General features: G+C 47.2%; 107 protein-coding genes and 1 pseudogene (2 of these 108 only partly in view). 78 read left to right on the top strand and 30 right to left on the bottom strand.

Annotated elements, in window-relative coordinates; genetic code table 11:
* The 11 genes from SB752_RS00850 to SB752_RS00800 all read left to right on the top strand — a co-directional run.
* On the top strand, positions 1 to 678 hold the 3' portion of the coding sequence (locus SB752_RS00850) for a beta-ketoacyl-ACP synthase III (RefSeq protein WP_049739502.1). The gene continues 324 nt to the left of window position 1, outside the view; the window shows 678 of its 1,002 coding nt (coding positions 325-1,002); the start codon falls outside the window, past its left edge; its stop codon occupies positions 676 to 678.
* Complete coding sequence (locus SB752_RS00845) at positions 668 to 1,897, top strand: ATP-grasp domain-containing protein (protein ID WP_103104494.1); 1,230 nt, start codon at positions 668 to 670, stop codon at positions 1,895 to 1,897. Before SB752_RS00850 ends, SB752_RS00845 begins: the two co-directional genes overlap by 11 nt.
* Positions 1,894 to 2,526 (top strand): MBL fold metallo-hydrolase, encoded by a 633-nt coding sequence (locus SB752_RS00840; protein WP_410713861.1) that lies wholly within the window; start codon positions 1,894 to 1,896, stop codon positions 2,524 to 2,526. The genes SB752_RS00845 and SB752_RS00840 overlap by 4 nt, the downstream gene beginning before the upstream one ends.
* Entirely contained in the window at positions 2,523 to 2,843 is a 321-nt protein-coding gene (locus tag SB752_RS00835) for an MBL fold metallo-hydrolase (RefSeq protein ID WP_141260999.1), read from the top strand. The genes SB752_RS00840 and SB752_RS00835 overlap by 4 nt, the downstream gene beginning before the upstream one ends.
* Positions 2,840 to 4,186 carry a F390 synthetase-related protein gene (locus SB752_RS00830; RefSeq protein ID WP_410713860.1) on the top strand — a complete coding sequence of 449 codons (1,347 nt, stop codon included), beginning with the start codon at positions 2,840 to 2,842 and terminating at the stop codon, positions 4,184 to 4,186. Before SB752_RS00835 ends, SB752_RS00830 begins: the two co-directional genes overlap by 4 nt.
* On the top strand, positions 4,161 to 5,315 hold the full coding sequence (locus SB752_RS00825) for a hypothetical protein (protein ID WP_049739497.1): 1,155 nt from the start codon (positions 4,161 to 4,163) through the stop codon (positions 5,313 to 5,315). Before SB752_RS00830 ends, SB752_RS00825 begins: the two co-directional genes overlap by 26 nt.
* A 44-nt stretch (positions 5,316 to 5,359) precedes the next feature.
* Entirely contained in the window at positions 5,360 to 6,229 is an 870-nt protein-coding gene (locus SB752_RS00820; RefSeq protein ID WP_049741020.1) for an SDR family oxidoreductase, read from the top strand.
* A 930-nt stretch (positions 6,230 to 7,159) separates the two neighbouring features.
* On the top strand, positions 7,160 to 8,305 hold the full coding sequence (locus SB752_RS00815) for a hypothetical protein (RefSeq protein ID WP_410713859.1): 1,146 nt from the start codon (positions 7,160 to 7,162) through the stop codon (positions 8,303 to 8,305).
* Between the two features lie 331 nt (positions 8,306 to 8,636).
* Positions 8,637 to 9,005, top strand: coding sequence for a DUF4240 domain-containing protein (locus SB752_RS00810; RefSeq protein WP_410713858.1), 369 nt, complete (start codon positions 8,637 to 8,639; stop codon positions 9,003 to 9,005).
* A 142-nt stretch (positions 9,006 to 9,147) separates the two neighbouring features.
* On the top strand, positions 9,148 to 9,330 hold the full coding sequence (locus SB752_RS00805) for a hypothetical protein (protein ID WP_289137234.1): 183 nt from the start codon (positions 9,148 to 9,150) through the stop codon (positions 9,328 to 9,330).
* A gap of 175 nt (positions 9,331 to 9,505) precedes the next feature.
* A complete protein-coding gene (locus tag SB752_RS00800; RefSeq protein WP_410713857.1) occupies positions 9,506 to 10,549 on the top strand; it encodes an ankyrin repeat domain-containing protein in 1,044 nt (347 codons plus the stop codon).
* A gap of 373 nt (positions 10,550 to 10,922) precedes the next feature.
* On the opposite strand, the gene SB752_RS00795 is transcribed toward SB752_RS00800, so the two are convergent.
* Both SB752_RS00795 and SB752_RS00790 read right to left on the bottom strand, forming a co-directional pair.
* Positions 10,923 to 12,746: an alpha/beta fold hydrolase gene (locus SB752_RS00795; RefSeq protein ID WP_410713856.1), complete on the bottom strand. Its 1,824-nt coding sequence runs from the start codon at positions 12,744 to 12,746 to the stop codon at positions 10,923 to 10,925.
* Between the two features lie 69 nt (positions 12,747 to 12,815).
* Positions 12,816 to 13,367 (bottom strand): TetR/AcrR family transcriptional regulator, encoded by a 552-nt coding sequence (locus tag SB752_RS00790; protein WP_410713855.1) that lies wholly within the window; start codon positions 13,365 to 13,367, stop codon positions 12,816 to 12,818.
* Positions 13,368 to 13,777: 410 nt separating this feature from the next.
* On the opposite strand from SB752_RS00790, the gene SB752_RS00785 reads away from it, so the two are divergent.
* On the top strand, positions 13,778 to 14,734 hold the full coding sequence (locus SB752_RS00785; RefSeq protein WP_410713854.1) for a sigma-70 family RNA polymerase sigma factor: 957 nt from the start codon (positions 13,778 to 13,780) through the stop codon (positions 14,732 to 14,734).
* Between the two features lie 76 nt (positions 14,735 to 14,810).
* On the top strand, positions 14,811 to 15,236 hold the full coding sequence (locus tag SB752_RS00780; RefSeq protein WP_028548475.1) for an SRPBCC family protein: 426 nt from the start codon (positions 14,811 to 14,813) through the stop codon (positions 15,234 to 15,236).
* 79 nt (positions 15,237 to 15,315) lie between these two features.
* On the opposite strand, the gene SB752_RS00775 is transcribed toward SB752_RS00780, so the two are convergent.
* Positions 15,316 to 15,732, bottom strand: a complete 417-nt coding sequence (locus SB752_RS00775) for a VOC family protein (protein ID WP_410713853.1) — start codon at positions 15,730 to 15,732, stop codon at positions 15,316 to 15,318.
* 463 nt (positions 15,733 to 16,195) lie between these two features.
* Between SB752_RS00775 and SB752_RS00770 the strand changes: the two genes are divergently transcribed.
* Entirely contained in the window at positions 16,196 to 16,516 is a 321-nt protein-coding gene (locus tag SB752_RS00770; RefSeq protein ID WP_410713852.1) for a GNAT family N-acetyltransferase, read from the top strand.
* 240 nt (positions 16,517 to 16,756) lie between these two features.
* On the opposite strand, the gene SB752_RS00765 is transcribed toward SB752_RS00770, so the two are convergent.
* Positions 16,757 to 16,918, bottom strand: a complete 162-nt coding sequence (locus SB752_RS00765) for an AbrB family transcriptional regulator (protein ID WP_185923328.1) — start codon at positions 16,916 to 16,918, stop codon at positions 16,757 to 16,759.
* A 320-nt stretch (positions 16,919 to 17,238) separates the two neighbouring features.
* Here SB752_RS00765 and SB752_RS00760 point away from each other — a divergent pair, with 320 nt between their 5' ends.
* Entirely contained in the window at positions 17,239 to 18,696 is a 1,458-nt protein-coding gene (locus SB752_RS00760) for an alpha/beta hydrolase family protein (RefSeq protein WP_410713851.1), read from the top strand.
* Between the two features lie 319 nt (positions 18,697 to 19,015).
* Here the strand turns inward: SB752_RS00760 and SB752_RS00755 are convergent.
* Positions 19,016 to 19,622: pseudogene (locus SB752_RS00755) on the bottom strand (transposase); the annotation flags it as partial.
* A 422-nt stretch (positions 19,623 to 20,044) separates the two neighbouring features.
* On the opposite strand from SB752_RS00755, the gene SB752_RS00750 reads away from it, so the two are divergent.
* The 5 genes from SB752_RS00750 to SB752_RS00730 all read left to right on the top strand — a co-directional run bounded on the left by SB752_RS00750 (position 20,045) and on the right by SB752_RS00730 (position 23,952).
* Complete coding sequence (locus SB752_RS00750; protein ID WP_410713850.1) at positions 20,045 to 20,509, top strand: GNAT family N-acetyltransferase; 465 nt, start codon at positions 20,045 to 20,047, stop codon at positions 20,507 to 20,509.
* Between the two features lie 69 nt (positions 20,510 to 20,578).
* Entirely contained in the window at positions 20,579 to 21,475 is an 897-nt protein-coding gene (locus SB752_RS00745) for a DUF4652 domain-containing protein (RefSeq protein ID WP_410713849.1), read from the top strand.
* A gap of 172 nt (positions 21,476 to 21,647) precedes the next feature.
* The gene (locus SB752_RS00740) at positions 21,648 to 22,199 is read left to right on the top strand and encodes a dihydrofolate reductase family protein (protein ID WP_410713848.1); all 552 of its coding nucleotides are present in this window, start codon (positions 21,648 to 21,650) and stop codon (positions 22,197 to 22,199) included.
* 248 nt (positions 22,200 to 22,447) lie between these two features.
* On the top strand, positions 22,448 to 23,083 hold the full coding sequence (locus SB752_RS00735; protein WP_410713847.1) for a CatB-related O-acetyltransferase: 636 nt from the start codon (positions 22,448 to 22,450) through the stop codon (positions 23,081 to 23,083).
* A 215-nt stretch (positions 23,084 to 23,298) separates the two neighbouring features.
* Complete coding sequence (locus SB752_RS00730; protein ID WP_410713846.1) at positions 23,299 to 23,952, top strand: lysozyme inhibitor LprI family protein; 654 nt, start codon at positions 23,299 to 23,301, stop codon at positions 23,950 to 23,952.
* A 795-nt stretch (positions 23,953 to 24,747) separates the two neighbouring features.
* On the opposite strand, the gene SB752_RS00725 is transcribed toward SB752_RS00730, so the two are convergent.
* Positions 24,748 to 25,920 (bottom strand): MFS transporter, encoded by a 1,173-nt coding sequence (locus tag SB752_RS00725; RefSeq protein WP_410713845.1) that lies wholly within the window; start codon positions 25,918 to 25,920, stop codon positions 24,748 to 24,750.
* A 167-nt stretch (positions 25,921 to 26,087) separates the two neighbouring features.
* On the opposite strand from SB752_RS00725, the gene SB752_RS00720 reads away from it, so the two are divergent.
* The 4 genes from SB752_RS00720 to SB752_RS00705 all read left to right on the top strand — a co-directional run bounded on the left by SB752_RS00720 (position 26,088) and on the right by SB752_RS00705 (position 28,372).
* Positions 26,088 to 26,678 (top strand): TetR/AcrR family transcriptional regulator, encoded by a 591-nt coding sequence (locus tag SB752_RS00720; protein ID WP_410713844.1) that lies wholly within the window; start codon positions 26,088 to 26,090, stop codon positions 26,676 to 26,678.
* Between the two features lie 184 nt (positions 26,679 to 26,862).
* Positions 26,863 to 27,159 carry a hypothetical protein gene (locus SB752_RS00715; protein WP_410713843.1) on the top strand — a complete coding sequence of 99 codons (297 nt, stop codon included), beginning with the start codon at positions 26,863 to 26,865 and terminating at the stop codon, positions 27,157 to 27,159.
* A gap of 179 nt (positions 27,160 to 27,338) precedes the next feature.
* The gene (locus SB752_RS00710) at positions 27,339 to 27,800 is read left to right on the top strand and encodes a hypothetical protein (protein WP_410713842.1); all 462 of its coding nucleotides are present in this window, start codon (positions 27,339 to 27,341) and stop codon (positions 27,798 to 27,800) included.
* Between the two features lie 359 nt (positions 27,801 to 28,159).
* Positions 28,160 to 28,372 (top strand): bacteriocin immunity protein, encoded by a 213-nt coding sequence (locus SB752_RS00705; protein ID WP_410713841.1) that lies wholly within the window; start codon positions 28,160 to 28,162, stop codon positions 28,370 to 28,372.
* Between the two features lie 129 nt (positions 28,373 to 28,501).
* On the opposite strand, the gene SB752_RS00700 is transcribed toward SB752_RS00705, so the two are convergent.
* A complete protein-coding gene (locus SB752_RS00700) occupies positions 28,502 to 30,568 on the bottom strand; it encodes a peptidoglycan D,D-transpeptidase FtsI family protein (protein ID WP_410713840.1) in 2,067 nt (688 codons plus the stop codon).
* Between the two features lie 349 nt (positions 30,569 to 30,917).
* Here SB752_RS00700 and SB752_RS00695 point away from each other — a divergent pair, with 349 nt between their 5' ends.
* The 3 genes from SB752_RS00695 to SB752_RS00685 all read left to right on the top strand — a co-directional run bounded on the left by SB752_RS00695 (position 30,918) and on the right by SB752_RS00685 (position 33,515).
* A complete protein-coding gene (locus SB752_RS00695) occupies positions 30,918 to 31,802 on the top strand; it encodes a cation diffusion facilitator family transporter (RefSeq protein ID WP_410713839.1) in 885 nt (294 codons plus the stop codon).
* Positions 31,792 to 32,439: an NAD(P)H:quinone oxidoreductase gene (gene wrbA / locus SB752_RS00690; RefSeq protein WP_410713838.1), complete on the top strand. Its 648-nt coding sequence runs from the start codon at positions 31,792 to 31,794 to the stop codon at positions 32,437 to 32,439. Before SB752_RS00695 ends, wrbA begins: the two co-directional genes overlap by 11 nt.
* A 515-nt stretch (positions 32,440 to 32,954) precedes the next feature.
* Positions 32,955 to 33,515: a dihydrofolate reductase family protein gene (locus SB752_RS00685; RefSeq protein WP_410713837.1), complete on the top strand. Its 561-nt coding sequence runs from the start codon at positions 32,955 to 32,957 to the stop codon at positions 33,513 to 33,515.
* 198 nt (positions 33,516 to 33,713) lie between these two features.
* On the opposite strand, the gene SB752_RS00680 is transcribed toward SB752_RS00685, so the two are convergent.
* Positions 33,714 to 34,004, bottom strand: a complete 291-nt coding sequence (locus SB752_RS00680) for a hypothetical protein (RefSeq protein WP_410713836.1) — start codon at positions 34,002 to 34,004, stop codon at positions 33,714 to 33,716.
* Between the two features lie 100 nt (positions 34,005 to 34,104).
* Positions 34,105 to 34,197, bottom strand: coding sequence for a YjcZ family sporulation protein (locus SB752_RS00675; RefSeq protein ID WP_213022059.1), 93 nt, complete (start codon positions 34,195 to 34,197; stop codon positions 34,105 to 34,107).
* Between the two features lie 430 nt (positions 34,198 to 34,627).
* On the opposite strand from SB752_RS00675, the gene SB752_RS00670 reads away from it, so the two are divergent.
* Both SB752_RS00670 and SB752_RS00665 read left to right on the top strand, forming a co-directional pair.
* The gene (locus SB752_RS00670) at positions 34,628 to 35,188 is read left to right on the top strand and encodes a GNAT family N-acetyltransferase (RefSeq protein ID WP_410713835.1); all 561 of its coding nucleotides are present in this window, start codon (positions 34,628 to 34,630) and stop codon (positions 35,186 to 35,188) included.
* Positions 35,189 to 35,463: 275 nt separating this feature from the next.
* Entirely contained in the window at positions 35,464 to 36,774 is a 1,311-nt protein-coding gene (locus tag SB752_RS00665; protein ID WP_410714257.1) for a hemolysin family protein, read from the top strand.
* Positions 36,775 to 36,930: 156 nt separating this feature from the next.
* On the opposite strand, the gene SB752_RS00660 is transcribed toward SB752_RS00665, so the two are convergent.
* Together SB752_RS00660 and SB752_RS00655 are read right to left on the bottom strand one after the other, a co-directional pair.
* Positions 36,931 to 37,809, bottom strand: a complete 879-nt coding sequence (locus SB752_RS00660; protein WP_410713834.1) for a proline iminopeptidase-family hydrolase — start codon at positions 37,807 to 37,809, stop codon at positions 36,931 to 36,933.
* Between the two features lie 128 nt (positions 37,810 to 37,937).
* Positions 37,938 to 38,186 (bottom strand): hypothetical protein, encoded by a 249-nt coding sequence (locus SB752_RS00655; protein ID WP_410713833.1) that lies wholly within the window; start codon positions 38,184 to 38,186, stop codon positions 37,938 to 37,940.
* A 133-nt stretch (positions 38,187 to 38,319) separates the two neighbouring features.
* Between SB752_RS00655 and SB752_RS00650 the strand changes: the two genes are divergently transcribed.
* The 11 genes from SB752_RS00650 to SB752_RS00600 all read left to right on the top strand — a co-directional run bounded on the left by SB752_RS00650 (position 38,320) and on the right by SB752_RS00600 (position 49,646).
* On the top strand, positions 38,320 to 39,231 hold the full coding sequence (locus tag SB752_RS00650; RefSeq protein WP_410713832.1) for a hypothetical protein: 912 nt from the start codon (positions 38,320 to 38,322) through the stop codon (positions 39,229 to 39,231).
* A gap of 61 nt (positions 39,232 to 39,292) precedes the next feature.
* Entirely contained in the window at positions 39,293 to 40,765 is a 1,473-nt protein-coding gene (locus tag SB752_RS00645; protein WP_410713831.1) for a sensor histidine kinase, read from the top strand.
* Positions 40,762 to 41,457, top strand: a complete 696-nt coding sequence (locus SB752_RS00640; RefSeq protein WP_410713830.1) for a response regulator transcription factor — start codon at positions 40,762 to 40,764, stop codon at positions 41,455 to 41,457. The genes SB752_RS00645 and SB752_RS00640 overlap by 4 nt, the downstream gene beginning before the upstream one ends.
* A gap of 35 nt (positions 41,458 to 41,492) precedes the next feature.
* Positions 41,493 to 41,993 (top strand): hypothetical protein, encoded by a 501-nt coding sequence (locus SB752_RS00635; protein ID WP_410713829.1) that lies wholly within the window; start codon positions 41,493 to 41,495, stop codon positions 41,991 to 41,993.
* A gap of 166 nt (positions 41,994 to 42,159) precedes the next feature.
* Positions 42,160 to 43,155 carry a beta-ketoacyl-ACP synthase III gene (locus SB752_RS00630; RefSeq protein ID WP_410713828.1) on the top strand — a complete coding sequence of 332 codons (996 nt, stop codon included), beginning with the start codon at positions 42,160 to 42,162 and terminating at the stop codon, positions 43,153 to 43,155.
* Positions 43,145 to 44,356, top strand: coding sequence for an ATP-grasp domain-containing protein (locus SB752_RS00625; RefSeq protein WP_410713827.1), 1,212 nt, complete (start codon positions 43,145 to 43,147; stop codon positions 44,354 to 44,356). Before SB752_RS00630 ends, SB752_RS00625 begins: the two co-directional genes overlap by 11 nt.
* A gap of 7 nt (positions 44,357 to 44,363) precedes the next feature.
* Positions 44,364 to 45,365 (top strand): NAD-dependent epimerase/dehydratase family protein, encoded by a 1,002-nt coding sequence (locus tag SB752_RS00620; protein WP_410713826.1) that lies wholly within the window; start codon positions 44,364 to 44,366, stop codon positions 45,363 to 45,365.
* The gene (locus tag SB752_RS00615; RefSeq protein WP_410713825.1) at positions 45,355 to 46,206 is read left to right on the top strand and encodes an MBL fold metallo-hydrolase; all 852 of its coding nucleotides are present in this window, start codon (positions 45,355 to 45,357) and stop codon (positions 46,204 to 46,206) included. The genes SB752_RS00620 and SB752_RS00615 overlap by 11 nt, the downstream gene beginning before the upstream one ends.
* A complete protein-coding gene (locus SB752_RS00610; RefSeq protein WP_410713824.1) occupies positions 46,194 to 47,540 on the top strand; it encodes a F390 synthetase-related protein in 1,347 nt (448 codons plus the stop codon). The genes SB752_RS00615 and SB752_RS00610 overlap by 13 nt, the downstream gene beginning before the upstream one ends.
* Positions 47,509 to 48,669 (top strand): GNAT family N-acetyltransferase, encoded by a 1,161-nt coding sequence (locus SB752_RS00605; RefSeq protein ID WP_410713823.1) that lies wholly within the window; start codon positions 47,509 to 47,511, stop codon positions 48,667 to 48,669. Before SB752_RS00610 ends, SB752_RS00605 begins: the two co-directional genes overlap by 32 nt.
* 89 nt (positions 48,670 to 48,758) lie before the next feature.
* Positions 48,759 to 49,646 (top strand): DMT family transporter, encoded by an 888-nt coding sequence (locus SB752_RS00600; protein WP_410713822.1) that lies wholly within the window; start codon positions 48,759 to 48,761, stop codon positions 49,644 to 49,646.
* A 19-nt stretch (positions 49,647 to 49,665) separates the two neighbouring features.
* On the opposite strand, the gene SB752_RS00595 is transcribed toward SB752_RS00600, so the two are convergent.
* On the bottom strand, positions 49,666 to 50,373 hold the full coding sequence (locus SB752_RS00595) for an ArsR/SmtB family transcription factor (RefSeq protein WP_410713821.1): 708 nt from the start codon (positions 50,371 to 50,373) through the stop codon (positions 49,666 to 49,668).
* A 217-nt stretch (positions 50,374 to 50,590) separates the two neighbouring features.
* Here SB752_RS00595 and SB752_RS00590 point away from each other — a divergent pair, with 217 nt between their 5' ends.
* From SB752_RS00590 to ant(9), 3 genes are all read left to right on the top strand, one after another.
* Entirely contained in the window at positions 50,591 to 51,010 is a 420-nt protein-coding gene (locus tag SB752_RS00590) for a hypothetical protein (protein ID WP_410713820.1), read from the top strand.
* 13 nt (positions 51,011 to 51,023) lie between these two features.
* The gene (locus SB752_RS00585) at positions 51,024 to 55,997 is read left to right on the top strand and encodes a DUF4132 domain-containing protein (protein ID WP_410713819.1); all 4,974 of its coding nucleotides are present in this window, start codon (positions 51,024 to 51,026) and stop codon (positions 55,995 to 55,997) included.
* A 100-nt stretch (positions 55,998 to 56,097) separates the two neighbouring features.
* On the top strand, positions 56,098 to 56,886 hold the full coding sequence (ant(9), locus tag SB752_RS00580; RefSeq protein WP_410713818.1) for an aminoglycoside nucleotidyltransferase ANT(9): 789 nt from the start codon (positions 56,098 to 56,100) through the stop codon (positions 56,884 to 56,886).
* Positions 56,887 to 56,936: 50 nt separating this feature from the next.
* On the opposite strand, the gene brnQ is transcribed toward ant(9), so the two are convergent.
* Positions 56,937 to 58,304: a branched-chain amino acid transport system II carrier protein gene (brnQ, locus tag SB752_RS00575; protein ID WP_410713817.1), complete on the bottom strand. Its 1,368-nt coding sequence runs from the start codon at positions 58,302 to 58,304 to the stop codon at positions 56,937 to 56,939.
* Positions 58,305 to 58,696: 392 nt separating this feature from the next.
* Here brnQ and ppsA point away from each other — a divergent pair, with 392 nt between their 5' ends.
* Positions 58,697 to 61,312 carry a phosphoenolpyruvate synthase gene (ppsA, locus tag SB752_RS00570; RefSeq protein WP_410713816.1) on the top strand — a complete coding sequence of 872 codons (2,616 nt, stop codon included), beginning with the start codon at positions 58,697 to 58,699 and terminating at the stop codon, positions 61,310 to 61,312.
* A gap of 52 nt (positions 61,313 to 61,364) precedes the next feature.
* On the opposite strand, the gene SB752_RS00565 is transcribed toward ppsA, so the two are convergent.
* Together SB752_RS00565 and SB752_RS00560 are read right to left on the bottom strand one after the other, a co-directional pair.
* Complete coding sequence (locus SB752_RS00565) at positions 61,365 to 61,637, bottom strand: HU family DNA-binding protein (RefSeq protein WP_410713815.1); 273 nt, start codon at positions 61,635 to 61,637, stop codon at positions 61,365 to 61,367.
* A gap of 144 nt (positions 61,638 to 61,781) precedes the next feature.
* Positions 61,782 to 62,768 carry a peptidoglycan DD-metalloendopeptidase family protein gene (locus SB752_RS00560; protein ID WP_410713814.1) on the bottom strand — a complete coding sequence of 329 codons (987 nt, stop codon included), beginning with the start codon at positions 62,766 to 62,768 and terminating at the stop codon, positions 61,782 to 61,784.
* A gap of 194 nt (positions 62,769 to 62,962) precedes the next feature.
* Between SB752_RS00560 and SB752_RS00555 the strand changes: the two genes are divergently transcribed.
* The 3 genes from SB752_RS00555 to SB752_RS00545 all read left to right on the top strand — a co-directional run bounded on the left by SB752_RS00555 (position 62,963) and on the right by SB752_RS00545 (position 66,157).
* Positions 62,963 to 63,685, top strand: coding sequence for a response regulator transcription factor (locus tag SB752_RS00555; protein WP_410713813.1), 723 nt, complete (start codon positions 62,963 to 62,965; stop codon positions 63,683 to 63,685).
* Positions 63,675 to 65,453: a sensor histidine kinase gene (locus SB752_RS00550; protein ID WP_410713812.1), complete on the top strand. Its 1,779-nt coding sequence runs from the start codon at positions 63,675 to 63,677 to the stop codon at positions 65,451 to 65,453. Before SB752_RS00555 ends, SB752_RS00550 begins: the two co-directional genes overlap by 11 nt.
* A 110-nt stretch (positions 65,454 to 65,563) precedes the next feature.
* Entirely contained in the window at positions 65,564 to 66,157 is a 594-nt protein-coding gene (locus SB752_RS00545) for a YdeI/OmpD-associated family protein (protein ID WP_410713811.1), read from the top strand.
* Positions 66,158 to 66,175: 18 nt separating this feature from the next.
* Here SB752_RS00545 and SB752_RS00540 read toward each other — a convergent pair whose 3' ends face one another.
* Entirely contained in the window at positions 66,176 to 67,933 is a 1,758-nt protein-coding gene (locus SB752_RS00540; protein WP_410713810.1) for a methyl-accepting chemotaxis protein, read from the bottom strand.
* Between the two features lie 232 nt (positions 67,934 to 68,165).
* Here SB752_RS00540 and lplA point away from each other — a divergent pair, with 232 nt between their 5' ends.
* Positions 68,166 to 69,155, top strand: a complete 990-nt coding sequence (gene lplA / locus SB752_RS00535) for a lipoate--protein ligase (RefSeq protein WP_410713809.1) — start codon at positions 68,166 to 68,168, stop codon at positions 69,153 to 69,155.
* A gap of 224 nt (positions 69,156 to 69,379) precedes the next feature.
* The gene (gene ssuE / locus SB752_RS00530) at positions 69,380 to 69,934 is read left to right on the top strand and encodes an NADPH-dependent FMN reductase (protein ID WP_410713808.1); all 555 of its coding nucleotides are present in this window, start codon (positions 69,380 to 69,382) and stop codon (positions 69,932 to 69,934) included.
* Positions 69,935 to 70,021: 87 nt separating this feature from the next.
* On the opposite strand, the gene SB752_RS00525 is transcribed toward ssuE, so the two are convergent.
* Entirely contained in the window at positions 70,022 to 70,258 is a 237-nt protein-coding gene (locus SB752_RS00525) for a hypothetical protein (RefSeq protein WP_410713807.1), read from the bottom strand.
* Between the two features lie 230 nt (positions 70,259 to 70,488).
* Between SB752_RS00525 and SB752_RS00520 the strand changes: the two genes are divergently transcribed.
* Entirely contained in the window at positions 70,489 to 71,670 is a 1,182-nt protein-coding gene (locus SB752_RS00520) for an MFS transporter (protein WP_410713806.1), read from the top strand.
* On the opposite strand, the gene SB752_RS00515 is transcribed toward SB752_RS00520, so the two are convergent.
* The gene (locus SB752_RS00515) at positions 71,667 to 72,614 is read right to left on the bottom strand and encodes a helix-turn-helix transcriptional regulator (RefSeq protein ID WP_410713805.1); all 948 of its coding nucleotides are present in this window, start codon (positions 72,612 to 72,614) and stop codon (positions 71,667 to 71,669) included. The genes SB752_RS00520 and SB752_RS00515 overlap by 4 nt on opposite strands.
* 137 nt (positions 72,615 to 72,751) lie before the next feature.
* On the opposite strand from SB752_RS00515, the gene SB752_RS00510 reads away from it, so the two are divergent.
* Positions 72,752 to 73,639 (top strand): SDR family oxidoreductase, encoded by an 888-nt coding sequence (locus SB752_RS00510; protein ID WP_410713804.1) that lies wholly within the window; start codon positions 72,752 to 72,754, stop codon positions 73,637 to 73,639.
* Here the strand turns inward: SB752_RS00510 and SB752_RS00505 are convergent.
* From SB752_RS00505 to SB752_RS00490, 4 genes are read right to left on the bottom strand one after another with little or no spacing between them, the layout of a single operon-like run.
* The gene (locus SB752_RS00505; protein WP_410713803.1) at positions 73,618 to 74,868 is read right to left on the bottom strand and encodes a benzoate/H(+) symporter BenE family transporter; all 1,251 of its coding nucleotides are present in this window, start codon (positions 74,866 to 74,868) and stop codon (positions 73,618 to 73,620) included. The genes SB752_RS00510 and SB752_RS00505 overlap by 22 nt on opposite strands.
* Positions 74,869 to 74,902: 34 nt before the next feature.
* Complete coding sequence (locus tag SB752_RS00500) at positions 74,903 to 76,348, bottom strand: sigma-54-dependent transcriptional regulator (protein ID WP_410713802.1); 1,446 nt, start codon at positions 76,346 to 76,348, stop codon at positions 74,903 to 74,905.
* Positions 76,320 to 77,630, bottom strand: coding sequence for a sensor histidine kinase (locus SB752_RS00495; protein ID WP_410713801.1), 1,311 nt, complete (start codon positions 77,628 to 77,630; stop codon positions 76,320 to 76,322). The genes SB752_RS00500 and SB752_RS00495 overlap by 29 nt, the downstream gene beginning before the upstream one ends.
* Positions 77,631 to 77,656: 26 nt before the next feature.
* Positions 77,657 to 78,805 (bottom strand): iron-containing alcohol dehydrogenase, encoded by a 1,149-nt coding sequence (locus SB752_RS00490; RefSeq protein ID WP_410713800.1) that lies wholly within the window; start codon positions 78,803 to 78,805, stop codon positions 77,657 to 77,659.
* A 241-nt stretch (positions 78,806 to 79,046) separates the two neighbouring features.
* On the opposite strand from SB752_RS00490, the gene adhP reads away from it, so the two are divergent.
* The 4 genes from adhP to SB752_RS00470 all read left to right on the top strand — a co-directional run bounded on the left by adhP (position 79,047) and on the right by SB752_RS00470 (position 84,167).
* Complete coding sequence (gene adhP / locus SB752_RS00485) at positions 79,047 to 80,060, top strand: alcohol dehydrogenase AdhP (RefSeq protein WP_213022094.1); 1,014 nt, start codon at positions 79,047 to 79,049, stop codon at positions 80,058 to 80,060.
* A 183-nt stretch (positions 80,061 to 80,243) separates the two neighbouring features.
* Positions 80,244 to 81,557, top strand: a complete 1,314-nt coding sequence (locus SB752_RS00480; RefSeq protein ID WP_410713799.1) for a helix-turn-helix domain-containing protein — start codon at positions 80,244 to 80,246, stop codon at positions 81,555 to 81,557.
* Between the two features lie 101 nt (positions 81,558 to 81,658).
* A complete protein-coding gene (locus tag SB752_RS00475) occupies positions 81,659 to 83,038 on the top strand; it encodes a YfcC family protein (RefSeq protein ID WP_410713798.1) in 1,380 nt (459 codons plus the stop codon).
* A gap of 19 nt (positions 83,039 to 83,057) precedes the next feature.
* Positions 83,058 to 84,167: a mandelate racemase/muconate lactonizing enzyme family protein gene (locus tag SB752_RS00470; protein WP_410713797.1), complete on the top strand. Its 1,110-nt coding sequence runs from the start codon at positions 83,058 to 83,060 to the stop codon at positions 84,165 to 84,167.
* A gap of 65 nt (positions 84,168 to 84,232) precedes the next feature.
* Here the strand turns inward: SB752_RS00470 and SB752_RS00465 are convergent, their stop codons facing one another.
* The 5 genes from SB752_RS00465 to SB752_RS00445 form a co-directional block, all read right to left on the bottom strand.
* Positions 84,233 to 84,733 carry a DUF6843 domain-containing protein gene (locus SB752_RS00465; RefSeq protein WP_410713796.1) on the bottom strand — a complete coding sequence of 167 codons (501 nt, stop codon included), beginning with the start codon at positions 84,731 to 84,733 and terminating at the stop codon, positions 84,233 to 84,235.
* 20 nt (positions 84,734 to 84,753) lie between these two features.
* Positions 84,754 to 85,059, bottom strand: coding sequence for a hypothetical protein (locus SB752_RS00460; RefSeq protein ID WP_410713795.1), 306 nt, complete (start codon positions 85,057 to 85,059; stop codon positions 84,754 to 84,756).
* Positions 85,060 to 85,195: 136 nt separating this feature from the next.
* Entirely contained in the window at positions 85,196 to 86,668 is a 1,473-nt protein-coding gene (locus tag SB752_RS00455; RefSeq protein ID WP_410713794.1) for a sodium:solute symporter family protein, read from the bottom strand.
* Positions 86,665 to 86,859 carry a DUF3311 domain-containing protein gene (locus tag SB752_RS00450; RefSeq protein WP_103104546.1) on the bottom strand — a complete coding sequence of 65 codons (195 nt, stop codon included), beginning with the start codon at positions 86,857 to 86,859 and terminating at the stop codon, positions 86,665 to 86,667. Before SB752_RS00450 ends, SB752_RS00455 begins: the two co-directional genes overlap by 4 nt.
* A gap of 12 nt (positions 86,860 to 86,871) precedes the next feature.
* The gene (locus SB752_RS00445) at positions 86,872 to 88,026 is read right to left on the bottom strand and encodes a M20 metallopeptidase family protein (protein WP_410713793.1); all 1,155 of its coding nucleotides are present in this window, start codon (positions 88,024 to 88,026) and stop codon (positions 86,872 to 86,874) included.
* Positions 88,027 to 88,223: 197 nt separating this feature from the next.
* Between SB752_RS00445 and SB752_RS00440 the strand changes: the two genes are divergently transcribed.
* Both SB752_RS00440 and SB752_RS00435 read left to right on the top strand, forming a co-directional pair.
* Complete coding sequence (locus tag SB752_RS00440; protein WP_410713792.1) at positions 88,224 to 89,459, top strand: MerR family transcriptional regulator; 1,236 nt, start codon at positions 88,224 to 88,226, stop codon at positions 89,457 to 89,459.
* A 231-nt stretch (positions 89,460 to 89,690) separates the two neighbouring features.
* Positions 89,691 to 90,461 (top strand): 3-hydroxyacyl-CoA dehydrogenase, encoded by a 771-nt coding sequence (locus tag SB752_RS00435; protein ID WP_410713791.1) that lies wholly within the window; start codon positions 89,691 to 89,693, stop codon positions 90,459 to 90,461.
* 159 nt (positions 90,462 to 90,620) lie between these two features.
* Here the strand turns inward: SB752_RS00435 and SB752_RS00430 are convergent, their stop codons facing one another.
* Complete coding sequence (locus tag SB752_RS00430) at positions 90,621 to 93,239, bottom strand: winged helix-turn-helix domain-containing protein (protein WP_410713790.1); 2,619 nt, start codon at positions 93,237 to 93,239, stop codon at positions 90,621 to 90,623.
* A gap of 311 nt (positions 93,240 to 93,550) precedes the next feature.
* On the opposite strand from SB752_RS00430, the gene SB752_RS00425 reads away from it, so the two are divergent.
* A complete protein-coding gene (locus SB752_RS00425) occupies positions 93,551 to 94,576 on the top strand; it encodes a CapA family protein (RefSeq protein ID WP_410714256.1) in 1,026 nt (341 codons plus the stop codon).
* A gap of 26 nt (positions 94,577 to 94,602) precedes the next feature.
* Positions 94,603 to 95,145, top strand: coding sequence for an AAA family ATPase (locus tag SB752_RS00420; protein WP_410713789.1), 543 nt, complete (start codon positions 94,603 to 94,605; stop codon positions 95,143 to 95,145).
* A gap of 82 nt (positions 95,146 to 95,227) precedes the next feature.
* Here SB752_RS00420 and SB752_RS00415 read toward each other — a convergent pair whose 3' ends face one another.
* On the bottom strand, positions 95,228 to 95,641 hold the full coding sequence (locus SB752_RS00415; RefSeq protein WP_410713788.1) for a GNAT family N-acetyltransferase: 414 nt from the start codon (positions 95,639 to 95,641) through the stop codon (positions 95,228 to 95,230).
* A gap of 121 nt (positions 95,642 to 95,762) precedes the next feature.
* On the opposite strand from SB752_RS00415, the gene SB752_RS00410 reads away from it, so the two are divergent.
* From SB752_RS00410 to SB752_RS00355, 12 genes are all read left to right on the top strand, one after another.
* The gene (locus SB752_RS00410) at positions 95,763 to 97,145 is read left to right on the top strand and encodes an aminotransferase-like domain-containing protein (protein WP_410714255.1); all 1,383 of its coding nucleotides are present in this window, start codon (positions 95,763 to 95,765) and stop codon (positions 97,143 to 97,145) included.
* Between the two features lie 284 nt (positions 97,146 to 97,429).
* Positions 97,430 to 97,624, top strand: coding sequence for a YezD family protein (locus tag SB752_RS00405; protein WP_103104554.1), 195 nt, complete (start codon positions 97,430 to 97,432; stop codon positions 97,622 to 97,624).
* A 70-nt stretch (positions 97,625 to 97,694) separates the two neighbouring features.
* On the top strand, positions 97,695 to 97,976 hold the full coding sequence (locus SB752_RS00400) for a DUF2325 domain-containing protein (RefSeq protein WP_103104555.1): 282 nt from the start codon (positions 97,695 to 97,697) through the stop codon (positions 97,974 to 97,976).
* A 243-nt stretch (positions 97,977 to 98,219) separates the two neighbouring features.
* Positions 98,220 to 99,854, top strand: coding sequence for a peptide ABC transporter substrate-binding protein (locus SB752_RS00395; protein WP_410713787.1), 1,635 nt, complete (start codon positions 98,220 to 98,222; stop codon positions 99,852 to 99,854).
* Between the two features lie 68 nt (positions 99,855 to 99,922).
* Positions 99,923 to 100,816 (top strand): serine hydrolase, encoded by an 894-nt coding sequence (locus tag SB752_RS00390; protein ID WP_410713786.1) that lies wholly within the window; start codon positions 99,923 to 99,925, stop codon positions 100,814 to 100,816.
* Position 100,817: 1 nt separating this feature from the next.
* A complete protein-coding gene (locus tag SB752_RS00385) occupies positions 100,818 to 102,248 on the top strand; it encodes a serine hydrolase domain-containing protein (protein ID WP_410713785.1) in 1,431 nt (476 codons plus the stop codon).
* Positions 102,249 to 102,350: 102 nt separating this feature from the next.
* Positions 102,351 to 103,553 carry a sensor histidine kinase gene (locus tag SB752_RS00380; RefSeq protein WP_410713784.1) on the top strand — a complete coding sequence of 401 codons (1,203 nt, stop codon included), beginning with the start codon at positions 102,351 to 102,353 and terminating at the stop codon, positions 103,551 to 103,553.
* A gap of 169 nt (positions 103,554 to 103,722) precedes the next feature.
* Complete coding sequence (locus tag SB752_RS00375; protein WP_410713783.1) at positions 103,723 to 104,196, top strand: RidA family protein; 474 nt, start codon at positions 103,723 to 103,725, stop codon at positions 104,194 to 104,196.
* A 19-nt stretch (positions 104,197 to 104,215) separates the two neighbouring features.
* On the top strand, positions 104,216 to 104,860 hold the full coding sequence (locus SB752_RS00370; protein WP_410713782.1) for a helix-turn-helix transcriptional regulator: 645 nt from the start codon (positions 104,216 to 104,218) through the stop codon (positions 104,858 to 104,860).
* Between the two features lie 53 nt (positions 104,861 to 104,913).
* Positions 104,914 to 107,070, top strand: coding sequence for a CocE/NonD family hydrolase (locus SB752_RS00365; protein WP_410713781.1), 2,157 nt, complete (start codon positions 104,914 to 104,916; stop codon positions 107,068 to 107,070).
* 142 nt (positions 107,071 to 107,212) lie between these two features.
* Positions 107,213 to 107,938, top strand: coding sequence for a 3'-5' exonuclease (locus SB752_RS00360; protein ID WP_410713780.1), 726 nt, complete (start codon positions 107,213 to 107,215; stop codon positions 107,936 to 107,938).
* A gap of 45 nt (positions 107,939 to 107,983) precedes the next feature.
* Positions 107,984 to 108,862: a GNAT family N-acetyltransferase gene (locus SB752_RS00355; protein ID WP_410713779.1), complete on the top strand. Its 879-nt coding sequence runs from the start codon at positions 107,984 to 107,986 to the stop codon at positions 108,860 to 108,862.
* 41 nt (positions 108,863 to 108,903) lie between these two features.
* Here SB752_RS00355 and SB752_RS00350 read toward each other — a convergent pair whose 3' ends face one another.
* Positions 108,904 to 109,872: an MraY family glycosyltransferase gene (locus SB752_RS00350; RefSeq protein WP_103104566.1), complete on the bottom strand. Its 969-nt coding sequence runs from the start codon at positions 109,870 to 109,872 to the stop codon at positions 108,904 to 108,906.
* A gap of 154 nt (positions 109,873 to 110,026) precedes the next feature.
* Between SB752_RS00350 and SB752_RS00345 the strand changes: the two genes are divergently transcribed.
* The 7 genes from SB752_RS00345 to SB752_RS00315 all read left to right on the top strand — a co-directional run.
* Positions 110,027 to 110,419, top strand: coding sequence for a hypothetical protein (locus tag SB752_RS00345; RefSeq protein ID WP_410713778.1), 393 nt, complete (start codon positions 110,027 to 110,029; stop codon positions 110,417 to 110,419).
* A gap of 144 nt (positions 110,420 to 110,563) precedes the next feature.
* Positions 110,564 to 111,076 carry a GNAT family N-acetyltransferase gene (locus SB752_RS00340; protein WP_410714254.1) on the top strand — a complete coding sequence of 171 codons (513 nt, stop codon included), beginning with the start codon at positions 110,564 to 110,566 and terminating at the stop codon, positions 111,074 to 111,076.
* Positions 111,077 to 111,199: 123 nt separating this feature from the next.
* Positions 111,200 to 111,790 carry a TetR/AcrR family transcriptional regulator gene (locus tag SB752_RS00335; RefSeq protein WP_410713777.1) on the top strand — a complete coding sequence of 197 codons (591 nt, stop codon included), beginning with the start codon at positions 111,200 to 111,202 and terminating at the stop codon, positions 111,788 to 111,790.
* Positions 111,791 to 111,809: 19 nt separating this feature from the next.
* Entirely contained in the window at positions 111,810 to 112,502 is a 693-nt protein-coding gene (locus tag SB752_RS00330; protein ID WP_410713776.1) for a DUF2306 domain-containing protein, read from the top strand.
* A gap of 160 nt (positions 112,503 to 112,662) precedes the next feature.
* Complete coding sequence (locus tag SB752_RS00325) at positions 112,663 to 113,334, top strand: VOC family protein (RefSeq protein ID WP_410713775.1); 672 nt, start codon at positions 112,663 to 112,665, stop codon at positions 113,332 to 113,334.
* 811 nt (positions 113,335 to 114,145) lie between these two features.
* On the top strand, positions 114,146 to 115,225 hold the full coding sequence (locus SB752_RS00320; protein ID WP_410714253.1) for an ABC transporter substrate-binding protein: 1,080 nt from the start codon (positions 114,146 to 114,148) through the stop codon (positions 115,223 to 115,225).
* A gap of 16 nt (positions 115,226 to 115,241) precedes the next feature.
* Positions 115,242 to 115,343, top strand: the start of a protein-coding gene (locus SB752_RS00315) for an alkaline phosphatase family protein (RefSeq protein ID WP_410713774.1). The gene runs 723 nt beyond the window's last position; 102 of the gene's 825 nt are visible here — the first part of the coding sequence; it begins with the start codon at positions 115,242 to 115,244; its stop codon lies off the right edge, out of view.

Below are 115,343 nucleotides of genomic sequence, written 5' to 3'. Positions count from 1 at the left end.
CCTTCATTTGATATTGATGCGACATGTCTCAGCTTCCTCACCGGTCTAGATGTGATGTCTTATATGGTAGATGCAGGGCGTTACCGTTATGTGCTGCTTGTGTCGACCGAGATCGCTTCAGTCGGACTGAACTGGAATGAGAAAGAAAGCGCCGGATTGTTTGGAGACGGTGCGGCTGCCGTCGTCATTGGCCCGTCCGAGAGAGAAGACGCTTCTCATATCATAGGCGCTTTGATTCGAACATACAGCAAAGGGGCGAGGCTGTCGGAAATACGCGGCGGCGGCACGCGCATACATCCGCGCGAGCATAATGCGCAGACGGAAACAGATTTTTTATTTCATATGGATGGGCAGGCGATTTTCAAAATGGCTTCGAAGCTTCTTCCTGGATTTGTGGAAGAACTGCTGGCACCGACTGGAACTCGAATGGGCGATTTTAAAGCGGTCATACCGCATCAAGGAAGCGCAATGGCCATGCGGCTCCTGCGGAAAAAGCTCGGAATATCCGAAGAGCAGCTGATATATATTACCCCGAATCATGGCAACACGATTGCCGCATCGATTCCAATGGGACTTCATGAGGCGGTACGCCAAAGAAAGGTGCAGCGCGGGGACAGGGTACTGCTGATCGGTACGGCGGCCGGATTATCGCTCGGAGGGATGATCCTTGATTATTGAAGACGCCATTGCTAAGAGGCGATCAACGATCATGCTCACGGGGGGAAGGGCACCTGTCACTCTCGACCTGGCGCGTTCCTTTCATAACGCCGGTCACCGGGTGCTCGTTGCAGAGAGTGCGCGCTATCACGTTTGCCGCGTTTCGCGGGCGGTAGAGCGAAATTTCCTCGTTCCCGCTCCGAATACAGATACAGAGGCTTTTTTGCAAGACCTGGAATCGATCGTGACGAGCGAGCAGGTCGATGTTCTCATTCCGACTTGCGAGGAAATTTTTTTTGTAGCCAAAGGGCTGGATCGGTTACGCCGGCACTGCAAAGTATGGACGCCTCCCATCGAACAGTTAGGAGAGCTGCATGACAAGTGGAGGTTTGTTTTGTTAGCGAGACGGCACGGGTTGACGGTGCCGCGATCTGAGCTCATTTCCACGCATGAGGAGTGGCTAACGCTTGCAGCGAAGGAACGACTGGGCGAATGCCTCGTATTGAAGCCAGCGTATTCGCGATTTGCATCGCGTGTTCTGTTTCTGTCCCGAGAGGATCACCCGGATAAAAGAAGGCGGTTTTTGGCAAATAACATGAATGCTGTGACACCACAGACGCCGTGGGTAGCGCAACAACGCATTTATGGTCGAGATATTTGTACCTATAGCGTCGCTTTTGAAGGAGAATTGATCGCACATACAGCTTATCCGAGCCGTTACCGGATCGGTCAGGGCGCTTCCGTTTATTTTGAGCCTATCGAACACGAGAGCTCTCGAGAGTGGGTCCGCAAGTTTGTCAAGGCGACGCAATTCACTGGACAAATCGCATTCGATTTTATCGAAGAGGAAGGTGGCGGACTGTTTGCCCTGGAGTGCAATCCGAGGGCAACGAGCGGTGTACATTTGTTTGGTGCGAGTGGCGGCCTAGTGCAAGCGTTTCTGCAACCGAACGCGCTGCAAAAATCAGGCACCGTTCTGACCCCCAAGATGTCAAGCAGGGCCATGTTGGCTGCACCAATGTTTGCGGCAGGTTTTCGAAGCATTCGCAACTTTCGCGAGCTTGGCGCTTGGAGCCGAGCTTTTCGTATAGCCCGTGACGTCGTGTATAACCCGATGGACATGCGACCTGTTGCTGAGCAGCTGCGGGTTCTGGCCGAAGCATGGCGGACAAGCAGAAAGCATGGCATTTCACTTGTTGAAGCAACAACGATCGATATCGAATGGAATGGTGATGCATGACCAACGCATTGGTAACAGGAGCTACCAGGTTTTGGACAACATGCCTTCTTGCGATTAAGTCAAATGGGATGGAACGTAGGCGGCATGCGTACGGATTCCTCCTCGCGCAAATCCGTTTGGACGAATCGGATGCCTTGCTCCTGAAGCTCGGAGCGGATCGACTCGCTTCGTCCCATCATGCTGTGGACGTTGAAGGTACAAGACACGTCGTCGACGGGTGCCGAAAGCAAAATGTGCTGAGGCTCATTCATATTTCAACGCCGAGCATCTATTTCGACTATCGAGACCGGGGAGGTATCAGCGAATCGGAACCGCTTCCAGTAAAGCAGGTTATCGCTTATGCCGCAACCAAGTTGCTGGAGCTGTGGCAACCAGGTATTGGAGAAGAGGAGGTTAGGTATGTGGTGCTATCGCATTTTCATGCCGATCATCCGGCGGGGCTGCGCGACTTTCCTAATGCTCGCATCCTGTATAAGCGGGATGCGCATACAGTGATCAAAGATCTTGGTTTGCTTGCCTCAGTCAAAGCTGGCTGTCTGCCTGGTCTGCTGCCGGACGATTTCGAGGAACGATCCGCATTCATTGATGAGACTCCAATGCGCAGGCTACCTGGGATTTTCCGTTCGTGATGGGTTATGATCTGTTCGGAGACGGTAGCTTGATCGCGGTTGACCTGTCAGGGCATGCTGCGGGGCAGATCGGATTGTTTTTGATGTCGGCTACAGGCGAGTACTTCTTATGCGCGGATGCGGTCTGGTCAAGCCGCGCTTATCGAGAACGGCGCAAGCCGCACGCGGCAGCCGTGCTGATCATGGATGATCGTGGTCAGTATGCTGATACTTTTGAACGGTTGTGCTTTCTGCATCAGCAATATCCTCAGATTCGAATCATACCGAGTCATTGTAAGGAAGAACTCTTACAGGAGATAGGAGAGAAGGAATCATGAACGGACTTATCATACTCCTAAAGCATTACATACAGACCAGGTTCGGGGGAAGATGGGCCGATCGTACGGCGTTCGAGCGCTGGCAGGAACGCCAGGTACTCCGCCAGCTTCGATTCGTCATGACTCATTCTCCCTTTTATCGGGAGCTATGGGGGGATATCCCGCTGGAGCAATGGAGACGGTTCCCGATTATCGACAAAAAAGTTATGATGGATCACTTTGATCACCTGAATACAGCAGGTATCCGAAAAGACGAGGCGATGGCGGTCGCGCTTGAAGCGGAGAATACGCGCAATTTCCAGCCGCGAATCGGAAACATAAGCGTCGGCCTGTCGTCAGGAACGTCCGGTAACCGCGGTCTATTTCTCGTCAGCGATCGCGAGCAAGCAGCCTGGGCTGGCACGATGCTGGCGAAGCTGTTGCCTGGACCACTGTGGAGACCGGAGAAGGTAGCCTTTTTTCTGAGGGCGAACAGCAATCTGTACGAATCCGTGCGCAGCGGCAAGCTGCAGTTCGAATATTTCGATCTACTAGAACCGATCGAGAGGCATGTGGAGCGGCTGGAAGTTTATCAGCCTGGCATATGGGCCGCGCCTCCATCTTTACTCCGTCTGCTGGCCGAGGAAAAACGGGTAGGTCGGTTGAGAGCGTTCCCGCATCGAATCATTTCTGTTGCGGAAGTACTGGAACCGCTCGATGCTCGTATAATTCAAGAGACGTTCGGCTTGCCGCTTCACCAAGTATACCAATGTACGGAAGGCTTTCTCGCTAGCACATGTCGGCACGGAACACTGCATTTGAATGAGGATGTGGTTCATATTGAAAAGGAATACGTTCAAGGGGAGAATGGCAAACGCAAATTCGTACCAATCGTGACCGATTTCTCTCGCTCTACGCAGCCGATTATTCGTTATCGATTGAACGATCTACTAACGGAAGCCGAGTCGGCCTGTCCGTGCGGCTCTGTCTTTACCGCGATCAAGCAGATCGAGGGCCGTTGCGACGATATCTTTTATATGTTGAGCGAAACGGATGGGGGACTTACTCCGGTTTTCCCGGATTATATTACACGCGCCATCCTTGCCGCTTCCCCTGTGATTGAAGAGTACCGGGCCCTTCAGATCGATGTGGAGAAAGTAGTGATTGAGCTTCAAGTCGCCGCCGGTTTCGTTCGGGAAGAGGTCGAGTGGCAAGTATCGACATCGATGGAGTTGCTGATGCGCAGGTTACACTGCCGCATCCCGAATCTCACATTTGCTCCTTATTCGTTTCAACCGGGACTTCGCAAGCTTCGACGCGTAGAAAGGAGATGGCAGATTGAGCAATCACATCTCCCTCTATGATCAAAGTAATCTCGAGCGCATCGATTGGCCGGATACCGAGGACGGCCGGTACGCGAAAGCTTATTTGGAGCCGCTTCTGCGCGAAGGGACCGACCGATTCATGCGCAACGTGAGAACGAGGATGCTCGTTTTGCGGACGGAGGATCTGGTTCTTCCTGTTACTGTAAACGATGATGATTACGACAATTCGTATGTTTGTTCTCCCTATACGCATTATATTCGCTATGCCAAACGGGAATTGGAGTTATTGAACCGCCCGCTAATGGAGAAAAGCTTGTCTGCAATTCTGGACGTCCTTGGCTATTTTATGAAAAGTTCGCAACTCAATCAGGTTGTCCATGTAAACAATTGGCTATTGTCAACGAACCTGTACCCCCGATTATCGGAAGGACAGCTTGCGGCCATTGTGAATACCGTGCGGGAAGCATTTCCCGAGCATGCAATCGTGCTGCGTTCCCTTAGTTCTTCGCTTCATCCGGCAATGATTGCAACCTTGCAAGCGAATGGCTGCAAACTGGTGCCAAGCCGGCAGATATATTTATACCAATCGAATGATCCAGCTTTCGGAAACGCAAAATCGCGCTGGCTATTGAAGCGGGATTACGAGCTGCTGGCGAAGAACGGGTATGAGTTTGTTTCGCCGTCGGACATAACAGACACGGACGTGCCCCGAATAGCAGAATTGTACGCGATGCTCTATTTGGATAAGTACTCCTACGACAACCCACAGTTCGATACAGCGTTTATCCGCTTAGCCAAGCAAACCGGCGTGCTGACCTTGTACGGGCTGCGCAAAGAGGGGCGATTGGATGCTGTTATGGGTTTTTTCAACCGCAATGGGGTCATGACGACTCCGCTTTTCGGCTATGATACGTCGCAGCCTGCTTCGGTTGGGCTGTACCGTATGCTGTCTGCTTGCCTGATCCGGCAAGCCCGTGAGATGGGAGATTTACTCCATGAGAGCGCAGGAGCTGCCCAATTCAAACGAAACCGCGGAGCGATTGCCGATATCGAATATTCCGCGGTATTTGACAGTCATTTGCCGCTTGGAAGAAGATGGTGTTGGACGCTTTTGGAGCAGCTGCTGAACGGTATTGGCGTTCCGATCATGCGCAAGTACAAGCTATAAAAAGCTATAAACAGATAGATTAAAAGGAGGAAAGGGTGCGGATCATGTCGCGAAGAGAGCAACAACTACCATCTCCTTCAGGAGAGAGGATCGCCCTCATTACGGGCACATCAAGCGGTTTCGGCATGCTGTCAGCTGTCGAGCTGGCGCGTAAGCAATACCGCGTCGTTGCGACGATGCGGGATACGGAACGGGCCATCGAGCTGCGCAAACGAGCCGAACAAGCAGGGGTATCGGAGCGACTGGACTATCTCAGCTTGGACGTGACATCTACTCAGGACATCGAGCAGGTCGTTGCGGAGACGCTTCGCATGCATGGCCATATCGACGTGCTTATCAATAATGCCGGGTTCGCTGTTGGCGGGTTCGTCGAGGAGGTACCGATGGAAGATTGGAGGCGGCAGATGGAGACGAACTTTTTCGGACTCGTTGCGATGACCCGAAGCGTCATTCCTGTCATGCGGAAACAACAAAGTGGTCTGATCGTGAATATCGGCAGCATCAGCGGACGAATCGGGTTTCCCGGCTACGCGCCGTACGCCGCCTCCAAGTTTGCTATAGAAGGGTTTAGCGAGAGTCTGCGTCATGAACTGGCTCCGTTTGGCATCCGCGTCGTGCTAGTAGAACCTGGCGCCTATCGGACACCAATCTGGCAAAAAGGGTTAGCAAATATTCCTTGCGACGCAGACTCCCCCTACAAACACAGACTCGAGGCGATTATGCGATATTCGCGCCGTGCGTCTGAACATGCACCCGATCCGCAGCAAGTAGCAGAGCTGATCGGGAGAATCGCAAGCACGCCATCGCCACGTCTGCGCTACCCAATTGGGCAAGGATCGCTTCTCGCGATATGGGGAAAGGCATTGCTTCCCTGGAAGTGGTTCGAGCACCTGATTGAGCGGGGAACGCGTTGATCATTCTTTCAAACACACCAAAGAAAGTTTGCTTCAGCGGACTTTTATTATACTTACTTTTGGATGAAAATAATGTAATAGACTGGGAAGCTTTACATAGTGTCAATTTCAGATGAAGTAAAGGCAGTGACAGTGTCAGACCCGAAAATAAAGTCTTAGACTGCAACTGCCTTTATTCAACTATTGATAAGAGACAGCCCGGTGTATGAAGAGTCATGTCCGCTGAATCGGGTAAAAGGTTGGCTGTTATGCGCCGCGGCGGCTTATTCGTTTTATTAAGTTAACGGGTAGTTTACTGCAACATTCTATAATTTGTAACGACCTAATTTATGGGTTACAAGTTATGAAATACAAAGTGAGTGAGAAGATGTACGAGAAAAGGTTTCATCATTTAAGTGCGACAGCGAGGCACTAAAGTTAACCCACAGAACGTTGGAAGGTGCGAGTTTAGAGCAAGCCTTTCCTATGATTTTGGTTGGCTCTGTTTTGATGGATGGAGATATTAGCCATAGAAGGAGCGGATTAAGTGCTCTCGCTGCAGATTGAACACGAAAGAGCTCCGATCTAAAGAAGAACGGTGAATCAAATGATACACCTGTTGGAAGCCAATTATTACTCTCTTTGAAGAGTACTTTGGAGAAAAGGAATAGTGGTAACTACTTTTTATTATTTGTTTCAAGCAGAAATTAATATTATTGATTAAACTAGCGAAGAAGTGAAAAGTAGTGTAAACAAACACACGGTTCGAAATCAATGACCGGTTACCCAACGGCAATCCGATGTGACAAGAAAGGCGGCAATATTCGACCGCGTCGGATCAACATCTCGATTCAGAAACTTAATTTCCCACAAAAAAACCATGAACTGTTAGAATCGCTTTTTGATTCCATTATTGGATATGAAACAAAGGTAGGAGGAAAAGATTTTTAAATGGGAAACCGGACATTCCTGAGCGTTACAAATGCCGATACAGATTCGGTCGATTATGAGAATGCAGCTTTCGAGACGAATAATTTTCTCGCTCCAGTATGGTTTTGTCTGGTCAGCCAAGAGCAGTTCCAGCGCTATAGCAGGCAGCTTATGCAAGCATGGAGCAAGGTTCAACCCCATATGGACCAACCGGATGTGGAGGATCTACCTGAGTGGGAATGCTTTTCCGAGGCATTTCAATGGCAGATTCCTTGGGCGGATGCTGCAGAGCAGTTGCGCCTGAGCTTACCCCGCACGCTGGCCCATTTCCCAGCGCTTGCCGTTCCCGTGCATGAGTGGCTAGAAACCTTATCGACCCATGTACAGCGGTATTCTGACGCCGTTATTCATCTAGAGCTTTCGCAATATTTTTCGTTCACGGGCGATCCCGCCCTTTATCTGAAAGACATTCAAAAATACGTTACCCTCTGGCAGTCGCCGTATCCCTCGCAGGAGAAGATCTGGCAGGGAGCAGCGAATAACTTCTATATGCTGAATGGGGAGCATTTGCCATGGAGAGAACGTACGATAGCTCAACCGGAGCAAGCTCCGGAAATTCAGCCAGCACAGTCCATTCCTCCAGGATCTGGGAAGCACCAGCCCAAATGGCGGCAGGAGTTCTACATATGGTTGCTTGCGATTCTATCCGCAGCCCTCTTACTTACCGTCTATGTCAAGACCTCCAGTGGTTGGTTGGCGGTACTCGGATTCCTCATCCCCTCTCTGTTTATCGTTTTGTGGAATATGATTATCGGTCCTAAAAAAACCTCCCTTCATCGGCTTGAGGCGGCCACGACCTTGAAGCGGAACAGTACCCCCTCTTATGCTGTGCTCAGGATTGAATATTTCAATGGGCATTCACCTATTGGGGTGGATGGCATGGAAACCGACCCTTCGGAGGATAAAACATTACCGGATCTTATCCCCTGGCTGCAAATCATGCAAGCGAAGGTGCTTTCATCTCATGAGGTCGAGCTCATGATTTCTACTAAAAATCCACCAAACTCTATCTTACAACTTCATTTGAAGCTGGATGAACAGCTGGTAGCTAAAGATACCGTATCAGCGGTTAATGCCATTGTATTGGCTCATAAAATGTCCGTTTAACTGCAATGACTTCTACCTCAACCAGAAAGCCATTCTTACGGTAATTGCAAGGGCGTGATAATGTAAATTATTTTTGAAAGATAAAATATTAAAAAATTACGTGATACGGCATTTTGTGGAGAAAGCTTCACCTAAGTCTACATACATCTCTTTTCTTGTCAGCAGATAATAAGCGATATTAACATGGCATGAGACATTACAATAGCTACTTGTGCCCTACCTTTTTGTACTAATGTTCATCAAGGGTATGCCGGGTTGCTCCGGGATATGCTGTAGTCCTGGCGATGCTTTGAATAATATTTTATACAGGACAGCGAGGTGATTGGGAGCGATGCACAATGGCAATCGAACAGAGTGGTTCTGGGAAACGATTCGCATGGCTAACTCTGATCGTGAGAAATTAAAGGATGTTTTATGGGGTTTTGAGCTGGATGAACTCATTTCGTTCCAGGAGGAGTTTGTAGATTTTTCTATTGAACTGCAAGATCAACCTTATACCGACTATATGGAAGAGTCTGAGGATGGAATAGAAGATATTGCAAACTGGGTTGTTAGTAAAGGAAAAGTTTTCTATGATGAGATCCTTCGGAATCCGCAGAGCCTTCCTCGCAGTGTGAATCTCTTGAACCGTGAGATTTTATACGGAATTGCAGATGAGGTCTGTTACGAAAAATACGGAAAATCAACTGGTGTATACTAAGCGTTAACAATCCATGATCAAGCGAGGCTTTTGAAAATAATAGAAGTGCCGAAGAAAATCCTCTCGCCCGATAAACGCAATCGTTTTGAACGGGGATGGTCAGGGTTTTGACGATATCTTGTAAACGGAAGGAAGTGGGCGCATGGGAACGATCAAAACAGGGTTTTGGAAAATCAATTTTATCCTTACACCGGGTGAGTTCAAAGAACTTCTAAACAGTTGTGTTCAGAAGGGGATTGCCTTCCATCTGCGAACCGATGGATATCCTGAGCATACCGTCGTGCAAGTGATCGATACATACAAGAGAATGCCTATCAGTCCTTAAGCGCCTCTGAGAAGCCTCCTACTCGGATTCCTCATCCCCTCTCTGTTTATCGTTTTGTGGAAACTGGATTTGTTTTATTTTTTGGGGGATAATCGGAGTAATTATTGATCCAGAATGAAATAGAATTGAAATTAAAAAATATTGATCTTGCAGGTGGAGGTATGAAGGAATCAATATGAACAATCTTGATTATTTAGTAGACACGATTATCAATGAGCCTATGCTAAGTGAAAGAACGTATACATATTTAATTTTAGGCACTGAGAATTCGTTTACAAGCGGATATTTTGCTGTTTTAGAAAATGAAGTTTCATATGACGGAGAAATTACTATTGCTCTTTTTGATAAGTATATTAACGAAATTAAGGAATTAATGCTAGGGAAGGGCATTCTTTGTATCAAAGTAGATGCTGGTAAGTTAGTCGAGCATTGCATTGTGAAAGATATGAATCCTGAACTTTTTGATACGGATGTCTTTGAGTTAATCATTTACCAGAGATATGATTTGGAACCAAAGGGAGAGGAAAGAAAAGAAATCTTACAGCAATCGTTAAAAGCAGAAAAAATTAAGAATACATTAGTATTTGCGTGTTATATGAATGACATGGAAAAAATTAAAGAGCTAGTAACCCACGCGAGAAAATCCGATTTAGACAAAGTTCTTGAATATCGTGGCACTTCATTGCAGTTTTGTAGTAAACACAATAATTTAGAGGCATTTAGACTATTAGCCGAGAAGGGAGCAAACGTAGGAAAACGTGCTCTGGCTGAAACCTCTCTTGAAATTGCGTTTAGACACTCAAGTGATATTGCGAATTATATTCGTTCAGTATTTCCGGAGGTTTATCAAAAAGAGGTGAAAAAGAAGGGCTTTGGGATTGCTCTTCATTGTACAGACGAGGCTCTACTAGAAGGCATTTTACAGTTGGGCTGTGATGTGAATCAAGAAAGGAAACCATTCCCTCCGCTACATAACTTTGCAGATTTTAATAACATTATCGGGATAAAATTCTTGTTGGATCACGGAGCTAATCTTGAATGTAGAAATCAGTATAAACAAACAGCCCTGCATAGAGCTATTAGGAGAGAAAATGTTGCCGCTATTGAAATGCTGTTAAAACATGGTGCGAACATTCATGCTACAGATCAAGATGGGAAGACACCAATGGATTTAGCTAACGCATGTGAAAACAAAGCAATTGTTAATATGATGGATTAACATGCTGTAAGTATTATTGCGAATTGATTAATGATCTGGAATTGCGTCTATCTTATCTAAATAAAATTGGTCTAAAGTCTCTTTCGTCTTTCGATGTTAGAGTTTATGTGAATCCGAAAATTGGTTAAGCAAATGGGGAACGATAGTTGAACGAAACAAGGAGCAATTCGCCGCGGCAGCTGCTCCCTGTTTTCATTGAGCTAACTGGCAGTTTAGTTCAACATTAAACAATTAAAGAGACCACCCCGTTTTAAGGCGATCTCCAATTATTACCTTCATAACATAACTATGAGTCATTAATCGTGTCTATATTTAGAAGTGGCTAAACGCTATAAGTGCAAAACAGGACGATGTGCATTTTCAAAGTGGTCATTTACGAAAAAATCGAGCTTTTAAACCAATCTGCCACGAGAAGCGGAGCTTCGATCGGGAATTGATGGCCGTAAGGAAGCGAATCAATGTCGAAGCGGCGGAACGGTGCCGGAAGACGAAACTCGTCGTCCCGCTCGCCCCGCAAAAGTCGAACCTTGTCCGGATTCCAGATTTCTGGCCGCAGCCTGAATGAGCTGGTTTGTGTGAGAAGAGACATCGCCCAAGCGTTGGTATGGCGGATGCGCGACGATTTAAGATCACGGATCATTACCTCGACATATCGTTCCATACCCTCGCCCCCAGTGGAGAAATCACCGCCCTTCCGCAGTTCACTTTCAATAGAATACGGATTGATGCACTTTAAGATCTTGTCGGTTATCGTAGCATACCGATACTTGGTCGATACGGGGTGCAGGACGGGCTGCAGCAGCACCAGCTTCCGAATGCGAGGTTCTATCCGCTCCATGACCATAGCAGCGATCAGCCCGCCGAACGAATGGCCAGCCAACATAACCGGCTCCTCCAGTTCAAGAATGAGCTCTGTGACGGCCTCTACGCAGTCCTCAATTAAGGATGAGCCACGAGGAATTGGCGAACGGCCAAAACCTGGCAAATCCACCAGGATCGAACGGTGGCCGTTCAGTCGTTCGGCAATGGGCATAAGCCGGTCAGCGCTACTGAACGTACCGTGCAGTAATACAAGTGGCGGACCTTCGCACGTCCGTTCTAACGTGATGATTTTGGATCTTCTCTTCTGCATGAACCCTTCCGACGCTGTGAATGCCGGGTGGGATAGCCGAAAGTCAAGATCGGCGATCACGAAAGGGAAGGTGTCTTTTGTCAAAGAAGTGCGTTTTCCGTGCATATCCTCGATGGTCGTTTTCGAACTAACCGAGAAGTCACGATTCACAATAAAATTCATTGATTCGGATGGGATGCCTAAGCGTTCTCCTATGGCCGCGCCGAGTGCAGTTTTGAGCAGCGCTGGCGGGACGCTTCCAATCGGCCTCATCGTGCGCAGCTCGGTGGCGATGGTACTGATTAGCGCGCTCATGGTTGGACTATCGCTCCGGGGATCCAACAAATAATACGTATTGCTGGCGACGTCATCCGTGCGAACGAGATTGGCGACGAACGAAGCGACATGATCCAGATGCACCATAGGCAGCCAGTGTTTGTCTCCGCCGGGCACGAGGGGCATCAGGTTTCTGCGAACGGCGTCCACCAAGATCCCCAGTCCACCGAGCTGTTCCGTCTTGCCAGTAACAGAGTCGCCAATCACTGTACTTGGGTTTACCGTGGATAATGGGATCGCGTGCTTGTGGAGCGCTTTCCGAAGGTAGGCGTCCGCTTGAAACTTCGATCGTTCGTAGGGAGGAGCATGCCGTAGCGCGGCATCTTGGTCTGTTAACCCGTTTTCTTCGTTGTACGGGCTCATATACCCGACGATATGAATAAATTGTTTGAGCCTTCTGTTCCGATGAATTTGCACAGCTAATTCGGCTAGCTCCTTTGATGGTAGAAGAAACGCACGCTCCGCTTCCGCCGCATTCAGTCGAATGTTCATGGGACCACCCGCGTGAATGATCATATCGACATCGGTCAGTAGCTCGTAATCGGCCGAACTCATGCCGAGACGTGGTAGCGATAAGTCCCCAACGATCGGTTTGATCGTTTGTTGTAGACTTGAAGGCAACTGTTCGATTACCGGGTAGAATCGCGATAAGTCACGCGCCAATGCATACACCTCGTGCCCTTCAGCTGTAATCTCTGCCAATATGGCTTTGCCGATGAAGCCTGTGGCCCCTGTTAGAAAAATTTTCATAAGAATTCCTCCTTGGTTTTTAATTTAGTACTAATCGGTACTAATTAATCCAAAAAAACGCCTAAGCGATTAACGCTTAAGCATAAGCATGGACACAAGCCCATGACGCAGCTCCTCCAACAATCTGGGACGTGCACATGCCTTTGCGACGAACAGCGCTCCCTCGACGGACGTTACGATCAGCGCCGCCGTTGCCGCCGTCGGCATATTTTGGGAGAGCTCTCCTCTTTGCTTACCGAACTCAAGCAGACGCTCAACCCCGATTAATTGCCAATCGAAGAAAGCTTTGATTTTCGCGGCGACTTCTTCGGAGACGTGAGCCGTTTGTGTATACAGGGTCAGGAATGGGCAGCCCCCCAGAATATCCTGCTGCTCCTGATGATCCGCAAACAGGCGCAGCATTCGGTCCAAGCGATCCGGAATCGACAACTCGTCTTGCGACAATACAAGAGAGATTTGCCGATCATACCGATCGATTAATTGGTCGACGATGGCGATTAGAAGCTCTTCTTTGTTTTTGTAATGATAATAGATGTTGGTTTTTGACACGTTACTGACGGTGACGATGTCGTCCATGCTCGTCAACTGATACCCTCGGGTTAGGAATAGCGACGCAGCCACCTGAAGCACCGTCTCTTTGTTGGACACACGAGATTGATTATTTTTCATATTTAGTACTATACAGTACTAGAAAATGGGAGTCAAGCCTGACGTTTCTCATTCGGGTCTGAGCTGTTTGGAGAAGTAAAAGCAGTGAACTGCATTACAGAAAAAAATAGGCACTCGTAATTGAACTAACGGGCTCGATAGCTTAGCAAATACATCAGAGGCTGCTGGAGTTTATCCAGCAGCCTCGTAAGCTATTGTTCCGTATAAACCAAACTTGCCATGACCAGGCAAGTTTTATTTTTTATGTAAGAACCTTATAGGAGGAAAAATAAATCCTGCCCATTTATTCGGATTGAGGCTGTCCGCTTCATTGCATATAATGAAGGTACCACCCTTCGGGGAGATCATTAAGGGAGGCCGCAATGAACGAGACCGCATTTGACGAAACATTATTTGCAAGCTTGAAGCCGGGCTTAACCTCGTTCTGTTACCGAATGCTAGGCTCCATGGACGATGCGGACGATGCCGTTCAGGAGACGAGTATTCGGGTCTGGCAGAGCTGGAGCACGTTCAGACAGGATTCCTCGTTCAAAACTTGGGTCTATCGGATTGCCTCCAACCTGTGCTTGGATAAGCTGAGAAAATCCAAACGCCGCGCGCTTCCCGTTGACCTGTTCGACCCGGCCGTCGCCATCGTCGAGCCGCGCGACACGCTGCCGGACTCTGCCTGGATCTGGCCGTCTCCCGACTTTGGGGGCAATCCGGAGGATCGGCTCGTCCGCAGAGATACCCTTCAACTGTGCTTCATCGCTCTCCTGCAGACCTTGCCTCCGCGGCAGCGCGCGGTACTCATTTTGAAGGATGTATTTGAATGGTCCTCCAAGCAGATCGCGGAAACGTTGGCGATGTCGCCGGCAGCGGTGAACAGCGCCTTGCAAAGAGCCCGAGAGACGATGGACCGGGCGCAGCTTCGCTCGGATGAGCTCAGCAGCATGGACGTTCAACCGGAGCAGCAGCTGCTGTCCCGGTATGTGGAGGCCTTTGAGCGATTCGATATTGCTGCGCTCGTCGCGTTGTTCCACGAGGAAGGCTGCATGTCGATGCCGCCCTTCGAGATGTGGATCCGCGGCAAGGAAGATTTGTCCGCCTTCTATTCGCTTACTCGCTGGCATTGCGAAGGTTCGCGATTTGTGCCCATTACTGTGAATGGCGGTTATCCGGCGTTGGCCCAGTATATGCCGGGCAAAGAGGGCTCTGGCCTGGTACCCTGGGGCATCCACGTCATCGAAACCAAAGAAAATCAAATCCTGCACGTTCAAAACTTCATTCATACGCCATTATTTTCGCGATTTGGGCTGCCTGAGCGAATTGACCAATGAATTTCGTCATTGGCTTACGTCTATATCATTGAGAATAACTAAACGACGAATATCAAGAGAGAGGTGTCTATTTAAAATGGAAACGAGTCAACCGACGAAAGTAACCGTGCAAGCCGTCATTCAAGCCCCTGTCGAGAAGGTATGGCGCTATTGGACCGAGCCGGATCACATCACGAAGTGGAATCAAGCGTCCGAGGACTGGCATGCGCCGAGAGCCGAAAACGATCTGCGGGTCGGCGGCAAGTTTCTGACACGGATGGAAGCGAAGGATGGCAGCATGGGCTTTGATTTTGGCGGCGTCTACGATGTCGTGAATCGGCATGAGGCGATCGGCTACACCATGGAAGACGGAAGAAGAGTGGATATTGCTTTCGTCGATCAAGGGAATGAGACGAAGGTCATTGAAACGTTCGACGCGGAAAGCTCCAATCCCGTCGAGTTCCAGCAAGCAGGCTGGCAAGCGATCATGGACAATTTCAAAGCCTATACCGAACAAAACTAATCATCGCGAAGAAGACGCCGGGGAAGATGCCCGGCGTCTTTCTTTTTGAACCCTAGTACGAGCGTGCTCTCCGTTAGCCTTAACCTTGTGCCGCATCCATGTTCATGTAGTTAATGGCCCACAGATGGCCGTCCAAGTCCACGAAGCCCCAATGATACATGAACCCATGATCTTCAGGTTCAGCGTGCAATTTCCCGCCCAAGGAGACCGCGGTATTCACGATTTCATCGACCTTTTCCCGGCTCTCGAAGGCCAATGCGATCGTCATCTGCGCATACTTGCTCGTATCGACGGATTCCTTCTCCGTGAGCGTATTAAAGAATGCTTGATTGATCAGCATGACCTGTAGGTTGGCGCCGATCACGATGGCTACCGAATTCTCGTTCTCGGGGAATTGCGGGTTGAGCTCGAATCCGAGTCCGGTGAAGAACGCTTTCGATTGTTCTACGTTTTTTACAGGCAGGTTGAAGCTCGTGAATGCGGACGTTAATGCCATTTTCAAAACACCTCTTCGTCAAATTAGTTTGTGTTCATTTATGCCTTCGTTTATATAGACGACAGCCGATCCGGGAATTCATCGGTCTCATGGATTCGGAAGCGTACATTTTGAAAAATAACTTGGTATTGAGTTCGGATACCCGCCATTCCCGTAAGGTTGCTTATTCTTATTGTGCAGGTATAAAGATGATGGAATGAGGAACGGTATGGAAATTAATGATAAAACCGAAGTACGAAAGAAAAAGTTCGAAACCGTCGCCATTTCAGTATTAGGTTAAATGCCTTTTTCATGCTTACATTTCTCCTGTTCTCTACACTAATCGTACGTTTTGCTTATCTACAGTTCGTCGAGGGTCCGAGTCTCTAGGAACGCCAGACAAGCATGATCACGAAGGGCGTATCCATCCCGCCCATCCGCGGCAGATGTTCGTAGCTATGCTGCCATTTTTCAATCTTAGTTTGTGGGCAGTCCTGAGAAAGAGGTCCTCATACGGTTATTTGATCAAGCAGCGGCGAGCTTTTCTGCTCATCCACATCAACAGTGGTTTATTGGCTTTTTGGACGGTAAAGCCGTTTCTACGGGCTGCTTGATTGAAACAGATAGCAGTTATGGAATTTATGATGTAATGACAAGACAAGAATGTAGAGGAAGAGGACTCGGCAGCACCAAGTTTGGCTATCTGCTCCAGCGGGTTAAAGAGGGGGCAAAGGGAAACCTTGCGTCTTACAAGCTTCTTCAGATGGAATCAACATTTATCGGAAAGCAGGATTTCATGAAGTAGGAAAAATGGTTGTTTTTGAGTAAGGCTTGGTAGTCCATGGAAAACAGTCGAGCATGCTTTGATCGGAGCTTCAAAGCATGCTCGTTTTATTTCTTAGCAGCGAATCTCGTGCACAAAGCTTGGAGTGATATATCTGCCAGCTTACAGCCGCTTTCGCTTTGCTATATTTTTTAAACACGACCTTTAAAATGGGGGGCACGCCCAAGGAAATAAACAACGCTCGGAATAGCTGGTAGCAGATCAAGATGGAAAGTTCCGCATGTACTTCTTTTGCGATATCGCCATCTGGTCCATGCCGCCAGGGGAAAGGCTTAAAAAGGCAGAAACAAATGTAACGGGATGTAGCATGGTCAAAAGCAAGCTCAGAGCGAGAGCAGCCACAATCAATACTAGAGGGAGCATAGTTCATTGCGCTAACGGGGTCGATAGCGGTACAAACACAAACAGAGGCTGCCAGTGTTAATACTGGCAGCCTCTGCTAAACTAACGGGCATAATAGTTCAATTAAAACTGAGGTTCGCCGGGTTCCCACAAACGCTTATTCAATTTGTAGCCTCCCGGAGTTGTTATGTTTTATGTAAAGGACAGATGTCCTATGCAATTTTTAACTTATGTGGGATACTGCATGACGGGTGTCTATTTACATCACAGTAGTCAGGTTGCTTGCAGGCCAGTACATTCCAAAAGACTGTTTAAAAGCAAAATACATAGGGGGGAAAGACATGGTCTTTTTAAAAAAACTAGGACATCAGGTGTTTTTAGTACTTCTAGCTCTAATGCTTATTTTTACTGCAGACTCATCAATGGTGAATGCAAATTCTAACGAACAGAAAGTTGATTTTCATGAAGAGACCATTACTTTTGTAAGCGGGACCGGGGAATACAGGGAAACATTATATGGAACGGTACTCATTCCTAATCAAGTTGGACGAAAGGCTGGAATTGTTCTTGCGCATGGTTCTGGAGTTGGCGATCCTGGGAAGGGTGGAAATCAAACAGACATTCGTAAAGAAGCAGAGGTTTTTGCCCGAGCTGGCATTATAACATTGATTTATAACAAGAGAAGTAAAGGATATTCTAAGACAAATCGTTCCTATGAACTGTTGGCCCAAGATCTTATTGCAGGGGTGAAATTTCTCCAAACCCGATCAGATATTGACAATAAGAAAGTAGGAGTTTGGGGCTTAAGTGAAGGCGGTTGGGTTGCACCACTAGCAGCTTCACAAACAGATGATATTGCATTTGTTATCACAAGTGGTGCGCCGGGCATTTCTCCAGCCCAACAACAAACTTGGAATATGGAAAATCGGTTGCGTCATCAAGGCGTCCAATCCAAATCTGCTATTCATTCTCTTGTATACAATGTAGCAGGCGTCGTGTTTTCACTATCTGGATCAGAAGCGGCCTATAATCCTGTTCCCCCATTACAAAAAATTCAACAACCATTCTTAGCTATCTGGGGTAGCAAAGACCGACAAGTGCCACCTGCAGAAAGTGCAGAGATTTTCAAAAATGCTTTAGACAAAGCCGGTAATCGAAACTATGTTTTACAGTTTATTGAGGGTGCAGATCATTCCATTTACAACAACACAGATGACGGCTTTGTCTCCCTGAAGACACTTTATCCAGGTTATGCGGAAGCGATGACCTCATGGTTATTTCATGTAATTAATGGCCAACCGCCGGTAGCCCAAACGGTTGGACAAACCCCTTTACAAATGAGTAATAGTCTGACAGATCTTACAACCGTTCATTGGTATGATTACTATTGGTTTCAACTAGGGATATCAGTACTTTTTCTGTTGATTTTTATAGGAAGTTATTTTGTTTCCAAAAAGAATCGATTGAAAAAGATAACGAAGGCTCCTTCTTCCATTCAAAGATTGGCTGGCTGGACTGCTTTAATGGGGATGATCTCCATTCTTAGTTTCTGGATGTATCTCATTTCCCTGTGGATGAATGGAGGGAGAGATGTAGGATGGGTCATTGACGGTATTCCATTTTTATGGATTGTTATTCAGCTATTGGCTACTATTACGGCAGTATTAATCATCCTGCTCATCATCTCTTGTTTGAAAAATCAAAGGAAACAACAAACGAGTGCACGTGTAAAATGGATACTTTATGTAGGGATTCCTTTTATTGCTTGGGCAATTTACTGGCACTTATTGTTTTTTTGAATAGCATTAATTTAGCTGAAAGCTAACTTTCATGCGTAAAGCTAGGAAGGTCAAAATAGCGTCGGCTCTGCGCAATTCGATTAAAATAAAAAAGTTAAGTTAACGGGATCGTTAGCTTAATAAAACAGCAGCGAGTCTAAGACTTTTTTCAGGTCTTAGGTCGCTGCTGTTTCAATTATTCGGGTTCAGCCTATCCTGAAAATATTGTTTGAATGAACAACCGAAAAAGACAATAGGGTATCGGCCCTGAAACCATAGTAAAATGGTTAGGGCTACCGAAAGAAGTGCCTATTGAAATTGAGCTATGGATATTAGGAGGCTGTTGAATCAATCGATTGCGTTTTCGTTGCTCATAATAGGTCGGACCTAGTTCGATATAGGGCTGTTTCCGTTTGAGAATATAGTAGACCATGGACAAAATACTGTGAGCTACAGCAATGGCAGCTCGATTCGATCCCCGACGTGCCGCAATACGATGGTACTGGCTGGATAAGTACGTTTCTTTCGTTCTGACCTGGGCATAACCCTGCCCATGAGCACAAGTGAGCAGCAGAGGGAAACTGATCCATATTCACGCCAATTTCAGCTGCAATTGTTTCTGCAGTCCGTCTTGCTACGCCGGGGATCGTGTCGAGCAGAGTCAGTTCATTCTCAAAAGGGAGCATGCCCCTCTTTATTTCTTCATCCAGCCTGCCAATCTCTTCGTCCAAAGAGTCGATGTGTCGAAGTTGGGCACTAAGCATTAACTTCTGATGATTACCTACTAACCCGTTTAGAGCGCGTTTTAAAGCCTCTTTTTTGCTTTTGAGCTTCCGTTTCGCCAGTTCCGACAATTTATCGGGATTCGTCTCGCCGGAGATCAGCGCCTCAATCATTGCGCGTCCTGAATTCCCAAGCACGTTTTGACGACGGTCGAAAGTTTTAATGATTAATACCTCGTTATAATTTTTACCTCCAAATGTCGCTTGGGCTGGATCTTTAGAGTATAAAGTATTATCGAAGTCTTCTTTTTTAACCTAGGGACGATAGCATTTTAATGTATGCTTCAAGTGACGAACAACATTTTCATGAAATGGATCGGGTTCTCTCGAAACTGGGAGTAGTCATTTGAAAAAATCCTTGACTTCGTTATCTGTACGATAGGTAAATAAGTAACTAAGACGAGGCAACCGGTGATTCGATCTGCTGCCTTGCTCTGCTAATCGGGCAGGACGAAATCCTCTTTTACGTCATGTATCAATAATTGGTAAAATTGGCACATGAAATAGCAAGGGAGCAGCTAACGGGCAAGTTTCCGCAAGACATAATAAAAAATCTTGATGATATTTATAAGTCAAGGGGTGAATGCATGACACTTGTTCGTTTGGCTACGTTTGAGGATGTACCGCAACTTGTTCAAATGCGTTGGGACTTCTCAGAAGAGGAATATACGAATAACACAGTTACATTTGAGGAATTTCACCAGGTTTGTAGTGGATTCTTGGAAAAAGCGATCAAAAGCGGAGATTGGTATATTTGGATTGCAGAAGTTGATGGAAGTCTTGTCTCACATATGTATCTGCAATTAATACATAAAGTTCCAAGGCCAGGGAAATCCCCAGATCCATATTACGGCTATGTTACCAATGTTTACACTCGCCCTGCTTTTAGAAACCAAGGTATCGGATCAAAAATTCATAGTGCAATGGAAAAATGGTCAAAAGAGAATGAAGTCGAGTTTCTTATACTTTGGCCAAGTAGCGATAGCGTACAGTTTTATTCAAGAAATGGCTTTTCTCGATGTGAAGAAGCCATGGAAAAGCACTGGGATTGAGCAGGTATTTGATTACCGCATTTGAATTTTAATTTGTTTTTAAGTAAATATGTTTAAGGATGTGAAGAGATGAAAAAAAATATGTTTATGCTACTCCTTACTCTTATACTTTCGGGTTGTCTTGGAATGGAAAATGGAGAAACAGAAGCATCGATTGACGAAGTAGAGGCAATCACAATTGATAAAGGGACTATAACAATTGGCAAAACTGAAAATGAACTGATATTGAATGAAGAAGGATATGAAGCAATACCTCTGTTAGAATATGCTAAACAACGACCGTCTATTGTAGCAAGCCCTAACGAAACCGCTACTATTCATATTGACAATGATCCAAACGTTTCGGTTTATCTTTGGGATAAGAATGTACCACTAAAATTAAATAGTTTCTCAATCCCATATGAAACGGGGCTTTATGTTTACAATATCGAAGCCAAATGGCCAACTAAAAAAGCAAATTTTATTGCTGTAATTGAAGTTCCGTATGAATTTAAGCGAGTTCAACGAGAAAAGGAACCTGATGATCCAAATGCATGGATTTCGTCGCCGAATGGTGAAAAACAAGTGATGATTGAAGGGCTTGGAGAATTTGAAGCGAATGGAACAATTGTATTGAAAGAGCTTGCCAGTAATACAATCGAGAATATCGATTTTAATCATGGTTTTCAATGGACAGCTAAGGAAATTGCATGGTATGACAATGATTCGGTTTTAACGACGATTGGGTTTGTGCATGGTACGGTAACTCGTGGAGGTAATCTCTATCACCTAAATTTAACAACACTTGAGCTCACTCCGATTCTGGAACTCCCTGTTAAGGAAGAAGTAGCTGATTTTTCAATAGAAGGTAATCTACTAACATGTGAAGTACACGTTTATGAAGATGACGACATGATCAAAGGGTATATGGAAACTCGAACTTTAGAACGATCAACTATAGAAGAAAAATTAAAGAGAAAAAATTGAAGAGTTAGTTTAGACAGAAAAAAAGGGTTTTGCTTTAAGTAAGTGTTTTTTAATTTACCAACCTCCGTTTTACTAAAGTTGTATTCGGTCTGGCCCGGACTGTGCACACTAGCAATCCTTGAGAAACCGGGCTGCTTTTGGATGATAAAATGTAGACATAAGGAGGCTGCATATGGGACGTGTAATCCTGATGATGAATGTGACACTGGACGGTTGCTGTGACCACACGCAGGTGATTGCGGATGAGGAGCTCCACCAGTATACGGTGGACCTGATGGACCAGTCCGATGGCCTGCTTTTCGGACGTGAAATCTACCAGCTGATGGAAAGTGCTTGGCCAGCCATTGCCAGCAGCGGCGACGGACCTCAATTCTTGGTCGACTTCGCACGCAAGCTCGATCAGAAACCCAAGTACGTCTTCTCGCGGACGCTGAATCACGTGTCGTGGCAGAACTCTTTCTTGTTGAAGGGGCCTGTTTCCGAGGAGGTGCCACAGCTTACGGCAGAAGGGAAGAACCTAGTCGTTAACGGCGGTCCCGGCCTCGGTTCCACCCTGGCACAACTAGGCTTGGTGGATGAGTATCACTTCCTGGTACAGCCAATCGTTGCCGGACATGGCCCCCAATTATTGGGGGGAGTTCGTGATCGACTGAATCTGAAGCTGACCGAGACCAAACCCTTCGGCTCCGGCGTCGTGGTGCTCCGCTATACGCCCGTTCGTTAACTGCTTGGCTGATCACCAAGGCTTTTGCGCTGGAGGTATGGCTAACGGGGAACATTAGTTCAACAAGACAGCGGCAGTCTATGACTCTATTTTCTCATTCAGGGCTGCCGCCGTTTGAAATATTGGGGTATCCGAAACGTCCCTCTAAAGTTTTAGACTGGGGGCCATTAAACTAACGGGGAGTTTTGTGAAATGGAGTATAGTATAATGTGAAAATAAGGTAAAGGGTTTTGCGAAAGGTTGGGAAAATGATGGGTCCAGATATAAATAGTGTTTTTCCGATGAAAAATATCAGAAGCCTTTGTTTTTTAAAAAATGTAGTGATTAATCCAAATATTGAAGTTGGGGATTATACCTATTACGACGACTTGAATAACCCTTTAGGTTTTGAGAAAAACGTCCTTTATCATTTTGACTTTATAGGAGATAAACTGAAAATCGGAAAGTTTTGTGCTATTGCATCTACCGCTAAATTTATTATGAATGGTGCGAATCATAATACAAATTCATTTACAACTTTTCCTTTTGGGGCATTTGGTGGAGATTGGGAAGTCGGATTAAAGAATTTAAGTGGTGGATTCAAAGGTGATACAGTTATAGGAAACGATGTTTGGATAGGTTATAATGCTACAATTATGCCAGGTATTCATATAGGTGATGGTGCCATAATTGCAACAAATGCTGTAGTAACCAAAGATGTTCCGTCTTATTCTATTGTAGGAGGGAACCCTGCAAAATTAATACGTTATAGATTTGACGAGGAAACGATTGATATTCTCAATACTTTGAAGTGGTGGGAATGGGATATTGAAAAAATAACTGAATTTATTCCAGTTTTGACAAGCAATAATACGGAATCGTTAAAGGAACTTCTCAACACATAATAAAAAATGTATTAAACTTACGGGTACGATAGTTCAAAAATAAAAAGACGGCAGCCGCTAGACGATCGGCTGTCGTTTTCCGTTGAAGTAACTGGCAGGATGGTTCAAAAGTTTTCGCGAATACCCTACATATGGGATTATTTACAAAGTTCGTGAATAAGACGTTATGCGCCATTACCGGTAAATATTAAAGATAATATTTAAGGAGATAATTTATGAAAGGTAAGATACTGTTACTATTTTTTATTACGATAATGTTTTCATCTTGTCAAAATATTAGTCAATCGACTACTTTGAACGGCGAAACTAAATCAATAATGAATTCTGAACTGCCTCCTGATGTAGTGAGTACAGGTAATGGAACAGAATCGAAAGAAAAAACTGAAGGTCGATCAGATCCTTCTAACAATGAAGTGTTGTCCATGAACATTGGGAACTATGAATTGAAAGGAGAATTTTATGATGAAATGCTTCGAAATCCTATAGATCATGATTATGAAGTGGAATTTAATGAATTTCAAAATTCCAAAGAGATTATTACAACATTGGCATGGGGGGCATTGGAAAGCAAATATACAGAGATTTGGGATAAAGAGTTGAATCAAATATATACAAAGCTTCTTTCTAAGTTGGATAGAGAATCAAGAGAAGCACTAATTGAATCGCAGAAAGAATGGTTACAGTATCACTTAAGGGAAACAAAATTTGTAGAGAAGACATTTATTGATAATCGTTACCTTGGATCACAAGGATCGGTAAGCCTAGGCAGGGTTATACGGGAGAGAATTAGGGAAAGAACAATGCAATTATTTGAATACCGATATTTGCTAGATCGTGAAGTTGAGTTTTTATACCAAAGTAAAAAATAGAGTTGGAATCTTGATCAAAGGTTTTTAGGTGATGCTTCGAAGACTGTAACGGCGCATAACACTGTATTCACGCTGCGGGGCTACCACCCCTTGGTTGTCAGATGTATAATCTAGGAAGAAGCTCAGACAACAAACGGCCCAGCCTAAGATAAGAGCTATCTAGGGCTGGGCGTTTTCGTGAATACAAGAAGGTTGGTGTCGAATATCTGGAAGTCCTTAACGATATGGTTTATTTTATTTACTTTTGTTTTTTCTCTCCCGAACAGAGGTTCTGACCCTAAAAGATGATCTTGGTTCCTGTGGCATTCAATTTAAAGAGGGATCAACTTATATTGTTTATGCTAACTATGGAACCGACAATGAACAAACTAAGGAATATCTAAAAGCCAGTTATTGTTTGGGAACGACTAACATATATACAGCAATCGATGATCTTTACGAATTAAAAGCGTGGGAATCATTATCAAAATTAATATCTACGGTCATCTTGATAGTCTCTGTAATTCTATTGATAATTGTTGGTGTTAAACAGAGGAGTAAAAAAAGAAAACTGGTGTAGATCGAAACGTGTTATTGCACTAACGGGATCGATAATTGAACAACAACAGCGGCAGTCTAAGACTTTATTTATCAAGTCTTGTTCTGTCGCTGCTTTATTTATTGGACCCAGTCTAAAACTTATTTTTAAGAAGCTGATGATTTTTTAATTCAAAAACGTTGTTAACTCAACGACTCAAGTCTAAAACTTTATTTTCACAGAACACCTTTATCAAATATTACATGGTTAGCATACCCTTAATCCGCTGATTGAACCACCGAATGCCGTGATGCCATACTAGACAATACAAACACGGCAATGATGGCGATGAGTACGCCGAGTACCCCGAACCAGGTAATGGATGCCAAAGAAATACGGTTAACGATCAGCCCGCCGATTCCTGCACCGACAGCCATGGCTAGCTGCATCATGGAACTGTTCAAGCTCAGCATGACGCCCGAGGATTCAGGAACAAGCGAAACCAGGTTAAATTGCTGCGCGGGAGCGGATGACCAAGCGGAAAAAGACCAGAGGATCAAAATGGCGAATACAGCAATGACCGACTGTCCGACTAAGGATAGCAAAATTAACGAAATGACGTGAAGCACCATCCCTGATACGAGCGTGTATTTGATGCCCCGTTTATCCGCACTGTAGCCGCCGACTTTCGAGCCAATCAAACTAGCAACGCCGAACACGAACAGAGCTGCGCTAATCAATGATTCATTTAAATGAGTCACCTCTAGCAGAAAAGGGGATAAGTAAGTATAGGCGAGGGAATATCCTCCCAACCAGAAAAAAGTAATCGCTAAAGCAACCAAAACCTGAGGTTTTTTTAACAAAGCAAATTGTTTGATCAAAGGGACAGGCTTGTCGCCCTGCATGCGTGGTATAACCGCAGCAATGACAAGCATGGCCAAGCCCCCGACAATTGCGATAGCCAGAAATACCGCTTTCCAGCCAAAAGCCGAGGCTACCATTCTGCCGAGCGGGACGCCGATGATGAGCGATGCGGTAATGCCCATAGTCACGTTGGCGATGGCGCTGGCCTGCTTACCTAGCGGAGCGATTTTGGCAGCGATGCTGAGCGCGTTAACTGTGACCACCCCGGCGCCTAACGCCGTAACGATTCTAGCGGCAATGAAGAAACCGAAGCCGGACAATATAAATGTGAGCAGATTTGCGGCAATAAAGAGGCCCAGCGAATAAAGTAGGAGCTTACGCCGGTCCATCTTGGCCGTCAGTGCCATCAAAATAGGCGTGCCGACCGCATAGGCCAGGGAATAAACCGTAATGAGCTGGCCTGCTGCCGCAACGCTTGTTCCCAACGTCCCTGCGATTCGGTCTAATATCCCGGAAATGATGTAATTGGATGTTCCAACTAAAAAGCTGATCAAGGCTAGAACGTATACTTTCCATGTGCTCTTCATAATTCACTCTCCTGTTTTGTTTCAATACAACATTAGTTGCTTGAACAACACGTGTTGTATTTGTATGCTATAATAACAACCGAATGGTACGCAATCATCAATAACCATAAACCGTTGTATAGACAACATCATTTCTATAATGTCGTTTTACTGGGGAGATCTTAACCATGACAATTAAAAAGAATGAAGCTGACCCTCGCGTGATACGTACACGGCGACTCCTTCAAGACGCTTTTGCTTCATTAATTCAAGAAAAAGACTTTGAATCGATAACCGTTAGGGATATTGCAGAGAGGGCTACTGTTAACAGGGCGACTTTTTATGCGCACTTTGTAGATAAATTTGAAATTCTTGAGGCCAGACTAATGGAATCATTTTTGACAATCATTAATCGTAGAATAAGCGGTCACGAAGTATTAAATGAAGAAACAATTCAGAGTATTTTTCTGGGGGTATGCGAATTTCACGAGGGTCTAAGCACTATGTGCAAAAGAAGAAATACATCGCTTGTACCTGTATTCGAAATTCAAATAAAGGAAAAAATTCAAACGATACTTCTTTCCTTTATAAACAAAGACAAGATGCTAGCGACTCCAAACGCGCAATTCTTAATAAATACTGCTTCTATCATGTTAAGTTGGGGGATTTATGGGGCGGCTTACGTTTGGAACAATGAGGGGCGTCGAATAAGTGCGGAATCATTCGTTAAACAGACTATGCCCTTAGTGATGAACGGAGCCAAAGAACTGCTGGAATAGGACCTGTCGCTATTGCTCTGCCCTGGCCCAAATCTCATGATCATCCTTCCCGGTATCGTTAGTGGAATACCCAGAGAGTAGGATGCTACCGCAGCTGCTCCTTGTTTTATTGAAATAACGGGCAAGATATTTTAAGAAATATGGTATCCGATACTGTAAAACGAACCCGATTAGGAGGATGGTAATGAGATTTTTTGAACAACGTCTAGAAAATAGTATTCTTTCTTCTAAAGAACTGTTAACTAGTAATGATCTCGAGGAAGTCATGCATTTTTATAAGCATGCTGAATATGAAATGGCGTTTGAAGGATTTCTAATTGAGCCTATTAGTGTTCGTCGATACCCGTCTAATTTTGATTATTTGGAATGGAAAGAACTTGGGGAGTACTATCAACTAGATAAAGACGCCGTATTTGATGAATTTATTTGGGAGAAATTCATGCAATGGGGCAAATCATACTCTGTTCAAGATGAGTGCTAACTAAGAACTAACGGGTACGATAGCTTACCAAAACAACAGAGGCTTCTGGAGGTGATCCGAAGCCTTGTTAAGCTAATGGGCAGGATAATTCAATAAGACATTGTTAGTTACTGGCACTATATGTTGGAATACTATGGTATACATTATGTATCGATACTATCTGATGGGGTGGGGATGGAATGGATAAAATCAAGCTAGCCCAAATAAATGGTTTTCTGCAAGCTTTCGCCCTATTAAATCTCCATACAAATCATGAATATACATTTGAATGGATTGAACTGGAGTATCATGATGATATTCTTAATGCTTTTAAATATAACTTTAATCTAGAGGGTGATAAAAACTTAGGTGAAGTAAGATTGATACCACTTGACGACTGGAAAGCAAAATTAGAGAAAACATGTTATGAATGGTTCTTTGAAATTGGGTATCCTTATCACCAATTTGATTCATCCGTAAAGTTTGAGCCAAAGCATTGCATAAACGGTTTTATTACTTTATTATCAGATTTTTTTGAGGGGCACCTAACGGTATATAAAGTGGAATGTCAGCCTAATTTCTGGTATGAAGGTATTTGGGATGATTATATTTTTTATTCTAATAAGAAATTGTTGCTTTTACATTTTGGAGTTTCTGATTGACGGGACGAGCATAGCCTAGCAAAAAAATGAAAGATATTCTGTTCTAATGATTGAAAATAATTCAGATATTGGGTGGTTATCTGAACCTACTTTTCAAAGATGCCGTTCTTCCGCAGTTACAAGTCCTGCTGGGCGATAAGCTCGAAATCATCAAATAGCACGTCCTCATACGTCTACTCGATAGTAAGAACTACGAATAACTTATATCGGTAGCCATTTTTTATCGTTCCACTAACGGGGTTCGATAGCTCAATAAACCAGGCCAGCCTAACACTTTATTTTTTGTGTTTTGACAGGCCTTTTTGTATGGAAGGATTGAATGTGTTTGGCAAAATAAAAGTACACACTGGGGGCACAAAATGAAGCAGTTAAGTAAAGAGGACTTAATTGAACTAGTAGGAAAAATTATGAACGTTGAAGGCTCTGAGGAAGAATTTGATCGTATGATTGAAATTCTTAAACAAAGCGTCCCACATCCGGAAGTTAGTGACCTTATATTCTGGAATGAAAATGATCTGACACCGGAACAGGTGGTTGAACAGGCACTGAGTTATAAGCCAATTCAATTATAAACAAGGTTTTTGAGCAAATCGTTACGCTATCGGATTCGATCGTTTAGTAAAAAGAGGTATTCAGGAACGTGTTTCTTGTTCCTAAATACCTCTTTGATTTTCTAAGTAGATTTCAAAGTACATTTTGTTTCACTTGTTAGTTATTACTGGCGTCCCTAATCCGACATGCTGATCGTAAATGTCATAAACAGCCCTAGCAATATTGGCAGCCGATCGGCCACCATAGCCACCTTCAGGAACGACAACGGCGACAGCCAACTTCGGATTCTCCAAAGGTGCGAATGAAATCAGCACGCCATTTGTGATGCGGGCATACCTTGACCATTTTTCCTTCGTTTTCCCCGTCATTTTGTCAACGTAAGTGGTCGGAGTATAAATATCTTGCTCCGAGGTCCCTGTTTTAGCTGCGATTTTGTACGGAAATCCTGCAAATGCGTTAATGGCTGTTCCACCTGGCTGTGTTACTAGATACATTCCGTTATGGACGATATTCCAATAAAGGTCCGGAAGATCAATCGTATTCATTACCTTGGGAGTATAGGCTTGTACCACATTTCCTTTGCTGTCCTTAATTTGTTCCACGATTTGCGGTTGTATCCTTACGCCTTTGTTCGCTAAAGTGGCTGCATATTGAGCAAGCTGTATCGTAGTTAAACGGACTTGCTGGCCGAAAGATGACTGGACCATAGCAGCAAGTGGGCCATAATCTTTATTCATCACAAGGTAGTCTTCCTTGCCTTTATTCTCACCTGGCAAATCTATACCTGTTTGGACGCCTAAGCCAAACGCGTGGTAGTAGTTTTGCATGATATTTACTGCTTCTTTGCCGTATTTGCTTGACATTAATTCCCCAATTCGTGCCATGTAGGTGTTAGAGGACTTTTGCAAAGCCTTTTGTGGAGTGAGTACTCCATAGTTGTGATGCTGGTCGTTATTGATAGTGTCAGTTCCCCGACCGTAGTGGTAGGCTCCAGGATCATTCCAACTATCATATGGGCTAATGACATTCTCAGCCATGCCCATAAGCACTGTAATGGGCTTTACGACAGATCCTGCCGGTACGATCGATTGAGGATGTTTGTAATTCTCTGCTTCGGCTTCTTTCCCTGTCTTCGGTCTAACATCATAAGGGGCTTCTTTTATCGTGCCGTTTGTTACTGAGTATTTGATTTGATCATAGGTGTCGCTATCAAGACCTTTCGACCATACATTTGGATCGTATTCTGGATAGCTGACCATCGCTACAATTTTCCCTGTTTTCACTTCCATTGCAACGACATAAGCGCCTTTTGCATGTGATGCCTTGTCTACCTTTTGCCTCAAACTTGGCATGAAATTCTTGATGAAATCGCGAATCTCCAGTTGGACATCTTCATCGATAGTGAGGTACAGATCGTTTCCTTTTGTAGGGGCCTTCTCTTCTACCATTTTAATGATGGTCTGGTCAGACGTAACTTCATATTTTTGGTATCCGTTCTCTCCCCGTAACTGTTCTTCATAACTTCTCTCTACGCCGTCAAGTCCAACCATTTGATTCGGCAGGTAGTGGTCCTTCTGTTGAAGATAAAAATCAGAACCCAGATTCTCCGCCACATGATAGGGGCGAACATAGCCGATGGCTTGAACAGCGACTTCTTTTGGATCATAGACGCGTATAGGTTTTGTTATGACAGAAACTCCAGGCAAATCACTCAAATGCTCCTCTAGATAGGCAATTTCCTTTTGAGACAGATCATATTTGAGATCCTTTTCAGTTAACTTTGGAGAAAGACGCATCGTTCTTTCCATTTTCCCGTTCTTCAGCTCATAACCAACATCCATTTTTTTTAACAAAGAGGCTTTAGTAGTTCCTGCTAGTGCCTTTTCCAATTTCGTTGCCAGATTTAAATAATCGTTACCCGTCATGTCTTCGAGCTCATGAAAGACGGCTGTGAAGGAAGCACGGTTGTTCACGATCATTTTTCCGTTCTTGTCGTAGATATTTCCACGAATAGCAGTGATGGGTGTCTCTTTGTAATTTTGTTTACTGGCCAATTTTACATAGTTTTGTCCATCAGCAATTTGAATGTGTGCTAGGCGAAGGACCATGGCCGAAAATATCAGGAAGACGAGTATAAATATGATGTTCAAACGTTTCACGTTCTTAGGTTGCTGCTGTTCCTCTGCTTGATTCGTGACAACGATCTTCTTCCTCATTAACGCCGTTTCTCCTTTTTCTCGATCTCATCCTATAGTTCATTCTCTTTTGAGTGATGCATCGAACACAACCGCTATTTACTGTATACAACATTACGTTTTATTGAAATAGTTATTCGTATATTCTTATGCTTACATTTTTATCCAGTGATTCTTCCGATTTCACGAATATTGTTCAAACCTTGTCGGGGTTGAAAAAGATTCTTTTATAAATTTTTGGGGCGATCCAACTTATTTTCGTTTCTGCTACATGCATGAATAAAGTAAACACTGTTTCTCTAGACTCACTCAAATTTCATCCAGTACAATATGTCAGCGTGTTGTTTCGTAAGTGGGGAGGATAGGTAATATGCAATTCTCATCATCATTGCTCGCATTATGGATTAGTTTAATAAGTAATGTGGTATTGACTGTGATAAAGGTTGTTGTTGGATTTTTATTCAATAGTCAAGTCCTCATTGCTGATGGTATTCATAATGCTGGCGATGTGATTGCTACATTTGCTGCTTTGACATCGTCTATGGTTTCCAAAAAGCCGGCGGATAAAGACCATCCTTATGGTCACGGTAAAGCAGAGGTTATCGCTTCTGGTATTGTGGCGATTATATTAGCCTTAGCCGCATTATTCATGGTCTATAAGTCGATAGAAGCCTTATTCGAACCAGCAGTGGAAGCTAGTATCATAGCATTGGTAGCTGCAATTATATCTTTAATATGGAAGCAAGGCCTGTACGTCTATTGTATAAGGCTTGGTAGAGAACAAAATAGTAAAAGCCTGATAGCAACCGCAAACGATCACTTAGCGGATGTGTACGCTTCCATTGCTGCTGTAGTAGGGATTGGAGTAGCGTTAATTGGGGATCGCTACGATTTACTATATACCCAATACGGAGATCCTTTAGCCGGAGTGATCGTTTCCTATTTCGTTATGAAGTTGGCCTATGAAATGGGGGAGGAGTCGATTGGAGTATTAATGGAGAAAAGCTTACCTGCTGAGAAGTTGAATCAGCTTGAGAACATTGTCCGTGCAATTCCACAAGTAAAAAGAATTGACCGAATTCGAGCAAGAGAACATGGGCATTATGTGATCGTGGACGTAAGAGTTAGCATTTCAAATGATTTAACGATTAAGGAGGGACACGATATAAGCAGAATCATAAAGGGCTCTATTATGAGTGAAATGAAAGAGGTTGAAGAGGTATTGATTCATTTAAATCCTTGGTATGAATCGTAAATTGTGGGTAGTGTTCGAAAGTCCTGTCAAGCTTGCAATTGTGTATTACAGCTCCACCGGAACTAACTATCAATTAGCTCAATGGGCTGCGGAAGGGGCAAAGGAAGCAGGCGCGGAAGTGAAAATCTTTAAGGTGCAAGAATTGGCATCTCAAGCAGTGATTGATAAGAATCTAGCTTGGAAAGCCCATGTGGAAGTCACAAACGATATTCCGGTTATTACACCGGATGACATCGTTGAAGCTGATGCTATTATTTTCAGTACGCCTACACGTTTCGGAAACATTGCCGCCCAAATGAAACAATTTTTAGATACAACAGGTGGAATCTGGTTCCATGGAAAGACGGTTAATAAAGTGGTAAGTGCAATGACCTCTGCTCAAAACGCTCACGGTGGTCAAGAAGCGACTATCCTTAACTTATACACCTCCATGTATCACTGGGGGGCAATCGTGGTTGCTCCAGGATATACTGATGCTTCCTTGTTTGCTGCCGGAGGGAATCCTTATGGTAGAAGTGTATCTGTTGATCAAAACAATCAAATTGTTGGAGATAAGGAAGCTTATCAAAATGCCGTTAAACATCAAGCCAAGCGTGTGGTTACGGTAGCTGAATGGGTTAAAAAAGGAAGGCAATAAATTTCTATACATTGTTGGAAAACCACAGCTTTTACTGTGGTCCGGCTTTCGCTTTCGTCTGCTCGGTCCGTCGGTTACAGAAACCTTTCATATCGACACGATCATGTATATATTTCTTTTTTATTTGCTTTATAGCGGGATATGGACGGAAATTATCCTACGGTTATTAGCAAGATTAAGAATGTATATTCGTTGATTGTAAGACAAAGGTGGTGGATGGCAGGTGGCATTCAAAGACCCTACTCATTATTCTACTTTCGCGTGTGAGCTCCGGTAAATGCGGTATCACCAAATTGTTAGGTTTATCTAGTTTGGACGTGCCTCGTAATTGACGCCGGGGCAAGAAAGCCTGAGATAATCGGGCCTTTTTTTGTTATCACTGGATTATAGCCGATAAACTAGTGGACAGAATAATTATAATATTGTGTTAATATAAAAATGGACATTTCTTTGTTCAACTTCAGAAGGGGCAGGCTTTGATTACGTTGGAAACCGGAAATTGGAGGGAGTTTGAAATGGCTAAACTGATCTACCCTATTAACGTATCTTTGGACGGTTACATGGAGGACGAGCGCGGCAATATTGAGTGGTCGATCTCCGATGACGAGGTGTTTGCGTTCTGGACTGACTTCCAGCGGCCGATTGGCACCTACCTATACGGGCGTGGAATGTACGAGTCGATGGTGTACTGGGAGACGGCGAGCGCCAAAAAAGGCGATCATCCGGAGGTAATGCGGGAATTCGCGCAGATCTGGCGAGATGCTGAAAAGATCGTGTATTCCCGGACGCTTCAGGCTTCAAGCGCCAGGACTAGGATCGAACGCGAATTCGATCCTGATGCGATTCTGAGGCTGAAAGAGTCTTCAGAAGCCGATATTACGATTGGCGGCCCCGAGCTTGCTGGGCAGGCGATGAGAGCGGGACTGGTCGACGAGTGTCATCTGCTTGTTAATCCGATCGTCTTGGGGGGAGGCAAGCGAGCATTGCCGGACAACTTCCGCATGCGGCTCGAGCTGCTCGGTGAACGCTGCTTCCGAAGCGGCGTTGTTCATCTTCACTACCGCGTGATCGTCTGACCGCGACGCTAGAGTGAAATTCAGGAGATACGCTTTGCTTTTTAATAATGATGAAAACCCGTCTCCTATTAAAACAGGGACGGGTTAGCTATTTCAAGCAATAGATATTTGAGTGGCCTACTTGAATAATAGTGATGCTTATTAAGAGGTTTAATTTGCTCAATCGTCTCTGATCATGAAAGGTAATCATTTAGCCTATTAATTAATTTTAGATGGTGGAGTAAGCCCGTCAGGACCTTGAAATCTTCTCAAAACCTCATTTGCTATCCGTATACCGTTTACGATTGCATCAAAATCAATGTTTATGTTAGGGAGCGACAAAAGCGACTTTTTCTTTGGTCTATCTTGTGTTTTTGTCCATTCTTGATAATACTGGTCCAACTTTACAGGATTTTTTTGCAACCTTTTCATTGAGATCTTTTTTAACTTGAGCCAATCCAAAAATTCAGGTGTATAACGGTTACTTTTTTTTATTGATTGTTTACCCAAATTTTCAACCTCACCTCGATTCGTAAAGGAATAATGCAAAGGGAGAAAATCTACGTAATCTCCCTTTGCATTATTTTTCTCCTCGCAAACTCTTTATTAATTAATCACAATCACATCCAACAATTACCAATAAAATGAAAAGCACTAGGATCAGAGCAAAGTCATCAAAGCCATTAAAGATACCCAATTCCACTCCCCCCTTTCCATAGTCTTACAATATGTGCTTTACTCATTTTTGCCTGTATCATCACCCAAAAAGTAAAAAGATAAAAAGGAACTAAAGTTGGACTCCTTTGGAAATGTCGGAAAAAATAAAAGGACTCAAGCATTGCCTGTGCCCTTTTTGTTTCACGGAAAGTGTAAGGGGCTTTTCCCCATATCCTACAACAGGTTGCAAGGTTGTCTGAGTGACTGATAATTGGTTAAAATCAAGATTGTATGTATTTGTTCTGCTATAAAGAATAAATGTCGCAAGAATAATGACGAAGGAGAGTAGCAGGTGGAAAAGTTGATCGAGGAGTACAGCCAAGCCTCTGCGCTGCTGCGTATTCACCACAGCTAGTGGCATGTAATACCATTTTCGAAATAACAATAGAGAACGATGAAAAAATGGAGGAAAGAAGATGAGCCTTAGATTGGAAACAGATCGATTAGTGATCCGACACTTTGAACAATCTGATGCCAAAATGGTTCATGTATTAGCAGGGAGCGAGGAAGTAGCACGCACCACTCTTTCCATCCCTCACCCTTACCCCGAGGGAGTGGCAGAGCAATGGATTGAATCCACTCTTCGCGCTGCCGAAAAGGGAGAAAGCTATACGTTTGCTATTGTGAAAAAAGAAGATGAAGAGCTGATGGGATGCATGAGCTTACTTGTTTCAAAAAGTCATAAGCGTGCTGAACTTGGTTATTGGTTTGGCCATCCTTATTGGGGGCAGGGATTCGCAACAGAAGCTGCTCGGAGAATCGTTGCATTTGGATTTGAAGAGCTGGGATTAAATCGTATATTCGCAATGGCGATGACAAAAAATACCGCCTCTTATAAGGTCATGAGAAAAGTCGGGATGAAGCATGAGGGTACCTTCCCACAGCATGTACGGAAGTGGGGAAGCTTTGAAGATATAGAGGTCTATGGAGTAACCAGAGCTGATTATGAAAAGAACCTGCAAGCTAACACCAAATGAATCGCCTATGCAAAGTGACAGTTTGGAACGGTATGATCCATGTTCCCAAGCTGTCACTTTTTTGTGTAAGCATGATCATGCAATGACTGGAGACCCAAGAAAGAGAAGCCAAGAGAGCAAGCGTAGGATTGAGCGACGTGAAGTGGTAAAACAGTCAGAAATAACGCAATGCTGACGAAAACGAATATAAGCGGACGTTGATATGATTTAGCGAAGTTTCGTACAATAAAAATACGTAAGACTCAAAATGAAGAGGGGATATGATATTGTTAACCATGAATTTGTTGCTGATTGCTTTTCTGATTTTCGCCACTGCTTTTTTTGTGGCAACTGAATTTGCAATTGTCAAACTCCGGCCGAGTCGTGTAGACCAGATGGTGATGGAAGGAAGAAAAAACGCTCTGGCTGTTCAGAAAGTAATCAGCAACTTGGATGGCTACTTGTCCGCATGTCAATTGGGGATCACCTTGACCGCGATTGGCCTCGGAGTATTGGGTAAGCCTACGATTGAATCGATACTGACCCCCGTGCTTCAACCATTTTTGCCTGAACAAGTTGTCGCCATTCTGTCATTTCTGATAGCGTATTCGATCGTGACCTTTTTGCATGTCGTTGTGGGCGAGCTGGCTCCGAAAACGGTAGCGATTCAAAAAGCAGAAGGCGTCAGCTTGCTTTGTGCGAAACCGATCATCTGGTTTTATAAAATGATGTACCCCGCGATCTGGCTGCTTAACGGCTCTGCTGCTCTGCTAGTCCGTTCTTTTGGGATGAAGCCGACAAAGGAGCATGAGGAAAGCCACTCGGAGGAAGAGCTGCGCATCATCCTGGCGGAAAGCTATGAGAGCGGTAAAATCAATAAATCGGAATACGGATATGTGAGCAATATTTTTGTCTTTGATGAGCTGCTCGCTCGCGAAATTATGGTGCCGCGAACAGATATGGTCTGTTTGCATCAGGAATTTTCCTTGGAACAAAATATGCGGATTATAAAAGAGGAGCAGTATACACGTTTTCCCATCGTTTCACAAAACAAAGACCATATTATCGGGATGATTCATACCAAAGAGTTCTTTCTGAAGTATGCCGACGATCCGAATTTAGCGCTTTCCCAGCTTATTCGACCGTTTCTGACGGTTTCAGAGGCGACACCTGTTAAGGACCTGCTGAAGAAAATGCAAAAGCAAGGAACACATATTGCAATTTTGCTGGATGAGTATGGCGGTACTTCCGGGTTGGTAACCATCGAGGATATTTTGGAGGAAATCGTAGGTGAAATCCGCGATGAATTTGATGCGGATGAAAAAGCGGAGATCGAGATCATGGAAGAAAACAGTCATGTGATCGTGGACGGAAAGGTATTGCTCTCGGAAGTAAATAATTTGCTTGATGCGAGCATCGATGAAGAACAGCTGGATACGATCGGGGGCTGGCTGTACAGTCAAAATCCATCCCTCAAGGAAGGGATCGGGTGGCGTCACGAAAGTCTCGTGTTCACCATTCGTAAGAAAGATAAGCATCGCATACGTAAAATAGAAATTAAGAAGACCGAGCATCGGCCAGAACAGGAGCTGCTGCAAGTAAACTAAACAAAGCAATGTCCAAACGTGCGCGGGTTCTTCAGCTGGTAAGCTCTGTTGAACCCGACACGTTTTTTTTCCTATTATCTGGGTTCCGTCAAAAGTATAGAGTAGTCAGACGCTCAAATGACTTATTGCCATTCGTAGCGCCGGAATCGAGATAATTTACTTGCTGTCCACAGTTTGCAGGAAGTTCCGAACCACCTTTACATACTCATCCGTCTCTTCCAAATAGCCGAGATGGGAGCTGTTCTCGAATATATGAAGCTTGGCGCCTGGCACTAGTGACTGGTAATAGCCAGTGGACTCAGGAGCGGCTTCGTCATAGCGGCCACAAACAAAGAGAGAAGGAATATCAATCTGATCCAGCTTCGGTGTGTAATCAAAGGTCTTGAGATTGCCAGTCGGGCAAAACTCCGAAGGTCCCCACATCGTCATATAAACATCCTTGTTCGCTTTTTTCCGGCTTTCGGTCATGATCGCTGGCGGCGGATCGAGACGGCACACATGCCGGCTGTAGTATTCCTTCATGGCGTCCTGATACTCTTTGGAATCGGTAGTTCCTTGCTTCTCATGATGCTCGATCGTTTGTTGAACAGCTTCAGGCAATTGTGCGATCAGCTCATCGGCGTCTTTTTTCCATAGCTTGCTACTTAGACATGGGCTGGAGAAGATAACGCTATGGACGCCAGCAGGCTTGGTGTCAATCAAATAAGCAGCAGCGAGCATCGTTCCCCACGAATGACCGAGGATATGAACCTCTTTCAGGTGGAGTGCTTCTCTCACAGAGGCGAATTCTTCTACAAATCGTTCTGTTCGCCACATGGAAGAATCAGTCGGCCGATCCGAATTCCCCGACCCGAGCTGATCGTAAAAAATGACAGGCCTGTCCTCCCCCAGTACATGGAGCGCTTCCTTTAGGGGATCATGCGTATTGCCAGGCCCCCCATGAAGCACGATCAGCGGCGTCTTTTCCCCATCGCCGACACGACTGTACCAAACCCTGCCTCCAGGAACCTCTATGTACCCTTCCATATGCTTCATGCCCGTCGCCTCCTCTTCTTCCTTTTGCGTTAAAAAATTTTTGATTCCTTACACTATACCATTTCTGTTAAATTCCTTCTTCACAGGTTTTTAATCATTTTAGCACTGCTTTTTTGACTTTACGCTCTCTAAAAAGCGCGAGTGATGCCAACAGCTTGCGAGAGGAAAAAGGAGAAAAAGCAAAGGTCTTTGGGAAACCAACCGAGTCGCAATGAAAAAAGCGAAAACAAGCTTTTAAGCGTCCACCCTGAACCACATCCTGCACCAACCACTTTGGACGCGGTTTTCGCTTTTTTCATGGAGACGAGCAGTACACACATCCAGCAGGTGTCCCAAGAACCTGGCGCTTTTTCTCCTTTTTCCTCTCCACCACCCATCGCTCGCTGCGCCCCTCCCTCCGATTTTACACTTTTTTTAGAATTGGTTTAGAGCGTGTTTACACCTCCCCTCTACCATCGTTTATAGAGAAAGTGAAAGCAGTCACTTTCTAAACAACAGGAGGGATGAAAAATGCAAAAAAAATGGCTCGCTGTTGCACTTGCAGTAGGACTGAGTGGTGCTTTGGTTTGGGGTATGGGAATATCCGCAAGTGCGGAAAACAGAGGACTTGATGTGTATAAATCCGCGCTGGGCCAAACAAAGGAAGCGCAGAGCTTGACCGCTCATACAAAGGTAGAGCTGACAGATAACGGCACGAAGCTACTCATGATCGAAGGCGTTGCCAAGGTCAATCACGATGGGAATGCGGCGAGTGTGGATGCTACCTACACAGATGCAGCTGGAACAGGCAGCTTTCAAGCCTTTCATGAACAGGATCAGGTTATTTTTAAGAAAGGGGATAGTGATGTTTATCGCGTCATGGAGACAACTGCTTGGGGACACAAATCTGACAAGCGCACACAGGACGGACCTCCAGCCTTTGTGAAGCAGCTATTTCCAGCGCTGCTTGGGGATATGAATAAATGGACGACAGTCGAGGAGCTGCCGGATGGCGGCAAGCAGGTTACCCTTGAGCTGTCTGAGCAGGAGATGCCTGCATTTGTAAAAGCAATCGCACCGACTGTCTACTCAAAAATCGTAGAACGCAGCGAGGAGAAGGAGAAGTCTTCTACGGTAAAGGGCATGGAGGTAAAACTCCCGAATCTGCAAAAGGATGTTCAGGTAGATGACATTACCCTTCATGCTACAATCAATAAAAATAATTTGGTTGAAGAACAAACTGCTGAAATACACGTATCTGGTGTAGACGCCTCTGGTGAAGCGCACAAGCTTATCCTATCTCTGGATGTTCGCTTGTCTGATCTTGCTGCCACGACACCTGATCATATCGAGCTTGCAGGCAAACAGGTAGAAAAGATTTCGCGTGAGGAGATGAAAGGCAGATGGGGCAAAAAAGGCTGGGGAGACCATGTCTCTCAGTAGGTCTGTTAGTTTCCCTGTAGTATAATAACACCATCTATTGACAGCGACGGGAGGATTACCCATGTCGATTAAAACCAGGCTCTTGCTATCCTATATCGCCATGATTGTCGTTCCCGTCGTCTGCTTCGGGGTGGTGGCAGCATGGCTGGCTCCTTCTTTTTGGGGAGATCAATTTCCTTCTGGAAAAGAATCGCGAAAGCCCGTCTTCCGGGAAACATTGTCTAAGCGAGATGAGCTGTTCGCGGGCATTACCTTCATCGCCAGCTACGACGCAGACAGACTTTTGAAACCTGACATTTTGAATGAAATAGACGAGCAGCTTCGTTTGCTCGGGGGCGCATTGATCGTGGCAAAAAACGGTAGTGTGCTGTTTGCTTCCCCTGCGATTGAGGGTGTTGACGTGCCGGCTTATATGAAAGCAGCAGTGGAGGAGCGTGGCAGGAATGGATGGCAGCAGCTAAATAAAGGGGGCTACTCCGTCGAAAGCCATGACTTTACTTTTGGAGATAGAAGTAGTGGGACGGTGTATTTCCTGTCTGATTCCCGTTCGATGTTTGTAACCGGTATGTACTTTTTCGCAACTATGATGCTGACTCTGCTTGTCATCGTGGCACTGACCAATGGGCTGCTGACCTACCTGGTTTCAAGAAGCATTATCAAACCGTTGTATGCACTTAAAAAAGCGGCCAATGAAATCAAGGAAGGCAATCTGGATCGTCCTGTTTTGCTGAAACGAACCGATGAGCTGGGTGAGGTGGGAGCAGCCTTTGAAGAAATGCGTGTCAGATTGTATGAATCGATCCGTTTGCAGCTTCAGTATGAGGACAACCGCAAAGAACTGATTTCCAGTATATCCCATGATCTGAAGACTCCGATTACCGGAATCAAGGCGTGCGTAGAGGCGATGCAGGATGGGATTACGGATACCCAAGCAAAAAGGGAAAAGTATGTAAACATGATTGCAATCAAATCAGAGCAGATGGACCGTTTGATCGATGAGCTATTCTTATTCTCTCGTCTGGACTTAAACAAGCTGCCCTTTCAATTGGAGCAGGTCGAGATTACAAATTACCTTTCCTCCATAATCGATGAGCTGCGTCTTGATCCGCGGATGGAGGGAGTAGAGCTGGAGCTGTCCAATCATGCTGGCAAAGAGCTGCAGGTTATGGCAGACAGGGAAAAGCTCCACAGGGTGCTGATGAATATCGTGGACAACAGTCTCAAATATATGGATAAAGAAAAGAAATGGATACGGATGGAAGTACAAGCGGGCATTAAGGCAGCGACGATATCTCTGACAGATAACGGCGCAGGCATAGACCAGGAAGCGCTGCCGCACATTTTTGACCGTTTTTACCGCGCTGACCCTTCACGCAATACGTCCATGGGAGGCGGAGGCTTGGGACTTGCGATTGCCAAGCAAATGATTGAAGGTCAGGGTGGCACGATCTGGGCGGAGAGTGAACGGGGGAGTGGTACGCGCGTCAGCTTTACATTGCCCTATGAGGAGATGGACGGAGGTGATTCGCGATGAAGCGTATTCTGATCATTGAAGACGATGCCGTTATTGCTGAGGTAGAAAAAGACTATTTGGAAGCTGGCGGCTATGTTGTCGATGTCGCTTTTTCCGGAGATACAGGTTTGAAAAAGGCGTTGCAGGAGGAGTATGATCTCCTGATTTTAGACCTGATGCTGCCTGAGATAGATGGCTTTGCCATATGCAAGCAAGTACGTGAAGCCAAAAACATCCCGATCCTGCTCGTCTCTGCCAAAAAAGAGGACGTGGACAAAATTCGCGGACTGGGGCTCGGAGCGGACGATCATATCAGCAAACCGTTTAGCCTGGGTGAACTAGTTGCGAGGGTCAAGGCTCATTTGGCACGCTACGATCGGCTAGTCGCAGACAGCCAGCTGCGAATGCCCAAGGATGAAATCCGCATTCGCGGGATTCAGATTGATAAGCTGGCGAGAAAAGTGCACATCAATGGAGAAGAAGTAATGTTCACCTCGAAAGAGTACGACCTGCTGCTGTTTTTGGCGACCCATCCGAATTGGGTGTTTAGCAAAACGGAGCTGTTCGAAAAGATTTGGGGGCTGGACTCACTCGGAGATATTGCGACAGTGACTGTTCATATCAGCAAGCTGCGAGAGAAAATAGAAAAGGACCCGTCCAAGCCGCAGTACATTGAAACGGTTTGGGGTGTCGGGTACCGATTTGTATTCTAGCTTTTGAAAAACAAAATAGATGAGGTGAAGCCATCATGATCAAGCTCAGCATGAATCAGAAAAAATGGCTCCTGCTCGCTCATTTGATTTTTTCTTCCATCATGTTGGGCGGTGCCGTCATCTTTCTGGTACTGAGCATCGTTGCGGCGACCTCCACAGATGCCAGTATTATTTCTGCCTGTTACCAAGCCATGCATGCCCTTTCCAAAACGAGCGTACGCGCCTCTACGATCGGGACGATTGTGACGGGAGTGCTGCTCTCTGTCTGGACGCACTGGGGGCTGTTTCGCTATCATTGGCTCATCGCCAAGGAAATTCTGACCGTATTTGCCATTGTGCTGGGGCCGATCGGGATGTACTTTTGGTCATTGCCAGCCAGCAGTTCTGCCTTGCCTGAGGGGGTCGGAGCGATGCAAAATTCGGCTATCCTCCTAAACAGCGGACAGCTATGGACTGGCATCATCCTGCAGGTTTTGTCCCTCGCAGCCATCTTCTGGTTGTCGGTGTTCAAGCCGTGGGGGAAACGAAAAGCGTGAAAAAACGTCATACACATAACGAACAACTATCTTTTGCCAATCGTGCAGGAGGTAGTTTTTTTTTCGTCCATAATCCCTATCCCCATACAAGTGCATTTCTAGGTACAATGAATGGCAGCAACAGAAATAAAGTGGGAGAAACGCACTGCTAAAGGAGAAGCAACAGATGGAAAGAAAAATAAAAGTACTCGGAACGGGGAAATATTTGCCGAAGCGACAAGTAACCGCCGCTGAGCTGGATGCACGACTGGGCGTTCCAGCGGGCTGGGTGGAGAAGAAGTCAGGAGTGAGTGTGAGGCATTATGTGACGGACGAAACGGCCGCACAGATGGGGGCGATTGCTGCCCTGCAAGCACTCGAAGCGGCAGGGCTTTCCGTGCATGACATTGATTGCCTCGTATGTGCGAGCGGCACCGCTCAGCAGGAGATTCCATGTACGGCTGCATTGATCCAGGAGGAGCTAAAGCTTTCACGTTCAGGCATTCCCTGCTTCGATATCAATTCCACATGTCTAAGCTTCGTGACAGCACTGGATGTGCTATCTTGCTCCATGGCACTCGGTATTTACGAGCGTGTCCTGATCATTTCAACGGAAATTGCTTCGGTCGGACTGAACTGGGAGCAAAAAGAGAGCTGTGTTTTGTTTGGCGATGGGGCAGCAGCGGTTGTGATCGGTCGTACTCCGGATACAGAGACAGCTCGCATCTATGGCTCGGCGATGAAAACATACAGTGAAGGGGCGCATTATTCTGAAATCAGGGGAGGCGGAACCATGCTTCACCCGAGCCAATATGCCAAAGGAAGAGAAGCAGATTTTACATTTGATATGGACGGACGGAAAATATTTCGACTGACTTCTCAGCGGATTACAGGCTTTGTCGAGCAATTGATGGCTGCGGTGTCTTTGAAAAAGGAGCAGCTCAAGGCTGTCATTCCTCATCAAGCGAGCGGCATGGCGATGCGGATCATGGCAAGCAAGCTCGGTTTTTCCGATCAACAGATGGTCAATATTCTCGCTCATCATGGAAATATGATTGCGGCGTCAATCCCACTGGCACTGCATGAGGCAATTGTGCAAGGGCGCATTGAAAGAGGGGATCTTGTGCTCCTCCTGGGAACATCTGCAGGCTTGTCACTTGGGGGAATTGTTCTTGAATACTAGCAGGACGATTTTGCTTACGGGAGGAAGAGCTCCCGGTACGCTGGAGCTGGCGCGATTGCTCGGTGCTGCGGGACATCGGGTCATCGTGGCAGAAAGCGCGCGGCTGCATCTTTGCAGTCGCTCTCGCTTCGTCGAGCGGGCGTATCGGGTACCTTCTCCGCGCGAGCAACCAACAGACTATATATCAGCCCTGTGCAGGATTATGGAGATGGAGCGGGTGCATCTGTTGATTCCGACCTGTGAGGAAATTTTTTATGTCGCCCAGGGCAAAGATCGCTTGTGCTCCTATGGAGAAGTGTTGACAGAAGGACCGGATGTTTTGCGGTCGCTGCATGATAAATGGTTGTTTGGAAAGCTGGCGCGGGAAGCAGGTGCCACGGTCCCGAATACCGTGTTGAGCCTCTCGCAGGAAGAGCTGAAGCAGGCGCTGCGAGAGGCGAGTGGACCTGTTGTGCTAAAGCCAGTCTACTCGCGTTTTGCAGCACACGTGCGCATCGTAGCAGATCCGCATACACAAGCCATGGACCCACTTCCTGATCCTAGTGCAGAGCAGCCCTGGCTCGTCCAAGAGTTCATTGAGGGGCGTCAGTTATGCAGCTATGCCGTCGCTCACGAGGGACGGTTGTCTCTTTATGCGGACTACGCAACAACGTATACAGCAGGGCAAGGGGCGTCTATCTATTTTGCCTATGCGAATGATCCTCGAGTAAAGGACTTTGTCAGCAGGTTTGTGGAGCGCCATCGTTTTAGCGGACAGATTGCCTTTGACCTGATTGAAAGCAGGCAGGGAGAGCTGTATGTCATTGAGTGCAATCCACGGCTGACAAGCGGCATACATTTGTTCAGAGGGCAAAAGGATGCGGCAAATGCCTTTTTTCAGCAAGGCAGTGAGGTGATCGTCCCTCGGGAAACGGCGCCCCCATCCATGCTGGCAATGGCGATGCTGACCTATGGACTTGGCGGCATCCGGGATTGGGGCAGCATGAAGCGTTGGGGAAGCGACTTTTTTTCCGCACGAGATGCGCTGTATATGAAAGGTGATCCGTGGCCGTATGCAGCACAGTTTGGGATGCTTGCTGATTTGGCGTGGAGCAGCATCCAAACAGGGAAGAGCATGATCGAATGCAGTACAGAGGATATTGAATGGAATGGGGAGGCGCCATCTGTAGCCGAAGAAAGCGGCTCCCGAAAAAGGATGTGAAGAAACCATGAGCAAGCGTGTACTCGTCACGGGTGGAACGGGCTTTCTCGGGCAAAAGCTGGTGCATCGGCTGCATGAAGAGGGCTATGAAGTAACGGCCTTGGGACGAGATCAGCGCATCGGATGCGAGCTGCAGCAAAAAGGAATTCGCTTTGTCCAGAGCGATATAAGAGATAGAGAAGCGATGGTTGAGGCGTGCCGGAATCAAGAGGTTGTGCATCATGTGGCGGCATTTTCCTCACCGTGGGGGACTTACCGCGATATGTATGCGACCAATGTGGACGGAACCAGCCATATTATTGCTGGCTGCATGAAGTACGGAATCGAGCGGCTGGTTCATGTATCGACCCCGAGCATTTATTTTGCTTTTGACGACCGAGAGGGGATTCGAGAAAATGATCCGCTGCCAAAGCGATTTGCCAATACATATGCGCATACAAAATATTTGGCGGAGCGTAAGGTGGATGAGGCTTTTCAAGCAGGGCTAGGAGCGATAACGATTCGCCCGCGGGCACTGTTTGGTCCGGGAGACAATGCCATCCTGCCCCGGCTGATTCGTGCCAATGAGAAAAAATTCGTTCCGTTGATTGGCGGCGGACGTGCCGTCATGGATTTGACCTACATTGAAAATGTCGTGGATGCTCAGCTGCTCTGCATGGATTCCCCTCGAGGCACGCTCGGTCAAGCCTACAATATAACAAACGGCGAGCCAGTTACGCTCATCGACGTCTTGTCAGATGTGTTCAGACGATTGGATATGCCGCTGCGCGCAAAAGAGCTGCCCTATTGGCAGGCCTACTCCGCAGCTTGGGTACTGGAGACTCTCTCACGGACTCTGCTAGGCAATCGCGAGCCTGTTTTGACCCGTTATTCGGTCGGAGTACTGGCGAAATCGCAGACACTCGACATCACCAAGGCCCGCGAAGCATTGGGCTATTCTCCGCGCGTCAGTATCACGGAGGGGATCGAGGCGTTTACACAGTGGTGGAGGTTGCATAATGAACGTTAAATTGACGCTGTTGGACACGGGGTTTTGCCGTCAGCTGGAGCTGTTTACGCGAAAGGGAGGGCGGCTGAAAAACGTCCCGTTTCACGCCCTCGCAGGTCTGATCGAGCATCCGGTCCACGGTCTTCTGCTTTTTGATACAGGCTATTCTCCGCGATTTTTTGAGGCGACACGTGCATTTCCGTATTCAATCTATGGCAAGCTCACACCTGTGGTAACGGATGGAGCCCAGGGGGTTCAGTCTCAGCTCATCGCGCGGGGAATCGACCCTGATTTGGTAAAAGGCATCCTCATCTCCCATTTTCATGGCGACCATATCGGCGGCTTGCGCGATTTTCCGCAGGCTGAGCTATACTGCTTCGAAAAGGCGTATGAGCATGTTCGGGGAAAGACGGGGCTGGCCGCGCTTCGCGAAGGATACTTGCCGGACTTGATGCCAGATGATTTCGAAGAGCGTGTGACTTTTGTTGACCGGACTTCGCCTGTGCTATTGCCGAAAGCGTATCAGCCTTATACGGAGGCGTATGATCTGTTTGGCGATCAAAGCTTGCTGCTCGTCGATCTGAGTGGACACGCGCAGGGGCAGTTTGGGGTGCTCTTGCGTGACTGCGATCATGGCGAGGTGTTTCTTTGTGCAGATGCCGCGTGGTCTAGCGTGGCTTACCGGGATCATTTGTTGCCCCATCCATTGGCTAGACTCATCATGGCGGATCAAAAGACGTATCGTGAGAACTTATACAAGCTGCATGTGCTGTCCCGTAATCGGAGCGATTTGCGGATCATGCCGACTCATTGCGAAGAGGTATGGCAGACGTGCAAAGGAGATTTTTCATGGAGATCGTAGCATTGCTTAGGCAATATATCTGGACCAAGTGGCTTGCCAGACGGTTTTCCACGCGCGAGCAGCTGGAGAGCTGGCAGTCAGCACAAGTGCAGGCGATGCTGCGCCGCATTTTACCTGACTCACCTTTTTATCGCGAGCGATTGGGTGTTCTTGACCCTGCGGACTGGCGCAAGCTGGAGCCGATTGATAAAAAGCTGATGATGGCGCATTTTGATGAGCTGAATACGCGCGGGATTGCAAAGGAAGATGCGTTCCGGGTTGCCCTGCAGGCAGAAACGACACGTGATTTTGCTCCACAGCTCGAAGGGATCACTGTAGGCTTGTCATCGGGGACATCTGGAAATCGCGGGTTGTTTTTGGTGGGACCGCAGGAGCAGGCAAAATGGGCGGGAACGATCCTCGCCAAAGCACTTCCGGGACCGCTGTGGGCCGAGCATCGCATCGCTTTTTTCCTCCGGGCAAACAGCAATTTGTATACTGCAGTCAACAGGCGGCGCATCCGCTTCTCTTTTTTTGACCTGCAAAAGCCGCTACAGGAGCATCTGCTTACCTTGAATGAGTACCAGCCGACGGTGCTTGTTGCTCCGGCTTCTATGCTGAGGCTTTTGGCGACGCAGCAAAGAAAGGGAGTGCTGCGGATTTCACCTGTCAAAATCATTTCGGTTGCCGAGGTATTGGACCCATTGGACGAAGCGTACATACGAGATACGTTTGGACAGCTTATTCATCAAATTTACCAATGTACTGAAGGCTTGCTGGCAGTCACCTGCGCCTATGGCACCCTGCATGTAAATGAAGATTTGATTGTTATGGAAAAAGAGTATCTGGATGAGCACAAGGAACGCTTTTTCCCGATTTTGACGGATTTTTCACGGGTGACTCAGCCGATCATCCGCTACAGACTGAATGATATTTTGACCGAGAAGCGCTCGCCCTGTCCATGTGGGTCTGTCTTTACCGCATTGGAAAAGATTGAGGGCAGAGCGGATGATCTCTTTTGGTTCAGAGGGAGAGAGGGAGGACGGTTCATATCGGTATTTCCCGATTTCATCCGCCGGGCTGTCATTTCTACATCGGATGTGATCGAGGAATATACGGTGCGTCAGCTGAGTCCATACAAGCTGGAGGTATCGCTTCGGCTGAGGGACGGCGATTGGCCGCGCATCGAGGAGCAGGTACGCAGCAGCCTTGAGGCAATCATCAGGGAGCATCAGGGAGAAGTGCCAGTGATCGCTTTTACGCCATATGAGCTGCAGCTAGGCACGAAAAAATTACGACGGGTTGAGAGGATGTTTACGCCAGATGAGCAGCAGGAAGACAATCGCTGTCCATGATCATACCACGCTAGGCGACGTTCGCTGGGAACAGATGCGGGACGGAGAGTACGCACGCAGCTATTTAGAGCCGTTGATGACATCCGAGCCAAAGCGCTATGTCCAAAATGTCCAGACACAGGTGCTGGCACTGGCCATCGATGATCGAATCATGCCGCTGACCATCAATGAGGGGGAGTATGACAATTCCTATGTTTGCTCTCCTTATACGCATTATGTGACCTACGCCAGGGAAGAGCTGGATATGCTCGGCTCACCACTATGGAAGGGCTTGTTTTCACCGCTCCTGTCAGGGCTGGGAGGGTGGATGAGAGCGAGTCAGAGCAATCGGATGGTCATCGTCAACAACTGGCTCCTGTCGACGAATCTGTATCATGAGATGAAAGCGGAGGATGCAGAGCGGATTACCGAGCATTGTGTGGAGCGTTTTCCAAATCATATCATTGCGTTTCGCTCTGTTTGCCGCAAGCTTTGTCCTGATTTCTACGAGGGTCTGCATCGGGCAGGCTACATCCTGATTCCCAGCCGTTACGTGTATTTGTTTCATCCCAATTGGCCAGCCCAAGGAAAGTGGCGCGTACGCAATACGCTGGGGCGAGATCGGCAATTGCTTGCGCGCTCGGGATATCGCATCCTGTCTCACGAGGAGCTGGGCGAGGAGCACGCAGAGCGAATCGTTGCGTTGTACAACACTTTGTACCTGGATAAATATTCGCAGCATAACCCGCAGTTTACGAAGGAGTTCATCCGGCTGGCGATGCAAAAAAAGACGCTGACCCTCATCGGACTGGAAAAGGAGGGGAGCCTGGACGGCATTCTCGGTTACTTTCAGCGAAATGGTGTCATGACGACGCCCCTTTTTGGCTACGATACGTCCTTGCCCAAACAGACAGGCTTGTATCGGATGCTGTCCAGTCTCCTCGTCAGGGAAGCGGAGCGTCAGGGAATCCTGCTTCATCAGAGTGCGGGAGTAGGTGCCTTCAAGGCAGACAGAGGAGCGGTGGGGGAGCCGGAATATACCGCTGTGTACCTCAACCATTTGCCTGTGTATCGTCGCGGAATATGGCAGGTCATGGCTTTTTTGCTGGAGCGGATCGGCATCAGGATGGTGGAAAAATACAAGTTGTAGGCGATTTCCCACACTTCGGTTACAGTCGAAATATCTCTCATGTACACTACGTGTAGCATCTAGTCGCTAGAAATGGGGGAAGCAACAACATGAATCCGGTTTTATTCGGTATTCTGGTCGTCATTACGACTTCGCTGATGGGCTCGTCCTTTGCTGTAGGAAAAATCGGGCTGACTTACTTCTCGCCACTGCTCCTGGTGGGACTTCGTTTTACCCTGGCAGGTTTGTTGATGGCCATCTGGGTATGGAAAAAGCCATTGCCAAAATCGCTTCCTGATTGGGGTAAGATAGGTCTGATCGGATTTTTGCAGACCGCGGCGGTGATGGGCTGTATCTTTTTGAGCCTACGCACGATTACAGCAGGGGAATCATCCATTTTGACCTTTATGAACCCGCTGTTGGTGGTCGTCTGGGGGACGCTGTTTTTGGGTGTATCCTATCGATTTTCACAATGGGCAGGAGTGTTGGTTGGAATTTTCGGCGTGTTTATTACCCTCGGCTTTCATCTGCAATGGGAGACAGGGACACTTTTTGGCATCGGGTCTGCTGTTTCGTGGTCCATTGCCACCGTTTTGATCAAAAAGTGGGGAGTCCGCTTCAATGTGTGGGTGATGACAGCGTATCAAATGCTGTTCGGGGGCATCCTTTTGCTTCTGATGGGTGTTACATTGGAGACACCAAAGCTGATCATTACTCCTACATCTATCGTCATCGTGCTATGGCTTGCCATCATGGCGTCAATCGTGCAATTCGCCACCTGGTTCTTTTTACTCAATCAAGGCGACCCAGGCAGGACGAGTGCCTTTTTGTTCCTGGCTCCGTTTTTTGGGGTACTGTCAGGCTGGGTACTTCTCGGCGAGGTTGTCAAATGGCATGTGTATGCGGGAGGATTGCTTATTTTCGCAGGAATTTTCCTCGTTAACTGGACGTTTGCCCCTAGTAGGAGATTGCAGCAGTCAAAAAGAGAGAGTGCATAAAACAACGGGAAGTGACTCTTTATAAGAGCTGCTTCCCGTCTTCTATTTTCAGGCCAAATTCGGTGAAAAGTCCGACTGAGCCGTCTGGTGTGATGCGAACCGCCCTACCGCCGGGCAGACGCTCGATCCAGCCTAACTCAAACAATCGTTTAGTCAACGAGGCTCCGAGACTTCCCGCGAGGTGGTGACGCCTCTCGCTCCAGTCCAGACATTGTCTTGCAAAACGTCGTTTGCTTTTGGGCTTGCCCTCAACTTCTACGCCGAGTGCCAGCAGCTTTTGCTTGCCTGCTTCGTTCAGTACATAATCCTGTCCGGATGCCTCGATCAGCTGCTGCTCAATCATTTTTTGAGTCAACGCAACGCCGATTTCACCCGCCAGATGGTCATAGCACGTTCTGGCGAATCGCATGGCCCGCAATTGATCGGATTCCCGCAAGGAACGAACGGGCTTTGGGGTAGCAATCGTGAGCAAAGCCTCTAATGCATGAGCGACTTCAGCACTAGCCAGTCGATAATAACGGTGTCGGCCGTGAGATTCGCTGACCAGCAGACCGCCCTCGACGAGCTTAGCCAGATGGGTGCTTGCTGTTTGTGGTGTCACACGGGCTGCACGTGCCAATTCGCTGGCAGGCAAGGCTTTGCCACTTAATAAACTGACGAGGATCGAGACGCGAGACGGCTCTCCGATCAAAGAGGCGATCTCCACGATATTTGGACTGGTATTCAACCTCATATACCCCCCTTTTTGTTCTCTCTCACTCATTATATACCACTTGCAAAAATCAGTAGTAGGTCTATCGTTCTGGCGCCATTCATACATTAATAGGTACATATGACGAATCGCTATGGAAATGCTCTACCATTTTGGAAAAACCAACCATGGTCTAGTAGAATAAGTTCAGGAAGGGTGAATCTCTATCTGACGAAAGGAAGAGGTCCTATAGATGAGAATCGCAGTAACCGTCAAAAGTATCGGTAAACGCAAGAATGCTTTAAGCCGCATTCCTGTTGAGCTTGCACAAACACCCCAGACACTGAGGGAATTGATAGAAGCGTTAGTAGAGTGGAATATTCGCGGATTGGTAGAAAAGCAGCAAAAAATCTCGCTCGTACCGTATTTGACAGAAGGAGAGGTCACAGAGCAGGCGGAGAATGGAAAAGTAGGCTTTGGTGCGATTCACAACGACACTCTGCCTGATGTTCAAAAATCGCTAGATACGGCGATTCAGGCTTTTGAAGACGGATTGTACCGTGTATTTATTTCAGACGAGGAAGCGGAAGCTCTAGAGGCTCCACTCTTATTGAAAGATGAGGATGAGGTCGTACTGATTCGCTTTACAATGCTGGCTGGAAGCTTATGGTGAGAGGAGCACTGAGATGAATAAAGAGGATCAGAACCAACAGGATCAGGAGTTTCTGGAAGGAAAAGTAGAGGGCCTGGCAAAAAAGCTTCAACCACTTGCACGCTTGTTCATCGGGATGAGCGAAACAGGGTACATCGATTCCGAAGTTATGGAGGAGTGTAAAAAAAATCTGCTAGAAGTGGCGGCTGGTGAGCAGGACCGTTTATTTGAGCCGCTCGCTTGCGTACTGGAGCAATTGGCAGACAGCGAGCAGGCAGATGTGCTTCGCCACATCATCAGGCATGCAGCGGAGTATCCATACACTCAAGGGTACTACCGACGACCGTTCCGAACGACAGAGGCTGCCCTGCATTTGGAAAAAATGATCCAAAAAACAGCGACTCTCCTCTTTATGCACAGAAAGCAATTCAAGCTGATGGACTATTTAAGCAAAGCAGATTATCCCCTCGGGAAGGAATATTACCTCAAGGTGGCAATCGGTGATCTTATCGGCTATGAGCTGGACCGTGGCAACGAGCAGGTACGGAATGCACTATCGGACATCATTTACGGTGACAATCAGACTGCTCTCTTATCCCATGAGATGATCAAGGGGATTTTCCTAAGCCACCAGGAAGACATGTATCAGATGATTGGGGAGCTGCTTAAAGCTGCTAGGCTGCAAGAGGGCCTGCGGCAGAGCATCGTAGAGCGGATGGATGAGGGGACGCTATCTGCAAATCTGCACATCCTCAAGCTGATTATCGACGAAGGCTATATTCGGTACAGCTCCGTGGTGCGCGCATTGGGTGTCTGGACGGGCATGAATCTGGAGGCTGCTAATCAGCGTGTGGCTGGTCAGTTGATTGAGCAGGCGTATCGGGCATTGACAGAGGATGAGCTGCGCGTGCAATGGCTGGACAGCAATAATGCCAATGAGATCTATATCGCTCTGTGGGCGAGTGCCGTGTATGAGGAAAGAGACTTGTTCGAGAGCATCGAGCGCTTGATGAGCCAAGGTCAGCGTCACCAGAAGATCGTTGCCCAGTACGTACTTGCCAATAGCCAAAACCGCGAGCTACGCATGCGTCTGGCCAGAGAGCAGCTCGGTGCGACCGATCCGGAGCTGCAATATTGGGTGCTGACCAATTACTGCTACCACTACTATCCGATCTGGCGTAGGCCAGGAACGGAAGCCGACGAGCCGACGATTCGGTTCGATCGCATAGAAGCGCTGGAGGACAAAAAAGCGCGCATCCAGGACTTCCAGCTGTTACTTGCGATGTTTGACAATATGGCCAAGGAGTACTCGTCTCCATCAAAAGCGCTCGATTTTGTCCATATCCAGTACACCTCTGATTTGCCGGTCGAAAAGATGCTTTACTTGACGGCGTATGATATGGACAGTGACTTCCTTGAACAGCTGATCTCTCGCAAGGAAAAGCTTAGCCCTGATCAACGCGGTGCTTTGCTGTCTCACTTTATGAAAGACAAACAGAATCAGACGCTGCGAGCGTTTATGCTAGAGAGCTTGTCGGATAAAAGCATGAAAAACCGTGAGCACGCTCTGGAGCAATTAAAAGAAACAGTGCTCGCAGATGATGAGCTTTGCCAAATGGAGGAATTGCTGAAGCTGAAAACGGGCTCGCTGCGCCAGAGCACAATCGGAGTTTTGCTGCTACAGCCGGAAGAGCGTGTTGAGGCATCCCTGACACGGTTGCTCCAGGCAGGAAACGAGCTGCAACGACTGGGTGGACTAGAGGTGCTGGTTGAAATCGGGAAAGATGGTGAGCGCCGAGAGCAATTGACGCGCTTGCAGCCTTTGGCAGCGTTGATCAAAGAACCGACAGCCAAAGAACAGGCAATGCTGGACAGCTTGGGTCAAAAGAGCGGAGTAAGCAAAGCGGAGGGCTTTGGTCTGTTTGATCCTGCGTTTACAGAACCGTGGCTGTTGGAAAAGAAGGATATCGGAGAATTTTCACTACAAAAAGAGGTGTTCACTCTAACAGCGGAAAAGGCCAAGAAATTTTTACAGGGCTTGGATGAGCTGGTCCATAGGCATCGCGATGTGGAATATGTATCCGAGTATTACTCCGGTTACAAGGATACGCTTCTGATCGGCACGAATCTGCGAGAGACACAGAACTTTTATAACGGGCAAGCTGAGGAAGAAGAAAGCTCCTATTTGGAGCGCTATCCCTTGCACGAAGAGTGGCGTGCGTATTTGGAGCAGAGCCAGCCTACGTCACACGAGCTGATGCAGCTGTACTTTTACACGGTGCTAAAATCATTCGATCATACGCTGGACCATTTTTATAGTGCCTTCTCGGATGAAATGGATTACTCGGAACTCCGAAAGCACAAGCTTCTGGAAGGCACGCGAAAGGATTATATCGAAAAGGTATATCCGCTTCCGTTGCTTCTAGAAATTCAGGAAGTATTCAAAGAATTGACGTACAGTGATCAGGTTAGTCAATTAGTTCGGGCCTTCTACTTGGACAGTGATAAAAAAGAAACGTTTGCGTGTACGAATCTGACAACAATCAAGCTGATTCAGGAATCAGAAGAATGGGATGCCAAGCAGAGGAAGGGTGTATTTGAGCTGGTGACACAGCCTTGGCTCAGTATGGCGCGCACCCGCGTCCATGATGATGAATCATTCCAAGCATTTTATCATACAGCCTTTGCCTTTGATCAGATGGTCGATACAACGCGCGAAAGCTCCTCCATTTCGCTGGAGGAAAGATTGCGTGCCTTTGAAAAAGGCATCATCGGAGAAGTCGAGCTGTATAAAGCACTGCTTGGCAGCTTTGACAGCCGTAGCTACATGTGGAGTCTGACCTCTGGACGAACTGGAGAGCTGCAGGAGAGTCCAAAGGTAATTGCGATTCGGAATACAGTAGTGGATCGCATCGTCAGCATCGAGCTAACTCGAGGCGATCTGCCAACAGAAGTGACGCCGTTTGTGACCAGACTTCAGCGCATCGAGGGGATGGAGTACTGGGTACGTCTTTTGGCAGGGCTTGACCGGGATGCATTCGTACGCGGGTATATATACAGCTACAATGACAATCTGACGAAGAAGGAAGCCTTCAGTCATCTGCTGAAAAATTGCCATCCACGCGCACGGGAAGATGCCGCAATGCTGAGCAAGCTGCTCAAGGAGCATAAAGGAATCACGGAGAAGCGCCTGCTTGAGGCGGCGATGTACGCCCCTCAGTGGATCGAAATCGTTGCGGAGCATTTGGGCTGGGAAGGCTTGCGTAGTGCAGCCTGGTATTTCCATGCGCATATTAATGAGAGCTTCTCTGCCGAAAAAGAGACAGTCGTCGCCCACTATTCTCCAATCACACCGAATGATTTCAACGATGGGGCATTTGACATTCGCTGGTTCCAGGAAGCATATCAGACACTTGGAGAGAAGCGCTTCAAGCTGCTGTATGAGTGTGCCAAGTACATTTCCGCTGGTGCCAACCATCGACGATCGCAGCTGTTTGCCGATGCGACACTCGGTAAGCTGGAGCTGGAACAAATGAGGGCGTCTGCCGCAGAGAAGAGGAACAAGGATCATTTGCTCAGCTATAGCTTGATTCCACTGAGCGAAAAAAGGGAACAGGATCTGCGGACGCGGTACGATTTTATTCAGCAATTTCTTTTGCAAAGCAAGAAATTTGGAGCGCAGCGCAGAGCAAGTGAAGGCATCGCCTCGCATATCGCCTTGGACAATCTGGCACGCAATGCCGGGTACAGAGATGTTACGCGTCTGAAATGGGACATGGAGGCACGCAAGGTGGATGAGATGAAAGTACATTTTGAGCCGCATTTCCTGGACGAAGAGACGACTGTGCAGCTGGTTGTTGACGATGAGGGGCAAGCGGAAATCAAGATAAGTCGCAAGGGAAAAGAGCTCAAATCTGTTCCAGCGAAGCACAAAAAGGATGAGTATGTACTTGCATTAAAAGAGATGAAGTCGGAGCTTACCGAGCAGTACCGCAGGGCGCGCCAAGAGCTGGAACGTTCCATGGCATCAGGAAATACATTTACCAGAAAGGAATTGGCAGGCTTGGACGGCAATCCGGTCATTCGTCCAATGCTCCGTTCTCTGGTCTTCAAGTTTGGGGATCATCTGGGGTACTATGAGGGAGAAATCGAATCGCTCCGTGACCCATCAGGCAAGATTGTCGGTTTGACTGATGAGGATGAGGTGCAGATTGCCCATCCCGTGCATCTGTACAAGAGTAGGCTGTGGAGTACGTTCCAGCGTGACCTGTTTGACAGAGAGCTGCGCCAGCCATTCAAGCAGGTTTTCCGCGAGCTGTATATACCAAACGCTGACGAGCTTGCACATGCGACCCATTCCCGCCGCTATGCGGGTTATCAGGTTCAACCGAAAAAGACAGTTGCTCTCCTGAGAGGCAGACAGTGGACCGTCAGCTATGAGGAAGGCTTGCAAAAAGTGTTTTATGCAGAAAATCTGATTGCGAGTCTGTATGCCATGGCCGATTGGTTCTCTCCGTCTGATACGGAAGCGCCTACCCTTGAGGTCATTTCGTTCAAGGATCGTACGACCTATCAAAGCGTAGGACTGGATCAAGTGCCACCGGTCTTGTTCTCCGAGGTGATGAGAGACGTAGATCTTGTCGTAAGCGTTGCTCATGTCGGAGGAGTTGACCCAGAAGCGAGCTTGACGACGATCGAGATGCGCCATGCGATCGTTCAGGAATCGATTCGTCTGTTGAAGCTGAAAAATGTAAGACTGGACGGAAATTACGCGCGTGTAGATGGAAGTCTTGGAGAGTTTGCCGTGCATTTGGGAAGCGGTATGGTTTATAAGCAGGCAACAGGTGCGCTGCATATTATTCCCGTTCATTCGCAGCACCGCGGACGTATCTTCCTGCCGTTCCTCGATGAAGATCCGAAAACAGCAGAGATTTTGTCCAAAATCGTCATGCTGGCAGAGGATACGAAAATCAAGGACCCACAAATTTTGATGCAGTTGCAAAGCTAGAGCAGCTGGATAAAGAAATCCCCTCTGCGTTCGGGAAGGAAAGCATTTTTCCAAGACGTATAGAGGGGATTTTTTATTAGACGAAAGGAGCTTGTAGTTGATGAACGATAAAAATCACGTAAATATACCGAAGGAAGCGATTCAAGCAGTAAAAGTTATAGAGGAGTTACTTGATAGAACGGTAGTCGGAGTATATTTATTTGGCTCTACAGTAATGGGTGGCTTGCGCATTAACAGTGATGTAGATGTTCTGGTGGTTGTGAATCATCGTTTATCTGAAGGGACTCGAAGAAAACTAACAGATCGACTACTGCTTCTATCAGGAAAGATTGGGAATACAGCTTCTGTGCGACCACTTGAAGTCACGGTGATAAGCCATGGGGATGTTGTCCCTTGGCGTTTTCCTCCCAAAAATGAATATATCTATGGTGAGTGGCTGAGGGATGATTTTGAGAAAGGACGAGTTCCGGAACCAGCTTATGATCCTGATTTGGCGATTGTTTTAGCCCAAGTCAGAAAGAATAGCATCTCTCTTTTTGGTCCGCACGCTTCTGATGTACTTGACCCCGTGCCGATGACAGATATTCGCAGAGCGATTACGGAGTCTTTGCCAGGATTGATAGAGGGTACTCATGGTGACGAACGTAACGTGATTTTAACACTTGCTAGAATGTGGTTAACGATGGCGGTTGGTGAAATCGCCCCAAAAGATGTGGCTGCAAAATGGGCTATCCCTCAGTTACCTGATGAGCATGCGGCTTTACTCGACATAGCCAGAAAAGCCTATCGAGGAGAGTGTGTTGATAACTGGGAAGGAAGGGAGCCCGAGGTGACAGCACTCGTCAATCATATGAAAAACGCAATAGAGTCTTATTTTGGTGATCAATAACGTATATAAAAGGAATCCCCTAGATGTGTTTGTCTAGGGGAATGAATTCACTATCTATTGGTATTTCCATCATGGAAACGGATTGCCTGAGAACGTTGGGGGCTTGTCTTGCGGAAAAGACGAAAAATATATCCGCATAAACCACCTATAAAAGCGGGGAGCAGCCAGCCTAAGCCTACATCGTACAAGGGAAGGTACTGCGTGAAGTAATTTTGAATGACAGCGATGTGCACTTCGGCAGCCTTCAGTCCATCAAACAAACTGATGATAAAGGTGAAAAGCAAGCTTCCTTGATATACCTCGGGCCAACCACGAAATGCTTTGTGTAAAAATGTTAAGAATAGCAGTGATATAGCAATGGGGTACATCGTCATTAAGATAGGAACGGAAACCTTGATCAGCTGTGTTAATCCGATATTTGCAACAAGCGTACTGAAAACCGATAAAATAACGGCAAATTTTTTGTAAGAAATAGCGGGAAACAATAAATGGAAGAAGGAAGAGCAAGCTGTTATGAGCCCTACACTTGTGGTCAAACACGCCACGGTAATCATGAAGCCTAATAAAATGGCACCATAGGAACCGAAATAATAATTCGACACTTTCGCTAAAACCTCGGCTCCATTTTCTAAATGGCCCAATTTCTCCACACTGGAAGCACCCATATAAGAAAGAGCCGAATAAAAAAGAACGAGGAGCGTGCCAGCGATCATCGTCGCCTTTACACACGTGGCCAAAATCTGTTTTTTGGTCGTAATTCCTTTTTCTTTGATGGCATTCACGATAATAATCCCGAAAACAAAAGCTACGAGAGCATCCAGAGTTAAATAACCTTCTTGAAAGCCTTTGAAAAATACATGCTGCATATAATCTTCAGATGGGGCTTGGAAAGCTCCAATGGGACGAATCACTGCTGTCAGGACAATAAATCCGATAAAAGTCAATTTGATTGGAGTTAAGATTTTCCCGACCACATTGATGATTTTTACAGGATTGAGAGATAAGAGACATGCAGTGGCAAAAAACACGATGGTGAAAAGAATGAGTGGGATGGAGCCTGTGTCGCCAGATAGGAATGGCTTGACTCCAATCTCAAAAGATACGTTGCCGGACCTAGGGATAGCAAAAAATGGACCGATGGCCAAATAAAGAACAACCGTGAATACGATACCAAATAAAGGGTGAACACGATTAGCTAACGATCGTAAGTCGTCTTTTCCAGAAAAAACAAAAGCAGTGATAGCTAAAAGCGGCAATCCCACGCCCGTAACTAAAAAGCCTGCATTGGCTAGCCATACATTTGTTCCTGCCAACTGACCAAGCATAGGTGGAAAGATCAGATTACCGGCTCCAAAAAACAATGCAAACAGCATGAATCCTATAATTACGACAAAAGAAAACGGCGTTTTCTGTGACATAAAAATCCCCCTATTAGCCTAAACCTCGAAGTCATGAGATTCTGTCTGAACAACGAAACTCATTATAGTTCCTTTATGGAAACATTACAATTTCAGTATGTAGGAGACGGACCCCTTCTAGGAAACAAGCGGATCAAAAGCAAACAACCCCAGAGTCGGCTTTGTACTAGGTTTTTGATGTGACGAATGGTAGTGAGAAAATCAAAAAAGAACCTGGATATATTTACCAGGTTCTTCGATATTGCACATAAAAAGACACAATGATACAATCAGATTACGACTGTTCCTAGTTGCGAAGTCAAAGATGTTGCATCTTACACTTTTATTGTACCATGCTGGTAAAACTCATGTCAAATGTTTTTTCTCAATTTAATGGTTAGGAGAGATGTTGAATGAGTTCCTTGGTTCTCAGTTTTCAGGAAATGGAAAAAACGCAGCTTTCGCTCGTGGGCGGAAAAGGGTTAAATCTGGGGGAGTTATCAAAAATTCAAGGAATACAAGTACCAGAAGGATTTTGTGTTACAACAACGGGATATCAAAAAGTCATCGAACAAAACGAAGCATACCACTCTTTGGTGGAGCGACTAACCACGTTAAAAGTAGAAGATCGAGGTCAAATTGCTGAAATCAGCAGGAAGATTCGGCAAATCATTATGGAAGCAGAAATTCCTTCCGATGTTGCGCGCGCAGTTACTCATTATCTCTCCCGGTTCGGAGAGGAACATGCCTACGCAGTGCGATCTAGTGCGACGGCCGAAGATTTGCCACATGCCTCTTTTGCCGGTCAACAAGACACCTTTTTAAATATCATCGGCAAAGAAGCAATCCTGCAGCATATCAGCAAATGCTGGGCTTCTCTATTTACAGATCGCGCGGTAATCTACCGTATGCAAAATGGATTTGATCACAGACACGTTTATATATCCGTTATCGTGCAAAGGATGGTATTCCCACAGGCTTCAGGGATTTTATTTACCGCTGATCCCATTACCTCTAACCGGAGGCTGCTATCCATCGATGCCAGTTTTGGACTTGGAGAAGCACTGGTTTCTGGTTTGGTATCTCCTGATTGTTATAAAGTTCAGGGAGGAGAAATCGTTGACAAGAGGATAGCAACCAAAAAGTTGGCTATCTATGGCCGAAAAGAAGGCGGAACGAAGACACAGCAGCTCGATCCTGAACAGCAAAAGACGCAAACCCTCACGGAACAACAAATTTTACAACTAGAACGCATCGGAAGACAGGTCGAAGCTTATTTTGGTTGCCCACAAGATATCGAATGGTGTTTGGACCATGATACTTTTTATATTGTCCAGAGTCGTCCAATCACGACGTTATACCCGATCCCTGAAGCAAGTGATCAAGAAAATCACGTTTACATTTCTGTTGGTCACCAACAAATGATGACTGATCCCATAAAACCACTGGGATTGTCTTTTTTCCTGTTAATAACTCCTGCTCCCATGCGCAGGGCTGGTGGAAGGTTGTTTGTTGATGTTACACCTATGCTGGCTTCACCTGACAGCAGAGAAGCGATAGTAAACACGCTCGGGCAATCCGAGCCGCTCATGAAAGATGCATTAATGACTGTAATCGGGCGAGGAAATTTTATAAAACCGTTACCAAATGATAAAAATGCACCGAGTTCCGGTAAAAGCAATAAAGGTATGCTGGTTGCAGGATCTCAAACACAAATCGAAAGCGATCCGACAATCGTTTCTGATTTGATAAAGAAGACTCAAACTTCTATCGAAGAGGTAAAGCATAACATCCTAACGAAATCTGGATCGGATTTGTTTGATTTTATCCTGGAAGATATTCAGCAATTAAAGAAGATTTTATTTGACCCACAAAGCTCGAGTGTAATCATGGCAGCTATGAATGCTTCGTTATGGATCAATGAAAACATGATGAAGTGGTTGGGTGAAAAAAACGTAGCAGATACGCTTTCTCAATCCGTACCAAACAATATTACTTCAGAAATGGGTCTGGCGTTAATGGATGTTGCAGATGTGATTCGTCCTTTTCCAGAAGTAATTGATTATTTACAACACGTAAGAGATGATAACTTCTTGGATGAACTGATCAAGTTTGAGGGTGGACAGGAAACCGTAGACGCTATCCATGCTTATCTGGGTAAATACGGAATGCGATGTGCCGGAGAAATCGATATTTCAAAAACGCGTTGGAGCGAAAAACCAATTACACTTGTCCCGATGATTCTCAGCAATATCAAAAACTTTGAGCCTCATGCTAGCAAACGGAAATTTGAGCAAGGGCGACAGGAAGCTTTGAAAAAGGAACAAGAGCTATTAGATCGATTGAAGCAATTACCGGATGGCGAACAAAAAGCCAAAGAAACAAAACGAATGATCGACCTGATCCGGAATTTCAGCGGCTTTAGGGAATATCCGAAATACGGCATGATTAATCGTTACTTCGTTTATAAGCAGGCATTACTGAAAGAAGCCGAACAACTTGTGCAAGCGGGCGTTATCCATGAAAAAGAAGATGTATACTATCTTACTTTTGACGAGCTTCATGAAGTCGTACGAACAAACGAACTTGATTATCAGATCATCAGCAAACGAAAAGACGATTACAAGTTTTTTGAAAAACTAACTCCCCCACGCGTAATTACGTCTGATGGTGAAATCATTGCAGGTGAGTACAAACGAGAAAATCTGCCTGCTGATGCGATTGTAGGTCTGGCCGTTTCTTCCGGAGTTATAGAGGGACGTGCACGTGTCATCTTAAACATGGAAGATGCTGATCTCGAGGCTGGAGATATCTTAGTTACCTCCTTTACTGACCCTAGCTGGACACCATTGTTTGTATCCATAAAAGGCTTGGTTACTGAGGTTGGTGGACTGATGACCCATGGAGCAGTTATCGCACGTGAATATGGCTTGCCAGCAGTTGTCGGAGTGGAGAATGCTACCAAGCTGATAAAAGATGGGCAACGAATTCGCGTGCATGGTACAGAAGGGTATATCGAAATATTGTAATGATATAATAAAAACGCCACGTTAAAAAAACGAGGCGTTTTTTATGTAGAGATTATTTTACAGCATCCTTCAACTCTTTACCTGGTTTAAAGGCAGGTACTTTGCTCGCAGCGATTTCAATGTCTTCGCCTGTTTGAGGATTTCTACCTTTACGAGCAGCTCGCTCCCGCACTTCAAAATTTCCAAATCCGATGAGCGATACTTTGTCCCCTGCTTTTAATGTCTCAGCAATTGCATCGAGGACAGCATCCACTGCTGATGTAGCATCCTTCTTAGTGAGCTCCGCTTGTTCAGCTACTTTGGCAACTAGGTCAGTCTTATTCATAATAACACCCCTTCCTTGATACTTTCCTATTGTACTTGGAAATGGAAGAGTTGAAAAGTAGTTAGAGAACATTTGTTTCTAAAATATTCAGCTTTTTCTTTTATTGGAACAGTCTAAAACATGATGATCATCAGATAGTCCTATTTAGTTGCCTGTAACAACGTCCCCTTGGACCGGATTCAAATTATTTTCCCATTGCACACGAATGGATTTGCTAGTGAACAAATCACTGCCATCGGAGACTTGGTAATGAAGGTGCGGTTCACTTGAATTGCCCGAGTTACCGCCCAGACCAATTTTATCACCTTTGGCGACGCGATCACCGGTCTTGACGGTAACGGACCCCTCCTTTAAATGAGCCAAATAACTGAATTCCCCGTTTCCATGATCGATGACGACGAGATTGCCAGCGGGTTGAGCTTCGTTCATAACCCCAACTGGTACGTTGTCCTTCACATCGTTTACCGTATGAACGACTGTCCCTGCTTCTGGTGCGAGAATTTCTTGCCCGAACATGTAATAGCTCTCGTTTTTCTTGGAATCACCCTTGTAGGAGTAACCGTCCTTTATCTGAATCAGATCATACGCGTAGCGCTGACTTTGGATCGCGTAATGATAGTTTGCGAAAACATTTTGACCTCCCCAAAAGACAAACCAGTCTCCTTTGAAAGGAGCACGGTAGGTAAGCTTGGTTAAAGCTTTGTCCTGTTCAACAAAGCTCTCAAGCGGATTGAAGCGAAGGCCTGTAATCTCGCCCTTCTCGTTCATCATCGCTACCAGCCCAAACTTACCGTCTTGATCGACCCATGTTTCATAGGTGCTGCCATTTAAGGAGAGCTTTGAATTCGGATTCCATGACTTGACGCTAGTCTGGGAGTTTTTAACGGCATCATGGAATTGTTTCTTTGATAATTCCTTTTTAAAATCAGCGCTTGTCTGATCGTAGATTCGGTCGTATTCCCCCGCAAGCAAAGTTTGCCCGATTTCCTCCGATTTGACTTTCTCCGTACTCGCTCCCGATGTTGTCTGTGATCCTGTAGAAGAAGTAGTGACGCTTGATTGCTCATCGTTATTCCAGCAGCCCGCCAATAGCAATGTGAAGGCACTCATTATGATCCAGGTTTTTTTCATAAGTCGCGATCATCCTTTCCGCAATATACCTTTATCATAAAGAACCAGTCTTATGGCATCTGAAACACGGTCTTACTCTCGTCTTAAATATAGAGAGGAAGAATTAAGACTCCGTTAAGGTTAGTGATGATCCGGAGAGGGAGGAGAATGGTAAAATAAATGGAGACTGTTATACGTAGAGAGGAGAACCTGTCGTGAATGATGCCTCGATCCTTCTCGTGGACGATGAACAAGCGATTCTTCACTTGCTGGAGACCGTACTGCGTAAAGAAGGTTTTCAATACATCGACAAAGTGACATCGTCCGAAGAGGCGCTCATCGCCTGTGAACAAAAAGGCTATGACCTGATTGTTCTCGATGTAACCTTGCCTGTCATGAGCGGAATAGAGGCTTGTCCATTTATCCGTAGGCTAACGGATGCCCCCATTCTTTTTTTGAGTGCGAGGACGACTGACTTTGACAAGCTGACGGGATTTGCGGTAGGCGGAGATGACTATGTCACCAAGCCGTTTAACCCGATGGAGATCGTCGCCCGTATCAAATCCTTGCTCAGGCGTTCACAGAAATCGACCATGCCTTTGCCTACCCCATCCTATGGCATCCTTCATTTTGGCCGTTTTCAGATCAACGAAGCGGCTGCCGAGCTTTATGTGGAGGGGGTGCCTGTCCCGTGCCCTTCGCTTGTCTTTTCGCTGCTGCTATTTTTTTGTAAAAACCCGAATCGGATTTTTTCCAAAAGTGAGCTGTACGAAAGAGTATGGGGTGATCATAGCCTCCGGGACGACAATACGATCATGGTCCATATTCACCGCATTCGCGAGCGTATTGAGCCTGATCCAGCACAGCCCGAGTATTTGGTGAACGTGAGGGGGCTTGGATACAAGCTGGTGAAGAAGGAATACATGCATGAATATTAAAAGCAGGCTTGCCCTGCACCTGATTGCCTGGCTCGTCATCGTTGGACTCATCCTGTCGCTTCTTGCGGGTATAACACTCGTTTGGACTATGAACCAATTGACGCGAATCGAAGCAACACGGCAATTTGAGAGCGCAGGCTTATATCAATTAATTCAAACCATACAAGCAAAAGGAGATTCGCTGCAATTTGATCCTGAGCTGCTCGCTTTAGTTCGTGAAAATGGAGGGTGGCTGCAACGGATTGATGAAAAGGGGCGTGTGACAGACTCATTCTATACTCCCGAGGATGTGCCGCTTCAGTACGGGCCAGGCGAGTTAACCGCGTATTGGCTGGGCAAAACACCCTTTCCTTACCACTTGTATTTGTGGATTCAAGAGAAGAACGGCGTATTGCACACCTTGATCTACGGACTTGAAAACCGTGACGACGAATCTATTCAGCAGCTGATCAATCAGGCAACGGTAAAAGACAAGGAAATTAACCTGACAGAAGAGATGAATCAACAACTAAAAGAAAATAATGCCTGGATGCAGCTTTTGGACGAAAAAGGGACAGAGCTGGCTACATTCAATAAACCGGCTGGCGCCATTACGGATTACTCTGTGCAGGATTTGGCTCTTCGCTCTGTTTACCCGGATCGGTACGCTACGAGATTGATCTCTCATTATGACGAAGAGACCAAGCAGACGTGGCTGCTCAGCTATCCGATGTCGGGAGCAAGACCTGGTACCTCGCCGTGGTTGACACCGGAAATCGAGGTGCTTGCGATTGGCATAGGAATGTTGATGCTGGTCGCTATGCTCGTGTTCGTCATAACTTCTTATTGGTTCGGCCAACGATTAGGAGCGCCGATCGCACACATATTGAAATGGTTACGATTTTTACGGTTGGGAAGGTATGAGGAGCCTACCGATTCGAGTGGTCTTCCACGCAGCAGGGATCACAAGGGCAATCGAAGAAGCAAGTACCGCATCTACCAAGATGTGATCGATTCCATGGAATCCTTATCACAGACCTTGCATCTCAATGAACGGCTGCAGGAGGAAACGGAGCGGATGAGGGAGGAATGGATTGCGGGAGTGTCTCACGATCTGAAAACGCCATTGTCCTCCATAAAAGGCTACGCACATATTTTGGACAACAAAGACTACAATTGGTCTTCTGAAGAAGTGCGATCCTTTGCCAAAATCATTTTGGAAAAATCGTCTTATATGGACGACCTCATCAACGATCTTACCTTGACGTATTTGCTGCGAAACGGTCAGGTGGCTCCATCTGTAGAGCGAGTGGAGTTGAATGTGTATGTAGCCGAAGCGATTGCCGAGGCAGCGAATCATCCGATGTACCCCGAAGAGTGTATCCGTTTTGTTCCGGCTGATTGCCCCGTACATTTACTCGTCTACAAGCCGTGGTTCCAGCGAATCGTGGACAACCTCATCGCCAATGCACTGCTTCACAATGAAAGGGGGACGACCATCACTGTTACGGTACAGGCAGTGAAGCCATCGACTATTATTCTTACGTTTGCGGATAACGGAAAAGGGATGTCCGAGGAAACAACAGCCCGCCTCTTTGAACGGTATTTCCGCGGAACGAATACGGAGATGCGTACAGAAGGATCGGGGCTTGGTATGGCTGTGACTAAAGCGTTAGTCGAGGCACTTGGTGGACAGATCACCGCCAGCAGTTCACTAGGGCAGGGGACGACCATTTCTCTCATATGGGAGGAGGCTCCTTTGCCGAAGCTGCCAAAACTAAACCAATGAAAAACCTTTATCGAGGCTCGATTGTACCAGGCTACGATAAAGGTTTTCTTTACCACAACGTCGAAAAAAGACTGTCACCTGATCGAAAAATGGAAGAGGAGTGTTCCTTGATGTCAAAAAGTGAATTGAATCCCAAGGTCGATGAATTTTTAAGTAAAGCTAAAAGGTGGAAGGAAGAATTTGAAAAGCTGAGAAATATCGTTCTTGACTGTGATCTGACTGAAGAATTCAAATGGATGCATCCTTGTTACACATTTGAGCAAAAGAACATCGTTATCATACATGGATTTAAAGAGTATTGTGCGCTTCTGTTTCACAAGGGTGCCTTGTTAAAGGATGACCATGGAATCCTCATTCAACAAACGGAGAATGTACAGGCGGGGCGCCAGATTCGGTTCACCAATGTTCAGGAAATAGTGGAAATGGAAGCCATCTTGAAAGCCTATATTCATGAAGCAATTGAAGTTGAAAAAGCCGGTATGGAAGTGGATTTTAAGAAGACGACAGAATACACAATTCCGGAAGAGCTGCAAAATAAATTTGATGAAATCCCTGCCTTGAAAACTGCCTTTGAAGCATTGACGCCGGGGCGACAAAGAGCGTACCTTCTTCATTTTTCTGGACCCAAGCAATCCAAAACGCGAGAGTCGAGGATTGAAAAAAGTATGCAGCAAATTCTCAATGGCAAGGGATTAAATGAGTAAGAGCAGCTTACCTGTCGCCTAGATTTTAAATTGCTTGATCAAGTCTTGCAGCTCTTCTGCCATTTGTGACAAGGAGGCAGCAGAGGACGAGATTTCTTCCATCGACGCAAGCTGCTGCTCTGCGGCTGCAGATACATTTTGCGAACCAAAAGCAGAGGCTTCGGCTGTTTTGGCAATGACTTCAATCGATTGGACAACCTGTTCAGCACCAGCGGTCATATGCTGCGTGGAGAGTGTGACCTCTTGAATCTGGCTCTTCACGTTACGCGTACCTGTTAAAATCTCATGGAAGGATTGTCCTGCAAGATTGACAACCTCGATACCTTCGGCTACCTCTGAGGTTGTCGTCTCCATGGCGCGGATAGCAGAGCTGGTGTCGAGCTGGGTAGCGGCAATCAATTCTTTGATTTGCTGTGTTGATTGAGCGGATTGCTCCGCCAAGATGCGAACTTCATTGGCGACTACGGCAAAACCTCTGCCATGCTCCCCGGCTCTGGCTGCCTCGATAGCTGCATTTAGCGCGAGAAGATTCGTCTGTTCTGCAATCGAGGTGATGACCTCGACGATTTTGCTAATGTCTGCAGAGCGCTCGCCAAGTGACTTGATGGAATCCGCGAGTCCGTGTACGGTACTGCTGATCGACTGCATTTGTGCAATAGCGGTTGTAACGGCTTCATTTCCGCTCGTAATGCTTTGCGAGGTAGTTTCGACAGCCAGAGATACCTGCTCAGTGCTTACAGCAATCTGCTGCAAGCGAGCGGACATGTCATTTAGCGTGCGGGAGGTCTCGACGACCGAGCGTGATTGTTCTTCGGTTCCAATCGCGACCTCTTGAATCGTCACCGCGATTTGCTCCGTCGCTTTACTCGTTTGCTCCGAGCTTGCTGTCAATTGCTCGGCAGTGGACGCAACATGCTCCGAGCTTACGCTGACACGCGTGAGAAGCTGGCGCAAATTGTCTGTCATCATGTTCACATTTTCACCGAGCTGACCGATCTCATCGCGGCTTTTCCAGACGATTTTTTCTCCTGTTAAATCACCAGCAGCAACCTTTTTCACGAGGGTAGCCATGGACACCAACGGTTTGGAAATATACCCGGAGGCAAACCAGGTGAGGATAAAGCCGCAAACTAAAAAAATGCTCAAAACGAGAATCAGGTCTTGCAAAACGCTTTCAGCAGGCTTGTTGAAGTCCTCCATGTAGCTGCTTGCGACAATGATCCAGCCCCAGTGCGGGTCTTGCTCAGAGTAAGCGACTTTGGGAAACATCTGATCCGGGATGCCGACCTTTTCCCATTGATAGAGTGTAAATCCTCCACCACTCTTCCCTGCTTTAATTATCTCTTGATTAAAGAAGACACCGTCTGCATCTTTATTTTCCCATTGGTTCTTGCCTTCGCTGTCGGGAGAAGCGAGTATGTTTCCTTTTTCATCCATGACGAACATATAGCCACTTTCGCCATTATCAATGTTTTTGTTTATCGGCCGCGAACCATCAGCTTGCTTGGGGCCGAGAATATGGCTCTTAATTTGCTCCTCTGCTTCTTCCTTCGTTATCCTTCCTTCTGTTACATACTTCTGCAAAGCATCAATCATTTCAATCGTCATGTTTACATTGTTCTTCAACGCGCGTGCACCCAGATCATTTAAGTTTTTGCTGGATGAATAATAGCCTTGAAACCCAACGATCAGACTGGGAAGCACTAATAAGAGTAAGCAAATGATGACCAGCTTTGAGCGCACAGACCGCAGCCTGGTGTACTTGGTTTCTTTCACGATACAACCACCCCTTTATCTCTGTATGTCTACATGTTTCTTTTTATATATCGACAAAAAAAGGACGTAAAAATAGTTTCATCTGAATTATTTAATTACAGAAAGTCTTTTATGGATAAGGGAGAAATGCTCGACACTTCGGGTGCAGTCTGCATAGGGAAAGCCAAGTCTTCGAAGGAAATACATGGTATGATAGGAGGGAAAAGAGTATTTTTCGGATGGAGGCTGACCGATGAAATTCATCGACAATCAAGGAATTACCGATCCGCGCATCAATCTGGCAATCGAAGAGTACGCTCTCAAAAATTTGCCTGATCACGATGATTACTTGCTGTTTTATATTAATGAACCATCCATTATCATAGGAAAAAACCAAAATACGATTGAAGAGATTAATGCCGGCTATGTAGAGGAAAACAACATTCACATCGTTCGCAGACTTTCCGGTGGCGGTGCTGTTTATCACGATCTCGGGAATCTCAACTTCAGCTTTATTACGAATGACGATGGCCAGTCCTTTCACAACTTCCGCAAGTTTACCGAGCCAGTTGTCCAAGCCTTGAAAAAATTAGGCGTAGAGGCAGAGTTGACAGGTCGAAACGACATTCAGGTGGGCGAACGCAAAATTTCCGGTAACGCTCAGTATTCGACCAAGGGTCGCATGTTCAGCCATGGTACACTGCTGTTCAACTCGGAAATGGAAAATGTGGTATCTGCTCTCAAAGTAAACGCAGAAAAAATTCAGTCCAAAGGAATCAAGTCGATTCGGAGCCGGGTTGCCAACATCGCGGAGTTTTTGAAACAAGAGATGACCATTGAGGAATTCCGTTTAGCGATTCTGCACTCCATTTTCGACGGCGGCGAAGTCGAGGAGTACAAGCTCACAGACGAGGATTGGGACAACATTCATGAGCTATCCCGTTCCCGTTATCAAAGCTGGGATTGGAACTACGGAAAATCTCCGAAAAGTAACTACCGTCAGTCCAAACGCTTTGATATTGGCACGGTCGAAGTCCAATTGGATATTGAAAAAGGAAGAATCAAGGAAGCCAAAATTTACGGAGATTTCTTTGGGGTGAGAGATGTAGCCGAGCTGGAGGAGCTGCTGAAAGATACGCCGTATGATCGACCGTCCGTCAGCGCGCTTTTAGCCGATGTAAATATTCAGGAGTTTTTCGGAAATCTGGATCGAGAGTCGTTTGTCACCCTGTTGATTGGATAAATCGGATGGATACTAGTTGGTCCGAATGGAAAGCGAGCGATTGACATCCAATCATTAGCAGTGATACGATATAGAAGTAATTACCAAGTAATCTTATGTGGATTTAGTAATTTGGTAGCCGACCGGATAACTGGAGGCACGGTTTCGTCTTATGATACGACTGTGCCTCTTTTGTTTTTGATAGGCAGTAAAAAATAGACTACAAGCGAAGGGAGATTCATTCCATGGCAAAAATTGTAATTGTTTCAGGGAATCCAACCAAGACGTCCAGACTCGACATCATACTTGGAGTAGTAGAAAAGCAGTTGAAGGACGCAAACGTAGAGATAGAGTGGATTCGCGTGCGCGATTTGCCAGCAGAGGATTTGCTTCATGCGAAATTTGACAGTGAGCCGATCATCCGAGCAAATGCACTCATTGAGCAAGCTGACGGAGTCGTGATCGCTACTCCTGTCTATAAAGCATCGTATACGGGTGTACTCAAAGCCTATTTAGACCTGCTCCCGCAAAAAGGTCTGGAAGGCAAGCTGGTCCTGCCGCTGGCGATCGGGGGAACGATTGCGCACCTATTGGCGCTCGATTACGCGCTGAAGCCGCTACTGACGGCGCTTGGTGTAAGACACATACTCGCCGGTGCATTTGTACAGGATACACAGGTGAAAAAGAACGAGGACGGCACGGGCGAGCTTGACGCCGAAGCAGCCCGGCGCTTGCAGGAATCGACAGAGCAGTTCGTACATGAGCTGCACTGGCATGTTACGAAGAAACAAGGCAATTAGCAAGAGCAGATTGTCAAATAGAGATGTGAAAAAGGATGCGTTGACAGCAGGTACTTGTACTCGCCAGCGCATCCTTTTTCTTTTCTCTTACTTTTTTCGATCAAGAAACAGGAGAACAAAGAGAAAAATACTGAGGGCAAGGAAAAAAACAACATACCCATTTGTCACGAGGGAGGGTAGCTCTGGTTGAGACGGAAAGCTCCCTGTTTTTGCTTGCATCTGACCGATCCAGGAATAGTATGCAATCGCTCTCTCGGCTGTATATATGATTCCGCTCGCAAGGAACATAACGACGGCCAAAATGAGATAGAGGCTTGATTTCATTTTGGGAACACTCCATTTCCAAATGTATACAACAAAGCGTAACATAGATAGGCATACGAAAAAAGCAGCATAATTCCTTGAAGTATGCAGGGAAAGCGCCTGGGTCACTATGGTACTAGGGAAAAAGATGGTCCAGCAAATGTGCTCACTCGGCAGGAAAATGAAGCCAGAAGCGAAATGAGTACAGGAAGCCGTGTGAAAGTACTCGAGAAGAAAGCAGGGAACAGCAAATGTCAGCACCGTACAAAAAAGTATTTTGGGCAGCCGGTTTCGGCTGGATGTTTGATGCGATGGATGTTGCACTTTTATCATTTATTATGGTAGCACTCAGGCAGGAATGGGGATTATCAGGGGAAGAAGTCGGGTTACTCGGGACCGGCAATTTGGTCGGAATGGCGGTAGGTGCGTTTATTGGCGGGTTTTTAGCTGACCGGATTGGACGCAAGCCGATCTTCTTACTAACGCTTTTGCTGTTTGGGGCTGCGAGTCTCGCCAGTGCTTTTGCCACCGGCTTTTTGTCCATGTTACTATTCCGATTCTTGATGGGGCTCGGACTTGGGGCAGAGCTGCCAGTGGCTTCGACGCTGGTCAATGAATTTGCTCCAGCTGAAAAGCGAGGACGTACCGTCGTGCTTCTGGAGAGCTTTTGGGCCGTGGGCTGGATTGCGGCAGCAGTCATTTCCTACTTTATCATTCCAGACTACGGCTGGCGCATTGCCGTGATCATCGGGGCTTTGCCTATCGTGTACGCACTTTTTGCGCGTAAAAGCATTCCAGAGTCACCGATGTTTCAACCAAGAGCAGAGAGGGTTCCGCTGAAAAAGCTATGGACAGCTCATCAAAAGGAAACATTGACTCTGTGGGTAGTTTGGTTTGCGATTACCTTTTCCTACTACGGCATGTTTCTCTGGATGCCATCTGTACTTGTCGACAAAGGCTTTACGATGATTAAAAGCTTTCAGTACGTTTTGATCATGACGTTGGCTCAGTTGCCCGGGTATTTCGCTGCTGCCTACCTCGTGGAAAAGTGGGGAAGGAAAAGTACGCTGGCGACATTTTTATTCATGACCGGGATCATGGCGTATGCATTTGGTCAAAGCAGTGGTACGACTGGTCTTTTGGTCACGGGAGCCTTGCTCTCCTTCTTTAATCTGGGAGCTTGGGGAGCGCTTTACGCCTATACACCTGAGAACTATCCGACACCGCTTCGGGCAACAGGCTCGGGCTTTGCATCAGGAGTTGGGCGCATCGGCAGTATTATCGCACCCTATCTCGTCGGCTATTTCTCTGCCCTTCACTACAGCTACACGTTCATTTTTGGGATGTTTACCGTTGTTCTTATAGCGGGCACCATCGTGCTTTTCGTAATCGGCAAAGAAACAAAAGGGACAGAGGTCGCAAGTGCCAGTTAACGATAAAGACTGATGGTAGCCGAGGCGACGGCAATGATTTTTTCCCGCAGCTCGGCAGGCTCTATCACTTTCATTTGTGCGCCGTAGCCGAGCACAAGCTCACACGCTGATTCAAGCGTATGGAATTCCACCTCAGCTTCGATCCAGTCGTTTTCGCTTGACTGGGTCGAAGCTATTTTTACATAACGTTCAGCTGCGAGACGATCCATGGCCTGCTCACGTACCCAAATGCGAGCAGGGTAGCGGGGGAGAGATGCCTTGAAGTCCTGTGTAGACTGTTCCCAAAAGGAAGCAAGCTCAAAGCTCTCAGGCCTGACAAACGACTCCTCCAGCATCTGTACAGCGATCAAGCGTGAGATGCGGTATGTGCGCAAATCCTCCTCGACTTGTGCGACCAAATACCACACACTCCGCTTGGCCACCAGCCCAAGTGGATGAATCATTCGCTCCACTTCGGTGCCGCTGCGATTGTAGCGAATAAGAAGCTTTCGTTCCTGCCAGACGGCTTCTTGGATCAAAGTCAAATAAGGGAAGGTTTCATCGGATTGGTGCCAGCCAGCGCCGTCAATATGGAGCCGCTCCCGGACGTGATCTGCGCTTTGCTGAACCGTTTTTGGCAAGGCAGATTCCAGCTTCGACAAGGCATCTTCAAAGCTCTCATCCATCCCGAGGTCGCGCAGCAGCGCAGTGGGGGAGGCAAGCAGCAGTGACAGTAGTTCATCTGTTTTCAAGCCAGTCAGATTGCTTCGATAGCCATGGGACAACGACCATCCCCCACCTGCACCTCGCTCGGCATAAACAGGTACTCCCGCCCCGCTCAATGCCTCCATATCGCGATGTATCGTTCGCTCCGATACCTCCAGCTTCTCTGCCAGCTCTTTTGATGTCAGACGTTCATGATTTTGCAAAAGCAGCAAAATAGATAGTAGCCGATCTGCCCGCAATAGACTCACTCCTTATGAAAAAATACCGATCTTTGGTTTTTCTATTTTATCGTACCGAATATGACAGCAGTTGTCATATTTACTTTTGTAGACTGAATTCATAGCTAATAATCAAATGAGAAGGAGGTGTTTTTCATATGAAGTCATTGAAAGGAAAAGTAGCACTGGTTGCGGGCGGTACTCGCGGAGCTGGACGAGGAATTGCGGTAGGACTCGGAGAAGCGGGAGCGACCGTCTACGTAACTGGAAGAAGCACAAGAGGGCAAATGTCCGACATGGCACGTACGGAGACGATTGAGGAAACAGCCGAGCTGGTTACGGCCGCAGGTGGACACGGGATTGCGGTTCGCGTCGATCATACCCAGCCCGAAGAAGTGAAAGCGTTGTTTGAGCGGGTGAAGCTGGAACAGGACGGGCAGTTGGATTTACTAGTCAATGATATTTGGGGTGGAGATGCGTTGATGGAATGGGAGAAGCCATTTTGGGAGCAAGAGCTGGCATCGGGTATATTGATGCAGGAGAGAGCGGTGCATACGCATTTGATTACGAGCCATTACGGCGTGCCGCTTATGCTGGAGAGAAAAAAAGGACTGATCATAGAGATTACCGACGGCATTGATTATCGGTACCGAGGCAACCTCTACTACAGTCTGGCAAAAATCTCGACGATCCATCTTGCGCAGGCGATGGCACAAGAGTTACGTCCGCATGGCATTACAGCTGTTGCTTTGACGCCAGGCTTCCTGCGTTCAGAAGCGATGCTTGATCATTTTGGCGTGACCGAATCCACGTGGAAAGATGCTGCGGAAATCGATCCGCATTTCATCGTTTCCGAAACCCCTTATTATATCGGTCAGGCAGTTGTTGCACTCGCGACAGATCCTGCGATTGCAGACAAGTCAGGAAAGACGCTGAGCACATGGGGGCTTTCTGACGAATACGGCTTTACGGATCGGGATGGAACCAGACCGCACTGGGGGCGATATGCTGAGGAGCAAGGCTTCTATCGCTCGGATGAAGCCTGAGAAACTCCCTTTTTGACAAACCATTTGCGCAGATCGCCATTCAAAATCATATTCGTAACAACACCGGCAATCAGTCCCCAGAAGGCAGCGCCAATTCCGCCGATGGAGATGCCAGAGATTGTGACGAGGAAGGTGACGAGCGCACTTTCCCGGTCTCTCGGCTCCGTCATCGCCTGCGCTAGACTGGAGCTGAGAGAAGCAAACAATGCCAGACCGGCAATGACCGCAATCAGCTCTTTTGGCATCGCGGAGAAAACAGAGGCGATCGTGACACCGAACATCCCGAAGACAAGATAAAAGGCTCCGCAAGCAATTCCTGAAATATACCGTTTGGTGTGATCAGGATGCGCTTCCTTGCCCGTGCAGATTGCAGCGGTAATTGCGGCCAGATTAATGCCGTGTGCGCCAAACGGTGCGAGCAGCAAAGAAGCAAGACCGGTGGTTGCGACAAGCGGACTGGCTGGCGTATCATAGCCGTCTGCTTTTAGCACCCCGATACCAGGAGCATTTTGGGAAGCCATCGTAACGATGCACAGAGGAATACCTAATCCAATAATGGCATCGAGTGAAAAGCTGGGCAACGTAAAAATCGGATTGACCAAGGCGATGTGCACCCCATCCAGATGCAAACGGCCGAGTCCAAAGGCGACGACCAGACCTACCAGAAGCGTCAGCACAACCGCATAGCGCGGAGACCAGCGCTTGGCAAACAAATAGCAAAAAATCATCGGCAATGCAAGGGCGGGGAGATGCTGCATCGAGACGAACACCTCGACTCCAAAAGAAAGCAAAATACCTGCCAGCATGGCGGTTGTAATCGATTGGGGCACGTATTTCATAAGCGTAGAAAAGAGTCCGGAAACCCCTAGCACCGTTATGACAACCGCAGAAAAAATATAGGCGCCAATCGCATCTGCGTATGGATAGACGGTCAGACTGGAGACGAGCAGCACAGCGCCTGGTGTAGACCAAGCTGTGATGACAGGCGTTTTGAACCAAATGCTTAAAATGATGGCAGTCAGCCCGCTCCCGATCGAAATCGCCCAAATCCAGGAGGAGAGTAGGCCATCGCTGAGTCCAGCTCCTTTGGCTGCCTGGAATACGATCAGCAATGGACCGGCGTAGGAAACCATGGTAGCAATGAGTCCGACGATAATAGCTGAAACAGATACATCAGCTGGAATGCTTTTTAATGAAGAGATCGACCAATGATGTTTTTGTGAAGACACAATGCGTAAAGCCTCCTACCTGGGGGCAGCAGCGTTAGCCTCCCCCTTTTTCGTTTAAAATGTAGCGGATGGTTCGTTTCGTGATGTTCAGCTTTTTGCTAAGTAGCTGTCTGTCGCCCTTTGTCTCGGTCAAGCCCTGCTCGATAATCGATCGTCCGATTTCGCCTTCGAGCATTTTGATGCGCTTGATCAAATGCTCAAAGTCAAAACCTTCAATCGATTTCACGTTGCGTGTAATCGACTCCACAAACCGCGCACACTCCTGATCGATGGCGTTCTCCACACCACAATAAGAAGTAGAGGGGCTTGTTTGTCGTTTTCCTTTTTCGCGAATGGTTGCTGGCAAATGCTCCGAGTGCAGCACTTGGCATTCGTGCAGGGCGAGAGTCTGATTAAGCACGTTGATGAGCTGGCGAACATTACCCGGCCAATGGTAAGACTGGAGCAGCTTCATCGCCTCTGAAGTAATTTCGCATGGCGTACCACTGCGTTTTTCCAAATAAAAATGGGCGATCGCAGGGATATCCATGGCACGCTCACGCAACGGAGGAATGGACAGCTTGATTCCTTCCAGGCGGTACAACAAATCACTGCGAAAACGATTCATTTCCACCTCGTGCTCAAGATCACGGTTGGTGGCAGAAATAAAACGGATATTACTCTGTCCGACCTGCTCACCGCCAACTCGCATGAATTCTCCCGTTTCCAGCGTACGCAGCAGCTTGACCTGAATCGTATGGGGTGCTTCGCCAATTTCGTCGAGAAACAGCGTGCCGTTGTGGGCCAGCTCGAATAAGCCTTTGCGTGCCTTGAACGCTCCGGTGAAGGCTCCTTTTTCGTAGCCGAACAGCTCACTCTCCAAAAGAGATTCAGGGACTGCTCCGCAGTTAAATGCGACAAAAGGCTGCTGCGAGCGGTTGCTTGCCCCGTGCAAAAACCGCGCCATCAACTCCTTGCCTGTTCCTGTTTCGCCCTCCACGAGTACGTGTATTGCCTTTTTTGCTAATTTTTTGGCGATTGCGGTTACTTTGGCCATCGGACTCTCTGGTGAATACACAATACCATATTGTGCAGCTTCTTGGGATAGTTCATCTGCTTGCTGGAAAGAAGACTCCAGTACAGCGTCGATGACCTGCTCCAAGCTGTCGAGATCGTCAAAAGGCTTTTCCAAATAGTCCCTGGCTCCCGATTGCATCGCCGTTACCGCTGATTTGATCGTGCTGTAGCCCGTCATGATTAGCACCTCGCAGGAAGGAAACACTGCTTTGATTCGCTTGAGAAGCTCAAGCCCGTTTGAATCGGGCAATTTTAGATCGACCAGTGCGGCATGAAAGGGCTCACGCTGATTTTGCAATAGGTGCTCCACGTCCTTGCCTGAATTGGCTACGATGACGTCGCAGTTTTTTTGTCGTAGGAAATAGGTGAAAAAAGTGGTGACCTCTGTTTCGTCATCAACGATCAACATCCGTTTCTTTTCCATGGATACCCTCCTCCTCTGCTAATTGTGGCAAAAGCAGCGTAAACAGGCTGTAGGTCCCCTCAACACTTTCGGCAAACAGCTTACCTCCGTGTGCTTCCGCGATTCCCAGACTGACGGAGAGCCCAAGTCCCGTTCCTTTTGTCTGGTCCTTGGTGGAATAAAATGGCTGGAATATTTGCTGGAGCAGCTCGGGCGCAATCCCTGAGCCATTATCGTGCACAGACAGTCCCACATAAAGACGTCCCTCTTCCTCCAGCTGGAAAGAGCGGATCGTGATTTGCGGGTCCTCCTTTTCGGCGAGAGCATCTCTGGCATTGAGCAGCAGATTGATCACAATCTGCTCGATTTGATGACGGCTCCCGTGAAAGAGCAGGGGAGGATGTGCCATTTCCCGATTGACGGTCAGACCAGATACAGACAGCTGGTAGCCGATCAGACCAAGCACATCCTCAACCACCTCGTCAATGGAAATGGTAGCGAATAAGTACTCTTCTTGTCTGGAAAAGGTAAGCAAGTTCTGGATGATCTTTTTGCAGCGGACCCCGCACTGGTAGATGTCCTTCATCAAGGGAGCGGAGGGAGTAGCAGTCATTTCGCGCATGAGCAATTGCGCATTGCCCAAAATCGCGGTTAACGGACTGTTCAGCTCGTGGGCGATTCCGGCCGCCATTTCGCCAATGGCCGCCATCTTGGCTGACTGAATGAGCTGGGCCTCGATCTTGATCTTTTCACTCACATCCTGAAACAGCAGGCTGTTCTCCACAGCTACACCTACATGGCTGGCAATGAGCTGGAACAAATCGGTCTCATCCCGATTTGTTTGCCGCTCCTCCCGATGGAATAGAGTCAAAAAGCCGAACGTCTGGTTCAGCTGGCTGCGCAGCGGAACGGAGGTGGCATAGTGCTCTGGTAGCACTTCCCGCAGATCGAGATGGTACTGCTCAATCAGGAGAGGGGCTTCTCCCAGCACGGATTTGGTCAAGGTATGGCATTGCCAGCTATCTCCCGTCCATTTGGCTAAATACGAGGACAGGATGCCGCCTTTGACGATGGTTAGGGCGAAGTGCTCAAACAACAAAATTTGGGAGAGCTGTGTTGCAATATAAATACTGGTTTGCGGCCAGGTCGCATTGATTTGGATTTGCGTCAGCTGATTGATGACGGCAAGCTGCTTGTTTTTCTTTTTCATCTCCTCGACGAGGTAGATCAGCTCGCTGTAGTAGCTTTTTCGGGAGGATTGGATACCCGTCAGCTTTTCCAGAAGCTCCTGTTTGTTTTGCATGATTGACCTCCTCTAAAGAACAACTCCTACAGGGCTTGGCGGAAGAGAGCGGCGACGTCCTGCACACTCATATCGCGCGGATTGGTTGCCATGCACACATCATTTAATGCATGAGCACTTAGCAAATCAATCTGCTCGGGATGGAGTCCTATGGCGGACAGTGATTCGGGAACACCCAGATCTCTCGCCAGATCCTTTACAGCCTTGAGCGTCAGGCGTGATGCGTCGTGTGCGCTCAGCCCTGATGTATTCTCGCCCAGACATTCAGCGATTTGCCGATATTTTTCGGGAGCTGCGATGTAGTTGTATTCAAGTACATAAGGAAGCAGGATGGCGTTGACCTCTCCGTGCGGGGCATCGAGGAAACCGCCAAGCTGGTGGGACATGGCGTGTACGGCACCGAGAATCGCATTGGAAAAGGCGATGCCAGCCTGAAGACTAGCCATTGCCATCTCGTGCTTCGCTTCGGCGTTATATTGACTGGCCACAGAGGGACGCAGATGCTTGGCAATAAGCCGCATGGCTTGAAGCGAGTGTACCTCCGTCAGCGGTGTCGCAGCAAGCGAAATATATGATTCAATAGCATGTGTCAGGACATCCATGCCAGTATTGGCTGTAAGCTCTTTATCTTTTGTCATGAGTGTTTGCGGATCGATGATGGCGATATCAGGAATGAGCGACTTGGAGATGATGGCCATTTTTACTTTGCGGGCGCTGTCTACAATGATCGAAAACTGCGAGACCTCGGAGCCGGAGCCAGCGGTGGTCGGCACCATCACCATAGGGGGAAGCGGATGCATGATGTTGTCGACGCCTTCGTACTGCACGATGCTTCCTTTATTCGTCGCGAGGAGAGCGATCGCTTTGGCAGCATCGATCGAGCTGCCTCCGCCAACACCGAGAATTGCGTTGCATTCCTGAGCACGATATTCTGCAATCCCTGCGTGAATCTCGTAGTCTTTTGGATTTGCGGTTACGTTTGTCCAGAGATGATACTCCAGGTTTTGCTGCTTCAAATAGGAAATGATACGTTCTGTCCAGCCAGCGTTTACGACGCCGAGATCACTGACGAAAAAGACGCGGGTCGCTCCCAATCTGCGCAGACTTTCCCCGATTTGGGTAATAGACTGGTTTCCAAAAATGATTTCCGGTGTCATGAATTTGGATATTTGCATGCTTCTTCCCCCTTTTTCCGCTATTAAAGTAATACCGCAGAGTAGAGGAATTTCCCTTTTTCAGCCAAAAGGTCGGCAAGTGGGCCGTTTTTTTGGCTCATCAAGCCGAAAGTTTGACCAGGTGGGGACCTGCTTTGTGGAGAATGCCTTGCTAAATAAAGCGCTTACAGTTGGCACGCTGCTTGCTACTAGAAAGAGACAGATTGCCTATCCATGAGTGAAAAGAGGGGGAAAGAGTAAAATGAAAGCAGCGATTGTAAACGAGTTCCATCAAAAGCTGGAGGTAAAGGAAGTAGCCGTTCCTGAGGTCGGACACGGTGAGGTTCTCGTGAAAATTAAAACTTGCGGTGTCTGCCATACGGATCTGCATGCAGCACATGGGGATTGGCCGGTGAAGCCAAAGCTCCCGCTCATTCCAGGTCATGAAGGTGTAGGTGTGGTTGAAAAGCTCGGGGAAGGCGTAACGTCCCTGAAGCTGGGCGACCGCGTAGGGATTCCATGGCTGTTCTCGGCATGCGGAGAGTGTGACTATTGCTTGACTGGCTGGGAAACGCTGTGCAAGCAGCAGCTGAACGGCGGATACTCCGCAGATGGTGCTTATGCGGAATACTGCGTGGCTCCGGCAGCATATGTGGCACGAATTCCAGATGAGCTGGGGGATGTGGAAGCGGCTCCGATCCTTTGCGCAGGGGTAACTACTTACAAGGCATTGAAGGTAGCGAATGTAAAGCCGGGAGAATGGGTAGCGATCTATGGAATCGGAGGCTTGGGTCACGTAGCGCTGCAATATGCCAAGGCAATGGGCTACAACGTAGTAGCTGTCGACATCCACCAGGAAAAACTGGAGCTGGCAAAAGAGCTGGGTGCAGACGTAACGATCAATGGCAGTGAGGTAGACCCGGTACAAGCGATCGAAGAGCAGGTTGGCGGTGTGCATGGGGCGATTAGCGTTGCTGTGACCAAAAAAGCGTTCGAACAGGCGTACAAGTCGGTGAGACGCGGCGGTTCGCTCGTCGTCGTTGGACTGCCAAATGCCGAGCTGCCGATCCCGATTTTTGATACCGTATTGAACGGCGTAACGGTAAAAGGCTCCATCGTGGGTACACGCAAGGACATGCAGGAAGCATTGGATTTTGCAGCACGTGGCAAAGTGCGTGCGATCATCGAGACACAGCCACTGGATCAAATTAACGAGGTATTGGAGCGTTTGGAAAAAGGTCAAATCAACGGTCGTGTCGTTTTGACCATGGAATAGTAGATGTTTGGGTAGCACGAGGCTGTCGAGCAAATCGGCAGCTTTTTTACTTTCACACAGGTCTTGTTCTATGAAAATAAACGAATCGCTAGAACAATCAAACTTTTTTATGGCGTTTTCTCGCAATCTTGCCTATAATGCTCCGTAAGTGAAAAACACTGCATGGAAAGGAAGGGAAAAGACATGTTGATTCGCTTAGCCGTCATCACTCCAGAGGATTTTGCGCCGCTGATTACGGAGTGTGCAGAGGAGTTTACCAATATCCTGTATACAACTTATTACTACGGTAACCCGATGGAATGCGATCAACTGATGGAGCAGATCCAGGATTGCGATGTTTTGCTGTTTGCAGGACCGCTGCCGTATTATTTTTTTGCCAATCGCGCCACGAGTCAAAAGAAGATTCCGGCTGTCTATATTCCATCTGATGAGTACACGCTCACGTTAAACCTTGGGCATATTTTGTTAAACAGAGAGGAAGGACTGAAATCTCTCTCTGTAGATATCCCGAAGCTAGCGTATTTGCAGCAGGCAGTGGATGAATGGCAATTAGACGCTACAGGCTGGTCCGTGAGGGACTATAGCCAAATCATAGATGGCGTAGGAACAAAATTTGACCCAGATGAGCTGATTTCGTTTCACCGGGAAAATTATGAAAGCGGTCGCAGCAATCTCGTCTTGACGAGTGTGGATTATGTTTATGTGCAGCTGCGTGACGCCGGGATTCCGTGTGTCAATCTGATTGTGCCAAAGAAAAGCATTAGAGAAACAGTGGCGAAGGCTGCACATCTCGGTCAGCTCATGATTAGTGAAAATGCACAAATTGCGGTCGGGCTGGCAGCGATTAATCAAGTCGCCGGTGACACTGGAACCGGTATAAAACCAGATGCAGGAATCATGCTTCAGCAAATGCTGTTAGAGCTGGGCAAGGAAACGGATGCGTCCATTCAGCAATTGGGACTGGACCAGTTTATTATTTATGGGACAAGAGGCAGTATCGAACAAATGACGAGCGACTTTACCCACATGCCTGCGATGGGCAATATGGAGCAATTATTCAATGTTACGATCAGCATGGGATTCGGATTCGGCTTGACGGCAAAAGAGGCAGAGGCAAACGCACGGATCGGATTGTTTCATGCGCGTAAACAGCCTGCAAGCAGTGCTTTTTTGGTGACCAATGTAAAAGAAGTAATTGGGCCACTGGATGCTAACTCACGAGCGTTCCATCTGAAAAGCGACAATCGCGACATTTTGCATGTAGCCGACCAGACAGGACTTAGTGTCGCTACCATAACGAAGCTATCTTCGTTTATTAATCTGCGTCGAGATAATCGATTTACCGCGACTGATCTGGCAGAATACTTGCAGTTCAGCAGAAGAAGTGCAGAGCGTATGCTTAAAAAGCTGATGGAAAAAGGCTTTGTCGAGACGGTAGGGGAGGAGCAGCCTTATCAGCAGGGCAGGCCTCGTGCAGTTTATCGCATCAATTTTTAGAAAATTCTCTTGACTAAAACTCTGAATCTTTGTATATTTATTCACAATTAACGACACCATAACGACAATTGTCGTTAATGGAAAAAAATGGAGGGTTTGCCATGGCTTCTAGAGTGCCTCACGTTTTTGTCATTTTATTTTCTGTCATTTTATTGGCAGCACTGGCGACGTATGTTGTTACTCCAGGAGAGTACGATCGGGTCGAGGACGCGAGTGGGCGGATGATCGCTGTAGAAGGCAGCTACCATGCGGTAGAGCCGCAACGGGCAGGATTCATGGATGTATTTCAATCCATTTATACGGGAATGAACAAGGCCTCTGACATTATCTTCTATATTTTTATCGTAGGTGGTTCCTTTGGGATTTTGCGTTCGACTAATGTAATTGAGGGTGCGGTCGGAAGTATTTCCAAAAAAATGGCCGGTCGGGAAAAGCTGATTATTCCGGTTCTGATGGTATTTTTCTCTCTGGCAGGGGCCATGCTCGGTTTAGCTGAAGAAACGATACCGTACATTACAATTCTCGTTCCGCTTATGCTGCGACTCGGATTTGACTCTATTACTGGGGCAGCAGTTGTCCTTTTGGGGACTTCGGCAGGCTTTACTGCTGCATTTATGAATCCGTTTACCGTTGGGGTAGCCCAGGGGATTGCGCAAATCCCGGTATTTTCCGGAATGGGCTTTCGGATTGTTGTCTGGGCAGTATTCATTACAGTCAGTACTTGGTTTGTGATGCGCTATGCAGACAAGGTGAAAAAAGATCCAACGAAAAGTCCAACTTATGAAGCGGATTTGTTAGTGAAGGAAAAGCAGGCACCGATTGAACAACTGGCAACACTGACTGGACGGCAAAAGCTCGTTTTGGGCATTTTGCTCACTACGCTGGTTGTGTTAGCCATCGGGGTATCCAAGTTTGGGTGGTACCTGACGGAAATCGCAGGCTTGTTTCTGTTGATGGGAATCGTCATGGGGGTTATTGCCAAGCTATCCTTTAACGAGATTGCAGAGGCATTTATCGATGGCTGCCGCTCACTTGTCATGGGGGCATTAGTGGTTGGGGTGGCACGTGCGATTCTCGTGATTTTGCAGGATGGATTGATCATGGATACCATTTTGTACGGGTTGGCTAACGCGGTAGGCTCGCTCCCTAGTGGCTTTACAGCAATCGGGATGTACGTCGTTCAGTGTCTGATCAATTACATCATTCCTTCTGGTAGTGGACAAGCTGCAGTAACGATGCCAATCATGGCTCCATTGGGAGATTTGGTTGGGGTTACACGTCAGACAGCAGTCCTCGCTTTCCAATTGGGTGACGGGATATCAAACATTTTTACGCCGACTTCAGGGTACTTCATGGCGGGACTTGCTTTGGCAGGGATATCTTGGATAAAGTGGGCGAAATGGATTTTGCCGCTCATCATTACGCATTATGTACTCGGAGCAATCTTTGTTACGATCGCGCATATGATCGGCTATCAATAAACAACAAGGGGATAGAGTAGTGAAAATTACGTCAGTAACCGTAACGGGGATCAAGCTTCCGCTCATTCGTCCATTCATCGTCGCTTATGAAACCTACTACGATATGCCAACTCTATTGATCAAAATCGAAACGGATGCTGGTATTACAGGGTACGGGGAAGCCACACCGGATCAGCATGTGACCGGGGAAACGTGGGAGAGCACGTACAGTATGCTCGTCCATCATCTGGCGCCGAGCGTGATCGGAGAAAACCCTTTTCATATCGAACGAATTCACGAAAAAATGGCGGAGCTGGTGTACGGTTCACCCTCTGCGAAAGCTGGAATTGACATCGCTTGCTATGACATCATGGGCAAGGTAACGGGGCAGCCAGTTTATAATCTGATCGGCGGTCGCTACTATGAAGAGCTTTCTGTGCCGTATGTAGTGAGCATACTGGAGCCAGAGGTCATGGCCAAAGAGGCAGCAAATGCGCTCACACAAGGCTACAGCACAATTAAAATCAAGGTCGGCACCGATCCGATCATCGATGTGGAGCGTATCCGAGCCGTGCGAAAAGCGATTGGCGATTCGGTCCAATTGCGGGTCGATGCAAACCAGGGCTGGCGCAATCGCGCTACGAGCATGTGGGTACTTGATCAGGTGAAGGATTGCAACATCGACTGGATTGAGCAGCCTGTCGTCGCGGATGACATTACCGCGCTTGCGGAGATACGGCGTCAAACAACGATTCCGGTAATGATCGATGAAGGCGTGCATGGTGATCGCGAAATTCGGGAAACCATTGTCAAGCAGGCTGCTGACAAGCTGAACATCAAGCTGATGAAATGCGGCGGGATTTACCCAGCGACAAGACTGGTAGCACAAGCCGAAATGGCTGGCATGCAGTGTCAAGTAGGGTCAATGGTAGAATCGGCAATCGCATCAGCGGCTGGTGCACATCTATGCACTGCCAAAAAGGCGATCATCTCCAATGAACTCGTTGGACCGTTGATGTTCTCCCGTGATGTAGCGGTCATGCCGTTTGAAGAAAAGGTCATCAAGCTGACAGAGCGTCCTGGACTTGGTTTGGAAGTAGATGAACAGGTAGTCGCAGAGCTTGCGCAGATGTCGACGGTGATTGTATAGGAAACGAAATAACAGAAAAGGTAAAGCGTCGATTGTGGACGCTTTACCTTTTTTTGGCAAAAGATTCATTTGTAGTACTCGTTTAATAGATGCTTGAGCACCTCGTTGCTTCCAGCAATTCCTGTTTCCTGAAAATCTGGGCCGCATTTGCTAGTGGTGACCTGCAGGCTGGTGTAGCTAATATTGATTTCATCAGGCATGCCTATGTTTGTGGAGTAACCTCCCGTGCCATTGATCCGCAAACAATCGCTTGGAATTTGCGTGCGCTGTCCGTTTTTATCGACGTAGTAATACTTGTCAGTCACCAAGCCGTAATCCATGTCGGGCGTAGAAGTAGCGAAGTAGCCCTTGTCATTGATGATATGCAGGTCAAAATCGCCTTCCTTTGTCAGTGGCGGGGCGTTTTTTACATTGTAGTAGGCATAGACAGTCCCTTCGTAGCCTTCCGGAATGAGATAGATGTCATTCGTCGGGCCTTGCTGCGTGCATCCACTGACAACTAGTAAAACAGCTGATAATAGTAGAAGGGTTACTACTCCAATTGATCGTTGTTTTCCTTTCAGCATTCTTCGTTTCTCCTCATCTACTAATTCGTAATAAAATTCAAATCAAAGTTAAACGAAGTCTTGTTCACTTGTGTGACTTGCTTTGTATTCTCATCATACTCCATAATCACGACTCTTGTTTCAGCGTCATCTCGCTTCTCTACGATAGCAAAGCGATTTTTATCTATCTGTGTCACAGAAGAATTCGAGAGTACCGGAATCGTAGGAAACGATGGCATATTGAACGAGGGAGTATTGAGGCTTGCTGCTGGTTTGTTGGCAATAAAGAATAAACAGAGAAGAATACCAGCAAGTAGAATCGTTTGAATCTTTTCTTTCCATTTCATGTTATTACCAGCCTTTCTGTAGCATTGTCTCTGATGGTAACACAAAAAGGATGCGGGAAAAACAGCTGAAACTGACGACAAAAAACGCGGGCTCCCGCGTTTTTCTTATGCAACCACGTTTCTAACAAATCAAGACTTAAGCAACCGAGTGCGTAGGCTCTGCATCGCTTTTTACAGCCCTTCTTGTAAAAGCACTTACCGTTAGCGTCACAATCACATTGATTGTAAAAGCGATAATCCCGATATCAAAATCCTTGAAGGCTTGCGGTATCGCTGGAAAAAGATTGGCCATAGAGGCATTGCTCAGTGTCGTATACAGGACGGCAGCAAGACCCGCGATAATTCCGCTGAATGCACCTTGAACCGTGACCGGATTTTTCTTCCACAGGCTGAAAAAGAGAGCAGGGAAGAGCTGCGTCACCAGGCTGTAGCCCATAATCAACAGCGTGACGATCGTATTTCCGCCATTAAAGGTAAAGTAGAGGGCAGCGATTGCGACGACCGGAACCAGATAACGGGTCAAGCGGACAAGACTGACATCTGTCGTTTCCGGCTTCCATATTTTATAGACGTTTTTGGACAAGATCGTTGCCGCTACATTGAGCATCATCGAGCTAGGGACGAGAGCGGCGAGGATACCGGCAGCACCGATCACACCGACAAACCACGGATCAAAAGTAGCCTTGGAGAGCTTGAACAGGGCCAAATCAGTATCAGAGCCTTTGAGGCCTGGCACCTGGAAGATCGCGGCAAAGCCGATGAAGATAACGAAGACGAGCACGATTTGATACATAGGCATCAGAATCGCATTGCGGCGCAGCGCCTTGCCGCTTTTGGCAGCGTAGGCGGCACTAAACGTATGCGGCCACATATAGGACCCGAGCGACCACAAAATGAGGGTAGACACAAACCAGTACGTCGAGAGACCGCTTTCAGGAAGAACCAGAAAACCAGGATTCGCTTGATCAATAGACTTGAACATCTCCACGAAACCGCCGTGATAGTGTAGCGGCAAATAAAAGCCCATGAAGATGACGACACCGAGAATCAGAAAATCCTTGAGCACAGCAGTCCAGGCGGCGCCGTGAATTCCGGAGAGCATGACGTAGACGGTGACCGTAAGCACACCGATCCAGATCGCAGCAGAGGGAGAGATTGTCCCGTACGAAGCCTCAGATACGATGATTCCCAGCCCTTTCAGCTGAAGGACGAGATAAGGAATCATGGAGATGACCCCGACAATCGCTACCAAAACGCCTAAAGCGGTACTGTTGTATTTGCTTGCAAAAAAGTCAGATTGAGAGAGCAGATTTTTCTCTTTGGCATACTTCCAGATGGGAGGCAGCAGCCAATAGGACAAGACGAAGTACGCAGCATTGAAGATGTAGAAGGCAGGCGCACCGGCCGCATACGTGAAACCGCTTGCACCAAGAAAGGTAAAAGTAGTAAACGCCTCACCAGCCATTAAGAGAAAGACGAGCATGGAGCCTAGACCACGGTTTCCTACAGACCATTGCTCCAGTGTCATTTCCTTTCCTTTTCGAGCGCGGAGAGCCAAATAAATCGATAGGGCCATAAATGCGGTAATGATGAGCAGAGCAGAATTCATTCGTCATCGCCTCCTTGGTTGGCAGGGTCGAGCTTGTAAACAATCCACATGAAAACCGAAGTTAAAACAAGCCAAAGCACCATCCAGAACAGGATGAACGGCATACCGAGAACATACGGCTCGACCTTGTTGATGACGAGAAGGGAAAAGAAGACGGGAATGATGCTGAGCAGATACAGCCATTTTTTCATGAAAAGCCCTCCTTATGTTTCAAACTGCTGTATCAATTCAAGAAATAAGCGGATGGCGGTCGGGATTGCCTCTTCATCGATATCAAATTGGGGGTGATGATGTGGATACATGCTTTTTTTTCCCCCCATGCCGACGAAAAGATAGACGCCAGGCTTTTTCTCCAAGTAATAAGAGAAGTCTTCGGAGCCCATCATCGGCCCGATCGGTAAAAGCATATCTGGACCAAAGCTCTCCGTGATGACCTGACTTGCGTACCTGGCGAGCTTTTTGTCGTTGATGACAGGCGGGGCACCCCAGCCGAATTCTACTGATCCCTTGGCCAAATAGCCGGCACAGATTCCTTCTACCATACGGGTCATCTCAGCGACGATCATGGCTCTTGTTTCATGGGACAAAGTCCGGATCGTACCGCCAATCGTTGCTTCATGAGGGATGACATTGTAGGCTATGCCTGCCTCCATTTTGCCCACAGAGATTACAGCTGGCTCAAGAGGATCAAGTCGTCTGCTCACGATCGATTGAAGGGCAAAAATGATATGGCTCGCAATATAGGTGGGATCTACCGTTTCGTGTGGCATGGAGCCATGGCCGCCCTTCCCTTCAATCCGGATCGTAAAATCATCAGCGGCGGACATGGTAGCGCCTTCACAAACGCCGATCTTTCCGAGTGGAAGGGTTTGCATAAGATGTAACCCGAAAACGACATCTGCTTTGTCGACAGCTCCTTGCTGGACGAGTGCTTGAGCGCCGCTCGGCAATGCTTCCTCTGATGACTGAAAAAGAAAGAGGATGTTATGCTTGCATAAGTGGCGATGCTCGGAAAGCCATTTGGCAACAGCGAGAAGAACCGCAGTATGTCCATCATGGCCGCACATATGGGCAACGCCAGGGATCTTGGACTGATAGCTTTTTTCTCCTTGTTCCATGATGGGGAGGGCATCTATATCGGCACGCAGCGCGATCGTTTTAGCCCCACTCGTCCCTTTTAAATAACCGACAATGTTTGGCGGCTGGTAGTCCAGTACGTCGATGTGGAGTTCCTCGAGGCAGCGTCTGATGTACGCGCACGTTTCGAATTCCTGACCGGATAATTCCGGATATTGGTGCAGATGACGACGGTGGGCAATGGCCCAATTCGTTAAATCCTGTGATACAATCGTTTGCATAGTTAAGCCTCCTGTGCTGAAGAAAACCAAATGGAATATTTTGACAAGTAATATTATTTTCACTTTTCTGTCCTTGATGTGCTTTAGTGTAAACAGTAGAGGTAACTTGAGGTCAATAGACGATTCACGTGCTTTTTTTCAAAAACATAGAGTTAGCTCCAGTTTTTTGAGTGAGATGACAGATGGAGGATACCCGCATGAAAATAGGAGCGTTTGCGAAGCAGTTTGATGTCTCGATTGATACCGTTCGTTACTATATTGATTTGGGGCTCCTCGTGCCGGTGAAACAAAAGACGCAATATGAAATGAACCAGACATGCATAGAGGATATGACCTTCATTACAGAGCTGAAGAAGCTGCATTTTTCCTTGCAAGAAATTCACAAAATTCTGTCCTACAAGCGAATCACTCATTTTCGCGAAGAAAACGACATTCATTATTTTGTAAACCTGCTGACAGAGAAAAAAGCCAAGCTGGCGGAAGAGCTAAATCAGATCGCCCAAACGATCCAGCAAATTGACCAGCTCATCGAAGAAACCTCGAAATCACAGGTGCAGGAAGCTGTAAAAGGGATGCCGCTGTCGTTTGTGTCGTATTTATACTGTCCGAGCTGCCGTGTGCCGCTCAAGATGACGGATGCTTCCATTCAACAGACCAGTGTGTACGATGGAGTGCTCGCATGTTCTTGCGGCTATCAGGCAGAGCTATTCGAAGGCATTTTGATTACGGACAACGTCACTACCTCTCCTTACCACTCTTGCATTTATGATGAGGAGATCATCAAAGAATGGAGTCCGAATTTTATCAGCTTGACCGAAAAAAGCTGTCTGGCTATGTACAAAGAACTGTCCAGGCACGATTTGAAACACAAGCTGATTGTGGAAACGAATGTGGATATTTTCGTTTCCATGACCAAGTATTTGCCGCTGCTCGGTGAGGAAATAAACTATGTTTTTTCCGGGCATTCATTAGAAATGATGAAACGGCTGAAAAAACGGGTCGAGTATTCCTGTCCGAATGCGACTGTTCTGTATATCGTCAACAGCGATCTGCAGTTGCCGCTTCGTCCGCAATCTATTGATTATTTCATAGACAGCTTTTCCTTCAATCAATTTTCACTCTTGAACAAAAGACTGCCGTGCGAGATTCTCGCGCCATACCTGTATGAAGATTCCAAGATTTTGGGAACGTATATGTTCTTTGCACCCGCCTCCAAGTCGTTGAAAAAGATTAAAGAGATGTATCCTGATCCTCATCCGAAAGCTTACGCGCTAGGTTATTTGGAGGAAAATATGGATGGCCTGGATGCCAAGCGTTTTCAAAAAGAACATGTTGGGCAAACCGATAACCCTGGCAGCTATTTCATCTATCATGTAGAGCAGGAAATGGCTCATTTGTACGCTTACCAATACGCCTACAAAGAGCGAGGCTGAAGGATACAGAGCAAACCATAAAGGAGAAAAAGTGTTCACGTCCCGGACAGTAAATGTTTGCGAACTGTCTTCGTACAAGAAAAAATAGACACCTCGTTCCTTGCCAAAGCCATAGATAACAAGGGGTCTGTTGGCTGGTATCCGAATTGCATCATGAAATCGTGGTCGCCGATCCAAGAAGCACCACTAAGGGTTTGGTTGATGAGGATTTTACCGAAAGGAGAGAATGGCGTGGAAATTCGCGATGTAGTTGCCATTGTGACTGGTGGAGCCTCCGGATTGGGAGCCGCCACTGCGAGAAATGTGGTAGAGCATGGAGGAAGAGTAGCCATTCTTGATCTGGCGGAGGAGGCTGGCAGGGGATTGGCGCAGGAGCTGGGACGTGATCATGCGCTGTTTATCCAGACGGATGTAACGAGTGAAGCGAGCGTCCGGGAAGCGATTGATCGAGCGACCGGAGCATTCGGAACAATTCATGCCGCGATCAACTGTGCAGGGGTCGATCTTGCGCAAAAGACACTTTCCAGAAACGGTCCGCATCATTTGGATGCCTTCACGAAAGTGATTTCAGTCAATCTGATCGGTACGTTCAACGTGATTCGTTTGGCAGTGGAGCAGATGGCAGGGAATGAACCTACCAAAAACGGGGAGCGAGGCGTTGTCATCAACACAGCTTCGGTAGCTGCATTTGACGGTCAGGTCGGTCAGACGGCTTATAGTGCATCTAAGGGCGGGATTGTCGGTATGACACTTCCTTTGGCTCGTGATTTGGCTCCTTATGGCATCAGGGTTATGACGATTGCGCCGGGATTGTTTGATACTCCTTTATTTGATAAGCTTCCTCGCTCGGTAAAAGAGTCACTGGGAGCAACGGTTCCTTTTCCGCCACGCCTTGGTGATCCGCGAGAATTCGCGATGCTTGTCACTACGATCATCCAAAATTCGATGCTGAATGGGGAAACAATCCGGCTGGACGGAGCGATTCGGATGCAGCCGAAATAACCATAGATCATAGATAGATCATATTTACGAGTGATAGAAAAAAAGAGTCCTGCTGCTTTTTGAGCGGACTCTTTTTTCTAACCTTCCAGAATTTATAAGCGCGACGCGGGGGTCGCTCATCTTTTAAAAGTCCTCGATAGAGGTTTTTCTATAGCGATTCTAGTGATCAGGAAGTACTTCCTTTTCAACCAAAGCGATATCCTGGGCCTTTAACACAGCCTGTGTACGATTAGTCACCCCAAGCTTTCCGTATATTCGATGCAGGTAAACCTTGACTGTCCCGACTGTATTTCGCAGCTCCTCAGCAATTTGCTTATTGGATGCACCTTGGGCCAGCATAGACAAAATGAGCATTTCCTTCCCTGTCAAAGGTTCGATTAAAGGTGAAGGGATCTCGATCACTTTGCTTTGTTCTTTTTTGGGACATAAGGAAAGCAATTTCTTCACATAGGCTGGCGAAACAATCGGTGTGAGCTTGTTTACCCTTCTCTTACTGCGTTCCTTGTAGGCTGTGAGCAAGTGAGACATGGCAACTCCATGGTCGATAAAGCTGCGCGTATATTGGTTCGCTTCCCCGATTACGAGCGCCTCATGCAAAGACAGCAGTGCCTCTGGCTTTTTTCCAAGCTGCTGCAATGCCAGTGCTTGCATGACTGCAATGTCCACCTGGCTGGTCAGCAGTCCTTCTCTTTTTGCAGCAGGTCTTAGCTTATTCAAAATTTGTAGAGCTTCGTGCTCCTGATTTTTTTGAAGCTGCAAATGAACGTAGGTGAGCAGCTCCAGCTCTTTGTGGATCGTGGGCTGTTCTAAAAAAGAAAGAGGCAGCGCTTCGAGCTCCGACTCAGCCTGTGAAATATCCCCTTCCTGCAAAGCAATCCGCACAAGAAAGGCGCGCAATGAGGAAAGCCAGTGGGAGGCAGACCAGTGCTGGATTGTATCGAGAGCATCTTCGATGATGGCGCGCGCAGCTTGAGTATTTCTCTGGACGAGCTTGATTTTTGCAAGTGTCAACGAATACGGAACGAAAAGTCCAGCAATTCGCTCGCGGCGAGAGGCCGGCTCTACCTGACCTAAAAGCTTGAGGCTGTCCTCTAGTTGATTGCGCTCGTAGTACCCTTCTGCCATCGCTTGGATGACGTACAGATTGATCAAGGATTCCTGCCAGCCTTGAGCGGAAATTATTTCGCTGAAACGCCTGCCGACACTCTCGGTTTGAGCGGATATCATCCCTTTTAGACCAAATGAGGTGCGCCTGATAAATGGCTCCGTCGTATTGAAATTAAAGTGATAAAATAGCGGGTCCTCCGGCAAGGTTTGATCCAGCTGAGAGGAGCTGGCCACCCAGCTATCGAAGTCGCCCGTGGCAAAGGCGAGATTGGCTTTGACGAACAACAGGCCGCTGAAAAACTTGAGCTGTTCTTCGGAAACGTCCATGGCTGCACATTGCTTGTCCAGACGGATGAGCGCTTCTTTTGCCCGATTGGTTTTTCCACACGTAATTAAAATAAAAGCGTGCAGCAATGATAGAACCGGGGGCAGCATGTCAGACGGCTGGGGAAAGCTGTCCAACCAGCGCAAGAGCGTGGCAAACTCCCCGAGCTGGATCAGTGTAGAGATATGCTGCTCCAGGAAGTGTGCAGCAAGCTGGTAATCCGTTGCTGCAAGCGCATGATCAATCGCCTCTTCATACAAGCCTCGTCCAGCAAAGGACTCGCTTGCGACCCGGTGAAGCTCCAGCGATTTTTTCGAATCAAGCTGGTATAGCTGGTTGCGCAGGAAGTCTGTAAACAAATGATGATACCGATACCAGCTTTGATAATCATCCAGTGGGACCAGGAAAATATTTTGGGCGTGCAGCTGGTTCAGCATTTGCTGGCTATTCGATTGCTCGGTGAGTGCATCGCATACTTGTGCATCCATCCGCGACAAAATGCACGTTTGCAGTAAAAAGCGCTGTGTATCGAGTGGGAGTCTCAGCCATACCTCATGCAGCAAATACTCCGAAATGTTGCGATGAGAACCGGTAAAGCTTTGGAAAAACTGATCTGGTTGTGCTGTATTGGCAAGCGAGATGGCAGCCAGTTGTAGTCCTGCTACCCATCCTTCTGTACGCGTCTGCAGCTGGTCCATTTGCTGTGAGGACAGGGGGAGCTTATGGACCTCACGATAAAAGCAATTTGTTTCCTCCTGCGTAAATAGGAGCTGCGTGGCGTCCAGCAGGTATGCTTCGTGGCGCAAGCTCCATTTTGAGGTGGAAAACGGGAGCTTGCTGCGACTGGCGATATAGAGATGAACGTTGCTTGGCGCGTATTCGATAAAATAGCTAAGACTCGCATGAACCGTGTCTTCGTTCAGCGTATGATAATCGTCGAGAATGATGACTACATGCTGATCGATGGAAGACAACTCATTGAGGAGGGAGTCAATGAATGTGTAGATAGAGGTGTGCGAGGTAGCTTTTAAGGAAGGCTCCATCCGTTCTGCAAGCTGGGGATGCACGGAGCCTGATAATGAAAAGACGATATATCGCCAAAACCGGATTAAGTCATTATCCATCTCATCGAGTGACAACCATGAGGCAATGGATTTGTGCCGATGTGCCCACTGAGTGAGCAGGGTTGTTTTCCCGTATCCGGCGGGTGCAAGCAAAGTGGTCAGTCTGCCTTCCAATCCACGATCCAAGAGCTCAAGCAGCTTCTCTCTGGCAATTCGATGGGATTGGAACGACGGCAGGGCAGTTTTTGTCTTTAGCATAATGGAATGCTCAAAGCGATCCATGGTTCCTCCTTTCGCTTATGCATACTCAGTCATATGACCCCATTATACTTGTTTTCTTGCGACGTTCGACATATGAAAGGCAGAAATAGAAAAAATTGAGACTATATTCTTGATGGTTGGCGATCCCTGCGCAAATTCCGCCATTTTTCTTTTAGCCGTCGGTTTTACGCGAGAAATTTCCTTTACTGAAAGACAGACTTCAACAGGCTTTACGCGCGTTGCCCACTAGAATGATGGCTAACTAGAGGGAACGAGAGAGGTGCAGGAAAATCGGACGCTTTCACCGGATAGCAATCAATGTGACAGTAAGCATGCTTTTGGTTGCGATGAGCACAGCCACTATTTCAGTTCGGGCGACCAGCAGTACACAAGGAGAAAAGGCAGAGGCAGAAGAGGCGATAGAGGTAGCGTTTGTAGGCGATATCATCATGGATAAAAGCGTAGGGGTACAAATAGCGAAAAACGGAGTGGATTATCCGTTTGCAAAGACCAAGGACTTTCTCAAGCAGGCTGACCTGACTATCGGCAATCTGGAGACGCCTGTAAGCACGAGAGGCAAGCCTGAGAAAAAAGAGTTTACGTACCGCGCTAGGCCCGAGACGTTAAAAGGGCTGGTAAATGCAGGCTTCGATGTCGTCAATCTCGCAAACAACCATACCCTCGACTACGGGATGGACGCTTTGTTTGACACGATGCAGCATTTGCGAAATGAGAAGATCGGTTATGTCGGGGCAGGAAAAAACGAAGCAGAGGCATTCGCTCCTTACCTGCAAACGATCAAGGGCAAGCGTGTTTCCGTCATTGGCCTCAGCCATGTCCTGCCCAATCGCCAATGGTTTGCGGGCAAAGACAAGCCTGGCTTGGCACACGCCTACTCATACGAGCCGATGCTGACCTATGTAAAGAAAGCAGTGGAGCAGTCAGACATTACGATAGCGGTCATGCACTGGAATTTGGAATACAAGGATATGCCAGAAGCCTATGCCCGCGAAATGGCACGCAAGCTAATCGACAATGGAGTAGACGCGATCATAGGCTCGCACAGCCACTCCATCATGGGTGTCGAATTTTACAAGAATGTCCCCATCTACTATAGCGTTGGCAATTTCGTCTTCACGACCTCTTACAATCAGAAGGGGAGAGAGGCAATAATGGTAGGATTGACATTTACCAAGGATGGAACCAAAAGCCGAGTGATTCCAGTCAAAATTGCCAATGGTCAGCCGACCCCGATGGATGCAACCAATAAACAGAGGATCATCGACAAGCTGAACCGAATTTCATATGAAGCATTCGTAGATCAGACAGGGCAGGTCACGGCAAAGAAAAAAGAATAGCATAATCGAATGAAAGGTGAGAAAACATGGTCACACGCGAAAAAAGAGGAATTTTTTTGATTACAGGAGTCATGGCTTCCGGGAAGTCGACAGTTGCGCAGCTTCTTGCCGAAAAATTTAATCAGGGCGTACATGTCAGGGGAGACACTTTTAGGAGAATGATTGTTAGCGGAAGAGAAGAGATGCTGCCGGACGCTGGGGAAGAAGCAATGAGGCAACTGCGCTTGCGCTACCAATTAGCGGCACAAGCAGCAGATACTTACTTCGAGGCAGATTTCAATGTGGTATTGCAGGACGTTATTCTCGGTCCCATGCTTGAGGAAATGATGGAATCGATTCGCAACCGCCCACTTTATGTGATTGTGCTGACGCCGTCACAAGACGCTATAGCAAAAAGAGAAGCTGCCAGACCCAAAAAGGGCTATGGATTGTGGACGATATCCGAGCTCGACCGTCAGTTGCGAGAAGAAACGCCAAAGCTGGGGATGTGGCTCGATACAACCAACTTCACCCCAGTAGAAACGGTGGAGCAGATTTGGCAAAGTGCATGGACAAAAGCTCGCGTTTGATGGCGCTGACTGTGCGTTCAAACCTGGCTCCGCCAAAGAACATGGCGAAGTCAGGTTTTTTAATTCTTGTCAGGATGGCTGTTTAGCTGCCAGCCATCCTGCGCATCATTTCTCTTCGTATAAATCCATATTGCTCGTAAAGACCATGAGCATCCCGTGTTGCGAGCGTCATGTTGGTATGGCGTATCGACGGATGATCCACAACAATCTCCATCATCCACTTGCCAAGTCCGCCCCCCCGATGGGCAGGATCGATGTACACGTCACAGACCCAGGAAAAGGTAGCGTAATCACTCACTACGCGGACAAAGCCCGTTTGTCCGCTTTCGGCATAAAGTCCAAAGCATAAAGAGTTGTCGATTCCTTTAACAATCATCTCTTTAGAGCGTTCGGCTGCCCAGTACGTCGTTTGCAGCCATTTACAAATCAGTTCTTTGTTGAGCAGCTGCTTGTCATCACTCATGAAATAAGGCAATGAAGCGTGCTTCCATTCCATCTGTATCCCTCCGTTTTTTCTTTACTCCTATGCTTATGATTCACTATACTGAAGGCACAGTCAGAGATAAACGGAGAAAAAGAGCATCTGTACCCACACAGATGGAAGGCTGGTGAGAGCGATGGAAAACAAATACGAAGTCGTGAAAAGCCGCATCAAAGAGCAGCTGCTTACAAACAAAATAAAGCCGGGCGAGAAGCTGCCGTCGATACGAGCAGCCTCCGAGCAATGGGCATGCAGTGTCAATACGGCTATACGCGCTTATCAGGAGCTGGAAAAAGAGCATTTGATATACTCGGTGCCCAAAAGTGGGTACTACGCCGTGCTGCGTTCGGCAAGCAGCTTGCAGTCGACGGTGGAGCGGATTGACTTTTCGGCTGCCAGTCCAGATCCACAGGTCATGCCGTACAAAGATTTTCAGCATTGTCTCAACCGCGCGATTGAACTGTACGAAGACCAGTTGTTCAGCTACTCCGATCCGCAAGGCTTTTTCTCGCTGCGCAGGGAACTGGAAAAGCACTTGGCAAGCTCTCAAGTATTTGCCTCGCCGTCACAAATAAGCGTTGTTTCTGGTGGGCAGCAAGCTCTCCATCTGCTTGCGGCAATGCCGTTTCCGAATGGAAAAAATGCAGTTTTGGTAGAGCAGCCTACCTTTCATGGCATGCTCCGCTGCCTGGAGCTGTTCGGAGTGACGACGCTCGGCATTGAGCGAGGGGCAGACGGCATAGACTTGGATGAATTGGAGCGGCACTTTCGCAACAATCAGATTAAATTCTTCTATACGATCCCACGTTTTCATAATCCGCTCGGAGCTTCCTTTACAGAGACGCAAAAAAAGGAAGTAGCGAGACTTGCGGAGCGCTATGATGTGTATATTTTGGAGGACGATTATCTGGCAGATATGGAGGTCACTGCAAAGGCTGATCCGATCTACAGCTACGATCAGTCAGGACATGTGATTTACGTCAAAAGCTTTTCCAAAATCATGCTCCCAGGACTTCGGCTGGCCACAGTTGTTTTGCCGGCTTCTTTAATGGAGACCTTTCGCATGTTTAAAGCATCTTGTGATTCCAGTACATCAGTTTTATCACAGGCGGCTCTTGAGCTATACCTGAAGTGCGGCATGTATGAGCATCATTCTGCGATGATACGTGAACACTATCAGGCACGGATGCAAGCCTTGGGTGATGCCTGCAAGCGCCACCTGTCTCCGGCGTTTCGAACTGAAATCGTCAAAGGGGGCATTTTCTCCAGAATCCTGCTCCCGGACTCTATCAATCCGAATGACCTGATAGCCGGGCTTCACCACCAGAATGTGCGGATTACCTCGACTGATCAAAACTACCTGCGCACGTTTACTCGGGACAATGGTGTGCGTGTCAGCATTATACAGACCGATGAAGCACAGATCGAAAAAGGCATCCGCCTATTGGCAGAGACGGCTGCTTCGATTGAAGAAAAGCAGAAGAAAGACGGCTATTGGCGCGTGATCGATTGGACGTGAAAAACTGCACGTCAGGTATTGACGACGAATGGAAGAGTATGGTAATTTGTATATATCAAAGTAAATTAATCGGTTTTTAGGTAATAAGCTGATCGGACCACCGAAGGCTCCTGTGAAAAAGACGACGAAGTCTTTTTTCTGCGGGAGCCTTTTTGATTGAATCATCCCAAGTGTTTTCATTGACAAACTGGGATTTCAGGAGGTATTATTAGAAAAATAAAACATACTAAGTAGGTAGGAATAATATAGATTGCGTTTATTATGTGAAAGGGAGGCTGGACCTTATGCCAAAGAAACCAGAGGTAGTAGATGATTTGCTTTTGGAACGAATCGCAAGAGCTTTGGAGACCCTGGAATATGGCTCCATACATATCGTGGTGCACGATTCACAGGTGGTCCAGATTGAGCGGACAGAAAAATACAGACTCCCTGCAGAAAAGGTAGAGACCAAGTACAACCAGCTTCGCGCTAGCAAATAAACATGGAAATCAAAAGTAAAAGATCAAGCAAAAAACAATCGATGGGATAACAAGAGAGGAGGATTTAAAAATGGCAGGCGTTTTAGTAGTTGGAGGAGATCGATTAGGGGATATTGAAAGCATGCTGCAGGATAAAGGATATCGCAATGTCTACCACGTATCCGGGCGGAAAAAATCCGATGTAAAGGCGACGATCCCTTCGGACACAGAGCTTGTTCTCGTCTTTATCAACTTTGTCAGCCATAGTTTGAGTAAAAACATTAAGAAGCTGGCGAAACAGCAGCATGTCCCGATTGTTTTTTGCAGACGTTCCTGTGATGCTATCGCTATGTCCGAACCAGCCATTAGCTAAAAGAAAGGGGCTTTCGCTGTTGCAAAAGGCTCCCCCGCATATTCGTGAATGAATAGAGGTATTCAATGGAGAATACCTCTATTTGCTGTTTCCAAAGCAATCAGTAGAAAAATGTCGGATAAGCTCGATGAAAACTATTCATCGGTGAATAGATGATGAGAGATAAGTGTTGATAAATATGGATGGCACGAAATTTGCAGAATATTTTACTGAATCAGAAATTGTGGATGTAGGGGGTCCATCATGAAACGACGAATTGCCATTATGAGTACGTTTGTTCTGCTTACGGTCTTGTTTGCCGGCTGTAGTAACGGCAATCAGGCAGCAACAACACAAACGCCAGAGCAGTCATCAACGGAATCCGCACCTGCACAACCTGCAACAAATCAAGTCTTGCGTATGAATGCAGCTGAACCGGAAACGCTCGATTCGGGATTGTCCAATGACGTTATTTCTGGTGCTTTCATTCGTTCGCTTTACGATTCTCTCGTCCGGCTGGATAAGGACGGCACGCCTGTAAACTCTGTAGCATCCGATATTCAAATCTCAGAGGACAAGCTCGTGTATACATTCAAATTGCGAGATAGCAAATGGAGCAACGGTGATCCGGTCACAGCCGGTGACTTTGCCTTCGCCTGGATGCGCGCACTCGATCCGAAAACAGCGAGCAGCTCGGCATACAAATACTATGCGATTAAAAATGCGAGATCGTACTTCGAGGGAAAAGCACAGGCAAAGGACGTCGGAATCAAGGTAGTGGATGACAAAACACTGGAGGTCACACTGGAAAACCCGACCCCGTATTTCCTCACGCTCGCAACCTTCTACTATCCGGTTAATCAAAAAGTGGTAGAGTCAAATCCCGATTGGGCGAAAAAGCCAGAGACGATCGTCACAAACGGACCGTTCAAGCTTGCAAAATGGGAGCATAAAAACAAGATTGAGCTGGCGAAAAATGAGAACTATTGGGATCAAGAAGTGGTCAAGCTGAGTGAAATTGAGTTTTCCATGATCGAGGATACCAATACGGAGCTTGAGCTCTTCAACAGCGGTGAGCTGGATTGGGCAGGTGGACCGATCAGCGGCTTGCCAGCAGATGCGATCGGACCGTTGCGGGATGAAGGCAAGCTGAAGACGATGGAGCGTGCAACCAGCTACTACCTGCTGTTCCAGACAGAAAAACCGCCCTTTACGAATGCCAAGATTCGCAAAGCATTTGCGTACGCGATCAACCGCAAGGACATCGCTGATAATATCGGACAGGCTGGGCAAACACCACTGATGGGATTTGTGCCGCTCTCCGCTTCCTTAAAACCGGATGGATACTTCAAGGATAATGACACCGAGACGGCGAAACAATTATTGGCAGAAGGCATGAAGGAATTGGGAATTACCCAATTACCGGAAATTACGTATCTGTTCAACACCTCCGATCTCAACAAAAAGATCGCCGAAGCTCTGCAAGCACAATGGAAACAGGCATTGGGTGTAGATGTCAAGCTGACGAACAAAGAATTGAAGGTCATGTTTGACGATCAGGAGCACGGCAAGTACATGATTTCCCGGACAGGCTGGACAGGGGATTACAACGATTCCGTCAATTTCCTGGAGTTGATGATGGAGAAATACAGCTCGAAAAACTCGACCTTCTGGGGCAACGAGAAGTATGTAGAGTTGGTGAAAAAAGCGTATGCCGAGCCAGATGAAGCAAAACGCAATCAGTATCTGATGGACGCGGAAGAAATCCTGATGGAGGAAATGCCAGTAACAGGCGTATACAGCAGCGTCAATTCATGGGTACAAAATGACAAGGTAAAGGGCATCACTGTGGACCCTCTGGGCTATATCGACTTCAAGTGGGGGTACAAAGAACAATAGAGTAAGACCGAAATGGCCGACACTTTTTCGTGTTGGCCGTTTCGCGACTAAAAAAGGAGGCATTTGACATGGGATGGCAACAGGCGTTGGAGGAAGTGCTGACAGATTCGCCGGGTGTATTCGGAGTAGCAGCTACACACTTGGAGACAGGGAAATCTGCCGGCAATTTGGATGATCAGCTGTTTCAATTAGCAAGCGCATTCAAAATTCCGATCATGGTTACGCTGATGCGCGAGGTGGAAGCTGGCAAGCTGCGCTTGGATCAGCGCGTTACCTTAAACCGCGACGAGCGGGTGCCGGGCTCGGGAGTATTGCAGGAGCTGGATGCAGGGGCTGCTTTGACGGTGAAGGACCTGGCGACGCTGATGACCATTGTCAGCGACAACTATGCGACAGACCTCGTCCTTGAGCTGATTGGCGGCATCGAGCAGGTAACGGCACATATGCATGAGCTGGGACTAAAAGACATTCATTTGCGCCACACATGCTGGCAGCTGCTCAATCACTGTGTCGGCATGAACGAGCCAGCACCGTCTGCAGCAGGCTTTGATGAGTACGAGCGCAGAGAAGACACAGGTGAGTATGAAATCATCCTCGACGTATCAAAGCCGACGCTGGAAAACAACGTAGCCACACCTGCTGATCTAAACCGTTTGATTGTGATGATCGCGCAAAAAGAAATCCTCACTCCTGCTTCGTGTGATTTGATGCTCGATATTTTGCGCCGTCAGCAATACAACAGCCGTTTGCCATTCCTCCTGCCAGAAGGAACCAAGGTCGCGCATAAAACAGGAACAGTCAATGCAGTCGTAAACGATGCAGGGATCATCTATTTGCCAAAGGGGAAAGGTACGATAGCCATCACCGTATTATCGAGAGGGGTAACCGAGAAGAGTGCGGCGGAACTAACCATTGCACGTGTGGCAAGAGCGATTTACGATCAGGCGATGGGGGATGAATAAGGTGGAGGCATGGATTCAGGAGTTCGAAGCCTACGCGCAAAAGCTGCTAGACGAGGCAAAAGTGCCTGGTGCCGCAATTGGCGTCGCCCGTGATGGGAAAATGCTGTATAGCAAGACATTTGGCTATCGCGATCGGGAACAGGTGCTGCCGATTTCGATGGATACGGTGTTTGGCATTGCGTCTCTCACCAAGTCGTTTACCTGCGTGGCGATTATGCAGCTGCAAGAGGCAGGGAAGCTGTCGGTTCATGATCCCGTCACGAAGTATTTGCCAGAGTTTCAAGCGGGTGGGGCAGAGCTGACAAGTCAAATGACGATTCATCACTTCATGACGCATACCCCGGGAATGGCACCATTGCCTTTTTTGGACGGGGCGATGAAGCGCAGTATGGAACAAGACCCTGCAATTGTGGGAACAGAGGCGGAAGCAGAATTGCAAGGTCTTCCGTATCTGGATACCTACGAACAGGTTATGGAGGCAATTGCTGGGTATGAGGGCAAACCGCTCGGCGCTCCAGGAACTGCATTTAACTACAACAATGACGCTTATGGCCTTCTTGGCACCATCATCGAGCGAGTAAGCGGACAGCCGTATGAGACATATGTGACGGAGCGTATTTTACAGCCGCTCGGCATGAAGCGGACTGTTTTTGATGTAGCCGAGCTGGACGATCAGGAAGACGTTACCGTGCTGTATACAAACAAAAAAATCGATGGCGAAAATCAAGTGATTGCTGCTCCCTATTGGCATGATGCTCCTGCGATGCGGGCTGCAGGCTTTCTCAAATCGACTGTCCATGATTTACTTGCTTACCTGGAAGTATTCCGTACAGGAGGGGAAGACAGCGCAGCACCCATTTTGTCAAAAGCGAGCGTCAGTCAAATGCTCACCCCCTTCGCCAGATGTGACGGCTATCGCTCGTACGGTTACGGCTTGATGGTTTCTCCCGCTTTCCCGGATGGAAAGCTGATCGAGCATGGCGGTTCGTTAAAAGGGATCAGCTCTCATCTCTTTGCCATTCCAGAGACAGGCTTGACCGGGGTAGTTTTGATTAACCTCGACGGTGTAGCCGTACGTGAGCTGATAGCAGGCTTGCTTAATACGATGGCTTCGAGACCGGCAGCAGTCCCGCCTTACCCTGTGCCGCAGTATGAGCTGGCAGACGAGCAGCTGACCGAATACGAAGGACACTATGTATCTAGCGAATGGATGAAAACATTGGTTGAAAAGCGTGAGGGCGCCCTGCACATCGAAGTGGACGGACTTTCCTATCCGCTCATCCCTGTCGCTCCAGATAGCTTTCTGTTCAAAAGAAGAGACTCTCATGTCTGGATCGACTTTTTCCGCTCACCAGAAGGTCAGATTGAGCGAATGAGCTATGCCCTGCGACAATTAACCAAACAGGAGCCAGTTGCAAAGTCTTCGAAATAATCACTCCATTATGTAAAAAGGACAATTCGTTTTTCTAGCGAATTGTTCTTTTGTTTGCTGGCAAATAATGGCGGCATAGAAGGTGAAATAGGAGACGAAAAGATGGATTGGGAAGCATGTAAAGGCGAGTGGTTAAGTACGTTGCTCTCGGTGAAGGAAAAGATCGTGGAATTGCATATGAGAGAAATGCTGGAGTTTGGCGAGCCAATTTCACACTATTACCGGAAGTATCAAAAGCAGCAGCAAATGGGGATTCAAGGTATGCTGACAGAAGCATTTCAGCAACTGTTTTCAGCGGAAAAGGAGTACGAGCAGTATTTGCAGGCGCTGTCAGCAGAAGCGTACATCTGGGGCGAGAGATGGGCGAAGGAAAATATCCCTAAGGAAGTGCTGCTGGAGGTCTTGTTCAATCTCCGAGAAAATGCATTCAATGAGGTCAGTCGCTGCTGTGAGGCGAGTCAGGTCAAGGAAGCGCTGCTTTCCCGGCTGTACCATATTTTGAACGTACGCTATCATCATACTATTCGCGGGTACCTGGCGAGTAAGGATCAAATGATCAGTCATTTACACCAGCAAAAAATGGGCGTCATGGGACAAATGGCTGCCGGAATGGCACACGAGATTCGCAATCCGCTTGCTGCTTTTCACGGCTTTTTGCAATTGATGAATCAAAGTGTAGAGAACACCTCCGAAGAGATTAATCGAGAGCATTTTGCGAAGTATATTCAAATTTGCCAGCATGAGGTGCAGTCGCTGGAAAAGCTTGTTACCAGCTTTTTGATCCTCGCACGGAAAAACGAACAGCTACAGAAACGAAACGAGGCGGTTGCGCTCAGACCGCTTCTCGAGCATGTTCACGTTCTGGCCAAGCATTATGTGATAGAAAAGGATGTTTCTCTCTCCTTTCACTATGATGAGGGGACAAATTTGGTATGGGCGATTCCGTCACATGTCGAGCAAATTTGTTTAAATTTGATAAAAAACGCGCTGGATGCAGTCGGTACGAACGGGAGGGTGGTGGTTTCTACAGGCTTTCAGCCAACGAAATCGCATGTGACCGTGACGATTGAGGATAACGGCTGTGGCATCTCCCAGCAACGATTGAAGCATCTGTTTGAACCGTTTTACACAACCAAGGAAAAAGGTACAGGAATCGGGCTATCGGTCTGTAAAAAGCTGATTGAGGAAATGGACGGGAAAATCACCGTGGCATCCAAAGAAGGAATTGGAACCAAGGTAGAAATTCGCTTGACCGCCGTTACGTTTACCACACCTAATACAGAGTCCGGACATGCCCCAGGCTGAGCATGTCCGGATTTTTTATTTATAACCGCTGCTTGGGCAAAAGGCAGGGTGTAGTCATGAATTCAAAAAAATTAATTGCATTCAAAAAAATTGTTGAAGAAACATTTTCAAAAGTAGTATGGTGAAGATAGCGAATGAAAACCAGAACATGATCGAATGAGGTGATGTTATGTCCAGAGTCGAAAAGCGCTTGGCAGAATTGGGCTATACGCTTCCACCTGCACCGCCCACGATGGCTAACTACGTGCCATGCGTTCAAACCGGTAACGTTCTATACACATCAGGAGCAGGCTGTTACGTCAATGGCAGTCCAATGTATCTCGGCCGGCTAGGGTCCGATGTGACCATCGAGCAAGGCTACGAGGCTGCCAAAGTGACGGTCCTCAATTTGCTTGCGATTCTGAAGAACGAGATCGGTGATTTGGACAGAATTACCCGCATCGTCAAGCTGTTTGCCCTGGTGAGCAGCGAGCCGGACTTTTATGAGCAGCCGACTGTCATTAATGGAGCATCTGATTTTTTGATCGAGATATTCGGCGAGTCTGGCAAGCATGCGCGAGCAGCGGCGGGCACTTCCGTACTGCCTTTTAACAATCCCATTGAAATTGAGTTAATTGTGGAAATCAGCTCAGAAACCAACTAGAGAAAAGCGAGGCTTATTCATGGAGAGAACTATTCACCCCATTCTGGCGAGCTACATTCCGGTGGTGGAGGGATTGGCGAAGACGTTTGGCAGTCATTGTGAAATCGTCCTGCACGATCTGACGGACATCTCGTCTTCAATCATTGCCATACACAACGGGCATATAAGCGGCAGAGAGATCGGCTCTCCTGTTACCAATCGGGCGCTGAAAGCACTGCGAACAGCCATGGTTAGCAGGGAAGACTACGACCTTAACTATCGCAATGACACGATCAAAGGCAAACAAATCAAATCCAGCTCAATCTATATCAAGGACGAGAACGGGCAAGTAATTGGCAGTCTGTGCATCAATATCGACATGACCCATTTGGCGATTGCGCAATCCGTTTTGAGCGACATGCTGGCTATTTCGGACAAGCGTGAATCTGATAAAACAGAAGAAAGCTTCCCACCTACCGTGTCCGATCTGATGGAACAGATGGTAGCAGATTGTCTGCGCAAAACAGGAAAGCCGATTGCGCTCATGCAAAAGGAAGAAAAAATTCAGTTCATCCATGAGCTTGATGAAATGGGGCTCTTTTTGATCAAAGGCGCCGTGCAGCATGTGGCAGACCTCTTGGATGTAACTAAATTCACCATCTACAACTATCTGGATAAAAAGTAAGCTGGGCGAAAGTGGCAGTGAAATAGTTCAAATAGACAGGGGGATGTACATAGATGGATCACAGACAACAGAGCGGATCAATTTTTAGCTATTATCAATCGGGCATTCATATTGCGGACATACGCTTCTCGGACACAGGAGTATGGCATCGCCCTACAGGATGGGAAGCGGGGAAAAAGCTGACAGGTGACTTCACCCAGCTTTTGGCGGGGAATGCGGGCTATGAGCTGCCTGTCAACGAGTTCAATGATCGTCTGGCAGAATGGAACGGTCTCAGTTGGTCAACTGCAGATGTCGTCTTTCCACCGGGTGGCGGGCATTATCAGCGGCATGAGCGTATCGAGGGTTTTATCCATGACGAGACAGAGCCGAAAGAGGCATGGGTCTTTGCAGTACGCGAGGCAGCCCAACCGATCGATCTGGTCATCTGTGAGAATGAGGTCATTGCGTTTGTTCTGACCGGAAGAGGGGATAGTGCTATTCTGGTCAAGTCAGGCTGGGAGGATCTGACTCCGCTGAAGCTATGGCAGGACCCGCTATTGTCACAGGCTCGTTATGGAATCAAGCATTTGGGCAGACATGATGTTGCGATGAGAGATGGCGTCAAGCTTGCGACAGAGGTATGGATACCGGCAGGCTTGCAGCCAGGGGAGAAGGTACCAGCTATCTTGATGCGTACGCCGTATGGCCGGATGGATGCAATTTTTCGGCGGCTGCCTTTTGTAGCCCGTGGCTATGCGCTTGTCATGCAGGATACACGCGGGCGTGAAGACTCTGAGGGCGAATGGATTCCACTCGTACATGAGCGCAGCGATGGGGATGACACACTGACATGGATTGCAAGCCAAGAATGGTCAGACGGCGCAGTCGGTATGCTCGGTGGCTCATATGTCGGCTATGTCCAGTGGGCAGCGGCATCGAGCGGTAATCCGCATCTGAAGGCGATTTTCAGCTACGTGACCGTAGGGACGCCTTATGTAGACATTCCGCGAAAAGGTGGCACGATCCTCACCGGACTGTCCTGGATTTTCATGATGGCAGAGAAGCGCCGCGATGTATCGCTACTTAGCCGTGACGATTGGAGCGAGGTGCTAAAAGTGCGTCCAATCAAAGAAATCCCGCAAAAGGTGCTAGGAAAAGAAATTCCGTTCTGGACGAAGTGGATGGAGCATCCCGATGGTGACGATTTCTGGGCTCAGTCCGATTGGAAGCGACACGCCGATCAGGTGAAGGCTCCGTCCTTTCTCGTCTCAGGCTGGTACGATGACAATGGGATGGGAACGAGCGAATCGTGGGAGGTCATATCCAAGCAGCTTCCCGACCATGCGCATATGATTCTCGGACCGTGGTACCACAAAGCTAATACGACGAGAGAGATTCACCATGTTCCCTTTGGTAACAATGCGATACGCTACGATCTCGATGTGACACAGCTGCGCTGGTTTGACCGCCATCTCAAAGGAATTGAAAATGGAATGGATCAAAGACCGCGCGTCGAATATTACATGGTTGGAGAAAACGAGTGGAAAACCTCGCCAACCTGGCCGCCGCAAGACGCTGTTTACACCAACTTTTATTTGAGCAGCAATGGTGAGGCGAATACGAGCGCAGGAGACGGTGCTTTAATCATGACCACGCCACTGGAACAGCCAACGGATTCGTATGAATTCGATCCGCAAGATGCAGCGCCTTATCTGCTCGATCTGTCGGAAAATGAAAACAGCGTGCCAGAAAACTATGCAGAAGTAGAAAAGCGTACAGATATGCTCGTGTACACCTCTGAGCCTTTGGAAGAAGAGGTAGTCATTGCGGGTGAAATCTCCGCCGTCCTGTATGCGGTAAGCTCGGCAAGAGACACGGACTGGCTGGTGCGGCTCAGCGATGTAGATGAGGAGGGCAACTCCATTCGCCTGTCAGACGGAATCATCTGCGCCCGCTACCGTCATTCTTTTAGCGAGCCACAGCTTCTTGAGCCAGGCCAAATCGAGCGCTACGAAATCCGCATGACCAAAATCGCCAATGTATTCCAAAAAGGGCACCGCATTCGCGTCTGCGTCACTTCTGGTGCGGAGAACTTCTCTTTCCCGAATCCAAACACTGGCAATGATTTGGCAACGGATACCGAATATGTGGTTGCCCAGCAAACGGTCTACCATGATGCAAAGTATCCGAGTCATATCAGGCTGCCTTTACTGCTTAAAAAAGATTGAATATAACTGCCTGATTGATCAGGACGAAGAAAATGGCTGCTCTAGTCGGCAGCCATTTTTTGGTTTTGTTTTCCTCTTTATTTTGATTTCCACAGCCACTCCCGGCATAATAGAGCTATTACGTTCAGGATGTGATCAGACATTGCAAATCATCGTATTTGACCTTGAGACGACATTGACTCATCAAAAAGATAAAATACCGGAAATTATTGAAATCGGAGCGGCGAAGGTCATGCCAGGAAAAAGTGGTGTCGAGGTAGACACCTTTCAGCGCTATACGTTTCCTGCTATTGAGCGCCGAATCACAGAGCGTACGCGCAAGTTTATCGGGCTGGATAAAGAAAATATGCCGACCTTTATCCCGTTTCGCAAAGCATTTGCTTCGTTTATGGAGTGGATTGGAGACGACCCGGATTACTATTTGTGCACGTGGGGAAAAGACGACAAGCGCTTGATGATTGAGCATTGCGCGCGCTTTGGACTCGATTTTTCCTGGCTGCGCAATTATAACGACATCCAGCCGCCGATCAGCATGCTGCTCGCAGACCGCAAACAGATGAGCTTAAAAGAAGCGATCGATACAGCAGGAATCGTCCAGGAGGGCAGATTGCACTCGGCATTGGTAGATGCGATTCATACGGCGCATTTGCTGATCAAATTCAATAAGACTGTCCATCTGGTGTCCAATACACCACAGGAAAACTACAACCTGTCCAGCTCGCTTTATATCACATGTCGTTCTTGTAAAAAAAGCAAATACTATACCGCTTTTGGCAGAAAAAGCAGAAGATGCGGAGCGTGCCTTGCATATCGCAAGCAAATGGAGCAAAAGGCGTTAGAGGCAGCTGCTGCGGAGCAAAGCAAGTAAAGAAAGCATCTAATGAGGATGGGAGAGAGAAAAAGGGGGCGCACCATGATTCGGGAATTGCAGGCTTCAGATACGGAGCTGCTAGTAAAAATGATTGGCAACGGCATCGCGTGGAGAGCGGAGGAAATTGCAGCGATGCTGAAAAACGCGACGGGCTACATCTATGAAAAGGCGGGACAACTCCAGGCTTGTGCCATATATGATCTGACGTCGTTTGGAGAAGAGGGAACGGCAGAAATCCATCTGTATACTCATCCAGACAGCCGCAAGCAGGGCATCGGTTCTCAGCTGTTCGATAAGCTCTGGGGTGATTTGCTGGACAAAAATCCCGTAGCAGCAGCGACTACCTATCGAGTCGATGAACAGAGAAGCGGCGATTTTTTTGCCAAGCGGGGATTTGCTCCGATCTGGGGGCATCATTACATGAAGCATACAGGGAGCATTGGTCCAGAGCCCCAGCTTGTTGTACGCAAATTTACTGAACAGGATCTGGATTTGTACATCCAGTCTCAAAGTGATGCGTACTATGAGGTTCGAAAAGGCATAGACCTAAAGCCGTATCGCTTGACAGATTACCAAGAGGCGACGATGGCTTCCTGGAAGCAATGGATTTTAAACGACATGCGCGAAGATATTTATTTGTTCTATCATCAAGACGAATTTGTCGGGTCTTTGATTTTGACGCCTCATGGAGAAGTGTATGATGTGTTTGTCGACCCCCGGCACCAGGGAAAAGGCTTTGGCAAACAACTCATCCACTTTTTCGTGAACCGTACACTGGAAAAAGGCTTGCAGCCGCATCTGATTACAGGCACGCACAATCAACCTGCGATTAGCTTGTACGAGGGGACGGGCTTTCATATTTACCAGACGACTACGACTGGCAAGCGAGTTGTTGCACAAGAGGAAGAAATGCCTAGATAAAAAAATGCCGCGGTCACATGACCCAAGCGGCATTTTTCATTTTAGACACCAAGTAATAGCAAGATAATCGAGGTCAGGCTGAAGCAGACACTGATCAGACAGAGAAACGCAACCACTTGCTTTTGGTTAAGTCCCATCCGCAGCAAGCGGTAGTGAACCTGGCTGGCATCAGCTTGATAGATTGGTTTTCCTTGCATTGCGCGTTTTGTTACGACAAACAGGTTATCAAAGATAGGCACTCCCAAAGCCAAAATCGGGATGAACAGGGATAGCACCGTTGCCTGCTTGAAAGCTCCGTCCAGCGCGATGACCGCGAGTATAAAGCCAAGGAAGGTCGCTCCCGCATCTCCCATGAAAATCTTGGCGGGCGGTTTATTATAGCGCAAGTAAGCCAGCGCTACGCCGATCAGACTGATTGCCATGATAGCAGAAGTGCTTTGCCCTTTGGCAAGTGCCACGACAAACAACGTTCCTGCTGATATAGCGGACAGTCCACCAGCCAATCCATCCATGCCATCAGAGAAATTGATGACGGTTGTGACTCCGAAGATCCACAGGATCGTCAGGATGAATTGCAGCCATACCGGAAGCAGAATGTACTCGCCGCTGAGTGGGTTGTAAAAGCCCGAAAAGGTAATTCCCGACATATAGACGATGATCGCAGCCGATATGTGAACAATCAGCTTGGGGAGCGCGGAAAAATCCTTTCCCTGCGTCTTGTACCAGTCATCAATCGTCCCGATGATGAGCAGGAGCAGAGAGCCTACCAAAACGGCGACGGTTTGCCCAGGCGATTCTTTGGAAAAGAGCAGAAACGATGCTGCAAATCCAATGAATATCGCATAGCTAGCCGTTAACGGGATGGGCTCCCGATGTATTTTTCGTTCTACATCTTTACGAGGCTTGTCCACAAAATCAAGTCGAAATGCCAGCTTGCCAAGCGGCGGGATCAACACGAGAACAATACAAAACGACAGCAAAAAAGATAGAGCATATGTAATCGTAACCATCTCCTAGAATGAGAGAGCTGTATTTCACAAGTCTATTATAGGCAGTATTCCAAATTTTGTCGACTCTTGCAATCAGTTAGGGGAGGTACCAGAAAAAATTGGTACTTATGGCACGTGAGACAAAAAAATATAATCCCTTCTAGGGGGGATCGTGATGGAGTATATGGCTTTATGGTTTATCTTGGGCATTATTTTTATGATTACTTTGATCACGTCTGGATTTAGATTATGGATGAAAGCCGTCGTAATTTGTTATTACCTTGTGCTTTCTTATATTTTTATTTCGCGTAAAGAAGCAATCTATCAGGATTACCACATACTGCCTGTACCCGAGCAATATTGGGATACAAATTATGAGTGGGTATGGTTTATGCTTGGGTTTTATTTTGTGCCTTTCTTTTTAATTCTGCTGATTAACTATTATCAATGGTTCAAAAAGGCAGAGGGAATCAAGCGAAAGTTCTGGGTCGCACTGACCATTTTGCCTGCTGGTGTCGTGTATTTCTGTATGGTCATCATTTTTGGCATGTACGGATATCGACCCTAGAATGTAGAGTCATTTCGCGGAACTAAAATTTACATAAAATGTTATAAAATCTAACATAAAATAAGTGCGTTTTTTTCTCATCTCCTTTATAGTGGAATAGAAGAGTAAGAATATTTGTGCTGGTTGGAGGAGAGGGATATGATCATGGGAACATCGTTTCTTTATCGGGAAGTAGCGCAGCTTCGTGCGGATGAACTGGATCAGCTCTCGCAGCTTCTGGTGGATGTTGTAGGCGAAGGAGCTTCCATTGGTTTTCTTCCGCCATTGCCGTACGCAGAAGCGCGGGCGTATTGGACAAAAGTTTTGGAGAAAAATGTGAAAATGTGGGTTGCCGAGCGTGATAGCGTCATCGTAGGTACAATCCAGCTGCATCTAGCGACCAAGCCGAACAGCTTGCACCGGGCAGAAATCGCTAAGTTGATGGTGCATCCATCTGTGGGCCGCCAAGGAATCGGGCGTGCTCTGCTACTGATGGCGGAAGCTCGGGCGCGTGTAGAAAGCCGCAGCCTGCTCATTTTGGATACGCGAGAGGGCGATCATTCCAATCGACTGTATCAATCCATGGGCTATCAGGAGGCGGGACGAATCCCGCAGTATGTCACTTCGGCAGACGGCAGTCTGGATGCCACTGTTATTTACTACAAAATATTGCAGTAGTGTTACGGGTAAAGAGGCGGAGGAAAGAAAGTATCCGCTTCTCCTTTGTTCCTTGACATACCGACTGACGGTTTGTATAGTGATGATAATACCAAATTCGATCCGTGATTATAGGAGGAGACTATGCAAGCCATCCACCAAAATCCCAGCTTTCAGCTGCTCCTGGCTTCAACGGAGGAGCTCATTCTGGAAAAGGGATGTCAACAAACGACACTGCAAGATATTATGAAGCGTTCTGGCTTGTCCAAAGGTGCCATTTACCATTATGTAAAAAGTAAAGATGAGCTGATGGGCCTTTTGCTGCAGAAACGCTTTGAGAGCATCGGCCAGCGTTTTTATCAGACGGTGAGAGAAGGGGGGCAGGAGCTTTCGTCCGGTTTGGAGGCCATCTCAAAAGGGCTGAGCCATATTCATGATTCACGTGATGTAACGAATCTCATCCTGATTTATTTGCTAAGCAAACGAGAAGATCCGATTATTGGCGCCATGTTGGCCAGGTTGCATGAAGAGAGCATCAAGGCATCCATGGAATGGATTCAGGTGGGGCAAAAAGCGGGCGTGATCCCGGAGGGTCTCGATGCCGAAAAAACAGCGATATTCTTTTCGGTCATCACCTACGGAATTCGCGTCAATACGCAGATCGCCCCTGATTCCAAAATCCTTTCTGTGGAAGAAGTGTACAAAATGATGTTTGAAATCCTATCCAGAGGCTGAGGGAAGGAATGATCGGAGCATGTTCTTTTTTTCGCTCTTTAAGATTTTGCACATTGTTGCGGGATTTACGGCCTTGCTTGTGTTTTGGATTCCAATCGTCACGAAAAAGGGAGGAAAAGCTCATCTGCGCTCGGGGTGGGTGTACGTCATAGCGATGGGCGCTGTAGCGGTTTCTGCTTTGTTTATGGGAATCTGGCGAATTGGCTTTGATCCTGCTAAAACAGCGGATTCTGTAGCCTTTGCCTGGTTCTTGATTTTCATCTCTATTCTGAGCTCGGCAACAGCGTGGTACGGAATTCGAGTGCTTCGATTTAAAAATCGAAAGACTGCCCATCGCCAGATCGTGGATGTGATGTTTCCTGCCCTGCTGGTCGGCTCGGGTGTAGCTATTTCGATTTATGGTGCTGTGATTCAATTTCCTCTGCTTACGTGGTTTCCGCTCGTGGGGATTTTCCTGGGAGCAAGTCAACTGATCTATTGGCTGAGAGCCCCTCGAGCCAGAATGCACTGGTGGTTTGAACACATGGGCGGCATGCTCGGGTGCTGTATTGCTACCATTACGGCTTTTACCGTTTTTGGTGCTCCGCGGCTCTTAAACATGAGCTCGGTTCATCCGCTTGTCTGGTTTATTCCGACGATCGTGCTTGTACCTGTGATTGTTGGTTTTTCTCGTTACTACCGCAAAAAGTTTGCGATTTCGAAAAGCCTGTGACGAGTGACTGTGGCCATTTTTGTTCCGGGGGGTAACTCGGAGGAGGCTCGCAGCTTCTGGATGTACATCTGTTTGGTGAAGTATAGGTGCAAGCTGTCTCACAGGATGGCTTGCTTTTTTCATTCCGCTAAAGGATGATGGGGTTGGGAGGATTTGGGTTGTGATTCTCTGTAGAAAGGAAGTGGATGATGTGAACTTTGCAAAAGTAACGTTTCAAACGAGTGTGCTGGAAGAAATGATTTCGTTTTATCAGAATGTCCTGAACATGCCTCTACGAGAGCGTACACACCACTCCTTTACCGTTGCCGTCGGGAGGACGCTGCTTACCTTTGAGCATTCGAGCGAGAAGCCTTTTTATCACTTTGCACTGGGTATTGCGGAATCGGTGTTTGACGAGTATGCCGGGATGATCAAGGAGCGTGCAACGATCCTGCCAAGCAAGGATGGGGAAGAGATCATGCACTCTGTTACATGGAAAGGAAAGCAGCTGTATTTCGAAGATCCGGATCAGAATATTTTGGAAATCCTTGCTTTCCCTACCCATCCAGCAGCAACTTGGCTGTGCGTTCAAGAGGTCGGAATGCCTGTTCAGGAGGTAGCTGCATTTGCTGAGTGTCTGTCTATGCTTGAAAATGAATTCTCTCCCGAGTCAGCCAGCTTCCATTTTTACGGCGATCAAGAAGGTGTGCTTGTGCTCGTGAAAGAACAACGCCCCTGGTATCCAACGGATCGGGGAGCCTCTCTCCATTCGATCGATGTAGAGCTGGTTTCCGCAACTGGCAGGGTGATTGATTTTGTAAAAGAGCAGCTTCCTTATCGAATCGTCTTCTAAGGGTGGTGAGCGTGACGACATTGTCCGTTTCGTGTGGTACCCTATATGGCAAACTCTTTCGTATGGTGCTCGATCAGCGAAAAGGCTCTTCATCCGCTAGGAAGCGAAGATGTGGTGGTAGAGGAATGGCAGAATTCGAGGAAATGAATAGCGATAAAATCGTGCAGGGCTGGAGTCCAGAAAAGGGGCTTCGGCTTTTTTGTTTTGTAGAAAACGTGTTGCTTCACACTAGAAAAGAATTTGGCATTTTTCTGTATTTTTGTTTATTGATCTTTGTTTTTCACATGTCATCCTTAATAAAGCAAGACAGGACACTGAAAGCTGGTGAGAGGAAACTGGAGAAAAAAGCGAAGATCTTTGGGGCGCCAGCAGAGGCGTAATGGAAAAAGGGAAACACGATCTTAAGCGTCCACCCATGAGAAGCTTCACGAATCTACTACTTTTGGACGCGGTTTCCCTTTTTCCATGAAGCCGGACAGTGATGTCTCCAAGCTAGCGACCCAAGAATCTGGAGCGTTTTCTCCAGTTTCCTCTCCTCCACCAGAAGCCCGACCACCGGTTTTGCTTTCCCCCTCTCCCTTTACAATTCATTAACGAAATATTTAAACAAAAATAGTTGTATGCCTATGTTTTCGCAAAATATAATAAAACTAACAACGGTCAACAAACAACAAGAAGTGGAGAAGAAATCTTGTTCAGAAAAAAAGAAACCACAAATCCTTGGGAGGTGCTCAGCGTGAACAAAACGAAATGGTTAGAGAAACGCTCTTTATTTGCAGCAACTACAGGAGTATTGCTCGTAGCAAGTGTGATGGCAGGATGTTCAAGTAATCCAACAGGAACAGGCAACGAGAAACCACAAGAAACCAACAACCAACAAGCAGCTCCATCGACACCTGCACCACAACTGACTTTGGCTGATATCGAGAAGAAAGCAAAGGAAGAAGGGACAGTCGTCAGCGTAGGGATGCCAGATTCCTGGGCGAACTGGGTGGGCACTTGGAAGGATTTAGAGGCGAAATACGGCCTGAAACACACGGACACAGACATGAGCAGCTCCGAGGAAATTGCCAAGTTTGAAGCGGAGAAAAGCAATCCGACAGCGGATATTGGTGACGTCGGAATCTCCTTTGGACCGATTGCCGTTGAAAAAGGAGTTACACAGCCGTATAAAACGTCTTATTGGGACGAGATTCCTGAATGGGCAAAGGACAAGGATGGACACTGGATCGTAGGCTATCAGGGCGCAATCTCTGTCATGGCTAACAAGCAGCTGGTAAAAAATCCGCCAAAATCGTGGGACGATATTAAAAATGGCGACTATAAAGTAGCGATCGGTGATGTGACGAAAGCAGCGCAATCGCAGATGACCGTTTTGGCTGCTGCTCTGGCACATGGTGGAGATGAAACCAACATCCAGCCCGGTATTGACTTTTTCGCTGACCTCGCGAAACAAGGACGTCTCTCCCTGGGAGAAATGAATCTGGCGACGATTGAAAAAGGGGAAGTCACTGTTGCCATGCTGTGGGACTTTAATGCATTGTCTTATCGCGACCAGATTGACACCTCTCGCTTTGAAGTAAACATTCCAAGTGGCGGTACCGTTGTTAGCGGATATGCGACGATCATTAATAAATACGCTCCGCATCCACATGCAGCTATGCTGACGCGTGAGTACATTCTTAGCGATGCTGGTCAAATCAATTTGGCAAAAGGCTATGCTCGTCCGATTCGGGAAAGTGTGAAGCTGCCAGAAGAAGTAGCGAAAAAGATGATTCCCGCTGAACAATACAAGGATGCAAAACCGATCAAGGATCAAAAGACGTGGGATGAAACCGCGAAGAAAATTCCACAAATGTGGGAAGAGCAAGTCCTGATCCATGCCAAATAATGAGGAGGAGCGCAGCATGGCAATGAACAAGGTAATCGTGGTCGTTGTAGACGGCATGCAGTATCAGTCGGCGGTAACCCAAATGGGATTTATCAATCATCTGGTAGAAGTAGGCAAG

Origin of the sequence: Brevibacillus sp. SIMBA_040, from assembly GCF_046535075.1 — a bacterium.
Taxonomy (GTDB): Bacteria; Bacillota; Bacilli; order Brevibacillales; family Brevibacillaceae; genus Brevibacillus.
Note: the sequence above shows the minus strand (reverse complement) of the source record. Positions and strands in the feature narration are given on the sequence as shown.

Coding starts and splice junctions, on each gene's coding strand:
- SB752_RS00840 (WP_410713861.1), top strand. CDS start 1,894: ATGACCAACGCATTGGTAACAGGAGCTACCAGGTTTTGGACAACATGC.
- SB752_RS00830 (WP_410713860.1), top strand. CDS start 2,840: ATGAACGGACTTATCATACTCCTAAAGCATTACATACAGACCAGGTTC.
- SB752_RS00820 (WP_049741020.1), top strand. CDS start 5,360: ATGTCGCGAAGAGAGCAACAACTACCATCTCCTTCAGGAGAGAGGATC.
- SB752_RS00815 (WP_410713859.1), top strand. CDS start 7,160: ATGGGAAACCGGACATTCCTGAGCGTTACAAATGCCGATACAGATTCG.
- SB752_RS00810 (WP_410713858.1), top strand. CDS start 8,637: ATGCACAATGGCAATCGAACAGAGTGGTTCTGGGAAACGATTCGCATG.
- SB752_RS00805 (WP_289137234.1), top strand. CDS start 9,148: ATGGGAACGATCAAAACAGGGTTTTGGAAAATCAATTTTATCCTTACA.
- SB752_RS00800 (WP_410713857.1), top strand. CDS start 9,506: ATGAACAATCTTGATTATTTAGTAGACACGATTATCAATGAGCCTATG.
- SB752_RS00795 (WP_410713856.1), bottom strand. CDS start 12,746: ATGAAAATTTTTCTAACAGGGGCCACAGGCTTCATCGGCAAAGCCATA.
- SB752_RS00785 (WP_410713854.1), top strand. CDS start 13,778: ATGAACGAGACCGCATTTGACGAAACATTATTTGCAAGCTTGAAGCCG.
- SB752_RS00780 (WP_028548475.1), top strand. CDS start 14,811: ATGGAAACGAGTCAACCGACGAAAGTAACCGTGCAAGCCGTCATTCAA.
- SB752_RS00775 (WP_410713853.1), bottom strand. CDS start 15,732: ATGGCATTAACGTCCGCATTCACGAGCTTCAACCTGCCTGTAAAAAAC.
- SB752_RS00765 (WP_185923328.1), bottom strand. CDS start 16,918: ATGCTCCCTCTAGTATTGATTGTGGCTGCTCTCGCTCTGAGCTTGCTT.
- SB752_RS00760 (WP_410713851.1), top strand. CDS start 17,239: ATGGTCTTTTTAAAAAAACTAGGACATCAGGTGTTTTTAGTACTTCTA.
- SB752_RS00750 (WP_410713850.1), top strand. CDS start 20,045: ATGACACTTGTTCGTTTGGCTACGTTTGAGGATGTACCGCAACTTGTT.
- SB752_RS00745 (WP_410713849.1), top strand. CDS start 20,579: ATGAAAAAAAATATGTTTATGCTACTCCTTACTCTTATACTTTCGGGT.
- SB752_RS00740 (WP_410713848.1), top strand. CDS start 21,648: ATGGGACGTGTAATCCTGATGATGAATGTGACACTGGACGGTTGCTGT.
- SB752_RS00735 (WP_410713847.1), top strand. CDS start 22,448: ATGATGGGTCCAGATATAAATAGTGTTTTTCCGATGAAAAATATCAGA.
- SB752_RS00730 (WP_410713846.1), top strand. CDS start 23,299: ATGAAAGGTAAGATACTGTTACTATTTTTTATTACGATAATGTTTTCA.
- SB752_RS00725 (WP_410713845.1), bottom strand. CDS start 25,920: ATGAAGAGCACATGGAAAGTATACGTTCTAGCCTTGATCAGCTTTTTA.
- SB752_RS00720 (WP_410713844.1), top strand. CDS start 26,088: ATGACAATTAAAAAGAATGAAGCTGACCCTCGCGTGATACGTACACGG.
- SB752_RS00715 (WP_410713843.1), top strand. CDS start 26,863: ATGAGATTTTTTGAACAACGTCTAGAAAATAGTATTCTTTCTTCTAAA.
- SB752_RS00710 (WP_410713842.1), top strand. CDS start 27,339: ATGGATAAAATCAAGCTAGCCCAAATAAATGGTTTTCTGCAAGCTTTC.
- SB752_RS00705 (WP_410713841.1), top strand. CDS start 28,160: ATGAAGCAGTTAAGTAAAGAGGACTTAATTGAACTAGTAGGAAAAATT.
- SB752_RS00700 (WP_410713840.1), bottom strand. CDS start 30,568: ATGAGGAAGAAGATCGTTGTCACGAATCAAGCAGAGGAACAGCAGCAA.
- SB752_RS00695 (WP_410713839.1), top strand. CDS start 30,918: ATGCAATTCTCATCATCATTGCTCGCATTATGGATTAGTTTAATAAGT.
- wrbA (WP_410713838.1), top strand. CDS start 31,792: ATGAATCGTAAATTGTGGGTAGTGTTCGAAAGTCCTGTCAAGCTTGCA.
- SB752_RS00685 (WP_410713837.1), top strand. CDS start 32,955: ATGGCTAAACTGATCTACCCTATTAACGTATCTTTGGACGGTTACATG.
- SB752_RS00670 (WP_410713835.1), top strand. CDS start 34,628: ATGAGCCTTAGATTGGAAACAGATCGATTAGTGATCCGACACTTTGAA.
- SB752_RS00665 (WP_410714257.1), top strand. CDS start 35,464: ATGAATTTGTTGCTGATTGCTTTTCTGATTTTCGCCACTGCTTTTTTT.
- SB752_RS00660 (WP_410713834.1), bottom strand. CDS start 37,809: ATGAAGCATATGGAAGGGTACATAGAGGTTCCTGGAGGCAGGGTTTGG.
- SB752_RS00655 (WP_410713833.1), bottom strand. CDS start 38,186: ATGGGTGGTGGAGAGGAAAAAGGAGAAAAAGCGCCAGGTTCTTGGGAC.
- SB752_RS00650 (WP_410713832.1), top strand. CDS start 38,320: ATGCAAAAAAAATGGCTCGCTGTTGCACTTGCAGTAGGACTGAGTGGT.
- SB752_RS00645 (WP_410713831.1), top strand. CDS start 39,293: ATGTCGATTAAAACCAGGCTCTTGCTATCCTATATCGCCATGATTGTC.
- SB752_RS00640 (WP_410713830.1), top strand. CDS start 40,762: ATGAAGCGTATTCTGATCATTGAAGACGATGCCGTTATTGCTGAGGTA.
- SB752_RS00635 (WP_410713829.1), top strand. CDS start 41,493: ATGATCAAGCTCAGCATGAATCAGAAAAAATGGCTCCTGCTCGCTCAT.
- SB752_RS00630 (WP_410713828.1), top strand. CDS start 42,160: ATGGAAAGAAAAATAAAAGTACTCGGAACGGGGAAATATTTGCCGAAG.
- SB752_RS00620 (WP_410713826.1), top strand. CDS start 44,364: ATGAGCAAGCGTGTACTCGTCACGGGTGGAACGGGCTTTCTCGGGCAA.
- SB752_RS00615 (WP_410713825.1), top strand. CDS start 45,355: ATGAACGTTAAATTGACGCTGTTGGACACGGGGTTTTGCCGTCAGCTG.
- SB752_RS00610 (WP_410713824.1), top strand. CDS start 46,194: ATGGAGATCGTAGCATTGCTTAGGCAATATATCTGGACCAAGTGGCTT.
- SB752_RS00605 (WP_410713823.1), top strand. CDS start 47,509: ATGAGCAGCAGGAAGACAATCGCTGTCCATGATCATACCACGCTAGGC.
- SB752_RS00600 (WP_410713822.1), top strand. CDS start 48,759: ATGAATCCGGTTTTATTCGGTATTCTGGTCGTCATTACGACTTCGCTG.
- SB752_RS00590 (WP_410713820.1), top strand. CDS start 50,591: ATGAGAATCGCAGTAACCGTCAAAAGTATCGGTAAACGCAAGAATGCT.
- SB752_RS00585 (WP_410713819.1), top strand. CDS start 51,024: ATGAATAAAGAGGATCAGAACCAACAGGATCAGGAGTTTCTGGAAGGA.
- brnQ (WP_410713817.1), bottom strand. CDS start 58,304: ATGTCACAGAAAACGCCGTTTTCTTTTGTCGTAATTATAGGATTCATG.
- ppsA (WP_410713816.1), top strand. CDS start 58,697: ATGAGTTCCTTGGTTCTCAGTTTTCAGGAAATGGAAAAAACGCAGCTT.
- SB752_RS00565 (WP_410713815.1), bottom strand. CDS start 61,637: ATGAATAAGACTGACCTAGTTGCCAAAGTAGCTGAACAAGCGGAGCTC.
- SB752_RS00560 (WP_410713814.1), bottom strand. CDS start 62,768: ATGAAAAAAACCTGGATCATAATGAGTGCCTTCACATTGCTATTGGCG.
- SB752_RS00550 (WP_410713812.1), top strand. CDS start 63,675: ATGAATATTAAAAGCAGGCTTGCCCTGCACCTGATTGCCTGGCTCGTC.
- SB752_RS00545 (WP_410713811.1), top strand. CDS start 65,564: ATGTCAAAAAGTGAATTGAATCCCAAGGTCGATGAATTTTTAAGTAAA.
- lplA (WP_410713809.1), top strand. CDS start 68,166: ATGAAATTCATCGACAATCAAGGAATTACCGATCCGCGCATCAATCTG.
- ssuE (WP_410713808.1), top strand. CDS start 69,380: ATGGCAAAAATTGTAATTGTTTCAGGGAATCCAACCAAGACGTCCAGA.
- SB752_RS00525 (WP_410713807.1), bottom strand. CDS start 70,258: ATGAAATCAAGCCTCTATCTCATTTTGGCCGTCGTTATGTTCCTTGCG.
- SB752_RS00520 (WP_410713806.1), top strand. CDS start 70,489: ATGTCAGCACCGTACAAAAAAGTATTTTGGGCAGCCGGTTTCGGCTGG.
- SB752_RS00510 (WP_410713804.1), top strand. CDS start 72,752: ATGAAGTCATTGAAAGGAAAAGTAGCACTGGTTGCGGGCGGTACTCGC.
- SB752_RS00500 (WP_410713802.1), bottom strand. CDS start 76,348: ATGGAAAAGAAACGGATGTTGATCGTTGATGACGAAACAGAGGTCACC.
- SB752_RS00495 (WP_410713801.1), bottom strand. CDS start 77,630: ATGCAAAACAAACAGGAGCTTCTGGAAAAGCTGACGGGTATCCAATCC.
- SB752_RS00490 (WP_410713800.1), bottom strand. CDS start 78,805: ATGCAAATATCCAAATTCATGACACCGGAAATCATTTTTGGAAACCAG.
- adhP (WP_213022094.1), top strand. CDS start 79,047: ATGAAAGCAGCGATTGTAAACGAGTTCCATCAAAAGCTGGAGGTAAAG.
- SB752_RS00480 (WP_410713799.1), top strand. CDS start 80,244: ATGTTGATTCGCTTAGCCGTCATCACTCCAGAGGATTTTGCGCCGCTG.
- SB752_RS00475 (WP_410713798.1), top strand. CDS start 81,659: ATGGCTTCTAGAGTGCCTCACGTTTTTGTCATTTTATTTTCTGTCATT.
- SB752_RS00465 (WP_410713796.1), bottom strand. CDS start 84,733: ATGCTGAAAGGAAAACAACGATCAATTGGAGTAGTAACCCTTCTACTA.
- SB752_RS00460 (WP_410713795.1), bottom strand. CDS start 85,059: ATGAAATGGAAAGAAAAGATTCAAACGATTCTACTTGCTGGTATTCTT.
- SB752_RS00455 (WP_410713794.1), bottom strand. CDS start 86,668: ATGAATTCTGCTCTGCTCATCATTACCGCATTTATGGCCCTATCGATT.
- SB752_RS00450 (WP_103104546.1), bottom strand. CDS start 86,859: ATGAAAAAATGGCTGTATCTGCTCAGCATCATTCCCGTCTTCTTTTCC.
- SB752_RS00445 (WP_410713793.1), bottom strand. CDS start 88,026: ATGCAAACGATTGTATCACAGGATTTAACGAATTGGGCCATTGCCCAC.
- SB752_RS00440 (WP_410713792.1), top strand. CDS start 88,224: ATGAAAATAGGAGCGTTTGCGAAGCAGTTTGATGTCTCGATTGATACC.
- SB752_RS00430 (WP_410713790.1), bottom strand. CDS start 93,239: ATGGATCGCTTTGAGCATTCCATTATGCTAAAGACAAAAACTGCCCTG.
- SB752_RS00425 (WP_410714256.1), top strand. CDS start 93,551: ATGCTTTTGGTTGCGATGAGCACAGCCACTATTTCAGTTCGGGCGACC.
- SB752_RS00420 (WP_410713789.1), top strand. CDS start 94,603: ATGGTCACACGCGAAAAAAGAGGAATTTTTTTGATTACAGGAGTCATG.
- SB752_RS00415 (WP_410713788.1), bottom strand. CDS start 95,641: ATGGAATGGAAGCACGCTTCATTGCCTTATTTCATGAGTGATGACAAG.
- SB752_RS00410 (WP_410714255.1), top strand. CDS start 95,763: ATGGAAAACAAATACGAAGTCGTGAAAAGCCGCATCAAAGAGCAGCTG.
- SB752_RS00405 (WP_103104554.1), top strand. CDS start 97,430: ATGCCAAAGAAACCAGAGGTAGTAGATGATTTGCTTTTGGAACGAATC.
- SB752_RS00400 (WP_103104555.1), top strand. CDS start 97,695: ATGGCAGGCGTTTTAGTAGTTGGAGGAGATCGATTAGGGGATATTGAA.
- SB752_RS00395 (WP_410713787.1), top strand. CDS start 98,220: ATGAAACGACGAATTGCCATTATGAGTACGTTTGTTCTGCTTACGGTC.
- SB752_RS00390 (WP_410713786.1), top strand. CDS start 99,923: ATGGGATGGCAACAGGCGTTGGAGGAAGTGCTGACAGATTCGCCGGGT.
- SB752_RS00380 (WP_410713784.1), top strand. CDS start 102,351: ATGGATTGGGAAGCATGTAAAGGCGAGTGGTTAAGTACGTTGCTCTCG.
- SB752_RS00375 (WP_410713783.1), top strand. CDS start 103,723: ATGTCCAGAGTCGAAAAGCGCTTGGCAGAATTGGGCTATACGCTTCCA.
- SB752_RS00370 (WP_410713782.1), top strand. CDS start 104,216: ATGGAGAGAACTATTCACCCCATTCTGGCGAGCTACATTCCGGTGGTG.
- SB752_RS00365 (WP_410713781.1), top strand. CDS start 104,914: ATGGATCACAGACAACAGAGCGGATCAATTTTTAGCTATTATCAATCG.
- SB752_RS00355 (WP_410713779.1), top strand. CDS start 107,984: ATGATTCGGGAATTGCAGGCTTCAGATACGGAGCTGCTAGTAAAAATG.
- SB752_RS00350 (WP_103104566.1), bottom strand. CDS start 109,872: ATGGTTACGATTACATATGCTCTATCTTTTTTGCTGTCGTTTTGTATT.
- SB752_RS00345 (WP_410713778.1), top strand. CDS start 110,027: ATGGAGTATATGGCTTTATGGTTTATCTTGGGCATTATTTTTATGATT.
- SB752_RS00340 (WP_410714254.1), top strand. CDS start 110,564: ATGGGAACATCGTTTCTTTATCGGGAAGTAGCGCAGCTTCGTGCGGAT.
- SB752_RS00335 (WP_410713777.1), top strand. CDS start 111,200: ATGCAAGCCATCCACCAAAATCCCAGCTTTCAGCTGCTCCTGGCTTCA.
- SB752_RS00330 (WP_410713776.1), top strand. CDS start 111,810: ATGTTCTTTTTTTCGCTCTTTAAGATTTTGCACATTGTTGCGGGATTT.
- SB752_RS00320 (WP_410714253.1), top strand. CDS start 114,146: ATGGCAGGATGTTCAAGTAATCCAACAGGAACAGGCAACGAGAAACCA.